General features: G+C 45.2%; 96 protein-coding genes and 1 riboswitch (2 of these 97 cut by a window edge). Of the genes, 17 read left to right on the forward strand and 79 right to left on the reverse strand.

Features of this window, described 5'->3' with window-relative positions; all coding sequences use genetic code 11:
- The 30 genes from L1028_RS01990 to spoIIR all read right to left on the reverse strand — a co-directional run.
- On the reverse strand, positions 1-1,983 hold the 5' portion of the coding sequence (locus tag L1028_RS01990) for a DUF5693 family protein (RefSeq protein WP_234530651.1). It extends 54 nt beyond the left edge of the window; 1,983 of the gene's 2,037 nt are visible here — the first part of the coding sequence; its start codon is at positions 1,981-1,983; its stop codon lies beyond the left edge, outside the window.
- Between the two features lie 234 nt (positions 1,984-2,217).
- On the reverse strand, positions 2,218-3,939 hold the full coding sequence (locus L1028_RS01995) for a phospho-sugar mutase (protein WP_234530652.1): 1,722 nt from the start codon (positions 3,937-3,939) through the stop codon (positions 2,218-2,220).
- Positions 3,940-3,987: 48 nt separating this feature from the next.
- A complete protein-coding gene (gene fabZ / locus L1028_RS02000; protein WP_042192447.1) occupies positions 3,988-4,410 on the reverse strand; it encodes a 3-hydroxyacyl-ACP dehydratase FabZ in 423 nt (140 codons plus the stop codon).
- Between the two features lie 257 nt (positions 4,411-4,667).
- Positions 4,668-4,904 (reverse strand): DNA-directed RNA polymerase subunit beta, encoded by a 237-nt coding sequence (locus tag L1028_RS02005; protein WP_234530654.1) that lies wholly within the window; start codon positions 4,902-4,904, stop codon positions 4,668-4,670.
- A 10-nt stretch (positions 4,905-4,914) separates the two neighbouring features.
- Complete coding sequence (locus L1028_RS02010; RefSeq protein ID WP_234530656.1) at positions 4,915-5,736, reverse strand: flagellar hook-basal body protein; 822 nt, start codon at positions 5,734-5,736, stop codon at positions 4,915-4,917.
- A 52-nt stretch (positions 5,737-5,788) separates the two neighbouring features.
- Positions 5,789-6,667, reverse strand: a complete 879-nt coding sequence (locus L1028_RS02015; protein WP_234530658.1) for a flagellar hook-basal body protein — start codon at positions 6,665-6,667, stop codon at positions 5,789-5,791.
- Positions 6,668-6,714: 47 nt separating this feature from the next.
- The gene (gene mreB, locus L1028_RS02020) at positions 6,715-7,713 is read right to left on the reverse strand and encodes a rod shape-determining protein (protein ID WP_234530660.1); all 999 of its coding nucleotides are present in this window, start codon (positions 7,711-7,713) and stop codon (positions 6,715-6,717) included.
- Between the two features lie 129 nt (positions 7,714-7,842).
- The gene (gene spoIIID, locus L1028_RS02025) at positions 7,843-8,130 is read right to left on the reverse strand and encodes a sporulation transcriptional regulator SpoIIID (RefSeq protein WP_234530662.1); all 288 of its coding nucleotides are present in this window, start codon (positions 8,128-8,130) and stop codon (positions 7,843-7,845) included.
- A gap of 276 nt (positions 8,131-8,406) precedes the next feature.
- Positions 8,407-9,147: a M23 family metallopeptidase gene (locus L1028_RS02030; protein ID WP_234530664.1), complete on the reverse strand. Its 741-nt coding sequence runs from the start codon at positions 9,145-9,147 to the stop codon at positions 8,407-8,409.
- A gap of 61 nt (positions 9,148-9,208) precedes the next feature.
- A complete protein-coding gene (spoIID, locus tag L1028_RS02035) occupies positions 9,209-10,360 on the reverse strand; it encodes a stage II sporulation protein D (protein ID WP_234530666.1) in 1,152 nt (383 codons plus the stop codon).
- 334 nt (positions 10,361-10,694) lie between these two features.
- Positions 10,695-12,071, reverse strand: a complete 1,377-nt coding sequence (gene murA, locus L1028_RS02040; RefSeq protein ID WP_234530697.1) for a UDP-N-acetylglucosamine 1-carboxyvinyltransferase — start codon at positions 12,069-12,071, stop codon at positions 10,695-10,697.
- 200 nt (positions 12,072-12,271) lie between these two features.
- Positions 12,272-12,529 (reverse strand): DUF1146 family protein, encoded by a 258-nt coding sequence (locus L1028_RS02045; protein ID WP_076285651.1) that lies wholly within the window; start codon positions 12,527-12,529, stop codon positions 12,272-12,274.
- Positions 12,530-12,725: 196 nt separating this feature from the next.
- Positions 12,726-13,142 carry a F0F1 ATP synthase subunit epsilon gene (locus L1028_RS02050; protein WP_042131365.1) on the reverse strand — a complete coding sequence of 139 codons (417 nt, stop codon included), beginning with the start codon at positions 13,140-13,142 and terminating at the stop codon, positions 12,726-12,728.
- 103 nt (positions 13,143-13,245) lie between these two features.
- Positions 13,246-14,646: a F0F1 ATP synthase subunit beta gene (gene atpD, locus L1028_RS02055; protein WP_042192466.1), complete on the reverse strand. Its 1,401-nt coding sequence runs from the start codon at positions 14,644-14,646 to the stop codon at positions 13,246-13,248.
- A 261-nt stretch (positions 14,647-14,907) separates the two neighbouring features.
- On the reverse strand, positions 14,908-15,777 hold the full coding sequence (atpG, locus tag L1028_RS02060) for an ATP synthase F1 subunit gamma (protein WP_234530699.1): 870 nt from the start codon (positions 15,775-15,777) through the stop codon (positions 14,908-14,910).
- A 194-nt stretch (positions 15,778-15,971) separates the two neighbouring features.
- Complete coding sequence (atpA, locus tag L1028_RS02065; RefSeq protein WP_042131369.1) at positions 15,972-17,483, reverse strand: F0F1 ATP synthase subunit alpha; 1,512 nt, start codon at positions 17,481-17,483, stop codon at positions 15,972-15,974.
- An 11-nt stretch (positions 17,484-17,494) separates the two neighbouring features.
- Positions 17,495-18,046, reverse strand: a complete 552-nt coding sequence (locus tag L1028_RS02070; protein WP_234530700.1) for a F0F1 ATP synthase subunit delta — start codon at positions 18,044-18,046, stop codon at positions 17,495-17,497.
- On the reverse strand, positions 18,043-18,531 hold the full coding sequence (gene atpF / locus L1028_RS02075; protein WP_060625973.1) for a F0F1 ATP synthase subunit B: 489 nt from the start codon (positions 18,529-18,531) through the stop codon (positions 18,043-18,045). The genes L1028_RS02070 and atpF overlap by 4 nt, the downstream gene beginning before the upstream one ends.
- 97 nt (positions 18,532-18,628) lie before the next feature.
- Positions 18,629-18,844, reverse strand: coding sequence for a F0F1 ATP synthase subunit C (gene atpE / locus L1028_RS02080; RefSeq protein WP_060625974.1), 216 nt, complete (start codon positions 18,842-18,844; stop codon positions 18,629-18,631).
- 104 nt (positions 18,845-18,948) lie between these two features.
- Positions 18,949-19,716 carry a F0F1 ATP synthase subunit A gene (gene atpB, locus L1028_RS02085; RefSeq protein WP_042192471.1) on the reverse strand — a complete coding sequence of 256 codons (768 nt, stop codon included), beginning with the start codon at positions 19,714-19,716 and terminating at the stop codon, positions 18,949-18,951.
- 29 nt (positions 19,717-19,745) lie between these two features.
- Positions 19,746-20,123 carry an ATP synthase subunit I gene (locus L1028_RS02090; protein WP_234530702.1) on the reverse strand — a complete coding sequence of 126 codons (378 nt, stop codon included), beginning with the start codon at positions 20,121-20,123 and terminating at the stop codon, positions 19,746-19,748.
- Positions 20,116-20,349 carry an AtpZ/AtpI family protein gene (locus L1028_RS02095; protein WP_042192476.1) on the reverse strand — a complete coding sequence of 78 codons (234 nt, stop codon included), beginning with the start codon at positions 20,347-20,349 and terminating at the stop codon, positions 20,116-20,118. The genes L1028_RS02090 and L1028_RS02095 overlap by 8 nt, the downstream gene beginning before the upstream one ends.
- A 177-nt stretch (positions 20,350-20,526) precedes the next feature.
- Positions 20,527-21,687: a non-hydrolyzing UDP-N-acetylglucosamine 2-epimerase gene (gene wecB, locus L1028_RS02100; protein WP_234530705.1), complete on the reverse strand. Its 1,161-nt coding sequence runs from the start codon at positions 21,685-21,687 to the stop codon at positions 20,527-20,529.
- 60 nt (positions 21,688-21,747) lie between these two features.
- Positions 21,748-22,377 (reverse strand): uracil phosphoribosyltransferase, encoded by a 630-nt coding sequence (gene upp, locus L1028_RS02105; protein WP_060625979.1) that lies wholly within the window; start codon positions 22,375-22,377, stop codon positions 21,748-21,750.
- A gap of 421 nt (positions 22,378-22,798) precedes the next feature.
- The gene (locus tag L1028_RS02110; RefSeq protein WP_234530707.1) at positions 22,799-24,046 is read right to left on the reverse strand and encodes a serine hydroxymethyltransferase; all 1,248 of its coding nucleotides are present in this window, start codon (positions 24,044-24,046) and stop codon (positions 22,799-22,801) included.
- A gap of 109 nt (positions 24,047-24,155) precedes the next feature.
- Positions 24,156-24,740, reverse strand: coding sequence for a TIGR01440 family protein (locus L1028_RS02115; RefSeq protein ID WP_234530709.1), 585 nt, complete (start codon positions 24,738-24,740; stop codon positions 24,156-24,158).
- 74 nt (positions 24,741-24,814) lie between these two features.
- A riboswitch (ZMP/ZTP riboswitch) is annotated at positions 24,815-24,897 on the reverse strand.
- A 48-nt stretch (positions 24,898-24,945) separates the two neighbouring features.
- Positions 24,946-25,533: a low molecular weight protein arginine phosphatase gene (locus L1028_RS02120; RefSeq protein ID WP_234530711.1), complete on the reverse strand. Its 588-nt coding sequence runs from the start codon at positions 25,531-25,533 to the stop codon at positions 24,946-24,948.
- A gap of 47 nt (positions 25,534-25,580) precedes the next feature.
- Complete coding sequence (locus L1028_RS02125; RefSeq protein ID WP_234530713.1) at positions 25,581-26,153, reverse strand: manganese efflux pump MntP; 573 nt, start codon at positions 26,151-26,153, stop codon at positions 25,581-25,583.
- Between the two features lie 127 nt (positions 26,154-26,280).
- Positions 26,281-27,522, reverse strand: coding sequence for an L-threonylcarbamoyladenylate synthase (locus L1028_RS02130; protein ID WP_234530724.1), 1,242 nt, complete (start codon positions 27,520-27,522; stop codon positions 26,281-26,283).
- 207 nt (positions 27,523-27,729) lie between these two features.
- Positions 27,730-28,485: a stage II sporulation protein R gene (spoIIR, locus tag L1028_RS02135; protein WP_234530737.1), complete on the reverse strand. Its 756-nt coding sequence runs from the start codon at positions 28,483-28,485 to the stop codon at positions 27,730-27,732.
- A 244-nt stretch (positions 28,486-28,729) separates the two neighbouring features.
- Here spoIIR and L1028_RS02140 point away from each other — a divergent pair, with 244 nt between their 5' ends.
- A complete protein-coding gene (locus L1028_RS02140) occupies positions 28,730-29,332 on the forward strand; it encodes a hypothetical protein (RefSeq protein ID WP_234530738.1) in 603 nt (200 codons plus the stop codon).
- A 268-nt stretch (positions 29,333-29,600) separates the two neighbouring features.
- On the opposite strand, the gene L1028_RS02145 is transcribed toward L1028_RS02140, so the two are convergent.
- From L1028_RS02145 to fni, 8 genes are all read right to left on the reverse strand, one after another.
- Positions 29,601-30,788, reverse strand: a complete 1,188-nt coding sequence (locus L1028_RS02145; RefSeq protein WP_234530740.1) for an FtsW/RodA/SpoVE family cell cycle protein — start codon at positions 30,786-30,788, stop codon at positions 29,601-29,603.
- A gap of 139 nt (positions 30,789-30,927) precedes the next feature.
- Complete coding sequence (gene prmC / locus L1028_RS02150; RefSeq protein ID WP_234530744.1) at positions 30,928-31,926, reverse strand: peptide chain release factor N(5)-glutamine methyltransferase; 999 nt, start codon at positions 31,924-31,926, stop codon at positions 30,928-30,930.
- Entirely contained in the window at positions 31,919-32,992 is a 1,074-nt protein-coding gene (prfA, locus tag L1028_RS02155; protein WP_042131385.1) for a peptide chain release factor 1, read from the reverse strand. The genes prmC and prfA overlap by 8 nt, the downstream gene beginning before the upstream one ends.
- 233 nt (positions 32,993-33,225) lie before the next feature.
- Entirely contained in the window at positions 33,226-34,326 is a 1,101-nt protein-coding gene (ychF, locus tag L1028_RS02160) for a redox-regulated ATPase YchF (RefSeq protein ID WP_234530755.1), read from the reverse strand.
- A gap of 143 nt (positions 34,327-34,469) precedes the next feature.
- Positions 34,470-34,853 (reverse strand): S41 family peptidase, encoded by a 384-nt coding sequence (locus tag L1028_RS31175; RefSeq protein ID WP_253074702.1) that lies wholly within the window; start codon positions 34,851-34,853, stop codon positions 34,470-34,472.
- Entirely contained in the window at positions 34,792-35,493 is a 702-nt protein-coding gene (locus L1028_RS02165; protein WP_423803002.1) for a S41 family peptidase, read from the reverse strand. The genes L1028_RS31175 and L1028_RS02165 overlap by 62 nt, the downstream gene beginning before the upstream one ends.
- A gap of 211 nt (positions 35,494-35,704) precedes the next feature.
- A complete protein-coding gene (locus L1028_RS02170) occupies positions 35,705-36,178 on the reverse strand; it encodes a GNAT family N-acetyltransferase (protein ID WP_234530757.1) in 474 nt (157 codons plus the stop codon).
- 39 nt (positions 36,179-36,217) lie between these two features.
- A complete protein-coding gene (fni, locus tag L1028_RS02175) occupies positions 36,218-37,357 on the reverse strand; it encodes a type 2 isopentenyl-diphosphate Delta-isomerase (protein ID WP_234530767.1) in 1,140 nt (379 codons plus the stop codon).
- A 187-nt stretch (positions 37,358-37,544) separates the two neighbouring features.
- Between fni and L1028_RS02180 the strand changes: the two genes are divergently transcribed.
- Entirely contained in the window at positions 37,545-39,074 is a 1,530-nt protein-coding gene (locus tag L1028_RS02180; RefSeq protein ID WP_234530770.1) for a phospholipase D family protein, read from the forward strand.
- Between the two features lie 158 nt (positions 39,075-39,232).
- Here L1028_RS02180 and cls read toward each other — a convergent pair whose 3' ends face one another.
- On the reverse strand, positions 39,233-40,741 hold the full coding sequence (gene cls, locus L1028_RS02185; RefSeq protein WP_076285643.1) for a cardiolipin synthase: 1,509 nt from the start codon (positions 40,739-40,741) through the stop codon (positions 39,233-39,235).
- A 226-nt stretch (positions 40,742-40,967) separates the two neighbouring features.
- On the opposite strand from cls, the gene L1028_RS02190 reads away from it, so the two are divergent.
- Both L1028_RS02190 and L1028_RS02195 read left to right on the forward strand, forming a co-directional pair.
- Entirely contained in the window at positions 40,968-41,885 is a 918-nt protein-coding gene (locus L1028_RS02190) for a TetR/AcrR family transcriptional regulator (RefSeq protein WP_234530772.1), read from the forward strand.
- Between the two features lie 113 nt (positions 41,886-41,998).
- A complete protein-coding gene (locus tag L1028_RS02195) occupies positions 41,999-45,154 on the forward strand; it encodes an efflux RND transporter permease subunit (RefSeq protein ID WP_234530774.1) in 3,156 nt (1,051 codons plus the stop codon).
- Positions 45,155-45,331: 177 nt separating this feature from the next.
- On the opposite strand, the gene L1028_RS02200 is transcribed toward L1028_RS02195, so the two are convergent.
- Positions 45,332-46,024: a TorD/DmsD family molecular chaperone gene (locus L1028_RS02200; protein WP_234530776.1), complete on the reverse strand. Its 693-nt coding sequence runs from the start codon at positions 46,022-46,024 to the stop codon at positions 45,332-45,334.
- 412 nt (positions 46,025-46,436) lie between these two features.
- Between L1028_RS02200 and moaA the strand changes: the two genes are divergently transcribed.
- Entirely contained in the window at positions 46,437-47,438 is a 1,002-nt protein-coding gene (gene moaA, locus L1028_RS02205) for a GTP 3',8-cyclase MoaA (protein WP_234530778.1), read from the forward strand.
- Between the two features lie 91 nt (positions 47,439-47,529).
- On the opposite strand, the gene L1028_RS02210 is transcribed toward moaA, so the two are convergent.
- The 4 genes from L1028_RS02210 to L1028_RS02225 all read right to left on the reverse strand — a co-directional run bounded on the left by L1028_RS02210 (position 47,530) and on the right by L1028_RS02225 (position 54,595).
- Positions 47,530-50,952 (reverse strand): S-layer homology domain-containing protein, encoded by a 3,423-nt coding sequence (locus L1028_RS02210; protein WP_234530780.1) that lies wholly within the window; start codon positions 50,950-50,952, stop codon positions 47,530-47,532.
- Positions 50,953-51,082: 130 nt separating this feature from the next.
- Positions 51,083-52,135 (reverse strand): HAMP domain-containing sensor histidine kinase, encoded by a 1,053-nt coding sequence (locus L1028_RS02215; RefSeq protein ID WP_234530782.1) that lies wholly within the window; start codon positions 52,133-52,135, stop codon positions 51,083-51,085.
- Positions 52,132-52,809: a response regulator transcription factor gene (locus L1028_RS02220; protein WP_234530784.1), complete on the reverse strand. Its 678-nt coding sequence runs from the start codon at positions 52,807-52,809 to the stop codon at positions 52,132-52,134. Before L1028_RS02220 ends, L1028_RS02215 begins: the two co-directional genes overlap by 4 nt.
- Positions 52,739-54,595, reverse strand: coding sequence for an ABC transporter ATP-binding protein (locus tag L1028_RS02225; protein WP_234530787.1), 1,857 nt, complete (start codon positions 54,593-54,595; stop codon positions 52,739-52,741). Before L1028_RS02225 ends, L1028_RS02220 begins: the two co-directional genes overlap by 71 nt.
- A gap of 376 nt (positions 54,596-54,971) precedes the next feature.
- Here L1028_RS02225 and L1028_RS02230 point away from each other — a divergent pair, with 376 nt between their 5' ends.
- Positions 54,972-56,195, forward strand: a complete 1,224-nt coding sequence (locus L1028_RS02230) for an MFS transporter (protein WP_234530789.1) — start codon at positions 54,972-54,974, stop codon at positions 56,193-56,195.
- 182 nt (positions 56,196-56,377) lie between these two features.
- Here the strand turns inward: L1028_RS02230 and L1028_RS02235 are convergent, their stop codons facing one another.
- Positions 56,378-58,084, reverse strand: a complete 1,707-nt coding sequence (locus L1028_RS02235) for a glutamine--tRNA ligase/YqeY domain fusion protein (RefSeq protein ID WP_234530791.1) — start codon at positions 58,082-58,084, stop codon at positions 56,378-56,380.
- Between the two features lie 231 nt (positions 58,085-58,315).
- Here L1028_RS02235 and L1028_RS02240 point away from each other — a divergent pair, with 231 nt between their 5' ends.
- Positions 58,316-58,864, forward strand: coding sequence for a GNAT family N-acetyltransferase (locus L1028_RS02240; RefSeq protein ID WP_234530793.1), 549 nt, complete (start codon positions 58,316-58,318; stop codon positions 58,862-58,864).
- Positions 58,865-58,957: 93 nt separating this feature from the next.
- On the opposite strand, the gene L1028_RS02245 is transcribed toward L1028_RS02240, so the two are convergent.
- The 18 genes from L1028_RS02245 to L1028_RS02330 all read right to left on the reverse strand — a co-directional run bounded on the left by L1028_RS02245 (position 58,958) and on the right by L1028_RS02330 (position 80,660).
- Positions 58,958-59,602 (reverse strand): MOSC domain-containing protein, encoded by a 645-nt coding sequence (locus L1028_RS02245; RefSeq protein ID WP_234530795.1) that lies wholly within the window; start codon positions 59,600-59,602, stop codon positions 58,958-58,960.
- The gene (locus L1028_RS02250; RefSeq protein WP_234530805.1) at positions 59,583-60,113 is read right to left on the reverse strand and encodes a GNAT family N-acetyltransferase; all 531 of its coding nucleotides are present in this window, start codon (positions 60,111-60,113) and stop codon (positions 59,583-59,585) included. Before L1028_RS02250 ends, L1028_RS02245 begins: the two co-directional genes overlap by 20 nt.
- Positions 60,114-60,183: 70 nt before the next feature.
- Positions 60,184-61,404 (reverse strand): MFS transporter, encoded by a 1,221-nt coding sequence (locus L1028_RS02255; protein WP_234530807.1) that lies wholly within the window; start codon positions 61,402-61,404, stop codon positions 60,184-60,186.
- A 433-nt stretch (positions 61,405-61,837) separates the two neighbouring features.
- Positions 61,838-62,665: a formate/nitrite transporter family protein gene (locus L1028_RS02260; RefSeq protein WP_234530809.1), complete on the reverse strand. Its 828-nt coding sequence runs from the start codon at positions 62,663-62,665 to the stop codon at positions 61,838-61,840.
- 276 nt (positions 62,666-62,941) lie between these two features.
- A complete protein-coding gene (locus L1028_RS02265; RefSeq protein WP_234530811.1) occupies positions 62,942-64,306 on the reverse strand; it encodes an FAD-dependent oxidoreductase in 1,365 nt (454 codons plus the stop codon).
- Between the two features lie 336 nt (positions 64,307-64,642).
- Positions 64,643-66,277 (reverse strand): formate--tetrahydrofolate ligase, encoded by a 1,635-nt coding sequence (locus L1028_RS02270; protein ID WP_234530814.1) that lies wholly within the window; start codon positions 66,275-66,277, stop codon positions 64,643-64,645.
- A 249-nt stretch (positions 66,278-66,526) separates the two neighbouring features.
- Positions 66,527-67,003: a glutathione peroxidase gene (locus L1028_RS02275; protein ID WP_234530816.1), complete on the reverse strand. Its 477-nt coding sequence runs from the start codon at positions 67,001-67,003 to the stop codon at positions 66,527-66,529.
- 246 nt (positions 67,004-67,249) lie between these two features.
- Complete coding sequence (locus L1028_RS02280) at positions 67,250-68,113, reverse strand: M15 family metallopeptidase (protein ID WP_234530818.1); 864 nt, start codon at positions 68,111-68,113, stop codon at positions 67,250-67,252.
- A 201-nt stretch (positions 68,114-68,314) separates the two neighbouring features.
- Positions 68,315-70,117, reverse strand: a complete 1,803-nt coding sequence (locus L1028_RS02285; RefSeq protein WP_234530819.1) for a DEAD/DEAH box helicase — start codon at positions 70,115-70,117, stop codon at positions 68,315-68,317.
- A 388-nt stretch (positions 70,118-70,505) separates the two neighbouring features.
- Positions 70,506-72,173, reverse strand: a complete 1,668-nt coding sequence (locus L1028_RS02290) for an ABC1 kinase family protein (RefSeq protein WP_234530829.1) — start codon at positions 72,171-72,173, stop codon at positions 70,506-70,508.
- Positions 72,174-72,521, reverse strand: a complete 348-nt coding sequence (locus L1028_RS02295) for a phasin family protein (RefSeq protein WP_042131416.1) — start codon at positions 72,519-72,521, stop codon at positions 72,174-72,176.
- A gap of 97 nt (positions 72,522-72,618) precedes the next feature.
- The gene (locus L1028_RS02300; protein ID WP_234530831.1) at positions 72,619-73,257 is read right to left on the reverse strand and encodes a ThuA domain-containing protein; all 639 of its coding nucleotides are present in this window, start codon (positions 73,255-73,257) and stop codon (positions 72,619-72,621) included.
- Positions 73,258-73,463: 206 nt separating this feature from the next.
- Positions 73,464-74,276 carry a uroporphyrinogen-III synthase gene (locus L1028_RS02305; RefSeq protein WP_234530833.1) on the reverse strand — a complete coding sequence of 271 codons (813 nt, stop codon included), beginning with the start codon at positions 74,274-74,276 and terminating at the stop codon, positions 73,464-73,466.
- A gap of 119 nt (positions 74,277-74,395) precedes the next feature.
- Complete coding sequence (locus L1028_RS02310; protein WP_234530837.1) at positions 74,396-76,381, reverse strand: methyl-accepting chemotaxis protein; 1,986 nt, start codon at positions 76,379-76,381, stop codon at positions 74,396-74,398.
- 239 nt (positions 76,382-76,620) lie between these two features.
- Positions 76,621-77,016, reverse strand: coding sequence for a Fur family transcriptional regulator (locus tag L1028_RS02315; RefSeq protein ID WP_042131422.1), 396 nt, complete (start codon positions 77,014-77,016; stop codon positions 76,621-76,623).
- 91 nt (positions 77,017-77,107) lie between these two features.
- A complete protein-coding gene (locus L1028_RS02320; RefSeq protein ID WP_234530839.1) occupies positions 77,108-78,205 on the reverse strand; it encodes a Ger(x)C family spore germination protein in 1,098 nt (365 codons plus the stop codon).
- Positions 78,202-79,302, reverse strand: a complete 1,101-nt coding sequence (locus L1028_RS02325; RefSeq protein WP_234530841.1) for a GerAB/ArcD/ProY family transporter — start codon at positions 79,300-79,302, stop codon at positions 78,202-78,204. Before L1028_RS02325 ends, L1028_RS02320 begins: the two co-directional genes overlap by 4 nt.
- Positions 79,302-80,660 carry a spore germination protein gene (locus L1028_RS02330; protein WP_234530843.1) on the reverse strand — a complete coding sequence of 453 codons (1,359 nt, stop codon included), beginning with the start codon at positions 80,658-80,660 and terminating at the stop codon, positions 79,302-79,304. The genes L1028_RS02325 and L1028_RS02330 overlap by 1 nt, the downstream gene beginning before the upstream one ends.
- Before the next feature lie 158 nt (positions 80,661-80,818).
- Here L1028_RS02330 and L1028_RS02335 point away from each other — a divergent pair, with 158 nt between their 5' ends.
- From L1028_RS02335 to L1028_RS02345, 3 genes are all read left to right on the forward strand, one after another.
- Positions 80,819-82,366 carry an FAD-dependent oxidoreductase gene (locus L1028_RS02335; protein WP_234530844.1) on the forward strand — a complete coding sequence of 516 codons (1,548 nt, stop codon included), beginning with the start codon at positions 80,819-80,821 and terminating at the stop codon, positions 82,364-82,366.
- Positions 82,367-82,498: 132 nt separating this feature from the next.
- Complete coding sequence (locus tag L1028_RS02340) at positions 82,499-83,218, forward strand: 3-ketoacyl-ACP reductase (protein WP_234530847.1); 720 nt, start codon at positions 82,499-82,501, stop codon at positions 83,216-83,218.
- Between the two features lie 732 nt (positions 83,219-83,950).
- Positions 83,951-84,268 carry an antibiotic biosynthesis monooxygenase gene (locus L1028_RS02345; RefSeq protein WP_234530849.1) on the forward strand — a complete coding sequence of 106 codons (318 nt, stop codon included), beginning with the start codon at positions 83,951-83,953 and terminating at the stop codon, positions 84,266-84,268.
- A 171-nt stretch (positions 84,269-84,439) separates the two neighbouring features.
- Here L1028_RS02345 and L1028_RS02350 read toward each other — a convergent pair whose 3' ends face one another.
- The 7 genes from L1028_RS02350 to cidR form a co-directional block, all read right to left on the reverse strand.
- A complete protein-coding gene (locus tag L1028_RS02350) occupies positions 84,440-86,668 on the reverse strand; it encodes an MMPL family transporter (RefSeq protein WP_234530851.1) in 2,229 nt (742 codons plus the stop codon).
- A 209-nt stretch (positions 86,669-86,877) separates the two neighbouring features.
- Entirely contained in the window at positions 86,878-88,767 is a 1,890-nt protein-coding gene (locus L1028_RS02355; protein ID WP_279306822.1) for an ABC transporter ATP-binding protein, read from the reverse strand.
- Positions 88,764-90,524 carry an ABC transporter ATP-binding protein gene (locus L1028_RS02360; RefSeq protein WP_234530852.1) on the reverse strand — a complete coding sequence of 587 codons (1,761 nt, stop codon included), beginning with the start codon at positions 90,522-90,524 and terminating at the stop codon, positions 88,764-88,766. The genes L1028_RS02355 and L1028_RS02360 overlap by 4 nt, the downstream gene beginning before the upstream one ends.
- On the reverse strand, positions 90,517-91,038 hold the full coding sequence (locus L1028_RS02365; RefSeq protein ID WP_234530854.1) for a MarR family winged helix-turn-helix transcriptional regulator: 522 nt from the start codon (positions 91,036-91,038) through the stop codon (positions 90,517-90,519). The genes L1028_RS02360 and L1028_RS02365 overlap by 8 nt, the downstream gene beginning before the upstream one ends.
- A 274-nt stretch (positions 91,039-91,312) precedes the next feature.
- On the reverse strand, positions 91,313-92,713 hold the full coding sequence (locus L1028_RS02370) for a DNA-binding protein (RefSeq protein ID WP_234530856.1): 1,401 nt from the start codon (positions 92,711-92,713) through the stop codon (positions 91,313-91,315).
- Between the two features lie 195 nt (positions 92,714-92,908).
- Entirely contained in the window at positions 92,909-93,148 is a 240-nt protein-coding gene (locus L1028_RS02375) for an aspartyl-phosphate phosphatase Spo0E family protein (RefSeq protein WP_234530858.1), read from the reverse strand.
- A 148-nt stretch (positions 93,149-93,296) separates the two neighbouring features.
- A complete protein-coding gene (gene cidR / locus L1028_RS02380; RefSeq protein WP_234530860.1) occupies positions 93,297-94,190 on the reverse strand; it encodes a cidABC operon transcriptional activator CidR in 894 nt (297 codons plus the stop codon).
- Between the two features lie 112 nt (positions 94,191-94,302).
- Here cidR and L1028_RS02385 point away from each other — a divergent pair, with 112 nt between their 5' ends.
- Both L1028_RS02385 and L1028_RS02390 read left to right on the forward strand, forming a co-directional pair.
- Positions 94,303-94,677: a CidA/LrgA family protein gene (locus tag L1028_RS02385; protein WP_076285612.1), complete on the forward strand. Its 375-nt coding sequence runs from the start codon at positions 94,303-94,305 to the stop codon at positions 94,675-94,677.
- A complete protein-coding gene (locus L1028_RS02390) occupies positions 94,671-95,354 on the forward strand; it encodes a CidB/LrgB family autolysis modulator (RefSeq protein WP_076285611.1) in 684 nt (227 codons plus the stop codon). Before L1028_RS02385 ends, L1028_RS02390 begins: the two co-directional genes overlap by 7 nt.
- 76 nt (positions 95,355-95,430) lie before the next feature.
- Here the strand turns inward: L1028_RS02390 and L1028_RS02395 are convergent, their stop codons facing one another.
- Both L1028_RS02395 and L1028_RS02400 read right to left on the reverse strand, forming a co-directional pair.
- Positions 95,431-96,399, reverse strand: coding sequence for a Gfo/Idh/MocA family protein (locus tag L1028_RS02395; RefSeq protein ID WP_234531156.1), 969 nt, complete (start codon positions 96,397-96,399; stop codon positions 95,431-95,433).
- Positions 96,400-96,463: 64 nt separating this feature from the next.
- Positions 96,464-98,770 carry a helicase C-terminal domain-containing protein gene (locus tag L1028_RS02400; RefSeq protein ID WP_234530861.1) on the reverse strand — a complete coding sequence of 769 codons (2,307 nt, stop codon included), beginning with the start codon at positions 98,768-98,770 and terminating at the stop codon, positions 96,464-96,466.
- Positions 98,771-99,053: 283 nt separating this feature from the next.
- On the opposite strand from L1028_RS02400, the gene L1028_RS02405 reads away from it, so the two are divergent.
- Complete coding sequence (locus L1028_RS02405; protein ID WP_234530863.1) at positions 99,054-100,913, forward strand: LTA synthase family protein; 1,860 nt, start codon at positions 99,054-99,056, stop codon at positions 100,911-100,913.
- A gap of 95 nt (positions 100,914-101,008) precedes the next feature.
- Here the strand turns inward: L1028_RS02405 and L1028_RS02410 are convergent, their stop codons facing one another.
- The gene (locus tag L1028_RS02410; RefSeq protein ID WP_234530864.1) at positions 101,009-101,440 is read right to left on the reverse strand and encodes a MarR family winged helix-turn-helix transcriptional regulator; all 432 of its coding nucleotides are present in this window, start codon (positions 101,438-101,440) and stop codon (positions 101,009-101,011) included.
- A 247-nt stretch (positions 101,441-101,687) separates the two neighbouring features.
- Here L1028_RS02410 and L1028_RS02415 point away from each other — a divergent pair, with 247 nt between their 5' ends.
- Positions 101,688-103,382, forward strand: a complete 1,695-nt coding sequence (locus L1028_RS02415; protein WP_234530865.1) for a methyl-accepting chemotaxis protein — start codon at positions 101,688-101,690, stop codon at positions 103,380-103,382.
- Positions 103,383-103,477: 95 nt separating this feature from the next.
- Here the strand turns inward: L1028_RS02415 and L1028_RS02420 are convergent, their stop codons facing one another.
- The 3 genes from L1028_RS02420 to L1028_RS02430 form a co-directional block, all read right to left on the reverse strand.
- Positions 103,478-105,493 carry a bifunctional diguanylate cyclase/phosphodiesterase gene (locus L1028_RS02420; RefSeq protein ID WP_234530867.1) on the reverse strand — a complete coding sequence of 672 codons (2,016 nt, stop codon included), beginning with the start codon at positions 105,491-105,493 and terminating at the stop codon, positions 103,478-103,480.
- Positions 105,494-105,721: 228 nt separating this feature from the next.
- Positions 105,722-107,380, reverse strand: coding sequence for a hypothetical protein (locus L1028_RS02425; RefSeq protein ID WP_234530870.1), 1,659 nt, complete (start codon positions 107,378-107,380; stop codon positions 105,722-105,724).
- Positions 107,373-108,173 (reverse strand): ABC transporter ATP-binding protein, encoded by an 801-nt coding sequence (locus tag L1028_RS02430; protein ID WP_234530873.1) that lies wholly within the window; start codon positions 108,171-108,173, stop codon positions 107,373-107,375. Before L1028_RS02430 ends, L1028_RS02425 begins: the two co-directional genes overlap by 8 nt.
- Before the next feature lie 233 nt (positions 108,174-108,406).
- Between L1028_RS02430 and L1028_RS02435 the strand changes: the two genes are divergently transcribed.
- Both L1028_RS02435 and L1028_RS02440 read left to right on the forward strand, forming a co-directional pair.
- Positions 108,407-108,520, forward strand: a complete 114-nt coding sequence (locus L1028_RS02435; RefSeq protein WP_234530875.1) for a hypothetical protein — start codon at positions 108,407-108,409, stop codon at positions 108,518-108,520.
- A 23-nt stretch (positions 108,521-108,543) separates the two neighbouring features.
- Positions 108,544-108,807, forward strand: a complete 264-nt coding sequence (locus tag L1028_RS02440) for an MDR/zinc-dependent alcohol dehydrogenase-like family protein (RefSeq protein ID WP_234530877.1) — start codon at positions 108,544-108,546, stop codon at positions 108,805-108,807.
- A gap of 59 nt (positions 108,808-108,866) precedes the next feature.
- On the opposite strand, the gene L1028_RS02445 is transcribed toward L1028_RS02440, so the two are convergent.
- Entirely contained in the window at positions 108,867-112,595 is a 3,729-nt protein-coding gene (locus tag L1028_RS02445) for an S-layer homology domain-containing protein (protein WP_234530887.1), read from the reverse strand.
- 73 nt (positions 112,596-112,668) lie between these two features.
- Complete coding sequence (locus L1028_RS02450) at positions 112,669-113,430, reverse strand: hypothetical protein (protein ID WP_234530888.1); 762 nt, start codon at positions 113,428-113,430, stop codon at positions 112,669-112,671.
- Positions 113,431-113,838: 408 nt separating this feature from the next.
- On the opposite strand from L1028_RS02450, the gene L1028_RS02455 reads away from it, so the two are divergent.
- Positions 113,839-115,203, forward strand: a complete 1,365-nt coding sequence (locus L1028_RS02455; RefSeq protein WP_234530890.1) for a dicarboxylate/amino acid:cation symporter — start codon at positions 113,839-113,841, stop codon at positions 115,201-115,203.
- 89 nt (positions 115,204-115,292) lie between these two features.
- Here the strand turns inward: L1028_RS02455 and L1028_RS02460 are convergent, their stop codons facing one another.
- On the reverse strand, positions 115,293-115,343 hold the 3' end of the coding sequence (locus L1028_RS02460; protein ID WP_042192615.1) for a Gfo/Idh/MocA family protein. 945 nt of this gene lie beyond the right edge of the window; only the last 51 of its 996 coding nucleotides appear in the window; its start codon lies off the right edge, out of view — the gene reads right to left on this strand; its stop codon occupies positions 115,293-115,295.

Raw genomic sequence — 115,343 nt, forward strand, 5'->3', positions numbered from 1 at the left:
TACGATTACGGCAATTACACCAATGATCAGTCCGAGTCCAAGACCGAGCAATCCACGAACCAGCGAGATCAGAACAGGTGAATGAATATGTGCAAAGGTATCCACCATAGAGAGCTGACCAATTACGGCAATGATCATGATAAACGCTGCACTCCGGTACCTAAAGGCTAGGAATGCACCTAGAATTAAGAGTGGATGGGCTAGCAAAAACTCTTTATTACGTGGCCGAACACCGACCGTATTCTCCAGGAATGTTCGGAAGGCCATTTCTAAAGGTGTTACGTTACCACCATTTCCGGTTCGGCTCAAATAATACATACCTACTACTCCAAGAACCGCAGCGGCAATAACCCAAGCCAGTGTAATAGGTGTCCTAAGCAGCTTGCCTGTTTTGTTGAAAACAAATTCCCCACGATACAAAAGTACATATAGTGCCACTAGGCCAATGGGCGCCATATGAAGCAGACTAACACCACGGAACTGGTCCAGCACTAGACTGTAGGTTATGTTGTTGAGCAGTGCGATCACGAATGGCACAGCGCTCAAAGAAATTAATGAAGTCTTCAAATAAAGCACCAGACTATGCGTAAACCGACGTTGCGGGCTCATAGCCTTATAGGTAAGGTTATTGCTCCGTAGAGGAGGTCCCATTTCATTGACCTTACGAATAGCAAGTACAACCGCAAGGGTTGGTGCACTTATTGCAGCCGCTAGCGCCAGGGCCTGCTCAAACAGCTCTGGTTTCAAGACCATGAGGCCTGCACTTCCCAGTAATCCTAGCACCCATGCAGGAATCGTAAGCCATGGAATAAAGTAAGAAATTAGCAGCGCTACTAAAGAGACTGCGCCAACTACCGCAACTAGCTTGAAGTAACGCTGATAAGACGAATCTACAACCTCAAAAGCCGTAGCTTGTCCTAACTTAAACCCATTGTCTTTGATCTGCTCAACGGCACCACCAGGATCACTCAGACTCGTGACAAGATTGTCTAGCGTATCCGTAATCTGTGCCTTAGCTGTATTCCGTGAAGGAATCGTATTTAAATAAATCATGCGGATATTGCGATCCTTTGTCGCCAGCGCGAAACGATCCGAGATCACTTTTGGATCTAGGCCAGAATCCCCTTCGCTAAGGGAATATAACCGTGTTACGTTATAGTCCAGCAAATAAGCAAGCTTGTTAAAGCCCTTCTGCTGTTTCTTAATATTTTCAATCGCTGCAATTCCGATTCCACGTTCCTTAAGGAGATTTGCAAAGTCAGTGATACTAGCCGTATCGGCATCATCATTAAACCCTTTAACGGACTCTCCCTCGAATAGGATTCGTTTAACACCCAATTCTTCATAACGATCCAACAGCTTCTCAACTGTCGCTTTATTATAAGTCAAAGAATCCACAAGACGCGGTACAATGGTGAACCCTTTGTCATGCAGCATCTCCAGTGTAAATGGATCCGGCTGAAGTGGCTTCAGTGTAGCATCTTCTATTGGAGTCTCAATAATAAGACCTTGTTGTCCGCGGAAACTCCATTCCTTCGAAGTAATCCCAAGATTACCGAACGCCTCTTTAATGACAGGCGCCAGGGCCTGGTAGTAATCAGGATTAGTAAAAAGAACATAAGTATAGTTCTCATTCACCGGAATGATTGTATCTGTAAGATTAGCGATATCAGCCGCACCCCACATCATTAGACGACGCGCCTTCCGGTAATCTTCCAACGTGCTTTCGTAAATCGCCATGCTCTGAACACCAGCATCTTTTAAACGATCTAACTGTTCAGAAATATAATCCTGCGGATTTGCACGATAGCTGGCTACTTCAACTAAATCACGATAATCAAATACAAATTCTACTGTCTTGGAAGACTTCTCCGTCTGCAGACGGTCATAGACAACAGGCAAGGCAGCTAAAACGCCAACCACTACTATGATCCACAGCCACTTTCGGGAAGAAATATTCCAACGTTGCCATTTTTGCTGCACTAAAAGTACCTCCTCTTTCACTTTAAAACTCTTTTTACAAAAGTAGAAACGGATCGTCATCCTTTTAGAGACGGTACCCGTTTCTACGCAAGCTTAAACGCCTTCGGCGTCCTCCCAAGGACGGTAAGCGTTTATGCGAGAAATATAAGATATAAAGTATGGCGTGAAACTTATACTTTCTTATATTTTCAAAAATATAATTTCACAATATAGAGCGCGATCTATATTCTTATTTTATTGTTCCCCGTCAACGCGGGCCATAACCTGCTTGGATAGTGTAGCTACCTTGTCCTTAGCATTCTGCAAGGATTCACCCACAACCGCAAAATAAACTTTAATCTTTGGCTCGGTACCTGAAGGACGCAGGCAGAACCATGAACCGTCAGCCAGCAAATACTTTAGTACATTTTCCTTCGGCAGACCATTCAAGCCTAGCGAATAATCCAGCACCTCTGTAACGGCAGATCCCGCAATTTCTTGTGGTGCATTCGTACGCCAATCATTCATGATGCCTTGAATTTGCGCAACGCCATCCTTACCCTTCAATGTACGGGACTCCAGGCTTTCCAAGAAGTATCCGAACTGCTCATACAATTCCTGAAGAACATCATATAATGTTTTGCCTTGAGCTTTGTAATAAGCACCTGCTTCAGCGATCAACATAGCCGCAAGAACGGCGTCCTTATCACGAGCATAGTTACCTGCAAGATAACCATAGCTTTCTTCATAACCGAAAAGATATGTGTAATCTCCGGATTGTTCGAATTGAGTCATTTTTTCCCCAATATATTTGAATCCCGTTAGCGTATTAAATACAGTTGCACCATAATGAGAGGCTACAGCTGCCCCCATCTCGCTCGTCACGATAGTCTTCACAACTGCACCATTGCTAGGTAACTTACCTTGTTCCTGTAAACGGCTCAAATAATAATGAATCATCAAAGCTCCGGATTGATTGCCTGATAAAACAACAAATTTACCTTCATTGTCACGAACTACTGCACCCATACGGTCTGCATCGGGATCTGTGCCAATTAAAAGGTCTGCACTCAACTCTTCGCCCAGCTTCATAGCCAGTGTAAAGGCTTCGCGTTCTTCTGGGTTCGGTGATTTTACAGTGGAAAATTCGGAATCTGGTTGTTCTTGCTCAGGCACAACATGCACCTGTGTGAAACCTATTTTCTCAAGCACACGACGAACTGGCAGGTTACCAGTACCATGTAGCGGGGTGTATACGATTTTGAAGTCTTTTCCAAGCGTATAGGCGATCTCCTCACTTGCAAGACTAACCGCAGCGACAGTATCGGTAAAAACTTCGTCATCCTTCTCACCAAGCCAGTGCAGCAGACCTTGACGCTCCGCTTCTTCTTGGGAAATCCGCTTCACTCCATCAAAAGTGTCAACCCCTAATATGTAAGAAATGACCTTTTCGGCTTCGTCAGGGACAAGCTGTCCACCTTCAGAATTATAAACCTTATACCCGTTATATTCAGGCGGATTATGACTTGCAGTAATAACAATACCACCCGTTGCCTTCAAATGCCGCACGCTGAACGACAATTGGGGTGTTGAACGCAGAGAAGTGAATAAATGAGCCTCAATGCCATTAGCAGCCAATACAAGAGCAGCCTCAAGTGTGAATTCAGGTGAGAAACGGCGGGAGTCATGAGCGATAACAACAGAAGGTCTTCCTTCTCCAGTATGCGTCTCCAGAATATATTTAGCGAAACCTTGTGTAGCTCTACCTACCGTATAACGATTGATACGATTACTACCCGCACCAATTACACCGCGTAGACCACCTGTTCCGAATTCTAGGTCTCTATAAAATCGTTCCTCGAGCTCCTGTGGCTCGTTCTCCAGAGCGCGCAGCTCCGCCTTCGTAGACTCATCAACAGAGGCGTTCTCCAGCCAACGAGATAAGGTTTCTGCCGCTTTTGGGCTTAATTGAGTCATTAAGAATCTCTCCTTCTCCATGTATAATATTTATTTTGAAAATTAATATTAGCTCAGCGCAAACATAATTTCCCCAGAGGCAACAACTTTCCCCTCAACCGACGCAGTAGCTTGTCCTTTTCCAATACTGCCCTTAAGGCGAGTAATCTCCACTTCAAGAGTGAGCGTATCTCCCGGTACGACTTGACCACGGAAACGGAATCCATCGAGCCCGGCTAAAAAGCCAATCCGACCGCGATTCGCTTCTACCCCTAGAATAGCAACCGCACCAACTTGTGCAAGAGCTTCTGTAATCAGTACGCCTGGCATTACAGGATAACCCGGAAAATGACCTGCGAAGAAAGGTTCGTTGATCGTTACATTTTTAATGCCAACAGCTCGCTTCCCCATTTCAATCTCAGTGATTTTGTCCACCAGCAGAAATGGAGGCCGATGGGGGATGATTTCTTGAATTTGGTTGATATCCAGCATTATTAACAAAACTCCTCTCGGATGTTATTTCATTTATTCTTCGCCGAACTGCATAAATTTAGGCAGCTTCGGTAAAAACTATATATATCCTTCACCACCTGCAGAAGTGGAGGTTGAGATAAGGGGCTTTCTCCACCGGATGCGATAGCATGGCGGAGAGGGCCCTTTTTGCTGCCCGAGGCCCCCCACCATTATACATTTATCCGTATAAAAAAGAAAACTCCCTTAAACAAGAAGGGAGTCGTTATCATCTTAAATTATGGAGCAAAAACCAAATCATAGACATGTCTCCACGTGCTCCATTGTAGAACATCGCTAAACTCTTTTTTGCCAAGGACAACGTAACCGACAACCAGCCCGCCTCCAAGTGCAGCTACGAGAAGCAAAGGAATAAGAATCCACTGGATGAGTGCCCATTTTGATAATCCTCGCCGCTTCGCCTCTTTCTTGTCTTCTGGTTTGTCTTCCGACTTCACCTTTTTCTGACGTTCCATTCCTTCACCTCTACCCGCGCATGTTATTGGCCAGACCTAGCATCTGATCACTGGAAGAAAGCGCCCGAGCTGCGAGTTGATACGTACGTTGAATCTGCATCATTTCTGTCATTTCTGTGGTCATATCGACATTTGACTGCTCCAGCCATCCTGAGCGTACTCCAATTCCAGACGCCTCACCTGCCGCTCTTTGTACAAAAGCCTGCTGTGCTGTAACTCCATCGGCAAGCATATAGAAATTTCCGTCCACTGCCTTTAAAGCATTCTGTGTCTTAGGTTCTACAATCATTATAGTACCTGCTACCCGAACAGGTCCATTCTCTGACTGTTTCGTTAATACACGACCGGATTCATCGATAGCTGCATTCACGCCCACAGGGACCGTTATCGGATTACCTGCTGTATTCAGCACCGGATTCCCCGTATTATCTACAAGGACCATCTTCTTTGCATCGGTGGTGTCAGGCGTAAAGTGAAAGTCACCTTGTCTTGTATAAGCTGTAGTTCCATTGACCTGAACTCCAAACAGCCCATTACCCTGAAGCGCCAAATCGGTTGGATTACCTGTTTCTTTAAGGGGGCCTTCTTCCCAATTGGTCGTAATCGAAGGCACATAAGTCCCAAAACCGATATTAAAACCTAGAGGTGTAGCACGGCCCGGCTGATCATAGTCATCCGATTGCTGCTGTACACGAGTCAGCACATCCTCAAAGGAGCCTTTCTTGCTCTTATATCCATTTGTATCCATATTGGCTAGATTATCCGCTATAATATCAAGCCGCTGCTGAAGGCTCGACATGGAGACTGCTGCACTAATCGTTGAGTTGTTCATAGATCAAACCTCCTATAAGCTTTACCTGTAAAACCCATTTCATAAGCAGCGCTTATACCCTGCCGACTTCAGTTACAGCCTTCTGCAAGCTGCTATCATAGTATTGGACGATCTTTTGGTTCGCTTCATATGCCCGGTATGCGGCATTCAAATCTACAGTAACCTGAGTAGGGTCAACATTGGAGCCCTCTAAATACCCTTGACGCACCTGTAAATTATCAGTTGCATTGGAGTAACGAATGTCCGCCGCCGCTATATCATCAGCGTGAAACACACCTTTACCATCACGCACAAGCTCCTGTGGCTTTGTAACTACACTCACACCAATCTTGGTCCCTGTCGGAAGTCCTGTTTCTGGATTTAGTACATTACCCTGCCCGTCCACTTTAAGGGTGTCCTGATTTCCTGTCAAGACAAGAGGCTTGCCAGTGGAATCCAGAACCTTGAAGCCTCCACTGCTCAACACTTCTCCCGTAGCCGCATTTACTGTGAAGCTTCCATTTCGAGTAAATAAGTTATTACCCTCAGCATCCTGAACGGTAAAGAAGGCCTGTGGACGGTAAATAACCTCACCATCAGCACTCACATATTTCCCCGAACCATCAAAAGCTATATTTTGACCCGTCACAGGGTCGGCGACTTGCAAATCCGTAGATAAAGCAAAATCCATAGACTTGCCGCTCTCCCTTAAATCACCCTGTAAATATTGGGATATCGACTGTTCTGCAAAAACCCCCGTGTTAAGACGCCCCACCGGCGCGGTATTGCCATTAATCATAGCCGAGATCAAGACATCCGGAAAAGCATGATTAACACTATCAACCTGCTTGTATCCCGTTGTATTTAAGTTAGCGATGTTCTGTGTTGCCGTATCGTGTCTACGTTGCTGCGTAACCATACCTGCAGCAGCCGTATATAATCCTCTTATCATGAAGGTAGTCTCCTTCCGAATCTAATGCTACTTTTTATATCGGCTGCTTAGAACTTTTTCTTAACGACCTTGTCCAAATTATCCAGCATAATCCCTGTTCCCTTTACTACACAATGCATAGGGTCTTCCGCTACCCAGACAGGTACATGTAATTCTTCTGAGAGCAGCTCGTCCAATCCGTTAAGCAAAGCGCCTCCACCAGTAAGAACAACACCCCGGTCAATAATGTCCGCAGACAATTCTGGTGGTGTACGCTCCAGTACCGATTTTGCTGCAGCCACAATGGAAGAAACCGGATCCCATAATGCATCCTTAACCTCAGCCGCCGTAATAGTGAGCGTTTGGGGAAGTCCGCTTACCATGTCCCGGCCACGAATATCCATTTCGGACTTCATCAAACCAGGTCGAACCGTACCAATAGTAACCTTAATATCCTCTGCTGTCCGTTCACCGATCAACAATTTATACTTTTGTTTAATATATCTTAAAATGGCCTCATCGAACTTGTCTCCAGCGACTTTAATCGAAGAAGCGGTAACGACGTCGCCCATAGAAAGTACGGCTACATCTGTCGTTCCGCCACCGATATCGACGACCATGTTTCCACTTGGCTGATAAATGTCCATTCCCGCTCCAATCGCAGCGGCCTTTGGCTCTTCTTCCATAAATACTTCCTTAGCCCCACTACGTTCTGCCGCTTCCCGAATGGACTTTTGTTCTACAGATGTAATATTTGTAGGGGCGCATATCAGAATGCGAGGCCGTGAATACCAGGTGCGACCGCCAACACGGTCGATAAAATACTTCAGCATCATTTCCGTGACTTCAAAATCTGCAATGACACCATCCCGTAAAGGACGGATAGTTGTTATATTTCCGGGTGTACGCCCAACCATGCGACGTGCCTGTTCTCCCACCGCAAGGACTCTCTTCGTATCACTTTCAAGTGTGACCACGGAAGGTTCATCCAGAACGACTCCCCTTCCCTTAACATGTATGAGCACATTGGCCGTGCCGAGGTCGATTCCGATATCCTTGCTAAACATAATGAAAGAGCCCCCAAAGTGTTATTTTAATTGAAAAAACAGCAGTTAGTACTAAATTTAAAAATAACATACTTTAGGGGAACTACACAATGTTTTAAAGCTCAATATTTCCTTAAATTTCCGAAAATCTCATGTCTTTGATGCTACAGCAACCTCACGTTTTTTCCCCGTCGTTTTTTTATATTTAATTTTTGTGGCTTCTCCCCCCCGAAGATGTCGGATGGATTTGTGATATTCAAGAATGTGCTTCACCTGATCGGCCAGATCAGGGTTGATCTCTGGCAGACGCTCCGTCAAGTCTTTGTGCACCGTGCTCTTTGAAACGCCAAATTCTTTGGCTATGGTCCGGACTGTATGCCTGGTTTCCACGATGCAGCGTCCGATTTTGATCGTACGTTCCTTGATGTAATCGTGCACGCTCCCGCCTCCCAACTGTGGATAGTTTGGTACATTATATGAGGGGCGGGCTTATATATTCGCGCTTTCAAGACATGACAAGCCTATGAGGGCTCATTTTATTTAATGGACAACCCAAGAAGCCTTGTTATTAGCAAGACGGAACGTCGTTAGTCCTTTAAAGACAACAACCGTTTCTCATATAAAAATAAGGCTCTTTATAAGCACGCTGCTTACGAAGAGCCTTATTTACACACAAGCATAACAGGGGGCGTTAGCCCCCTGCAGTAGATATTCTTATCGACCTGGCAGTAACTCAGATGGATTAACTACGTTGCCATCCTTATACACTTCAAAGTGTACATGATTGCCAAGGTCCTTCTCGATCTCACTGCGACCTGCGGTTGCAAGCGTATCTCCTTGCTTCACAACATCGCCTTTTTTAACTTTCGTGTCGCCAAGACTTTGGTACACGGTCTTCATATTACCTTGATGGGTAATCTCAATGACCTTACCTAACACTGCAACATCGTCCACTCTAGTAACTTCACCGCTAAGCGCTGCTTTGACGTCGAACGTATTGTTGTCTTCACGGGCAAGATCGATACCGACATTAGGAATAAATTTGTCGTTATACTGCACCATTGCGGCAACATGATTGTCCTCTGTACCATTCTCATCATAATACGGTTTGACCACTTCTACTTCACCTGGATTAGCTACTGGCCAAACCAAGCTTTCCGCTGAAGCAAGAACTTCAAGGGCATCTGGATTACTGTTTGCAGTACCAGCTTCGTTAGTCGAAGCTCCTACTTGTTGTGATGTGGCGGCGGTGTCCTGGCCCAGCGGTTTTTGGCCGGCATCCTGATAGACCCACACCAAGGTTAGTATAATTGCCGCTGCCGCCGTGTAGACTGCTGGGAACACCCAACGTTTAGATAACATCTTGCTCCATGAAGAAGGCTTAGCACCTAAATCTCCCTGTGATTTTTTGAGAGATTCATCATGGTTTGTTTTGTTTTTGTCTTGTTCATTCATATGGTTATCACCTCAGTAACCAGTGTTACCGGGCTTCTATCTTTTATACGTATCTTTCAAGTTATTTTTTCAGAAGAGTTGAGATTTGCGTAAAAGAGATACCACTGTAATAGTGTTTGAGAATTTGAGTAGCCGTTTCGCCTTCCTTCGCCATCCCATTTGCTCCCCACTGACTCATTCCCACACCATGCCCATTTCCGAAGGTAGTTATATAGACTTTATTCCCTTTTCTACCCCAACTGAATTGGCTGGAACGTAACCCTAGCTTCTCTCGCACTTCTCTTCCAGTAAAAATAGTACCTCCAATAGAGATTTCCTTAACCCGATGTCCAGTGGTAAGAGACAACACTTCTACCGGCAATTCAGAGGAGGTAGAGATATTTTTTGTCATGCCTGATTGGGTAGTATTTTTTGAAGCAGGAATTACTCTGTCGTTTAGCCCAAGTCTAGTAAGTATTTCCGAGATGGTGAATGTAGATGTCACCGCATAGTTTGGGGTAATCTCTTTCTCCCAAGGACTAGTTACACTGCGCAGATAGGGAATCGCTGCATTCCAGTATTCTTCCGAGTTCTCGGTATATCCTCCACTGGAGGCGAAAAAGGAGGCCGTAATCGGCTGCCCTTTATAGGTCATAATGACACCGCGCGTTTCAAGGACCGCGCGCTGAAGCTTTGCGAGGTCGGCGCTTCTTCCGCCGAGCTTCCACTTCCGTTCCAGCGTGTCCTTAGATACGTAAGCCTGATGGCTTACCGTATCTGTTACATCCGCCCCCGGAACGGGGACGCCGCTTCTGTCGCCAGCCAGCAGGCGGCGAAGGATAAAGGTGCGGGCCGCTACGGCCTGCGCTTTGAGCGCTTCAAGCTCAAAGCTGGCCGGCATCTCGGCCGCAAGCACGCCGCTGACGTATTCCTCCAGCGGCAACGTCTCTATTTGTCCGCTACGCGACAAATAGACGGAGACCTTCGGCTGCGGCACTTCCTGCGCAGCCGCCTCCGGCCCCGCCGGTGCGGCTGGTGCGGCCGTGGCCGTCGGCAAGGCCGGAGGCGCCGGTTGTCCCCGGTGCAGCGGGATAACCGCCAGTGGAATCAGCAGCGCCGCCAGGATAGGCGCTGCGAGCCAGGCGACGGGACCGAGGCGCCTGAGCCGGGGAGCAAGGGGACGCGAGTGCCAGCGCGTTGACTTGTTACGTCGCAAGTAGCGGAAATCTTTCATCTCTATGGCTCCTTCCGTGAGTCGCTGTTGATTCTTATAGATATGAATTTACAGCAACTACTAGAACAATATTTGAGAGAAAGAGAGTAGCTTTCTCGTATCTATCACTATGCCCCGCGTTAAAAAATTACAAACGAAAAAAATCCCCATTAGATGAGGATTCAGGTTTACTTTCTAATAATACAAGCAAAAACGCCTTCGGTGTCCCTATAAGGACGGTAAGCGTTTATGCGAGAAATATAAGGATAATTTATAGCGTAGAACATATAAACTCTTATATTTTAAAAAAGAACAGGCCGCATCGCTGCAGCCTGCTCTCACCTAATGACTGATATTATACCCAAGTTGCTTGAACCTGAAAGCGAGGTTTAACCTCATCGCTTTTGCTTAATTGGCTTTTGGCGACTTCTGGTTTAAGAGTTTCGTCCTTCGCCGTTTGCGCGGCTGTGTCTTCCATGGAGATACGCCATATTTCCGCACCTAGTCCAGACAGCTTCTCAGCCAAATGTACATATCCACGGTCGATATGATGAGTTCCGCTTACCTCAGTAGTTCCTTCAGCAACAAGACCTGCCAAAATAAGCGCAGCTCCCGCACGTAAATCCGTAGCACAAACTTTGGCTCCGACCAATTGCGCATTACCTGTAACGATTGCTGAGCGACCTTCGATCTTAATCTCAGCATTCATGTTATGGAATTCATCCACATGCATGAACCGGTTCTCGAATACAGTTTCCGTGACGACACTGGTTCCTTCAGAGCGCAGCAATAATGCCATCATTTGTGACTGCATATCCGTTGGAAAGCCTGGATACGGCAAAGTCTTCAAATCAACAGCTTTAAGAGGTTTGTCACTAATTACACGAACCCCATTCTCATCAGGAATGATGGTCACGCCCATCTCTTCCATCTTAGCAATAACAGGTCCCAAGTGATCAGCGATTGCACCTTCCACATATACGTCCCCACCTGTAATTGCTGCGGCAGCCATATAGGTACCGGCTTCAATACGGTCAGGAATCACATGATGTTTAACACCATGCAGACGTTCTACACCTTCGATACGGATAACACCTGTTCCCGCACCGCGCACGATTCCGCCCATACCATTCAAATAATTGGCCAGGTCGACAATTTCAGGCTCCTTAGCCGCATTCTCAATCACAGTCACACCTTCGGCGAGTGCCGCTGCCATCATTATATTTTCGGTCGCACCCACGCTAGCTACATCCAAATACACTTTGGCTCCGCGCAGGCGACCGTTACTTTTCGCTTCAATATAGCCCTGGCCGAGACTAATCTCCGCACCAAGCGCTTCAAATCCTTTCAAATGCTGATCAATCGGTCGTGTGCCAATGGCGCAGCCGCCAGGCAAAGAAATTCTTGTATGACCAAGCCGTGATAACAGTGGGCCCATGACTAAAAAAGATGCCCGCATTTTCCGTACCCATTCATAAGGTGCTTCACAGGAAGTGATGTTTGTAGCATCCACCTGGATAATATCGTTTTGATATGTAACCCCTGCACCCAAAGATTCCAACATTTTTGAGATCGTCATTACATCATCAAGCGGAGGTGCGTCCACAATGACGCTTACTCCTTCTTCTGCCAATAGAGAGGCGGCTATGATCGGTAATACGGAATTTTTTGCGCCGCTAACTTTCACGCTCCCGGTCAATCTGTTGCCACCGCGGACGATAAATTTGCTCATTTTCGGTTTCCCTCCGCGTCCATTATTTCTTAAATTATTTTTTTGATTAAAAGTAATTGCAAAAAAATTCGCATACTCCATCAATACGCCCATTTAGCCGGGCATGTTCCTTAAAGTTCAGTGTTGACATAATAAAACCTTATTATTCGACACTTTTTGACCATTGCGACCTATGACACTTATAACCAAACTACATATTCCTAAAACATATAGCGGATCATCCCACTCCAGCTAAGGTAATCCAGAAAGAATCCTGCAACAAAACGACCAAGTACAATAGCCAGAAGCAAGTGCAGCAGCCTTCCTTGAGGACTCTTAGGATATCTTATGACCAAATCCAGCTTAAGGTTCTGCAATGCCCACCAAGATAATACAACACTGAGCAAAGAAACAATCATTGAGATCATGCTGCTGGTTCCAGCGGCACTAGACCATCCATTGGACAATATATCCCCCATGCTAACCCTCCGTGTTCGTATTACTCGGAAATCGACTCTTATATCATACTTGCGCAGGGCAAAAGAATCCAGTACTTTTACAAATTTTTAAACAATTCAATGCAAATATCCAAGAAAATGAATAAATCCTAACATTTACTACATAGATTAATATAACAAAAAAAGCAGTCAAGCTTAGAGCTTGACCGCTTATATCCTACTGCTGTCCTTTACCAGTGGACACTTTAATCCGTGTAACAGCGCGTTGCAGCGCCAACTCCGCACGGCGGTGATCGATATCATCTTGTTTGCTACGAGTCTGGAGACGGCGCTGAGCGCGTTCTCTAGCAGCTTCGGCGCGTTCAACATCAATATCGGTTGGCAGCTCGGCACTTTCGGCCAGCACTGTTACTTTGTCCTTATGCACTTCAACGAAACCGCCATGAACGGCGATGGAGATCGTAACACCGTCCGATTTGACGGATAACGGAGCAACCTGAAGTGGAGTCACAAGCGGAATGTGTCCCGGCAAAATACCCAACTCGCCTTCGACTCCCCGTACTGTCAAGCTATTCACTTGTTTAGAATAGACGAGATGCTCCGGCGTGACAATTTCCAACAAAAAGGTATTCACTTCCATTCCTCCTTAAAGCTTTACGAAGTAAAGCTCTCATCGAAAGCATACACTTAGCTTTACGAAGTAAAGCTCGCTTCGAAAGCATTCACTAAGCTCAGTGTTACATCGATTTCGCTTTTTCAACCGCTTCTTCGATTGTACCCACAAAAAGGAACGCTGCTTCTGGAAGATCATCATGCTTACCATCCAGGATTTCCTTAAAGCTACGTACTGTTTCTTTGATTGGCACGTATTTACCCTTAAAGCCGGTAAACTGTTCAGCTACGTGGAAAGGCTGTGACAGGAACCGCTCAACTTTACGAGCACGGGCTACGATAACCTTATCATCCTCACTCAATTCATCCATACCCAAAATGGCAATGATGTCTTGAAGTTCGGTATAACGTTGCAGCAATTGTTTAACACCTTGTGCCACATTGTAATGCTCTTCACCAACAATTTCCGGAGCTAGCAGACGGGAGCTGGAAGCCAGTGGATCAACCGCTGGGAAAATCCCCTTCTCGGAAATCTTACGCTCAAGGTTGGTTGTTGCATCCAAGTGAGCAAACGCCGTTGCCGGAGCAGGGTCAGTGTAGTCATCCGCTGGTACGTAGATTGCTTGAATGGAAGTAACGGAGCCTTTTTTGGTAGAAGTGATACGCTCTTGCAACTGACCCATTTCAGTAGCCAGGGTTGGTTGGTAACCTACCGCGGACGGCATACGTCCGAGAAGAGCGGATACTTCGGAACCCGCTTGGGTAAAGCGGAATATATTATCGATAAAGAGCAGCGTATCGCGACCTTCTACATCACGGAAATACTCCGCCATAGTAAGACCGGTCAAAGCTACGCGTAGACGCGCGCCTGGGGGCTCATTCATTTGTCCGAACACCATTGCTGTTTTCTTAATAACGCCGGAGTCCGTCATTTCGTGATAAAGGTCATTACCTTCACGAGTACGTTCACCCACACCCGCGAATACGGAAATACCGCCATGTTCTTGGGCAATGTTATTAATCAATTCTTGAATCGTTACTGTTTTACCTACACCGGCTCCGCCGAACAGACCAACTTTACCGCCCTTAGCGTAAGGTGCAAGCAAGTCGATAACTTTAATACCCGTTTCCAAAATTTCGGCTTGTGTCGACAATTCATCAAATGTCGGAGCCAAACGGTGAATCGGGTTCTTTATTTCAGCAACAACTTCACCAGCGTTATCAATTGGATTTCCAAGTACGTTAAATACCCGGCCTAATGTCGCTTCCCCTACAGGAACCGAAATAGGACCACCTTGGTCAATCGCATCCAGTCCGCGAACCAGACCATCTGTAGAAGACATCGCGATACAACGTACCAAATTGTCTCCCAAGTGATTGGAAACCTCAAGTGTTAGGTTAATCTGGCGACCATTGTCCAAGACGGTTTCAATTTTGATAGCGTTGAATATCTCGGGCAATTGGCCGCGTTCAAATTCAATATCGACAACCGGACCCATAATGCTTACAACGCGTCCTTTGTTCATCTTCATTTCCCTCCTCGAAAGCTATTACATCAAGAAGAAACGACGTTGTCGTCATATAAAGATGACAACCGTTTCCCGTAGAAATATAAGTGTTTTGTATAGTGTAAAACCTATACTTTCTTATATTTTAAGAAGAACTGCAGTGCCGTTCTTAAGGAGCCATACTCCAGAAGCGGGCGATACTATGTATCGCTCCATGCGGCACTGTTTCTCGTAAAATACAAGGCTAGTCAAGCACGCTGCTTAACTGTTCTTGTATTTTTAAGACTGAGCGTTCGCTCCGGCCACGATCTCGGTAATTTCCTGCGTAATTGCCGCCTGACGGGCACGGTTGTACGTAAGGGTAAGTTCTCCGATCATTTTCGACGCGTTCTTTGTTGCACTGCCCATCGCTGTCATTTTCGCACCCAGCTCACTGGCCTTGCCATCCAGAATTGCGCTATAAATCAAAGTTTCGGCGTATTTCGGAAGTAGTACTTCGAGTACGCCTTCTGGTGAAGGTTCATATTCGTAATTTGCAGTCGCTTCATGTTGCTCATGATTTCCTACGCCTTCCATTGGCAACAGTCGATCAACGGTTGGGATCTGGGTAATCGCATTGACGAATTGGTTGTAACAAACGTACAACTCATCATACGTACCATCTACAAACTGTTGTACTGCCGAATTAGCAATAGACTTAATATCAGCAAATTTCGGCGCATCCGATAGCTCAGTAACTTCCTGTACAATCGGATATTCACGGCGGCGTAAGAAGTCACGGCCTTTACGACCGATTACGAACAAGGCGTACTCATCTTTGGATTTATGTCTTTCCGCGATGAGCATCGTCACCTTACGTAAAATATTAGCGTTGTATCCTCCCGCAAGCCCTCTATCAGAGGTCACGATAAGATAACCAGTTTTTTTCACAGGGCGACTGACCAGCATGGGATGCTGAACGCCTTCTGTACCAGCAGCAATGCTCGATACAACCTCTTTCAGCTTCTCAGCATAAGGACGGGCGGCAATTGCCTTCTCCTGGGCTTTTCTCAGCTTGGAGGCGGCTACCATTTCCATCGCTTTTGTGATCTGTCTTGTGTTTTGAACACTCTTAATTTGACGTTTAATATCACGCATGCTTCTTGCCATGATTTCACCACCTTAAAGCTTTGACGAAGTCAAAGCTAACTTCGTAAGCATCTTCTTGGCTTTGACGAAGTCAAAGCTAACTTCGTAAGCATCTTCTTAGCTTTGACGAATTCAAAGCCAACTTTATAAGTAATAGCCTGAGCTTCGGCAGAGCCAAAGCTCACTTAGTAAGATTCGTTTAGGTACGATCTATATTAGCTAGTAGCAAAGCCTCTTTTAAATTTATCAATTGCTGCTTTAAGAGCGGCTTCGTTATCTGCTGTCAAATCCTTGGTATCTCTGATGGATTGAGCAACTTCAGCAGCACTGCTATCCATGTAAGCAAGGAATTCCTTTTCAAAACGTTTTACGTCTTTAACAGGAATATCATCCAAGTATCCTTTTACAGCTGTGTACAAGCTAAGCACTTGATGCTCAACAGACAACGGCTGATTTACACCTTGTTTCAGAACTTCCATCATACGTGCTCCGCGATTCAGACGAGCAAGCGTAGATTTATCAAGATCTGAGCCGAACTGTGAGAAAGCTTGAAGTTCACGATATTGAGCAAGATCCAAACGGAGCGAGCCAGCTACCTTCTTCATCGCTTTAATCTGAGCGGAGCCCCCTACACGGGAAACGGAGATACCGACGTTGATCGCCGGACGTTGACCAGAGTAGAACAGATCGGATTCAAGGAAGATTTGACCATCTGTAATCGAGATTACGTTCGTAGGAATGTAAGCCGATACGTCAGATGCTTGTGTTTCGATGAACGGAAGCGCGGTTAATGAACCACCACCAAGCTCATCACTAAGCTTAGCCGCACGTTCCAAAAGACGGGAGTGCAAGTAGAACACGTCACCAGGGAACGCTTCACGACCCGGTGGACGACGAAGCAGCAAGGACAATTCGCGATAAGCCGAAGCTTGTTTTGAAAGGTCATCATAAATGATCAGTACGTGTTCGCCCTTGTACATAAAGTACTCGCCCATTGCGCAACCTGCGTATGGAGCAATATACAATAGTGGGGATGGCTCTGAAGCCGAAGCAGTTACAACGATTGTATATTCCAACGCGCCATGACGGCGGAGAGTTTCTACAACCTGTGCTACTGTTGATTGTTTTTGTCCAATGGCAACATAAATACATTTCATTCCGTTGCCTTTTTGGTTGATAATCGCATCGATTGCGATTGCAGTCTTACCTGTTTGACGGTCACCAATGATAAGTTCGCGTTGTCCACGACCAATTGGTACCATCGCATCAATCGCTTTAAGGCCAGTTTGCATTGGCTCATGAACCGATTTACGGTCGATAACACCAGGAGCGTTATTCTCAACCGGACGGAACTCCGTCGTTTGAATTGGGCCTTTACCGTCAAGCGGCATACCGAGTGCGTTAACAACACGACCCAGAAGGGCCTCTCCAACTGGAACTTGCATGATTTGTCCAGTACGTTTTACTTGATCGCCTTCACGAATTTCCTTGTACTCACCCAGAATAACAACACCGACGTTGCTTTCTTCCAGATTGAGCGCCATGCCCACTACACCGTTGGAGAACTCTAGCAACTCGCCTGCCATTGCGTTTTCCAGACCGTAGACACGAGCGATACCGTCTCCGACTTGAATGACGGTGCCCACTTCGGCAACTTCGATATCGGCTTTATATTGCTCAATTTGACTTTTGATCAAAGTGCTGATCTCTTCAGGTCTGATGCCCAATATCCTCACCCCTATCTTCTATGCTTATCATTAAAGGATTTCTCGAGACGTTCCAATTTACTAGAAAGACTGCCGTCATACAGCGTATCGCCGATATAAACCTTCAGTCCTCCCAGCAGGCTTGGATCGACCACATTCGTAACCCGAATTTTACGGTTTACGAGCTGGCCGAATTCTGCAGCTACAGCCGCTTGTTCTTCTTCACTTAAAGAATAAACGGAGTATACCTTAGCATCACCAATGCCAAGAGCGTCTCCTTCAATCTTGATATACGTATCCAGCAGTTCGGCAAAAATATCGGTTCTGCCTCGCTCTACTAACAGTTCTACAATGTTCATTACAATAGGAGAGAGCTTATCTTGAAGTGCTGCGCGCAGCACTTTCAGCTTGTCGGACTCCGAGATACGTGGTGCAAGAATAAACCGCTGTACCTCTTGGTCTGAATGTAATACTTCGACCACTGCCTTGAGCTGTTCTTCTACTTCAAGGGTAATCCCCTTCTCTACCGCTGCACTGTACAATGCCTTAGCGTAGCGCTTGGCAACTACCGTATCGCGGCTCATGATCGGCCTCCTACCTCATTGAGGTATTGGTTCACAAGCTGCTCCTGCTCACTGCTAGCACTAACTTCTTTTTTAAGAAGTTTAGAAGCAATACGAACAGATGCCGTTCCAATTTCGCTGCGCAACTCTTCCACTGCTTTATTCTTCTCGTTCTCGATATCGCGCACGGCCTCTTCTTTGACGCGTGCAGCTTCAACTTTAGCTTGAGCCAAAGCTTGTTCTACCTGTTGATTGCTAGTAATTTGCGATTGTTGAATAATCTGTTGAGCTTCCTGGCGTGCACTGTTCAGCGCCTGCTTCTGCTCTTCCACATACGCGACCGCTTGCTCTCTAGTCTTCGCAGCTTCATCCATTTGCTGCATTACTAGCTCACGGCGTTTCTCCATAACTGCGAACAGTTTGCTGAACGCATACTTACTGAGCAAGAAATATAGAATCCCAAAGGCTACAATTGAAAATAAGATGTTTGTCCAAACAATTTCCACTGAGGTCACTCCCTTCCATTACCGCGTCATGCGGACGTATACAAAAGTAAGGCGCGGATGGCATCGGCCGTCCCCGCCAAACCGTAAATACGGTTTATTAAGATGAAAACATGATTAGGAATGCGATAACTGTTGCTGCCAACGGAATAACTTCGACGATACCTACACCGATAAACATTGTTGTTTGAAGCGCATTACGAGCTTCTGGTTGACGAGCGATGGACTCAACTGTTCTACTAACGATCATACCATTACCAAGACCTGCACCAAGTGCACCCAAACCAACCGCTATTGCTGCTGCTAAATATTCCATTTGTAAATATCCTCCTTTAATTTTGGTTCATAATGTGTTTAATGATATAAGATATCTCCCGCGAAAGAAAATCAGACGATAGCCGTTCTCTTCGCAGCAGTTCATTAATGTGCTTCTTCTTCGTGAATCGTCATCTGTGCGATATAAACCATCGTCAGAATCGTAAAGATAAACGCCTGTAGTGCCCCGACGAAAATACTGAAGCCTTGCCATACAGCCAGGAACGGAATACTGAGAATCCCCAGCTTCAAAATGACTGTAATCAGTACTTCTCCGGCAAAAATGTTAGCAAATAGACGAATAGCCAGAGCTACTGGTTTTGCCAGGTTCTCGATAATGTTCAGTGGCAAAAAGATTGGAAACGGCTCAATATAGTGTTTGAAATAATGCTTTCCGTTGAGCTTAATGCCCAGGAAGTTCATCAGTATAAACACAATAATTGCCAATCCTGCAGTGATATTAATGTCAGCAGTCGGCGACTTGTACCATAAGATCTCAACATGATCACCATGCGCCAAGTTTCTGGTTGCTTCAATCACATGGCCAAACACGGTTACAGGTCCATGTGCTTCAGTTACAACTGAGAAAGGCAATCCAAGAAGGTTGGAAACAAAGATAAACAGAATCAACGTTAGCCCCAAAGATATGTAAGGTTTTCCTTTCTTCAGGTCCATGGCACTGCTTATGACACCCTCTACAAATTCTACAACCCATTCCATAAAATTCTGAAGCTTAGATGGATTCTCAACCGAAAGCTTACGAACCGACAGCATAACCAGCACAAATACTACTGTACAACTGATCAGAAGCATCAATACGGCTGATATATCTATCGGTATTCCCCCGACAAAGATTTTCGGCATCTCATGCATAGTATCATCCCCCTTTCTCTTTAATCTGGTTAAAGTTTGTTCTTCACACTCAGATATATCCCCGCAGGAATGGCGAGAAGCTGAGGAATGAATACGCCCGTAATAGTTGCTACCAGGGAGAAATGCTCAATCTTGACCGCGAACATGGTGACCAAAATCGCGAAGCTAATCCGTGTAACAAAACCGAGGCTGAAGGCATTCCCTTCGTTGCTCGCAATCGACTGCGTTACCCGTCGAACCTTGACGGCCAGATAACGAAAGTTTACCAATCCCGCCACCAGACCCAGAGTCATGCCCAGCGTAAAATCCCTGGTCTCATGATGAAGCGCCCAGCCCATTAAGAGTCCTGCCATAAGAACGAGCGTAACTCTAGTGACGGTATTGATCATGGGAGTCATATTATCCATTCTGCTCCCCCAAAAATTTTTTAATTAACAGGACGACGTTCACAATTCCCAGAATCATTCCGGTTATAGTGCCAATAGCGAGCCAATATTTTGGCCCCTCCATCAAGTCTTTCAGCCACCTTGCCGCAAAAAAACCAATAACAATGTAAGCGGCGAGTATAGTGCCTGCACTTCCAATGATAAGCGCGGTCTGTAACAAGCTGTCCCTGCTATTTTGTTCTTTCATGGCTACAATCCCAACTAATTTTACTGAATTTCTGGAGTCTTTGTCAATTCATTGAACATTGCCCAAAAACCCTTGAAAACATGAAAATAATCACAGCAAAATGTTCCAAAACCATATAAACCGTACAGTTTCACTGTATGTTGATTTTAATCAGATCAGATATTACTTTAAATGAAATTATTTATTTTTTGTGAACATTCTGTGAAACTCTTCAGGACGCTCCTTATTTATACCAAAATGGTGCAAAATCGCATTGACAATTCGTTGGGAGGCTTTGCCGTCTCCGTACGGGTTGGCGGCCCGACTCATCGACTGATAGAGCTCATTATCAGTCAAAAGAGCATGTGTCCGTTCATACACCTTCTCCTCGTCCGTGCCCACAAGTTCTAACGTTCCAGCGTCTATCCCTTCAGGACGCTCCGTCGTATCACGAAGCACAAGTACGGGTACTCCGTATGAAGGAGCTTCCTCTTGTAAACCGCCAGAATCGGTCAATATCAAGTGGGTATGCGGATAAAAATTATGCAAATCCACGACATCCAGCGGATCAATCAGCTTAATTCTCGGATGTCCACCCAAAATTTCATGTGCAGGTTCCTTAACGGCAGGACTCGGATGCACAGGATAAACAATGGCTACATCTTCGAATTCATCAGCGATTCTTTTGACAGCTCGGAAGATATTCCGATGAGGTTCACCTTGCGATTCTCTACGGTGAGCAGTCATCAAAATTAGTTTTTTTCCTGAAGCAAAATCCAAAACAGGATGCCGGTAATCAGGCTGTACGGTATATTGAAACACATCGGTTACAGTGTTGCCTGTGATATAAATACTTGATTCTTTTTTGTTCTCATGTCTCAGATTACTAGCTGACCAATCCGTTGGAGCGAAATGCAGGTCTGCTAATACACCTGTAAGCTGACGGTTCATTTCTTCAGGATACGGAGACAATTTGTTCCATGTCCGAAGTCCTGCTTCTACGTGCCCAACCTGAATTTGCTGCAGGAAAGAGGCGTAACTTGCAAGGAACGTCGTTAATGTGTCCCCGTGCACCAATACGAGATCAGGTTTAACCTCTCTGAGTACAGGTTCCAAGCCTTCAAGCACTCGAATAGTAATCTCATTAAGCGTCTGACGGTCCTTCATCACATCCAGATCATAATCAGGAGTGATATTGAACACTTCCAACACTTGATCGAGCAACTCCCTGTGCTGTGCTGTTACACATACAATTGACTCAATGTGCTCAGGATGCTTCTTCAGTTCAAGAACTAAAGGAGCCATCTTGATCGCCTCGGGGCGCACTCCGAAAATAGTCATCACTTTAATTTTGGACATAACCCCTACCCTCTCATCAAAAAATCAAAAACCTTCGTATTACCAATTACGGATTACTATTTACTTAGTTCCGTACAAACGGTCTCCAGCATCACCAAGTCCTGGGACGATATATCCATGTTCATTCAAATGAGAATCAAGCGCAGCTACGTAAATATCTACATCCGGATGAGCTTCTTGAACGGCAGCAACACCTTCCGGAGCCGCAATCAGGTTCATCATTTTAATTTGTGTACAGCCACGCTTCTTCAGCGAGGTAATAGCAGCAATCGCGGATCCTCCTGTAGCTAGCATCGGATCAATTACGATCAGCTCACGTTCCTGTACATCTGTAGGAAGCTTGATGTAATACTCAACCGGTTGCAGCGTGTCCGGATCACGGAACAAGCCAACATGTCCTACTTTAGCAGCAGGGAGAAGCTTCAGAACGCCCTCAAGCATCCCTAGACCGGCTCGAAGAATAGGGATAAGCCCAAGCATTCTTCCCGAAATCACTTTACTTTCCGTTTCAGTGACCGGTGTTTGTACTGTAATGGTCTCTAGAGGAATGTCACGTGTAATCTCATAAGCCATCAATGTGGCAACTTCGTCAACATGCTCTCTGAAATCTTTCGTGTTTGTTCTTACGTCGCGAATAAATGTTAGTTTGTGTTGAATTAAAGGATGATCGCAAATCACCAATTTTCCCATTAACTTTCCCTCCGGTAATTGTAAGTCGTGTCTATAACCCTAGAAAGCACTTTTGCTTCTCTATGGCTAAATCCTGTCTATTATAGCATTCCCAACGCCGCATTTCACCTAGAAAGGAACTTGAATCCACACTGAGCCTCTTCCCTTCTATTTTCTTCGCTTAGAAAGGTAAGTATTGGAAATTCAAATGGTTTTCCAGCAATAAAACCTAGATTAGGTTGTGTAAATTTGCGTTTTTCATACTATTCACATTTTTTTCACTATCGTTTATGAAAGTTCCATGAACTTTCATGATTGATTTCATGTTTTTCCATCAATTCATCCATGGAATATTGTGAACAATAAACAACAAAAAAACCTCCACCAAACCCTAAAATCAGGACTCGGCGGAGGCGGATTTATTAATGAACACGAACAAGAACTAGTATTTCAGTTCTGGATAAAGTGGGTACTGGTCCGTCAAATCAGCAACTTGACGAGCTGACTCAGCTAATTTCACTTCATCCTTCGGATTCTTCAGGACATTAGCTATAATGCGGCCAATAACCACCATAGCTTGCTCGTCCATACCACGGGAAGTGACCGCAGGTGTACCAATACGAATACCGCTTGTTACGAAAGGACTTGTAGGATCAAATGGAATTGCGTTTTTATTCACAGTGATTCCGATGGAATCTAGTACTTTTTCCGCATCTTTTCCGGTAATGTTCAGGTTACGTGTATCAAGCAACATCAAGTGGTTATCTGTACCACCGGATACAATGTTAACCCCTTCGCTAATCAGTGTTTCTGCGAGAACATTTGCATTCTTCACTACATTCTCAGCATAAGTCTTAAAGGATGGCAGCAAAGCTTCGCCGAATGCAACTGCTTTTGACGCAATGACATGCATCAGCGGTCCACCTTGGGAACCAGGGAATACGGCTTTATCGATAGCAGCTGCCCATGGCTGTCTGCACATAATCATACCTCCGCGAGGACCGCGTAAAGTCTTATGTGTTGTAGTTGTAACGAAATGAGCATGAGGAACTGGGCTCGGATGAAGACCAGCAGCAACAAGACCTGCGATATGGGCCATATCTACCATAAACAATGCGCCGACATCATTGGCGATAGCACCAAGTTTTTCGAAATCAATAATACGCGGATACGCACTTGCACCAGCAACAATCAACTTAGGACGGTGCTTGAAGGCTGCTTTGCGTACTTCGTCATAATCAATTAGGAAAGTATCTTCCTGTACACCATAAGCTACGAAGTTATAGAGCAATCCTGAAGCATTTACTGGACTGCCATGCGTTAAATGTCCGCCATGTGCCAAGTTCATGCCAAGAACCGTGTCGCCAGGGTTAAGTGCAGCGAGATATACAGCCATATTCGCTTGTGCTCCAGAGTGAGGCTGTACGTTGACATGTTCCGCACCGAACAATTCTTTTGCACGATCACGAGCCAGATTTTCAACGATATCCACATCTTCACAGCCACCATAATACCGTTTGCCTGGATAGCCTTCTGCATATTTGTTCGTAAGCACTGAGCCCATGGCTTCCATTACGGCTTCGCTAACAATATTCTCTGAGGCAATAAGCTCAATATTGGCACGCTGACGTTTCAGTTCCAGTTCCATTGCTTCCAGTACTGCCGGGTCACTCTTACGTAATTGTTCCATGTTCTTATTTCCTCCCTAGTGTGTGTAGATATGATTTAAATAGAAACGATTTGCCCGCCACGAAAAGGCTTTAGGTCTACGTTTCTGCAAAAACATAAATCTAAGTTCATCAATCACAAACCTGTGAACCACTCTGTTCAAGAGTACGGTAAACCGCACGTTCGCCCCCAATAAGCGGAGGTCTGGTCCATGCCGCGTTCACTCTAGCTGCTCCAATGTACCGTAAGGTCGGGCGAAAAGGAACCGCCACACGGCGCAAATGCATACCTATTAGAGTTTCACCAATGTCTAAACCAGCATGCGCTTCTATTGTTTCCGCCAGAACAGGATCTTTCATAGAGCGATAGGCAGCCGCAGCCATCGAACCGCCAGCGCCCGGTATAGGTACAGCTGAAACTTCACTTAGCCCAAGCGACTCTAGCAAAGAGCGTTCCATTACAAGCGCACGATTCAAATGCTCGCAGCACTGATAAACGAGATGAAATCCTTTTTCCGCTGCGACCAAACGAGCCCCTTCAAGCAGTTGCTCTGCGACTTCAAGCGCACCACCGGTTCCAATACGGACACCACCGACCTCACTAGTGCTAACTCCAAGGACAACAATTTTACCAGATCCAAGGTTTCCAGCTTCCGCCAACTCCCTTAACACAGTGACAGTAGCTTTAGTTAAAGATAACTCTACAACTTTGTCCATCACCCTACCTCCTCAAGCTTTAAACAAGCTTCATTTAAACAAAAAAGAGCAGTCCGCAGGTAGCTGCGGATTTGCTCTTTTGCCCAGGCGACCGGCCGTTTATTCCGATGCTCCATCGTGGTTTGATCCACATTTGTCGCCAGTTACACCGGAACCGATTAGTTGTACTTTCATCTTAAAGCAAAGCGGACTGAAAATCAACCATTTACAAATGGCGTAAGGATTCCAGTTTATCTAATAAACTAAACAACGAAGTGCGAATCTCAGCAGCAGTAAGCTCATAATCTTCACGCGTACCCCCGAATGGATCAGAAATATCAAAGCTTGGGATACGCTGGCGGATTTCAATCATTCGTTGTAGATCCGTTGCGTTGGGTTCACCACCTAAAGCTATGCTTAACTCAGCATCTGCGTAGAGGCTGTCCAATTCCTTAATATCCTCCGTCACGGCTTCTTCATTATGCACATATTCCTTCAATGTATATGTTTTCGTTACGGCATCCGGAAAATACTGTAGCAAATGCTGCTTGTGCCCACTGGTCAAGGTCAGTACAAGATCAGCCCAAGCCACGGATTGCCCCGTTAATTGCGACGACTCCAAATGATCAGCAATGCCTTCTTCCTGCAAAATAGCTGCAGCATGTCTCGATATAGAAGTACCAGAAATGGCAGATACACCTGCAGACCGCACTTCCAGGTCGATTCCACGTTCCCTCGCGAGTTTTCTTAAAAGCCCCTCAGCCATAGGACTACGGCATGTATTACCGGTGCAGACGAATAAAATATGCAGCATGCTTTTGCACCCCCATGAAATTAAAATATTGTAATGCCGTTATTGTATCAAAAGATGAATAGCAAGCCAAACCCCAATAAAATAGCCCCGCCCAGCGCTTCCCCATAGTCCCCGAGTCCACGGCTGACATGCCGCCCAAGAAGCAGGCCGATAATTGACATCAGACCTCCACAGGCACCAAAAGCAAGTATAGTCAGAAGCACACCATTCACAAACATCCCTAAGGATACCCCAACGGAAAAAGAATCCACACTTACACTGAGTGATAGAAGCAGCATTCCCCATAAGGTTCGGTGATTCATAGCTCGCGTACCCACCACTTCCGGACGAAAGGAGTTATACACCATATGTCCACCTAACAGTACAAGTAGCCCTCCTGCGGCATAAGTTGTTACTTGACCTAGCAAATGTCCGACATAACTTCCAGTTAATAACCCCAGAAGAGGCATCAGCATATGAAAAAAAGCAATGAGCACACTCATTTGCAGAATATGCAGCAGACGAATCCCCTTCATCCCGATCCCTACTCCGAGCGAAAAGGCATCCATTCCTAATGCAATCGCCATTATAGCAATAGTAACTGTTTGGCCCCAACCGGCATATACATCTCCTATGCCCATGCTTAACCCCCCAAGTCCGAAATATCTTGTACAACAACGATATGCGGACAAGGGGGTAATCATGACTTCATAGGAGATTTCAGATTCTAAGAACCGACACTATAGCTGGATAGAAAGGTCGCCGTGGCTATCCGGCGTCAATGACGGAACCACCGGCTGCCTTCATAAGCCGGTTCATAATGGCAGTGCCGAGGCCCGTATACGGACAAGCCTCGGCCAGGATGTAAGTCGCTCCCGCTTCATCGAAGCGCCGCAGCGCGGCATATAGGGAGCGTGCTCCTTCCTCCGGCGAGGATAACGAGCCGAGGGAAAGAACGCAGGCGGCAGGATCGACGGGATAGAGGGGCTTATGCTCCTCGAAGAGGAGTAAGCCCGTCACTTCGCCGTTCTGCTGAGCCGCCTGAAGCAGACTCGCGGCTTCATCCGCAACACGTTGCGGAGAAGATCCGCTCACTACACCGAGCCAGCCGCGCGGCGCGTAGTGCGTGTACTTCATGCCCGGCGCGCGTGGCGCCGAGCTGTCGGAAACAGCTTCTACACCGTGGTGCTCCCTCGGTGCAGTGGCTACTGGAGCTTCCGCTGATGCGGAAGTTCCAAATTTTTTAACCTCAGCTGGCTCAGCAGCAACGGCTTCTGCTCCCACTACAGCAGCTAACTGCTCCGAAGTAATCCCACCAGGGCGCAGCACGGCAACCTTTCCATCAGGTTGCACCTGCACCACAGTTGACTCCAGTCCAACTCCAGCGGCGCCGCCATCAAGTACACCGCCAATGTATCCGGCCAAGTCTTCCATCACATGTGAAGCTAAAGTCGGACTCGGACGACCGGAACGGTTAGCACTAGGTGCCGCAACCGGACAGCCCGCTGCACCGATCAGCGCCAAAGCTACCGGATGATCAGGCATACGCACACCTACCGTGTCCAGTCCTGCCGTTACACAAGGTGACAAAACACCCTCACGAACAGGAAGCACAACTGTCAGCGGTCCAGGCCAATAAGCATCCATCAATGCTGCAGCCGTAGGATGCACTTCTGTAACCAGCTCGTCCAAAGCTCCTGGATCGGCAATGTGCACGATTAGTGGATTATCAGACGGTCGCCCTTTTGCCGCAAAAACAGCCTCAACCGCTGCTGTATTCCGTGCATCCGCTCCAAGACCGTAGACCGTTTCGGTCGGAAAAGCGACCGTTCCGCCTTCTCGAAGCATGGTAGCTGCATCCACGATGGCTAACTTATTCTCCTCACTTGGCTGAAGTACATCGGAATCCGTAGCTGCATCTTCCAACAAATCCAGTTCCCAATATACAGTCTCATTCCTATTTCCACTCCGCCGCTGAACAGCGAATAAAGGATCGTGTGGTTCATTCATTCTCATCACAGGCTTTCTTCAGGATATATATTGAACACTAGCTTTTCTTGCAAACTTAGGATAAATACTCTGGATATTGATTCCTTCTAATCTTACCAAAAAGCGGCCCCATTGAAGGCGCCGCAGTCGATCTGCTTATGAAATAGTAACATATCTAAGTTTAAAACTATAGACCATTTCCACAAAACCAAAGGGCTAGCATCAGCATTACGACCATAATCCGCTAATCCAGTTCCAAAGGTTTTGCAGCAGTTCCCAAACGAAGAACCGTACCTCTGGCTCTGCGGAATCCGCTGCCGCAACATCCTTTGCCGAAGAATCTACTTGTACAGCTGTTCCTACTGCTGGTTGCGCCTTAACTCCGCTATCTGCCCCGGCAGCCGAGACGGTCTTCGCCCCTTTGTTAGCAGCAGGTGCCGCCGCATCTCCAGAACCCGCATCGATAAAGCACAGCGGCGGAAACAGTACGCACCACCAATTTTGCCCTTTTCCCTCACCCAGCGTTACCCGAACAGCCTCGTATTCTCCGGCCGGATAGACTGTTCCACCGTATAATTTGGTCGGAAAAGGAACTACACCCAGCTCAACTTTATAAGAATATTGAATGCCACGTTTCTCTAGCTCCGATCCAACCAGTGTATTAAGCTCTGGTAGATGAGTTCTAATTAATGCGCGTGCCTGCTCTAAGCTCTGTGGGTCCTCAAGTGCAGTTACCCACTGGTTCATTTGCTCCACGATTGTATCCCGAATTTGCCGTTTCACTAGTTGATCTTGTGTTCCGTCCGAATTCGCCAGAATACGCAGCCGGATAGAATCCTGTGGAATCGTTACTTCGGCTACTGCTGCATCGGTTTTTTGACCTTCCCAGGCCATGATAACGATCATAAAAAAACAAATTAAAATGGCAGTATACTTAAAAGTTACACGTAAGGAATCTCTTTTACTCATATGATTATCGTTCATTTGTCGCAGCCCCTCTCCTCTTAACTCTCATGCTAGTAGTATGTCCAGAGATGAGAGACTGCAAACCTATGAATCTATGATTTTAAGAATTGAGCAGTTTCAGTGAGACCTTAACAGTCCTTCAAAAGGAAATAAATGGAGTATTTTACATTTTAAAATCACTATGATATATTGGGTTTATTCGGTATATTACTTATATTTTTCTTTAATATCCAAATTTAGATAAAATCTAAGGAGGTTCATTATGAAACTAGTAAAAACTGTATCTACTCTGACTTTGGCACTCATTGCTTCAACTTCCATTTATACTACAAGCTCATTTGCCGCAGAAGCCTCTACTAACCAAGTTGAACAAAGTGCTACGACAACAGCCACCTCATCAGATACTACTTTTGTAAAAACAGTTACCGCTGATGAGATTGAATCGATTAAAGAAGAAGCTGCTCAAACTCAAAATATAAACCAGCCAAATTTTAATGAAAATAACAATAACTCATTAGGCATATTCTCCTATACGGAAGGTTTCACTTTTACAATGGATGGATGGGCTTCAGGCACACAAAAGAGAACGAATGGTGAAATAACTTTCACCTCAAATTCTGATGTCTATGCAACGATACATCAAAGAACTTCCTTTCCTACCGAAGCAGTTCCGATCATCTCTTATGAATTGATTAGCAAAAGTAGCGGTAAATCGGCAGGGGTTAGAACCGTGTCTTGGCCTTATCCAGAAAGCAGCCCGTATACTATCGGTTGGAGTAATGTTCTTCCAGGAACATACTATTTACTAATCACTAATCTGGGACCCAATCAAATATTCGGCGGAGGATTCCTAAACGCTTACTGATAAGTGAAATTGAATACAATAAAATCGGGGAGATTCCATTGGTGCTTCCATTTTTTTATCCGACGGAAAGTATGGCATAGTATTCCTGTAGCCAATATTCATTAAAGTGAGATATATCCTATTGTAATATACCGAATTTAATAACCAACATAATACAAAAGCGCATGCTGATAATCAGCATGCGCTTTTGTTAAGTTTCAAAAAAATATTATCTCATTACTGATCTTTTTAGTATCAGTCTTCTCTCGGGTTCTCACCCTTGACTATTCTAGACACTTTTAACCGATACATGATTTATGACCGGATCTGGAAGTTCTTCTTCCTCTTGCTGACCATGCAGACGTACACTCATTACCAGACCAATGCTGGCCATGTTGATAAGCAGGGATGTACCGCCAAAGCTGATGAAAGGCAACGTGATACCCGTCAAAGGCATCAAGCCAATAAACGCGCCAATATTCTCAAAAATCTGATACAGCATCATCGCGACAATGCCGACAATCAGGAACGGCCCGGCCCTGTCCTTACACTCTAGCGCAATCAGAATCATTCGGTGAATAAGGATAAAGTACAGAAGCAGCAGCAGTGCCGCCCCCACAAAACCGAATTCCTCGGCAATTTGCACGAAAATGGAGTCCGAGTAGGTATATGGCACACGATTTGTTTGAACGGAATCGCCCTTCATATAGCCATCACCACTCATTCCTCCAGAGGCAATAGCAATTCTAGCATTGGTGGTATGATACTTAGCCTTTTCTGTTGCCTTTTCGGGAACAAGCCAAGGATCAAAACGTTCAATCCAGTGAGATCGTCCAATATCCGTAAGAAAGGTTTTAATTTGGTCGTGATAATGGATATAACTCATAATCCCTGCAATCGCAGAGCTAGCCACAATTACCAGACCGATTAAAGCATGCGTGTATTTAATATTGCCAATCCACAACAGGCCTGCAAGAATCACAATGTAAGACAAGGCATTCCCAAGGTCATTCTGCATAAGGACAATAATAAACGGAAATAAGGTCAAGAGTCCCAGCGGCACAACATCCCGCCAAAACAAAAGTTTACTCTTATTCTTACGGACGAGCATAGTTGCCAGGAATAGAATCAATATCAGCTTAAACAGCTCGGCGGGCTGAAGGCTCAGGCCTCCAGGGAGGGACAGCCAGCCTTGGGCATTATTTTTGGTTTCGCCCATAAAGCTGACGAGCACCAATATCCCAATCCCAAACAGATAAATATAAAGTGCGTATTTCACTAAAATCCTGTAATCCAAAAAGGTCATTCCAATAAAAGCAATAAAGCCAATTGCATAATACATCATCATACGGATATGATGTCCGTCCAGCTTTTCTCTTCCATGTGTCACACTATATATGGCGAAGATGCTGACAGTCATGAGTAATAACAGAACGACTACGATAGCACCATCAATTTTTTTAATCTTCTGAAGCACGTTCTGCCTCCCTACTCTAAATCTGGGCTTCTTTTATGGTTCACCAAGAAGTCCGGTTAAATTCTATTGTAAAGGAAGTCGGGTTGAAAATACAATTTTACTCCCCGATCAACAGGAGTCCCCTGCACAGCATGCAGTATTATCGTGCTATACCTAGCACATGACGTGGAATTCCAGCCAAATCATTAATGGTGATGATCTCTTTCCAATGGCCCGCCGCTTCAAGTAACGCAGCCACCTGCTCGGCTTGTCCGAAGCCGAGTTCAAAACCAATCAGGCACGGCGGTGCCGGGAGCAGCGCCAGCTGATCCATCATGCGGCGGTACGGGTCCAGCCCGTCCGCTCCGCCATCCAGCGCAGTGCGCGGCTCATGGTCGCGCACCTCACGCTGCAGCCCGGCGATATCCTCGCCGGGAATGTACGGCGGGTTGGAGACGAGAATATCCGTCTCCATCCCCGCAAACGGCTCGAGCAGATCGCCGAGCCGAAAGTCCACAGCTGTGCCATTGCGCAGGGCGTTGCGCTCGGCTACAGCCAAGGCCGCCGGCGAAATGTCGCCGGCGCAGACCCGCCACGCCGGCGCTTCCGCCGCCAACGTGACGGAGATCGCTCCGCTGCCGGCGCCGATGTCGACGGCGGTCAGCGGCCGTACGGCGCGTCCGCTTTCCGCGCCGCCCGCACGATCTTGCACTGCTGCTAACGAAGCAGCGCCTTCTTCCTGCGCCGCTTCACTCGGCGCAACCGTGCCGTCCGGCCACAACTCCGCGCCGTACCGCAAAATCGCCTCGACCAGAAGCTCCGTCTCTGGTCGCGGAATAAGCACATCCGGCGTCACTTCAAAGGGACGCCCGTAGAACTCTTGCTCACCGATGATATACTGCACCGGTTCGCCCATGCTCCGGCGGGTAACTCCCGCCTCCCACTTTTCCTTGACCGCAGCTGGAAAAGAATCCGCCAGCGCCATATAATACGCTGCCCCGGACAAGCCAAGCACATGCTCAAGCAGTAATTGCGCACTGCGTTGCGGTTCATTACAACCACTCTGGCTCAAAAAAGAAGAAGCCTCCACAAAGGCTTCCCGGATGCTTTTCACTTCCGACATGACAAATACGCCATCGTTCAAAGCATTATTATCCATTGTCCATACTATCCATCAAATCAGCTTGTTCAGCAATTGAAAGAGCCGAAATAATTTCAGTGATTTCTCCGTTCATAACCTGCTCCAGACGGTGCAGTGTCAAGCCAATGCGATGATCTGTAACCCGGCTCTGCGGGAAATTATACGTCCGGATACGTTCACTACGATCACCCGTACCTACTTTGCTCTTCCGTTCACCAGCATACTTCGCTTCTTCTTCCTGCCGCTTCATATCGGAGATACGGGCACGAAGCACTTGAAGCGCCTTTTCCTTATTGGAGTTCTGTGACTTACCGTCCTGACAGGTAGCAACGATGCCCGTAGGTACATGGGTTACACGTACTGCAGACTTGGTCGTATTTACAGACTGTCCGCCTGCACCACTTGAACAGAAGGTATCCACACGAATATCTTTATCATGGATTTCAATCTCAAATGCTTCAGCTTCCGGCATCACCGATACTGTAGAAGTAGAGGTATGAATACGTCCACCGGATTCAGTCGCTGGGATACGTTGTACGCGATGCGCACCACTTTCGTATTTCAGCTTACTGTATGCACCGCGGCCGTTAATAAGGAAGATTACCTCTTTAAATCCACCAAGATCACTCGCGTTGACATCCATTAGCTCCACGCGCCAGCCTTGTGAATCAGCAAACCGGGTGTACATCCGATAAAGGTCGGAAGCGAACAATGCTGCTTCATCTCCACCCGCTGCACCACGAATTTCGACGATTACGTTCTTATCATCATTCGGGTCTTTAGGGAGTAGCAATACACGGATTTGCTCTTCCAGCTCTACCTGACGTTTGGAAAGGTCGTCAATTTCCATCTTGACCATTTCCTTCATCTCATCATCAAGCTTTTCACCTTGCATCTGCTTAGCAGCTTCAAGCTCTTCCATTACATTCTTATATTCAGTATACGCCTCAAAAGCAGGCTGTAGGTCTGATTGTTCTTTGGAATAATCCCTCAGTTTCTTACTGTCGTTTGCAACATCCGGATCACAAAGCAGTTCACTGAGCTTCTCATAGCGGTCCGCCAGGGATTGCAATCGGTCCAACAAGGGAATTCACCTCTCCTAGTTCAATTTCAAATTCGCAAATAAAGACATTAAAACGCACGTCATAAAAATAGATATACGACTTTATATTATACCAAAGATATTATGAAATGGCTACAGTTCTGTACGCTTAAATCCCTTAATAAATGACTTATATTTTAAAAAGGACCATCCCAGCAGTAGATACCCTCTACCGACTGAGATGACCCTCTTATCATTAGTACGCTTCAGTCCTCTTAAACGTTAAAACGGAAATGCATAACGTCGCCGTCTTGCACCAAATATTCTTTACCTTCTAGACGCAATTGACCACGTTCTTTCGCACCATTCATAGAGCCTGCTGCCAAAAGATCTGCGTAAGCCACTACCTCAGCACGGATAAATCCACGTTCAAAATCTGTGTGAATTACACCAGCAGCACCGGGTGCTTTAGTTCCCTTACGAATGGTCCACGCACGAACTTCCTGAACGCCTGCCGTGAAATACGTATACAAGCCTAGAAGCTTGTAAGCCGCTTTGATCAAACGGTTCAAACCAGATTCTTCTAGCCCAAGTTCTTCTAGGAACATCGCTTTATCTTCGCCCTCAAGCTCGGCAATTTCAGCTTCTACTTTAGCACTGATCGGAACAACTTCAGCACCTTCAGTTGCTGCAAATTCACGCACTTGCTGCACATAAGGATTATTCTCAGCGCTTGCTACTTCTTCTTCACTTACATTCGCTGCATACAGCACTGGCTTCAATGTTAACAAATGAAGATCACGGATAATAAGCTTCTCGTCTTCGGACAATTCTATACTACGTGCAGGTTTATCTTCGTAGAGCACTTCTTTGACGCGTTCTAGCAGTTCAACTTCTTGAGCGTATTTCTTGTCGCCGCCTTTGATGTTCTTACGGGAACGCTCAATCCGCTTCTCAATGCTCTCAATGTCAGCAAGAATCAGTTCCAAATTAATGGTCTGAATGTCGCTGATCGGATTTACTTTTCCATCCACGTGGGTAACGTTCTCATCTTCAAAACAACGAACGACATGAACGATAGCGTCTACTTCGCGAATATGAGCCAGGAACTTGTTGCCTAGTCCTTCACCTTTACTTGCACCGCGCACAAGACCAGCGATATCAACAAATTCAAAAGCAGTAGGTACAGTCTTGTTAGGTTGTACCAGCTCAGTCAGTTTATCAAGACGTTCATCCGGAACTTCAACGACACCAACGTTAGGGTCAATCGTGCAAAAAGGGTAATTTGCGGATTCTGCTCCCGCTTGCGTTATCGCATTAAACAATGTGGATTTTCCTACGTTAGGAAGACCGACGATTCCAGCTTTCAAAGCCATTTATATGACAACTCCTATTTTCAGCTAAATTGATCATCCGAATAAGTAATACGATCTAAACCATTATATATTAGAACATATTCTCCAGCAACACCGGATGTCTTACAGTTGTGTCAATCCAGCCTTATCCAAGCCCACCCATTTCAATAGGATTTGGCAAGTTCCAATACCTTTTGCACCGCCGGCTGATCCAATAGGGGCTTAGAAGTATCTGGATCAACCTCAATATCAGGCACAGTCTTTACCTCTTCATTGCAACTTCCATCAGAGTTAAGTCCCATCTCAAAGGAAAACCTAAACATATAACCACTATTAGGCAATGCAACGACAAGTGGATCCATCCCTAGTCCATCCCCACCTGTTCTGCTACCTACAACCGTCGCAAACCCGGTGCCTTTTGCAAATGCTGCAAAACCTTCCGACGCTGAATACACAGAGCTGTCTACCAACAAATAGATCTTTCCTTTAAAACCAACGGATTCTTGAGGAGTTAAAACATCTGTTTGTTTGGTATATGTTTTGAACATTTTTAATGCTTCGGACGGTAAACAAGGCAACTGTTCGTCTTTGATTGGTAATAGGTTGCTGCCCCCTTGTGATCTGACGTGCCTGCATAAAGGTCCCAGCATAGTTGCCTCTTGTATAAAGTAAGTATGTATTGTATTCGATAGGTTTATTAATCAGCAGAGGAGCAATATGAACTCGCCAGTAATTGCTGTTTCCTCCGCCATTTCCGCGGATATCTAGAATTAGTGTCTTATAGTCTTTTACTTCTATCAAAAAATCACGAATCTCGGAGCTGTCCATCTCCATGAGACTGCCCTCAAAGCTTCGCATGCCCAGATACGCAATTTGATCAGGCTCTATAATGACCTTCTTTACATTTCCGGAAGTCTTTCCTGTCTGACTCCCCGCCTCACCACTATTCAAATCATTATTGCTTTCATTAGTGCTTTGCTGCTGCTCCGCTAAAGGTTTCTGGTTGTAACGAGCCAATACGTTTGGCTGTTGAAACACGTTGATCCAAGACTCATAACCAAAACCTGCCTGAACATAACTTTGTAGAAACCATGGATATTCTTCCTCGGAGATAAAATTCGTGTGCCCGTTGTTCAACTGGATTAGTATAAATCTCATTCGTTTCAAAAACTCATCGTCTGTCTTCACGGCTGCAATTTTATTGCGGTACTCCTCTTTGTTCGCAAGCCAATCCTCTCCATTCAGACGTTTGTTCTCCTCTATAATCCATTTTAAGGAATTTATTAATTAATAATATTTTTCTATTCCTCCTAATTCAAATATATTTATCACAATTATTTACATTAGTTTTCTTAGAACAACACAAAAAAGACCTCTTTCGAGGTCTCCACGGATAGCATTATAGATCTTTAGACATCGTAATGTCGGTTACGGTATATCCCATTTTTTTATACAGCTCAAATGCACGATTGTTCTGACCGAAGACATGTAACCCGATTTTGGTGACGTTCATCTCACGGGCTTCTTCATCAAGTGCGATCATAGCCTGCTTGCCATAACCTTTGCTCTGATACGGTTCAAAAATGTAGAAATCATAAATGAAAGCCTCTCGACCACTGCGGCCTTCACTTACATTAAACCAGATATATCCCACCTGGCTATCACTACTTATCTCTACTATAGAGTATAGATAAGCGCCATCTGTGTTCAATCCTTTGGGCAGTGACTGTGTTATAGCTTCCTCAGACAGCTTCATCGCGATTTCAGGATCCCAAGCGCCGGCTTTAATCTTATCTTCAGCGTAGTCACGAGTAGCTTGACCTAAGAAAAATTGAAAAGCAGACTCATCCATATGAACCAATTTAATCATCATCTTTTTTCACTTCCTCACTTCTATATTTACCATATACTTTTATTTACGTATTAAACGGGAAGTCCCACGTAAAGTTGCTAAATCGGGAGCTCCGATGCCGAACATTGCTATCTTAAGCTCCAGCTCTACCTGAGCCAGTGCAGCATCTAGCGCCTCTTCAGAATCTACTGCCGGTCCTAAAAGATTGCGTCCAAAGCCTGCTAAATCAGCACCGAGGGCCAATGCCTTCGCCGCATCCACACCATGCTTCAAGCCGCCGCTGCCAATCAATGCCCCCTTCGGGGAGACAGCATGTACCTCTGCAATGCAATCTGCGGTTGGAGTACCCCAGTCTGCGAAAGCTTCAGCCGCTGCGCGCCGTATAGGGTCTCTACTCCGAAACTTCTCGACCTGACTCCATGATGTTCCACCTGCACCCGCTACATCAACAAAAGCTACCCCTGCATTATAAAGACGTGCTGCTGTATCACCGTCAATGCCCCAGCCGACTTCTTTTACACCTACAGGAACCTCAAGTGCACGGCATACTTTTGCTATCTGCGATAGTAAGGAAGCAAAGCCAGTATTCCCTTCCGGTTGGAAGACCTCTTGAAGACCATTAAGATGCAGTACAAGAAAATCGGCACCAGCAATATCCACAGCGCGGCGACACTCCTCAATCCCGAAACCATAGGACAGCTGTACGGCGCCAATATTAGCGATAACCGGTATGTCAGGTGCTTTGTCCCGTACATAAAAGGTTTCGGTTAGCTCAGAGCGCTCCACCGCCGCTCGCACAGAACCAACCCCCAGCGCCCATCCACGACGCTGCGCTGCCTCTGCTAGTCGGGCATTGATGGCTCCTGTAGCTGCACTGCCGCCTGTCATCGAGCTGATCAGCAGCGGTGTCCGCAGTTCACGTTCCAGGAACGTAGTCTGCAATGATATATCATCGAAATTCAGCTCTGGAAGAGCATTATGCCGAAATCGGTAATGTTCAAACCCCGTAGTCACACCGACGCCACCGACTTCTTCATTTAGACAAAGGCGTACATGCTCTATTTTGCGTTCACCTGTCTTTGATGTAGGCAATAAAGACTTCTTGTCTGAAACCTCTACAGTCGGTAGGTCATTGCCATCATCCGCGCCAGACTGCCTATTCGCATCATATGGCACGGCCTCTTCTGGCGTATGATTCATGCTCCGTTCCTCCTATTCCTAAACTGCACTTATTATAACATATCCCTACAGTTGAATTTACAATATGAGGTGAATGAAATACTAGGGCTGCTTCATTTCTACCCACTAGGTGTTAATAGGTTGGTACACGCCGGAGCATAATAACTATAAAGGAAGTGCTCTGCAATAATTTCAGGAGGAACTTCCGATGAGATCAGATCGTGAACAAACCGTGCTGCCTCAAGTGATTCAGAATATAACCCATGCTACTGCTTCAAAGAAACGCACCTTTTCAAGACGCCGCAAACGAGTGATATGGGCTTGCGCCATTCTAATTCTCTGGTTAATCGGTGTCATGATATACCAGACACATAAGCCTCTACCCGTAGGGATTTCCTATGAGAGTCCCATATACAAAGTGAATAATGTCTCCTTCTGGCATGACCTAACCTATCCAGACGGTGCGGGCACAGGTAAGCAAGAGGGTGAAATTCTTCCGAGAATTCTACAGATTATCGAGGAGTCAAGGGAGTTCTTAGTCATTGACCTGTTCCTGTTCAATGATTATACCCATAAAGATCAGTTGTTCCCTCCAGACAGCCGAATGTTGACAGATAAGTTAATCTCACAAAAGCAAGCCTATCCCGAAATGGAGATTGTCTTCATCACCGATGAGGTCAATACCAATTACAACTCAGCGCCCAATCATCTTCTGGAAGAAATGAAGGCCGTGGGGATCCGAGTCATCATGACCGACGTTAATGCGCTGCGGGATTCTACACCTGCCTATTCAGCCGTCTGGCGCACCTTCATTCAATGGTTCGGACAATCGGGAAGGGGCTTTATCCCCAATCTTATGGCCAGTGGTGGACCGGATATTACCGCTCGATCTTATCTGAAGCTACTGAATGTGAAGGCGAACCATCGTAAAGTAATTGTCAGTGAGAACACTGCACTAATTTCCTCTGGAAATGTTCACGATGCCAGCGCCTACCACTCCAATATTGCTCTGGAGGTACAAGGTCCAATTATTGCTGATATTCTCCAGACCGAGCAGGCGGCAGCCAATCTTTCAGATGCAGGTCCATTGCTACTTCATAATCCTAATTTCACCCAAGTAAAGAACCTACCATCAGCGGAAGCTCTAGAAGTTCGCTATTTAACAGAAGGAAAGGTATACAAATATGCGCTGCAAAGCATTAGGTCCGCCCGGAAGGGGGATACCGTATGGATGGGGATGTTTTATCTTGCAGATGATGCCATTCTGGATGCGTTGGTAGAGGCTGCATCACGCGGGGCTATGGTAAACCTAATCCTGGATCCAAATCAGAACGCCTTCGGGCGCGATAAAATCGGGATCCCTAACCGTCCAGTTGCCATGGATCTGAACAAACGCACGAACGGCGAAATCTCTATTCGTTGGTACAATACAACCAAAGAGCAATATCATCCAAAGCTGCTCTTTATCGCCAAACAAACCGACAGTTCTATCGTTCTTGGCGGTTCCACCAATTTCACCACACGCAATCTAGATGACTACAATCTGGAGAATGATCTGTGGATTTCCATGAAGCGAGATCAGCCGCTGTTCACAGACATGGAAGCCTACTTTAATCGGCTGTGGAATAACGAGGGCCATACGTTCACTTTACCTTTTGAGGCCTATCAAAGCGATGTGACCTGGTTCAAGTATATCCTGTTCCGGCTGCAGACTAACCTGGGCTTTACTACTTTTTAAACAAGCATAAACGCCTTTAACGTCCTTATAAGGACGATAAGCGTTTAAGCGAGAAATATAAAACATAAAGTATAGGTGCTAAACTTATACTTTCTTATATTTAAAAAACCACCGCAGAGAAGGCAACACCCTCCGCGGTGGTTTAATCTGTAATGAAGTTATAGCAGTGGAGACATTAATCTGGCGGCAGATTCCAGTATACGTACCACCATGCGCTTATTCATAAAGGTCTCATGTACAATCTGAGTGGTGGACAATAAATCCCGTTCAAAATCAGCAACGATTCGTGTAACACTCTCTGTCTGAAGCAGCAATGCGTTTACCTCAAAGTTAAGATGGAAGCTCCGCATGTCCATGTTTGCCGTACCAATAGTCGCTATTTCACCATCCACGATTAACAGCTTAGAGTGTATAAAGCCCTTCTCGTATTCATAAATCTTCACTCCAGCCTCCAGCAATGCCGGGAAATAAGAATGTGAAGCCAGAAACGGAATCCATTTATCCGGCTTAGCAGGGAATAACAAGCGAACATCTAGTCCAGATATAGCCGCTACACGTATCGCAGTCAGAATATCCTCGTCCGGAATGAAATAAGGGCTGGCAATCCAAACTGATTTCTCAGCTGAGGTGATCATAGAGAAAAATATATTTTTGAGTGCACGGCGTTCATTGTCCGGTCCACTCGCAATAATCTGTACTGCTCCGTCCCCTGTCATAAAGTGTAGCTGTGGTGTGAGATAATCCTGCTCCAGTATTTTTTCACCTGTAGTATGCATCCAATCTTGCAAGAAGATGATTTGCATCGTCCGTACCGCTTCACCTCTAACTAACATATGGGTGTCACGCCAGAATCCATAAGTTTTGCTACGGCTTAGATATTCATCGCCCACATTGAGTCCACCCATGAACCCGACATCACCGTCGATAACGACGATTTTTCGGTGATTCCGGTAATTGACCCGGCTAGAGAAAAAAGAGGTGGAATTACCGTACGAAGCCACCTGTACACCAGCGTCAACTAACTCCTTCAAAAAGGCTCTGGAGAGTTGAAAGCTACCTACAGCATCATACATAAATCGGACAGACACTCCCGCACGCGCCTTCGCGATCAGAATCTGTTGAATACGCGTTCCAATGTGATCTGCACGGAAGATGTAATACTCCATATGTATATGGTGCTTCGCTTGTCGCAGCTCTAGCAGTAATGTCCCAAACGTCTCTTCACCATTGGTTAGGATACGCGTCTCTGAAGCAAAGGAAATAGGAGTTCGTGCTAGCGTCTTGGATAATAATAGTAGTTTTTGACGCGAGGGGTCAAAGACCGACCAATCTTGATGCGTACGCAAAGCGTCATTCTCAATCCGCTCATAGGCCATAAGATCTCGTTGTGCTTTTTTATCATATTTACGACGTTTAAATACATTCTGTCCAAATAGAAAATAAAAGACCAGACCGAGCACCGGGATCAACGCAAGCAAAAGAATCCATGACATCGTAGTTGAAGGATTACGGTTCTCCATAAAAATAGCTAAGCTAATTGAAACGACTGTCAGTGTAGAGAAAATACTAATAATCGTTCCAGCAGTACTCCCAAAAATACCAAAACCAAAATAATAAAATGCTATGAAAGCCCCAATAATAATTATAGATTGAAGTCCTCTTCTCATATTGTACCTACCTTCTTATTCATAAAAGCAACACCAAAATGACACATTTATATATTACATGAAGAACCTATATCTTCCTAGACAATTACTGTGTAAAAAACTTTTTACAACAAAACTGTAACCCTTCTGTTCTGAAATTTGTAATGACAGGATGGATCGAATATAATTATTTTGACCAATTAGTCAATTATAGAACTGGGTAGTCAGAAAGGAGGTTATCCCCCCAATGAGCGATAAAACTGTGGACAAGCAGGAACAGATTATTAAGATCGCCATGCAGTTATTCGCTGTGAAAGGCTCCTCTTCCACATCCATGCAAGAGATCGCCGAATTATGCGGAATTTCGAAGGGAAGCTTGTATCTAGTATTCAAATCGAAAGAGGAACTGGAACGCAGCATTTTTCTCTATTGTTACCGAATGATTCGTGATCCCTTATTACGTGAAGAACAAGAAACCCAAAGAACACCGCGTGAGAAGCTTAGGAATCAAATAGAAATTCTACTGAGTCATGTGTACGAATTACGGGAGTTCTTACAGCGTCAGATTCAGGAAGTTGCCGGAAAAGGATTTGATACTGAAGCACCGGAATGGCTACGGAGAAACAATGCTTCCTTCTTGCGCTGGTTTCAGGTGAAGATGGAGACCCTTTATGGAAAAGACATTGTTCCCTATACCGGAGATTTATGTATTGTAGGTCATGGACTAATCAAGTCATATATTGGGGTTATTTTTCGTCAGGATACCCACTTGTCCCTTGCCGTTATGGCTGATCATCTAATGAATTTATTGGATATTATTGTAGCTGGTCTTCTTACAAGTAAGAAGGCTCCACTTATCAACTCTACTATTCTAGCAACCTGGATGGAGGAGAATGAGGAAAGCAAGCGCAAGAATCCATTACAGATCATTAAGGACATGAAGAACGTGGTTAGTAAATTAGATAGTATAGAACCCGAAGAGTCAGCCAATTTGCTGGAATCACTCAACATTCTAGAAGACGAAGTTCTCTTACCTCACCCACGCAAAGCAATCATACAGGGGATGTTGTCCAACCTCCAATCCTGCTCAGAGCTCACTACATCATTGGAAGAATTGAGGAAGCTGGTTACCTCTTTTTCAAATCATTCATGCGTATTTCGTTAATTGCTCTATAAAGAGTTCGTGAGAGAGAAGAACATGGATAGCGAGTATTATAAATTTTCAAAATGTGCCCTATTTAGTAAAAATAAGGCCTGAGAGGAGCAGAAACAAAACTTATGAAAAGCTTAATTAATTTCTCGCTCAGGAACAAATTTGCCATTTGGCTTCTGACGATAATTATTGTATTTGCCGGTTTGTACAGCGGACTGACAATGAAGCAAGAAACCTTACCTAATATTAGTATACCCTATCTTAGCGTAACAACCATTTATCCGGGGGCTGCACCAGAAGGCGTCGTTAATGATGTCAGCAAACCGTTGGAGCAAAAGCTGCGCAATGTGGATGGTGTAAAGACAATCACCTCCACTTCTTTGGAGAATGCCTCCAGTATCCAAATCGAGTTTGATTATGGAACGAATCTGGATAATGCTACAGCAGCAGTTCGCGAAGCGCTAAATGAGGTCTCATTGCCAGACAATGTGCAGAAGCCTTCCATTTCCCGCTTTAGCCTTAGCTCAATGCCTGTCGTATCCCTTAGTTTATCGAATGGGGATTCAGAAGATCTCGAGGAACTAACCCGTATTGCCGAGAACGATATTCGCCCTGCCCTTGAAGATGTTGAGGGTGTTGCTTCTATTCAAATTTCTGGACAATACGTCAAAGAAGTTTCGCTTAAGTTCAATCAAGAGAAGCTCAAGCAATACGGACTGACCGAAGATACGGTTAAAGGGATCATTCAAGGCTCTTCCCTCCGTGTTCCACTAGGACTGTTCGAGATGGACAAAGCTCAAAAGGCAGTTGTCGTGGATGGCAACATCACCACCGTTGAAGATCTTAAAAATGTGACCATTCCAGTAATGCCAACTGGTGCTGCGAGCGCTGCTGGCGCTGGGGCTCCTGGAGCTGGCGCTGCCGGTGCTGGAAGTGCTGCTGGTGCAGGCGCTGCCGGCGGAGCTGGAAATATGGGATTGCCAACTGTGAAGCTGGGAGAGCTTGCTACGATTGAGGTTGTTGGGAATTCTGAATCGATCTCCCGTACGAATGGTAAAGAATCGATCGGTATTCAGATTGTTAAAGCCAATGATGCCAACACTGTTGATGTCGTAAATGGTGTTAAGGACAAAACTGAAGAATTAAAAGCACAATATAAAGGCATTGACCTTACAGTTCTGCTTGACCAAGGTAAGCCGATTGAGGACTCCGTCAATACAATGTTGTCCAAAGCGGTATTTGGCGCCCTTTTCGCAGTAATTATCATTTTGGTCTTCCTGCGGAATATTCGTTCGACGATCATTTCTATCATCTCTATTCCTTTATCATTGCTGATCGCAGTGTTATGTCTGCGTCAAATGGATATCACGCTTAATATGATGACCCTTGGTGCGATGACCGTTGCCATCGGTCGGGTAGTCGATGACTCGATTGTAGTCATAGAGAACATATACCGGCGACTCTCCTTATCTGGCGAGAAGCTAAAAGGCCGGGAATTAATCAGTGCAGCCACACGTGAAATGTTCGTACCCATCATGTCCTCTACGATTGTAACCATCGCGGTGTTCTTACCGCTTGCTTTAGTAAGTGGTATGGTTGGAGAGCTGTTCTTGCCTTTCGCTTTAACCATGGTCTTCGCCCTGCTCGCTTCATTGGTAGTTGCGATTACCCTAGTTCCTGCAATGGCCCACTCCCTGTTCCGCAACGGATTGAAAGGTAAGAAAACGCATAGTGACAAACCAGACAGAATGTCTGCCGGTTATCAAAAAATACTGAACTGGTGTCTTTCTCATAAACTCGTTACGTTCGGAGTTGCGGTTCTGCTCCTTGCGGGCAGCTTGTTCCTGATCAAGCCTATCGGCGTTAGCTTTATGCCTTCTCAAGAGGATAAAACCGTTATGCTAACTTACTCACCGAAGGCTGGACAAAGAACTGAAGAAGTTCAAGAACAAGGCCTGAAAGCTGAGAAATATATTTTAGCACAGCAACATGTGGATAAAATGCAATATTCCATCGGTGGTGGCGGCCCTATGGGTATGGGCGGATCCAGCAACTCTGGACTCTTTTTCATCGTTTATGATAGTAATACTCCTGATTTCGAAAACGTAAAAGAGAAGTTGATCGAAGGCTTAACCGCAGAAGTCCCAGATGGTGTGTGGGGCGATATGTCCGCGATGATGAGCGGAGGTATGGGTGGAAGCACGTTAACCGTGAATGTATTCGGAGACGAACTAGATCAAATTAAGCCGGTAGCGGATGAGATCGCCAAGATCGTACAGGCTGACACTACTAATTTCAAAGATGGAGAAACAAGTCTCAAAGAAGCTTACGATCAATATACGATTGTAGCCGATCAAGAAAAGCTTAGCTCCCTTGGACTTACAGCGGGACAAATTGCGATGAAGCTCGCTCCTGCAGGCACACGTCCAGTACTCACAGAAGTGGAAATGGACGGCAAGAACTACAAAGTCTATATCGAAACAGATAAAGAAACGTATAAGAGTATTAAAGAAATGGAAGAGGCTACATTGACTTCTCCACTAGGCATCTCCGTGCCAATCGGGCAAGTCGCTAAAATTGAAAATGGCTCTTCCCCTGACTCGATTACTCGGATGGACGGCAAAATGAAGGTAGATGTCACTGCTGAGATTATTTCAAGTGACGTCAATAGTGCTTCAAACCTCGTGAAGGAAAAAGTAGATGCTATGGAATTACCTGATGGCGTAACAGTTAGCTTCGGTGGTGTAACTGAGCAAATCAATGACACATTTGGTCAATTAGGTATTGCTATGGCGGCGGCTATTGCCATCGTATACTTCGTGCTTGTGGTTACATTTGGCGGTGGATTAGCACCATTCGCTATCCTGTTCTCACTTCCTTTCACCATTATCGGGGTACTCGTAGCCCTTCTGATCGCTGGGGAAACCTTAAACGTCTCCTCCCTCATGGGTGCGCTGATGTTGATTGGTATCGTGGTCACGAATGCTATTGTCCTCATCGACCGCGTTATTCATAAGGAAAAAGAAGGAATGACCACACGTCAAGCCTTGCTTGAAGCAGGCGGCACACGTTTACGTCCAATCCTGATGACTGCACTTGCAACAATTGGCGCATTGCTGCCACTGGTTACAGGACTTGAAAACAGTGCAGGAATCATCTCCAAAGGACTAGGCGTTACCGTTATCGGCGGCTTGATCAGCTCCACGCTGCTGACACTTGTAGTAGTGCCAGTCGTGTATGAGTTCCTGATGAAATTCCGCAGTAAAAAGGTAATTGACTAGAACACTTGATGCATATCAAGTAAACATGCTAAATGAAGAAGCTGTCTCAAAAGTAGTGAATGCTACTTATGGGGCAGCTTCTTTTTTACTTATACCTCCATTTAAATCGCTATTTACACTTCCACAGCAAGAAAAACCCGACCTAATTTATAGGCCGGGCTCTGTATTATAGTGTTGTTATACCATTGCTGTTGCACTGCTCTCCAGCGAAGCTCTCCAGGAACGCAGCATTTGCAGATCAAGGGGTAGAAACTCAGCGAGCATATGGGAAAGTCCCAAATACAACGTACTATTCGTTGCTGCATTTAACTTCTCACAGAACTGTGGAGTCCATTGCAGTAAATGATCTTCCAAAAAGGCTACCTGAATATCAAGTAGATCCATAGCACTTCTAATTGAGAAGCTATTGTATAACATCCGCTCATGCATTACTGCCATAAATTCCAGCTCAATAGCAATATGATCATCAGCTTCACCATTACATTTGTTAAAAACAATTCCTGCGGAAGTATACACATCAGCAAGCACGTTGCAGAAATCTTCAGAACGACCCAGAATAGCAGCCTCACGTAATTTAAAAGAGCTTACTGTCTGTTCGTGCATAAGCCGTTTATACTCTTGGGTCTCTATCTCACATATATGGGGTAGCTTATTCGGTTCCTGACTCAGATAGCGCTTCAGTTCCCGTCCGCCTTCCGTCATCTCTGCAGCAACACTCATCTTGCGGTTGCGGCTCCACTGAGCCACAAGTGAGAGTGATGGTTTTCTACCCAAAAAATCCACTAAAAGCTGATATATTAATCCCCGGCTTTCCAACCAATGGCTAAATGCCTCCGGCACGGCGAGCGATGGAACAGTTTGCATAGTCATTTTGCAAATCCTCCTCATTGGGTTTCCCGGTCACACACCGTCACAGGATCGACGCGCAAATTCCGGTATCCTTTCTGTTTTCGCAAAAGTGAACGTAAAAGTAATCCGCACCTAGATTATATCGGATATTTAAAACGCTTTCCGTGAGCATTCTATGACTAATCACATCATTTGTCGTACTTTTGTCACATTTTCACAAGGCTATTTCGGCTTTATCTTCTATTTAGTTTGTCCAATATTATGCAATAAAATCACAACCGTCTTCTTCAAATAGAGGGTCTCCATCCGTCCAACAGTTTGCTCATTGACGTACCCGCGTGCGATCTTTAAAATTCTAAACAAGTATAAACATCTTCGCTTCCTTATTAAAAGGGAAGCATCAAAAACTACTACAAATGAAGGGAGCAACGCTATGGAGCCGCTGACGGACCCTTTTGGACGTTTACATGATTATATCCGCATTTCGGTTACCGACCGCTGCAACCTGCGTTGCATTTATTGTATGCCAGCGGAAGGGATGGAATTCCAGCCGCAGGACGAGATTCTAAGCTATGAAGAAATCACCGCAATTGTGGAATCGCTAGCACCCCTTGGACTACGTAAGGTACGGCTAACAGGTGGAGAACCTCTTGTACGCAAAGACCTAGAGAAGCTAGTGACTATGATATCTGCCATTCCAGGGATTGAAGATATTTCACTGACTACGAACGGGTTAATGCTTCCAGCTAAAGCTGCGCTACTAAAAGAAGCTGGGCTGTCACGAGTGAACATTAGTCTGGACTCTTTACGGCAAGATCGCTTCTCTATGATTACACGTGGAGGTGAGGTCTCCAAGGTACTAAAGGGGATCGAGGCAGCACAAGCTGCCGGGCTGGAGCCGATCAAGCTTAACGTTGTGTTGATGAAAGGGATTAATGATGACGAGATCAAAGACTTCATCTCCCTTACGTTGAACAGTCCACTAAATGTACGTTTTATTGAATATATGCCTATCGGAAGCGCTACTGATTCTTGGCGTCAATCCTATCTGCCGCTGGAAAGGGTTATAGAAGCTTGTACTGCAGCCGGTTGGGAAACCGAGGAAGCTGAGATGCCATCTGGTAATGGCCCTTCCCAGAATCGGCGGGTTATTGGAGCGCAAGGAACGTTCGGTCTAATCCATCCCGTAAGCGATCACTTTTGCGATAACTGCAATCGTTTAAGACTAACAGCAGATGGCCATATCAAAGCTTGTCTGTATTGGGAAGATGAGTACAATGTCCGTCCCCTAATAAGCGATCCCGCAGCAGTGCAGGCCTTATTCCGCAAAGCTCTGGGTAACAAGCCACATAACCACGAAATGGCATTAGCCTTAGAAAAAAAAGCACAAAGCCACACGCCGACGGCTCGGCGTATGTCTCAAATTGGAGGCTAGTCCGTCTTATTAAAAACGCCGCTTTCCCCAAGCCATCTGGGAAAAGCGGCGTTTCATTTAGAGATTAAAGGATAGCCTCCGCCATCCACTATTATAGATATAGAGCCTCGAGCAGCTTGTAAAGCGTCGCTGCTGCTTCTGCTCTTGTAGCATTAATCTCAGGTCGGAACGTATTATCCTCGAATCCACCCAAAATACCCGCTGCAGCACCCGCTTTTACAGATACCTGTGCCCATTGTGGAATGGAGGTAAGGTCCGCGAAGTTCCCCTCTTTATCCGTTTGCTTATGGACATTAGCCTTCAAAGCATTGGCGAGCATAACTGACATTTCGGCACGGGTAATCTTTTCTGAAGGCTCGAAGAACATTTTGCCGTTCACATCATATCCACGAAGGATTCCGGCATTTACCGCCGCTGCTACATCATCTGCAGCCCAACCTGGAATCGCACTTTGATCCGCGAATTTCACTGTGCTACCTGTTGATTGCAAACCAAGCGCCCGTACAATCATAGAAGCGAACTGTGTCCGAGTAACATCCTCATTCGGACGGAAGGTGTGATCCTCGTACCCTTTCATGACGCCCATACCGATTAGTCGGTCTGTAAACGCCGTGGACCAATGATTATTCAAATCGGTAATCGATGGGGCCTGATAATTAAACACAGCATATTTGGCGAGCTGATTTACGCTTGCAGTTATAGTCCCACCTGTTTGACTCTGACCACCAACATAAAGCCACTTTTTAAGCTGTTCGTTGTAATAGTAGATAGCTGCTTTATGCCCCGATGTAATCTTGGTCGCATCGTAATTGAGGGACAGTTCCACAGGCTTATTGAGCATGCCTGCCTTGTCACTAGTAAGCTCTACTGCTGCACTCACAGCCTGAAGATCGCCCATTGCTGGCGTCTCACCAGCAGCAATGACCGAAAAGGCAATTTCACTGTTACCAGACAACGCTCCAGCCGGAATCGTAAAGCTGCCCACGTCTTTAAGTGTGCCCGTTCCTCCCTGCTGTGCTTTTACCTCCAATTCCACACGAGGAGTTGTAGAAGGCTGCTCTGTAGGAGATGGCGTCGCGGTAGGAACTGGAGTTGCAACTGGTCCGCTGCCCCCTCCGTTATTATTTCCCTCTCCACTGCTAGTGCCCGCGGTTACAACTACGGTGCGTACAACCTCAGTAGCCGCATTGCCAGCCAAATCTGTCGCATTGTACTTCAGTGTATAGGTTCCTGGAGTCTGAACATCCACTGTTCCTGTCACCAGGATAGAGCCTGCAATCCCAACCTTGTCAGTAACGTCTGCGCCCGGGTCCTTGAAGTCATCCCCTTGGGTCAGACTAAGAAGGTTATCCCCCTTCAAGGTAATCACAGGTGCTGTACGATCGATATTCACAGCAAGCGGCAATGTTGTCTTATTTTCTAAAGAATCCGTTGCCTTGAATTGCAGTTGATGTTGGCCTTCTTCCGAAATTCCAACCACTTTCCCACTTTCATAGGGTAGGAAATTTCCGTTTCCATCAGTCGCTAATTGAATGGATACATCCGCACCCGGAATATATACGCTAGCATACACGCTTACCGAAACACTCTGATTCGTCCAGTCACCACTTAGATAAGCTTGTCCGTTCTCAGTCTTTAATGTGCTATGAAGCGCCAATGGGGTGATACTATCATCTCCGCTCAGCGTTACTTCAAAAGCCTTCGTTTCCGTAGCCGATCCCCGCTGAATTGTAGCTGTTAAAGTCAGCTTCGTATCCATCTTTGGTTTGAAGGTTATTTTACCTTCATTGGTCATCAGGACCGGATTGGAGCTTTTCCACACAATACTTGTCCCGTGTTTGCCTTCGGTAGGCAACGTTAGATCAGAAGTTACTGCGCTTGTGTCTCCTAGATCTAATGCAGTCATAGTATCGTTAACAGCCTGCTGATCACTGTACGACTCTACATCTACAAAAATCGGATTGGAATAAAACCACATATCACTATAATTACGAGTATTGATCTCTTCGAAACGCGTTAGGTTATCGACGGTATTATTTTTAGGATCAATTTGAGGTTCCCCGTTAACTGTTTCTCCAGCAACATCAGTTCCAAGGTTAGTCCCTCTTAACCGGAAATAACGATCCTTGTCCGCTGCCCCTACCTTATACTTAATGACATTGTAGCCTTCGGCATCTGTAGTCCATTCCTCGCTTGTGAAACGTTTCAGCACTTTTGTTGTATCGTTAGTTGCTTTGGTGTACTCAGGTGAACCTGAATCAACCTTGCCATTGACTTCACCGGAGATCAAATCTACATGGTCCACCTTAACGGCGTCGCCATTATTATTTTGCTGTGGACTTTTGAAACGGATCGTAAGCTCTAGGTCGTCCCCTTGTTTTACGTCCAGTTCCCCGCCCATTTCTTCCTCTTGTCCATCTCCAGACACGTTAAACTCTAATGCGTTGATGAGATCTCCAAAGACAGAGAACGATTTCCCTGACCGCATGCCATCTACGACAGCGTTAATATCGGAGCCATCCACCCAGGTATAGTTCTTGGAATACTCACCAGGCCAGTAACCGCTAGAAAATTGATCATTTTTTGTTTTGAAATGAAAATCAGAGTTAGCAAAATTCCAAAATCTGCGGCCCTCACCCAGCAGTGCGTCCCACATTCCTCCAAGCTGTGCAACCTTGACGTCTGTACCTCCATAAGTCTCAGGCGTCTCTCCTCGGTCGCTCGCCATCTGATTGCCCAACATACCTTCAAAGCCGAAGACAAGATTCGGATCGATATTGTTAAAGTCACGGATATCCTCTACTTTAAGCTCCGAGCTTGTGCCATTTTTTCTGGAGGGGTGATTGATCAGTACATAGCTATCCGGATAATGACTGCTTAACCATTTCATAGCTGTGCGAGTATCTTCTTTTGTAGAAAAAGCTCTAGTATCCGCTGCACTCCACTCAGCCACATCTGCAGGATCGAACAAACTTACATCACGATTAGTAAATAAATATTCAAACTGATTAATAGCCTTCAAAGCTTCTGCGGACCCTGGATGATCTGTAACAATCCCAACCGCAGCATGATCATATTGGGGCATATCCCACTCAAAGCCGGAAAAAATGATTTTCCCAGCATATTTGCCTTCTGCCTGTAACTTCTTAATTTTCTCATTCTGATAATCCACAATGCCTTGAGACATCGGAATGGAGCCGCCGGGGAGATTCACCCCTTCGTCATCCCTGTTAGATACCCGAAGGTGATCAGCCAGTGCCATCCAGTCAAAACCATTTTGTTCAAATGCAGCATCGAGTACACTTTTCAATGACTCCTGAGCATCGTTCGATTCAAACGTATGTGCATGGTATTCACCTGTCATCCATTTCCCTGAATGTTCAGAAGCTGTAGCCGTGATATCAGGCGCTGATTCACCTGAAGCACTATAAACTGTCTGTAATGAAAAGTTGGGTGCTAACAATAATACGGCAAGCGAACTAGTTAGAAAAACGCGAATTTTGCTCTTCTTCAAAATGATTAATCCTCCGATGTCTTTTGGATTTTCTACTATTCTATATTTAGAATAGTAGAAAATTGTAAAGACATGTCGGATTTTGTTGCAGGTTTATGTAAATATTCATATCTACATAAACACTGCCGATTTATTTCTTTTGCATTGGCAAGCTCACTACAAAAGCCGTTCCTTCACCCGGTCGGCTGGCTACGGTTACTTTACCTTTATGCAGCTCAACGATCTTCTTAACCAGTGATAGGCCCAGGCCGCTACCTCCCCCGCTCGCTGTTCTAGCTTTGTCTGCCTTATAGAAGCGATCAAAGATGCGAGGTAAGTCTTCTTCAGAGATCCCAATCCCACTATCTTGAATCTCCACCTCTACCCGCTCATCTACCGTTCGAAGCTTGATATGAATGCATCCATTCTGGGGAGTGAATTTAATGCTGTTATGGAGAAGATTGATCCAGACCTGGGTCATTAAATCTTTTACCGCAGTTACATTCACTTCTTCCAATTCAGCCTCTACCTCTATATTTTTCTCCAGCCACTGTGGCTCAGAAGCCAGAATCGTATCTCTAAGCTGCTTTTCCAGACGGTAAACCTGATTTTCAAACGGAAAATTGCCCGATTCGAGCGCGGACAGCTTTAATAAATTATCACTGAGCCCAGATACGCGGGTACTCTCAGCCACGATAATGTTAAGGTAGTGCCTCCTGCTCTCCACACTCAGAGTCTCATCCTGCAGCGCAAGAGCAAACCCCCGAATCGAGGTTAGTGGAGATTGAATTTCATGTGATACATTGGAGATAAAATCCTGGCGCATGGTCTCCATCTGGCTCAGTTCACTGGCCATGACGTTGATACTCTCTACAATCTCGCCGAATTCACCATAATCCTTAGTATTATCCAGTACTACATTGAAATCACCTTTAGCAATACGCCCCAAGCCTTCGATGATCGATTTATAAAAAACACGTTCCCAGCCCCGGAATAACTTGGAGGATACTAATGCCATCATAAACAAGATTACAATACCGACCATCACGCTGATTAATTGGACTACATACTCCGAGGAAGGACGCCCAACCCTGCTATATATCCAGTTCATTAGGAAATAAGCTGCACTCCAGCTAATCGCAACGCCAATGAAATAAACTAAAATCATCCCAATTCGCTTAACAATCTCCTTAAATCGATTCATGCCTCAGCCTCCAGCCGATAGCCTAGCCCCCGAATGGTACGAATAACAAATCCGTATTTATCAGGGGCGAACCGTTCACGCAAACGGTTGATATGCACATCGAGCGTCCGCTCATTCCCTTCAAAATCATAACCCCAAATCTCTTCGATCAGCCTGTCTCTGGTCAATGTCTGCCCCGGATAACTGCCCAGCTTAAACAACAGCTCAAATTCCTTAAGCGGCAAGGTAATTTCCCCATACCCTGAGGAGACCTCGTAGGTTTTGCGATTCATACGCAATCGGCCTACGGTCACACTTTGCGCGGCAGAAATCTGGTATCGTTTAAGCAGCGCCTTTACTCTGGCAATAAGTACCACCGGCTCAAATGGCTTGACCAGATAATCATCGCTACCCAGCTCAAAGCCTTTTACAATTTGTGAGGTTTCCCCTTTGGCTGTCAGCATTAAAATCGGGAAATCATAGTTCTGGCGCAGCCGCCGGCATAGCTCCCAGCCGTCCATGTTGGGCATCATCACATCAATAATAGCTAAATCTATGTTATTACCTTCCAGAATCTGAAGAGCCTCCAGTCCATCGGAAGCTCCATAGATCCCATCCATTCCTTCAGCTCTCAGAAATACTTCTACCAATTCGCGGATGTGCGGATCGTCGTCCACTACTAGTATTTTTGTCATGTAGCACTGGAGCCTCCTCTTTAATGTCCTGAACCTCGAGGTTATTCATCTGTAGCTGCTGGGTGGCAAATTCACGATACAGCTCATGGTTTTCCAGTAGTTCCTCATGACTTCCCATTCCGGTAATTTGACCCTTTTCCATAAAAATAATCTGCTCTGCATTGACAACAGTAGCCAAACGATGCGCAATTATAATCGTAGTTCGACCCTTCATCAGATTGGACAGTGCCTTCTGCACCACGGCTTCCGATTGGCTATCCAGACTGGAAGTGGCTTCATCAAGCATAAGAATCTTCGGGTTCCGCAGCAGTGCTCTAGCTATAGCAATCCGTTGCCGCTGTCCACCAGACAGCTTCACACCTCTTTCACCGACATCCGTATTATATCCTTCAGGAAGGGCATCAATAAAGCCATCTGCATAAGCCATTGCTGCTGCTGCGTGCATCTCCTCCCTGCTAACGTCACGATCCAATCCGTAGGTTAAATTCTCAGCGATTGTACCAGCCAACAGTGGGCTTTCCTGCGAGACATACCCTATAAGCTTCCGCCATGAACGCAGTGAGAATGTAGACACTGGCTTGTCACCCAGCTTAATCAGACCTGACTGAGGCTCGTAAAAACGTTCTAGCAACGAGAACAACGTAGTCTTGCCGCCCCCGCTCGGTCCGACAATAGCCGTCACCTGACCGGGAAGCATCTGGAAGCTTACATCATTCAATACCTTCTTACCATTTTTATATCCAAAGCTTAATCCCTCTACTGAGATCGGACCTTCTGTGCCATTTGCCTCTTCCTGTCCCTCGTATACTTCCTCTTCTGCTGCCAAGGTCTCAATAATACGCTCTGAGGCACCCTTAGCCTTCTGAATCTGTGTGAAGAACGTAGTCAATTGAGTAAGTGGCATAATAATCTGAATAAGATAAAGAATAAAGGCGACGAGTTCTCCAGCCGTCAAGACGCCGGAAGATACCTGCATCCCGCCATAACCGATAATGACCACAAGCAGCATCATAAAAACAAAGGAGACGAGTGGACTGATCATCGCGCTAATCTTGCCTTCACGAATACCAAAGGAAAGCAGGTTCATAATTCCAGTCTTGCCTGCCTCGTACTCTTTTTTCTCTGCGCCTGAGGATTTGACCAGACGGATCTCAGATAAAACACCACTAAGTGTAGCGGTAAAAGAAGCTGTCTCGTCTTGCATCCCCTTGGAAATTTTGTACATCTGCCGTCCAAGCGGTACTAGAATCAGCGCAGAAAGTGGAAGAACAGTGAATAGAACAAGTGTCATTTTCCAATTTAAAAATAGCAGAACTGAGATCGAACCTACAATGGAGATCACTCCGGTAAATAAACTGGCTAGATGTTCAGAAATCAGCGTCTTGATGATCCCTGTATCATTCGTCATGCGGCTGACACTTTCTCCCGTTCGGTTGTCATTATAATAAGCCACAGGCAGAACTAGAAATTTACGCCACAGTCTGTCCCGCAGACCTGCAACCATCTTCTGGCCTGCATAATTGAGCAGATAGATAGAGATCCCTCCCGCGATCGTCTGCGCAATAAACGCGGCTGCTATACCCGCAATTTGCAGCTTGCTCACGGAGGCCAGAGAGAAGCCATCCACCAAGTTCTTAGTGAACATCGGGATGACCAGACTGACCAATGTCGATATCATGCTTAACGCAATGGCTATAGCCAATAAGCCGTATGAAGGCTTGGTTTCTCTTAGTAGCGTTATGAACGGCTTCAGCGCCATCTTTCGCTTGGATTCGGATTTCTTCATGACAATGACTCCCCTTTTCTTAATGGCTCTACGAGAAAAGCATAGTCATATCTTTCTCGCCTTACACCCATCGTATCTGCAGAATGTAAACTGAAGTTAAACGCGCCGATCAGACAATAGTGCCTTGTCACTACACATCCTAAGGGAATATCACAGGCCAAAATAACGCCGTTATACTTAGCGTTTGCACCTTGTACGTACGCGTTCACGCATTTTTTGTCGCTTATCGTCTCAAACATAAATAAAACCCAAAATAATGCAAAAAAGTAAAAAAGGGTGTTTGTATCCCTTTTCAACACGTGTTACAGTGATAGAAGGGCCTACTATTGGCCACTCTACTCCATGCAAGATATTTAGTGAGAAAGGAGTAAACCATTTGCGAAAAGGCGTTATTCCATCTTCTATCACGTCTTTAAAATGGTTCAATTTTTTTGTATATGGAACCATGGTCCTCTTCACCAGCTTCTTTCAACTATACCTGCTGGATGTAGGAATGAACAAATTAGAGATCGGTGTCTTATTCTCTATGGGAGCGCTTGTATCCATATTTGCAAATCCATTTTGGGCGTTCTTAACAGACCGTTCTCAGAATATACGGCGTATCGTTTTGCTTATGTTATTCGGAACGCTAGTGTTCTCACAGTTTATGTTTCGAGCAAATACATATGAGACGATCTACAACACCATTATTTTGTTCTATTTCTTCCAAGGACCACTATTTGCTCAAAGCAACACGATGATTCTCAGCTATATTGACGGAACTAATCAGCGTTTCCGTTCTTTCCGGCTTTGGGGTTCAATAGGGTGGGCACTGATTGCGATTGTCGCCGGCTTTATCCTGGATTGGGCTGACGTATCCATCTTGACCTATTTGCTTACAGCGTTACTAGGTGCATCAATCCTATCCGTTCTTGTATTGCCTAAAATTAACCATACGATTATGAGAGCTCCGATGCCGTATAAGGGCTTAAGTAAGTTGATTTTTAATCCCTTTTTCTTGTGTTTTTTATTGTTTGGTATTCTGGTATCCATACCAAACACTATGAACACCACATTTATATCCTTGTACATTACGGATCTGGGTGGCTCTAAAAAAATGATTGGTCTTGCCGTATTCCTCTCCTCCATTTTGGAGGTAGGCGTATTCGTTCTCTGTGACCGGTTCCTGAAACGTAAAATTTCTGTTCTGCTCGGCTGGCTTGCATTGGTCAGTGGTTTGTTCGTTCTGCGTTGGTGGTTTATGGCTGATGCGACTACTGCCCTTCAAGTGGTGTTCATTCAAATTTTACACTGCATAACGTTCGGCGGCTTCTTCTATGTAGGTACCCAATTGACGATGCTCCTGATTCCACGTCCTTATCGCTCTTCCGGACAAGCGCTCTACACCCTAAGCTGGAGTGGGATATCCGGTTTCATTGGAGGTATTCTCGGAGGTTGGATGTATCAGTATCTGGGTGCACAGAGCATGTATCAGACGGGTGTGTTCTTGACGCTTATTGGAACGCTTGGCTTTGGTTTCATGTGGCTCTTTGTTAGCCGTGGAGGGTATCGCCCCCCTTCAGAGGAAGATGAAGAGATCTTCGACATCGAAGCATTATAATCAAGTATAAACGCCTTCGGTGTCCTTATAAGGACGGTAAGCGTTTAAGCGAGAAATATAAGACATGAAGTATAAGTGCAAAACTTATACTTTCTTATATTTTCAACAAAAAGCAGGCTCAAACGTCCCGAATAGGTACGTTTGAGCCTGTTTTTTGTTGTTACCTTGATTCATTTATCTGTTTAGCCTTGTTTAGGAGGCTGAAATGAACTCTTCAGTGAAACGATAAGATTGAATACGAGATGTCCAGGCGCTGAATATTTGCTATCCACATTAAAATAGCCATGACGGAAGAACTGGAATTTATCCTGAGCCACGCTATCCTTAAGCGCAGGTTCAACAAACCCTTGCAGGATTTCTATGGACTTAGGATTAAGCTGATCTAAGAAGCTAGGCTCCGATTTCTCTACCGAGGAATCCAAACCTTCAACCTCCACAGCCTCATCCGCTTCCTCAGCAGAAATCAGAGGCTCGTATAGACGGAATTCCGCAGGAACTGCTTGGCTAGCTTCAACCCAGTGCAACGTACCTTTTACCTTGCGGCCTGTAAATCCACTTCCACTCTTCGTTTCTGGATCATACGTACAATGCAGCTCCACTACCTCGCCATTCTCATCCTTAATAACTTCATTACATTTGATGAAATAAGCATGCTTCAGACGTACTTCATTGCCAGGGAACAACCGGAAATATTTGTTCGGCGGATTCTCCATAAAGTCATCACGTTCCACATAAATTTCACGCGAGAATGGAATTTGGCGTACGCCCATTTCTTCATTCTCTGTATTATTCTCCGCTTCAAGCCATTCTGTTTGACCTTCTGGATAGTTGGTAATTACAACCTTAAGCGGTCGTAACACAGCCATAGTACGCGGTACAGTTAGCTTAAGATCCTCACGAATAAAGTGCTCCAGCATTTGCAGGTCCACCAGACCCTGACTCTTAGAGATACCCGCTTCATACACGAATTTACGAATCGCTTCAGGAGTATATCCTCTACGGCGTAGACCAGAAATCGTAGGCATCCGCGGATCGTCCCAGCCATCCACATGTTTTTCGTCTACAAGCAGCTTCAGCTTACGTTTACTAGTCATTGTTTGAGCGAGATTCAGACGGCCAAATTCATATTGATGCGGAACAGAAGGCATCTCACATTCCGCTACGACCCAATCGTAGAATGGACGTTGATCTTCGAATTCGAGTGAGCAAAGGGAGTGAGTAACCCCCTCAATAGCATCTTCTAACGGATGTGCGAAGGTATACATTGGGTAGATACACCATTTATCGCCTGTGTTATGGTGATGTGCATGTGTAATCCGGTAAATTACAGGATCACGCAGGTTAATGTTCGGTGACGCCATGTCGATCTTGGCGCGAAGAACCTTCTCACCGTCCTTGAATTCGCCTGCACGCATACGCCGGAATAGATCCAAATTCTCTTCGATACTACGATCGCGATGCGGACTGTTCTTTCCTGGTTCCGTCAGCGTTCCACGCAATTGACGAATTTCATCCGCACTGAGGTCATCGACATAGGCTTTGCCTTTTGTAATTAATAATTCGGCACGTTTGTACATTTCCTCAAAATAATCAGATGCAAAACGCAGCTCTTCCCATTCATAACCGAGCCACTTTACATCTTCCTGAATCGAGTTCACATATTCCGTATCCTCTTTAGCCGGATTCGTGTCGTCAAATCTTAGGTTAGTCTTGCCACCGAACTCGTCCGCCAGTGTAAAGTTAATCCAGATCGCCTTGGCATGTCCGATATGTAAATATCCGTTCGGCTCCGGCGGAAAGCGTGTGATAACTTCCTTTACTTTACCGGTACGGAGGTCTTCGGTAATAACATTCTTAATAAAATTGGAGGGGGTGCTACGGTTCTCCACAGCTATCAACCTTTCATTCTGTAGTGTTACACTACTTCTTGTATAAACATGTTTCCTACTAATATACCCGTTAACCGTAGATTGATCAATAAAAGGGGACACAAGGCATGGATCATTTTTTAGTGTCTTTAGACCTTTTGACTTCTCTGCGGGCGATAGAGTAGCATGATTATCATAAGAAATAATCCATAATCATACATAAGGCCTTGTGCCTGAAAAGGAGGCAACCGCTTGTTTAATTATGTCATCGATGAAGAGCTGATGTTAAAGCCGCTAATGCCAGAGCATGCTAGGCACATATTCGCGTTAGTGGAGCGCTCGCGGGAACGGATTAGGCAATGGCTTCCTTGGGTGGATGCCGTTACGGAACAGGATCACAGCCTTAATTTCATCCAAAATGCTATAAAACAAGGCACCGAAAATGGCGCCTTCACCTCCGGACTTTGGGTACGCGGCGAGTTAGCTGGCGTCATTGGGTATCACCAGATTGACTGGCATAACCGATCCGTTGGGCTCGGTTACTGGCTTGGTGAAGGATATGAGGGCAAAGGCTATATGACTAGTGCCTGTCGGGTTCTAGTAGACTATGCACTACTGGAAATGGAGCTGCAACGTGTAGAAATTCGCTGCGCGACCAGAAATGTTTCCAGCCGGGCGATCCCGGAACGGCTTGGTTTTGTCCTTGAGGGTGTGATTAGACAGGCAGAGAAACTGCCTGATGGCTACGTCAACCATGCCGTTTACGGTTTATTGCGTAGTGAATGGCAGCTGCTCGGCTAAGTTAGGCTAAGCAAGCAACACATATAAGCTCATAAATAGAAATAAACCTGGAAGGCATACGCCTCCAGGCTTATTTTGGTTTGTAGATAGTGTCTAACTCTCCGGCTGACCCAGCTGTTTTCGAAACTTGTTCCGAACTACGGCGGAGAGAGTTTCAAGCTCCGCAAGAACTGCCAGTGCAGCTTCCTCTTGCAGCCCTACTTGCATTAAATGTAGTACATGCGCCACGGACGCACCGCCAGCTCCACTTTCTTTTTTGACAATCACATCTCCGGTTGAAATCTTTCCTTCACGAAGCACACGCAAGTAAAATCCGCTATATCTAGTGTCCAGCACTTGAGCTGGGAGATCTGCCGGGCCATGCTTTTGTGAGATTTTGAAGCAAGGATAACGTGGCTGGCTGACCTGCAACACAGTAGTACCTATTTCGTACACATCGCCAATGCACACGTCTGTCTCTAATAAGCCAGCAGTTGTTATATTTTCTCCGAAGGCAGAGTATTCCAGTTTCTTCCCAAGCTGCTGCTCCCAGTGGGGATAATGCTCGATGGGGTAGGCACAAACTGCCTTATCAGGGCCCCCGTGATGTTTCAGATCCGCCTGACCATCTCCGGCAAAACCATTGGTATTTAGCTGAACTGATCCTTCTACAGGCATTTTATAAATTCCAGTCTCCAAAGGTTTCCCCCGATAATCCACCGTTATCGGCCGCCCCACATTAAGCGAGATGATCTCCATATCCTTCTCCTCCTGTCAGCATGCAGCACATAAATATTTCATCCACATATCGACCGCCAAGATAAAACTCCTCCCGCAGACGTCCCTCTTCCACGAACCCACATTTACGATAAAAAGAAAGCGCTGATTCATTACAGGATAGTACGCGTAGACGAAGCTTACGAATAGAGTTATCTGCAGCATGTTCCTTAATAGCCTCTATGAGCTGACGGCCAATACCTAGACGTTGATAATCCGGATGAACAGCAATATTGACCTCGCACACATGCCTGTTACTCTCCATTCGACTAGGGCGGCCAAACCCAACATATCCGCATAGCTTGTCATCCTTTAGCGCTACTAGCTGCGAGCCCGGGGGAGCATTCAATAGGTAATCCTCTTGAGAACGCCACATTAACGGCCCCGGGCTAGTGTCCTCCGTCCAGATCATATGATCCAGATGAATCAGTTCCCGCACGTCTTTAATCTCTGAGAACCTTATTATAAACCTATCCCTGTTGCAAAGTTTCATAAAGATGTACACCCCTTGCCTTGCACCTCTATAGAATTCACAGTAGATCATTTGAATCCACTATGCTCAACTATCCTAATGACTGCTCCAATGAATTTCCTCGGCGGTTGATATACGCATGAACGATAAAGAATCCTACGGATAACAGTGCCATCGCACATGCCAACCATGCGGTAGGCGCTAAGCCTCCACTATCGTATAACCTGCCCATTAAGTATGGTCCAATCACCCTACCGACTGCCCCCATGCCTCCACTTAGCCCTAAATAGAAAGGAGCACTGCGACCTGCATGATCTGAAATAAAGGAAGGCATGGCCGGAGATATCAGCATTTCCCCAAGCGTAGCGAGTACCATCCCAAGCACTAGACCTGAATAAGTCGGCATCCATAAAAGAACAGCATACCCACCCAAATAAAATAGAGCACTTACAGTCATTTGCGCCGTTGAGGTAGATGCGAACCAGCGTTTAATTACTGTTACGAGCGGCTGAGCTGCAAAGATGAGAATTCCGTTAAGCGTCCAGAGAAACCCATAAGTCTTCTTAGGCCAGCCCTCAGAAATAATGAATGGAGATACCCCTGTATTCCAGATAGAGTTCCCTAATAGTAGGAACATCGAGGCAATACCCATATAAAGATAAATTCGTGTATGCCCCATTAGCTTCCAGGTGGATTGTTTGTCAGGACCAGCCTTCTGGTGTTCTGCGACCTCCTGTGAAGAATCTTCTCCGACTTTCTTGAGGTATACAAAAAAGAATACGGCAAATACCGCTGAAGTTACGCCGTTCATCACAAAGCTGAGCATATAAGAAATATCGGCCAAAAAACCACTTAACGCCGTACCTAGTGCTACACCAATATTATTGGCGACATAAATAACATTAAACAGCTCTCCGCGCTGCTTCGTAAAACGAAAGCCGATAAATGCCTGAATCGCAGGTAATGACAGTGAATTAAAGAGCCCTACCAGTCCCATCGCGACCATAAATAGCGTCCAGTTGTTACTTGCTGCCGGCAAAGTGAACAGTGCAAGTGCATTCATGCCCAGCGCTCCAACAATCAGCCGGTTAACGCCTACCTTATGATAGAGTGAGCCCCCGAGTAGTTGACCCACAATCCCTCCAACCGATTGAATCAGAATCACTAACCCAGCATCCGACATGCTACGTCCAAGCTCATCAAAAACGTACATTGTAACCAGTGGCCACATCAGTGCACTACCCGTTGCATTAATAAGGCTAGCAATTAAAAATATCTTAACTTCTTTAGGATAATTCTGTAAAAACTTCATAAGTAGTGTACATCCCCTGTAATATATGTGTCATTATTCCATCCAGTATTATCCCAAAACAGGGTTAAGGGCAAGCAGACGCATTGACGTGCTATTGTGATAAAGTCTCAGTATACTTTACCTCTTATTTAGGACTAACTTCTACCGTAGCTGAGAAAAAAGTGGCACCGTTCACGTCCGCAGTCCTCCCTATTTCTACTATCTATTTATATTTTATAGTTGCCGCTATCGTACGTAAAGTAGACTAAACAATAATGAAGTGTTTCGTTATTACAAAGTCGGGGTAATAGAGCCTAGAAACACTCCCCCTTTTAAAATTCGCTGTGCATCCGAATTCGTTCCCCCGAGCTCGGATACATCACGGCGGATTTTATTTGTCTACACAGCAAAAAGCACCCCTCGACTATTCTAAGGAGTGCTCTATAAGATAGGTTTAGGCGTGTTTTTTCACACCGCTGCCGGACATGCTGTCCACGGATTGAATAGATGCCGGCTCTTTGCGCAGGTAAGCCATCCAATAAGCTGCCGCAACAAAGATCGCACCGCCCGTCAAATTGCCTAGCCATACCGGAACAAAATTGTTGAAGTACTCTCCCCATGAAAAATAGCCTTCAAAAATAGCTGCCGGAATTAAGAACATGTTGGCTACAACGTGCTGGAAGCCGATAGCTACAAAAGCCATCGTTGGGAACCAGATGCCGAGGATTTTACCACTGAAATTATCTGCTCCATAGGAGAGCCATACCGCCAAAGCTACAAGCCAGTTACAACCGATACCGGAAACAAATGCCGGCAAGAAGTCTGCCTCAAGCTTATGTCCTGCCATCTCCACCAATTTTTCCAAATATACACCGTCAGAGGTTAAACCAACCACGTGACCGAAAAAGTAAGCTACAAACAAAGCTCCCGCTAGATTGCTCAGGGTAATCAATACGAGATTCTTAACAACTTCCCAGAAGGATATCTTCTTCGCCATAAAAGCGAGTGGCACAGCCATCATATTGCCTGTCAGTAGTTCTCCCCCTGCAAGCAGTACTAGAATCAACCCAACAGGGAAGACAGCTGCCCCAATAAAGTTAGCGATGGATCCCCATTCATGTGGTGCGCCAGCTATGACGCGAATATCCAGTAAAAATCCGAGCGCGATAAACGCTCCTCCCAGAAAGCCCAGAATTAATACGGTGCTTAAAGGATTGTGCGCTTTTTTCATGCCGTTCTCAACCGTGACTGCGGCTATCTGCTGCGGTTTACTATAAGCCATGATTCCTATCCCCTTCATCTATTTACTTAAAATTTGTTCCTTTACGACCATTGTAGCGTGTCATAAAATACATTAACGTGATAATTATCACTATATGAAAAACTAAGTGAAAATTTTCACTGACATGTCAAATTTAACGAGGCTCATCCATAATTACAATTTTAAGAATAGGCTCCATATTATTTTAAAGGTAAATGGTACCAGCCTCAATCACAAAAAACCGGAGCCATGTATGGCTCCGGTTTACCAAAACTTTATTGTTCATATGCAATTAAATTATACGGTTACTGCCTCTTTGCTTGGTACTGATGTCGGTAGCGCTTCAAGGCCTACTGTATTCAGGAAGTTCCAAGGCTTGTTGTAATGAGGTTGGAAGAAGAAATCGATAAAGGCAAGCTGATCGATTGTCATTTTATTTTGAATACATACTGATACTGTGTTGATCGATTGCGTCAAATCCGTCTTGGACAGGATTTGCGCTCCAAGAATGCGGCGTGTCGCGCGATCAAATACCACTTTTAATTGCACCTGCTCGAAGGTTGGCATAAATTCTGGACGGTAGTTGTCAATAATCATGGTAGTTTCTACGTCCATTCCTTCAGCCTTAGCCCCTTCTTCAGTAAGACCGGTAGCAGCGATATTATCTTCATAAATCTTAATGCCCGAAGTCCCTTGAGTACCCATATAAGGAATTGTCTCTGTCACTAAGTTACGTGCGACCAAAGTGCCCATCCGTACTGCATTGGTTGCCAGTGGAATATAAGCGTGCTTACCTGTAGGGTTGTAATGAATCGCGCAGCTGTCACCAGCAGCATACACATCCGGGCAACTAGTCTGCATATAATCATTGACTAGAATTGCGCCATTTGGCAGCATATCCACTTGACCTTTTAACAGCTCAGTATTCGGACGGAAGCCGATGCAGAGAATTACAAGATCCGCCTCATGCTCCCCTTCGCTTGTGATAACCTTGGTAACTTTGCCACCTTCACCAGCAAAAGAACTTACCTTCTCATTCAGCGCTAATTTAATACCATGATCCTTAAAGGATTGTTCGATCGGCGCAGTAAACTCTGGGTCCAAATATTTATTCAAAATACGATCTTCACCATCAATCAGCGTAACTTGCTTTCCGTTCATTTGGAAGGCTTCCACCAACTCAACGCCGATATATCCAGCGCCTACGACTGTGATTTTATTCGCTTGTTTAGCTTTTTCTATAATGGTATTGGAATGATCATAGTTCTTGCAAAGCAAGACGCCTTCCAGCTCAATCCCTTCGAGCTTCGGCACAATCGGCCATGATCCCGTAGTCATAATCAGCTTATCGTAGGTATCGTCAAACTCCTGTCCGGTTGCCAAATTGCGAACACGCAATGTTTTGGACTTCGTATCCACAACGGTCACTTCATGACGCATGTTGGTCTTTACACCAAGCTCAGCAAGCTTCTCAGGGGAAGAATAGAACAGCCCGTGTGGGTCCTTGACCACTCCACCTACATATAAAGCAATGCCACAGGATAAGAAAGAAATATTATCATTACGCTCATACACCGTAATCTCGGCTTCCGGGTGAAGCTTAGCAGTATTTACAATTGCGGCAGTTCCGGCATGGGTACATCCAATGACAGCTACTTTCATTATTTTCTTCCTCCTTCAAATGGACAACCTGGTTATATATTCGAATTGCTTGACTGACCAAATTAGATATCTGATCACCGATGAGTTAATTGTGATTTATTTCACTTTATAAAATGATTATATTGTGATATTTATCACATTGCAAGTCTTTTCGCCTATATTCTCAGATTGTTCACAATTTTAAGCATTTTCCGTCACTGCTGCCGATTGCGACCTCGTTAGCTTTGCCATGGGCGTAGGACATTATGTTCTGCCCCCTCAGGATATACTTTCTTATAACGCGCAAAAAAGGCTTCCCCCTAAACCAACAGGGAAAAGCCTGATCATAAACTGAATTTACACCAAACCGTGAATCACGCCGTCCTCATCCATCCATAGTGCCTCAGCAGCCGGCTTAGCCGGTAGACCTGGCATCGTAACGATATTGCCCGTAATCACGACAGCAAACCCTGCACCGAGCGAAAGGGTTATATCACGGATACCTACCGTGAAACCTTCAGGAGCGCCAAGCAATCTAGGCTGATCTGAGAAGGAATAAGGGGTCTTCGCCATACATACTTGAAGATCATTTAACCCAAGGCGCTCAATCACCGCTAGGCTTCGTTTGGCCGCAGGGGAAAAGTTCACCTCCGCACCACGGTAAATTTCTCGAACAATCTTGGTGATTTTGGAAGAGATGTCGATTTCATTCTCATACAAAGGAGCAAAACGTTCAGTGTCGCTATGGTCCAGGAGTTTCTTTAGTTCCGAAGCCAACTCTTGTCCGCCCGCACTACCTTCTGCCCATACCTTGGATATTGCCGCAGGAACGTTCAATCGGCGACAAGCCTCCACAACATCAGTAATCTCTTCTGGACTATCGCCTTCAAAATGATTAATGGCAACAAGAACAGGCACCCCAAACTTGCCGAGATTCTCTACATGACGCTCCAAATTAGACAAGCCAGTGCGTAGCGCCGTCCGGTTCTCAGTTTGGAGCTCATTCTTAGGTACACCACCGTTATATTTCAAAGATTTCACCGTCACGACAAGCACTGCCGCTGAAGGGGTTAGACCCGCTTGCCGGCATTTGATATCCATGAATTTCTCTGCACCAAGATCCGCTCCGAAGCCTGCTTCCGTAACCACAACATCTCCCAGCTTGAGTGCATATCGAGTACCGATAACACTACTGCAGCCATGGGCGATGTTCGCAAATGGACCACCGTGTACAATAACAGGAGTGCCCTCCAAGGTCTGCACCAGATTAGGCTTAACGGCTTCCTTCAGCAGCGCTGTCATCGCTTCAACTGCCCCTATTTGCTCGGCCGTTACAGGCTGTCCCTCTTGGTCATATCCAATCAAAATACGGTTCAGACGCTTTTTGAGATCAGTCAGATTATCGCATAGGCATAATACAGCCATAATCTCAGAAGCTGTTGTAATCTGAAATCCACTTTCCCGCACGGCTCCATTTCCATCTCCGAGTCCGGTCACGATATTCCGCAGACTGCGATCATTCATATCCATCACGCGTTTCCAAACGATACGCTGCGGATCAAGACCCAGCTCATTACCTTGGAAGATATGATTGTCAATCATCGCAGATAATAAATTATGTGCAGAAGTCACCGCATGAATATCACCCGTAAAGTGCAAATTAATCTCATCTGCCGGAATGATCTGTGACTTGCCGCCGCCCGTGGCACCGCCTTTCATGCCTAAGCATGGTCCGAGGGACGGTTCGCGCAAGGCAGCCACGGTCTTTACCCCTGCTGCGTTCAATGCCTGTGCCAGCCCAATGGTTGTTAAGGTCTTCCCTTCGCCAGCAGGGGTCGGATTCACCGCAGTGACCAATACCAGCTTGCCATCTGGCTTGTTCTTCATGTCCTCCCATAAGGACGGTGAAAGTTTACTTTTATATTTTCCGTATAGCTCCAGATGCTCTTCGCCAATTCCCGCTTGTGCTGCTACCTCTGTAATTAACTTCATGCTTGTATTGAACCCTCCTGCCGTTATTATCCTGCTGTATTCCACGCTTTATGCATATTTTGCATGGGCATTACATTCTCTTCAAAGAATACATGGTCTCTGTAAAGCGTCAAGTATAATTTATCACAACAAAATTTAAGGCGCCTGTTCTATATTCTTATGTAAAAAAAGAAAATCCCGTCGAAGCTCGGCAAAGACCGAGGTCGAAAGGATACTTGTAAAATAACAATTCATCAGTCCCTAAATGATCTACAATAAGGACTCAATCTGTTCTGACATCGTTTCTGGCGATTCCTTTGGCTCCACACGAGCTACTACATTACCGCCACGATCAATAAGAAACTTCGTGAAATTCCAGCTAATATCACTGCTGTCGCCAGTACCCGGCTGTTGCTCTTTTAAATAATTGAAAAGAGGACTGGCATCCGGTCCATTCACATCCACTTTGGAAAACACAGGAAAGGTAACGCCATAATTAATCTGACAGAATTCTTCTGCCTCTTCACTTGTACCCGGCTCCTGACCCGCAAATTGGTTGCAGGGGAATCCTAATACTACAAGTCCCTGATCCCTATACTGCTCGTATAGCTTCTGGAGATCCCCATACTGCGGTGTAAGTCCGCATTTACTAGCCGTATTGGCAATCAGCAGTACCTTACCTTCATACTCTGTAAATGACACTTCTTTACCCGAAGGCGTAACGCCGGAAAAATTGTAGATCGACATCCTAATTCCCCTTCCTTCCATGGACTTAGACTACACTACGTATCTTACCCGAATTGTAACAGATTGCAACTTATCGACACTTTCTGTAAACACTAATAACAAGCAAAAACGCCTTCGGCGTCCCTAAAGGACGGTAAGCGTTTATGCGTGAAATATAAGGATAAAGTATAGTGTTAAACTTATAATTTCTTATATTTAGAAAAAAGCAGCCCTATGTATTTCTAAGGACTGCTCTCTATCACTCTGTTATTTGGATACTGGTACGACATCATAATATTCTTCCAGCGTAATCCCTTTATCCGCAATATAAGTAGCTATATCCTTGCCCACATAACGGATATGCCAAGGCTCATACTTATATCCTGTAATGTCCTGCTTTCCTTCTGGAAAGCGGATGATATAACCATATTCCGTTGCATGCTGCGCTAGCCACTCCGCTTCCTTCGTTCCACCGAAACAGCTCTCCGCAGCACATTTTCCGTCACTTCCTGAGACATCGATAGCAAGCCCTGTCTGATGCTCGCTATAGCCAGGCACGGCACTGTAAGTACGAGCCAGTTCTTCTCCGTCTTTCTTAACATAACGATTGAACAGCCTCGTTTGGGTTTCCTTAGAACGGTAGGCTGAAACACCAGCCAAGTAAATCCCGTCTTCCTCTGCGCCTGCGAACAGTTTCTCTAATGCTTCGGCAGCTTCCTTACGCATCATACGCTTCTCGATTTTCTCTTTAAATGTAAACCGTACTTCCGGGTAGACTAGATCCGTTGGCTTATAGTTCTCCGGCAGTCCATACTCCTTATTCACCATCACAGCTATGCTGTCAGGCTCTTTAAAAGAATCATCAGTGCTATTTCCCTTTCCGTCATTATCCGGTTCGGACGGATCAGAGGGATCCGTAGTATTCGATGGATTAGCTACCACTGGGTCTGTTATGCCCTCTTCGGTGCTATTACCATCTTCACCAGGCTTAGCTTGAAGATCATCCTGCACATTTATATTGGAACCGCTACTATCTGAAGCAGAAGGAGAAGGCGTCGTATACTTCCCAATCCCCCACCCAACAGCAATAACGACAATTAACAAGATTATTATTTTCAATTTTTTAGACATCTGCAAGATCTTCCTCCTCGAAGTCGAAACACTCAATTTATCTATTAGACAGGCTTTCCTTCAAAAATGTTACACTAAGATCCTTTTTTAGACAAATATCGCTCGGATAATTGTGTCTACAAAATAAAGTTACCATAGGTAATTAGCTTGTCCGCTAACTTCCCTATGGTAACAAGTTTTAGTTATGAAATTCCACTCACATTATCTGGATGTGCCTCTGCCGCCGCTTTTAAAGCCGCCGGAGCTGCCACGTCCACCCCGTGAAGAACCCGCATTTCCGCTGTTGCGGCTGCCTTTACCAGCACCACCCTTGGCACCGCTATAGCCGCCTTTGCTACCTTTACCACCTTTGCCGCCGCCTCTAGACGGGCCTGTACCGTAGCCGCTGCCTAAGCCGCCTCGTGGTGTGCCGCCAACGTAGGCACCGCCGTCTGCACCTCTGGCTACGTTCTCGCTGTAGCCAGTGCTTGGGCCGCCCTTCCGGTTCGCGCCGCGCGAACCGGCGCTAGGCGCTGCTGCGTTGCCGCTAGCTGGCGCATCGCCTCTGGAGGCGAAGGCGCCATAGCCGCCGCCTACTCGCACTACGCCGGCAGCCTTGCCGCCGCCCTTAGGTGCGGCAGCGTCAGAGCCGCTGCCTCCGCGCTTGCCAGCCGCCGCATCAGAACGACTACCGCGGCGACCTTCTGCAGGCGCGCCCCAGCCGCCTGCTTCCTTACCGCGGCCGCGGCCACCTTGCCGCGCTCCGCCTTCGCCGCGTGGAGCACCGCCGCGGCCGGAGCCGCCGGTCTTCGGTCCGCGGCCCGTGCGCGCTGCCTCAGCGCCGCCGCTTTGGCGACCGCCGTGGCGTCCGCCGCCTTGTACTGCGACGAATTCGCCAACGCCGAATTCATCCTTGTCGTAACGGCGGCGATCCAGGCGCTGCGAAATGCCGTGCTCAATCAAGTCTAGTCCATCTTGCTCACGCGGAGAAGTGAACGTAATAGCAAGCCCTTTACCTCCGGCACGGCCTGTCCGGCCGATCCGGTGAATATAGCTATCCACATCAAGGGGCATATCATAGTTAAAGATATGCGTGATACCTTCAACATCCAGACCTCGAGCCGCTACATCTGTAGCCACAAGAAGCTGCAGTTTCGCATCACGGAATCTTTTCATCACACCTTCACGTTTACCTTGGGACAAATCGCCGTGCAGCTCATCACAATCATAACCTGCTGCTTGGAGTGCTTCGTTCAGCTTGGACACCCGACGTTTGGTCCGGCAGAAAATAATGGCCAAGTAAGGACGATCCCGTTCAATCAATGCTTTGAGTGCCTCTTCTTTATTACGATCCGAGACTTCCACTACCTGCTGCTTGATATTATCCAGCGGAATCGGAGAACCACTCTTAATAATGATATCCAAAGGCTCTTTCATGTAATTAGCAGCGAGACGTTTAATCGGATCTGGCATCGTCGCAGAGAACAACATCGTTTGACGACGATAAGGAACAGCCGTAATAATGGTCTCTACATCCTCCAAGAATCCCATATGCAGCATTTGATCCGCTTCGTCCAGAACGAGCATCTTAACACCACTAAGGTCGAGCGTCTCCCGGCGCATATGATCTAGCAGTCTGCCCGGTGTACCGATAATAAGATGTCTGCCACCTTCCAGCTTACGCAGCTGCTTCTCCACATCCTGACCACCATAAACGGCCAAGATTTTGATATCCGTATGACGTGCCAGCTTCCGTGCCTCTTCTGTAATCTGCAAAGCCAGCTCACGTGTTGGAGCCATAATCAGCGCCTGCGGATAAGCTCGCTCCGTGTGGATCTTGTCCATAATTGGCAGCAGGAAGGCCATTGTCTTCCCTGTACCTGTCTTTGCTCTTGCTATTACATCTAGCCCTTGCACCAATGGCGGTATAGCTTCCTGTTGCACTGGTGTAGGCTTAACGATGCCTTGGCCTTGAAGCAATGTACACAGTAATTCTGAAACACCTAATTCTTTAAATCCCGGCAAATTCTCCACCTCACTATTTTCTCAGTTAAATTTGATTACATCTCTTACTTAACTTCCGTCTTCCAAAGCCCTATTCAGGTAGCCCCTACCCGACTGTCCTTTTGGGGGCGTATGCTACAGATTCAGCTATATTTAAACAAAAGCGGAAGAACCCCGTCACCGGCATTCTTCCGTCCCATGTATCCCTTGACCCGTTAAAAGAGTGCGGTCAAAGTTCGGTTTCTGGGCAGCAGCGATCCACCGGACGTTTAGACGGCACTCCATTTGCGTTCCATTCCACTTTATACAATAGAAGTAAAGTTAAGCTTAGAAAGTTATCTTTTATATTGTACTTGATAGAACGGCATTTGTGTGAACCTGCAGAATAATAATTATTTTATCCTGCAGGTTAGAACCTTCCCGATTTAAAAATCGCATAGATCAACCACAAGAACATCAGAAGCGCTATTACGCCGCCAATCTCCACTGTAGGGAAATTCCATAACACTGAAGGCTGACCGCGCATCGCAGTGCCTAAAATGAGTCCAACCATGATGATACTGAACGCAAGCATCACAATACTAAATGCTAAGCGGTTCCCAACCCGGTCAAGCTTTCGCTCCAGATGCTCGAGCTCAGGTGCCGCAATCTCTACCTTTAGCTTTCCCTTAGTAATTAGCGCAGATAACTGCTTAGCCTGCCCAGGAAGCTCCAGAAGACTCTCTGCTAAATCGGCTACGCCTCCGAGGAACTTACGCTGTAATCGGGGTCCACTAAATCGCTGCTTCACAAGTTCCCGTCCAAAAGGCTCTGCCATCTCTAAAATGCTAATCGTTGGATCCAAGTTGCTAATGACACCCTCAAGCGTCAGCATCGTCTTGCCAAGCATCGTTAGATCCGGGGGAAGGACTAATCGATGCTTGCGAGCAATGCCAAACAGATCATTTAGCGCTTTACCTATGCTCATCTTGCTGAACGGAACATCATAATATTCCTCGCGAAGTCGATCCATATCATTATGCAACGCCGCTCGATCCGCATCCTCAGGGATGACTCCGAGACGCAAGATTGCCCGGACCATAGCATCCGTATTCTTGCGCATCAGTGCGATGACAAGCGCTGACAGCTGCTCTTTCATTTCTTCGTTCAATCGCCCCATCATGCCAAAATCAATCAAGGCCAGCTTCCCATCAGCCATCCGTATAACATTTCCTGGATGAGGATCAGCATGGAAAAAGCCATGAATGAAGATTTGTCTGAGCATCATTTCCACGAGCTGCTGAGCGATAACCTTAAGCTTAACGCCGTTATTCAGTAGCTCATCACGACGACTCAGCGTAATCCCTACTACATATTCCATGGTCAACACCCGCGTTGAAGTATAGTCCCAATAGATATCCGGGATGTACACTCCATCATAATCCATCTGTTGAGCAATTTTCTCAGCATTACGCCCTTCTTGGCTATAATCCAGCTCGCCAAGCAGCGATTTCGAGAATTCCTCCACCATACGGGATAACTGATATTGCCTTGCCCAGCCTAGCTGCTTCTCAGCAAGGGCACTTAGATCTTTGAGAATTTCCAAATCCCTGCTCATCGTTCGCAGAATACCAGGGCGCTGAACTTTAACAGCCACGACCTGCCCACTGTGAAGAACAGCTCTATGCACTTGACCGATCGACGCAGCCGCAAGAGGAGTGTCCTCAAAGGAACTAAAAATTTCATCCATCTGTTGATCCAGTTCATGCTCCACAATCGTGCGCACTCGCTCTGCAGGGAACGGGGGCACATTATCCTGTAGTTTTACCAATTCTTGAATAATAGAATCAGGCAGCAGATCTGAACGGGTACTGGCGAGTTGACCAAGCTTAATAAAGGTTGGACCCAAATCCTCCAATACTAGCCGAATCCGCTCCCCGAGCGTAAGACTTGTATGTGCTTCTTGCGTTACAAGACGGCGTGGAAGGGATAATAAATGATAGAGCCCCAGCTCCTCCACCATATAGCCAAAACCATGGTGCATAAGCGCCATGGCAATGGACCGGTATCGTCCGGCATGTCTGATGCGTACTGCCATTTAGTCCGTACGCGTTTCCGCCGATGTTCCTTCTAGGTGGGAAATCCCCTCTAGCTCGGCCAATCGGCGCTCCAATACAGCAATTCGGCCTTCCAGCTCGTCAATATCACTTTGTACAGGAACCTTCATTTCCTTCAACACGCGTTGTACTTGCTCTTGTACAACAGACTTGAGCATACCTCGCTCTTCTTCACCGCGTTCAATCAGACGATCAACGAGGGCCTTAGACTCCGAAGGAGCAAGCTCTCCGCGTTTCACTAATTCTTCAACAACCTTTTCTACTTTTTCCTTACTAACAATGGTGAGGCCCACTCCTAAAGAGATCGCTTTTTTAAACAAATCACTCATAGTACTTTCCTCCCAAAGATTCCGTTTCGTTACAAACGGAGTTGATGACTAAAGTATACCCCACTGTGTAGATATTTCAAAAAAAACACAATATTTCTTAATTCGTGATTGGAATACGAGCAGCCCAAGTAGCTGCCTGCAAGATCAGTTTACGTAGTGCTGGATGGCGGAAGGATGGCTCATGATGCCCAGGCATAAGGAATACTACTCGTCCTAAACCATAGCTGTGGCACCATGCAGCTGGAAGCCATTGACCCTCTGACTCATACTGAAGAAGAATAGTCCGATCTGTGAACGGATCAAATTCGAAATGATAAGGCTCTTCATCCAGCTGGAAGTCTTCAACGCCCTCAGTAATGTCATGCTTTAGAACCTTGAAGTTCATCGGCTCATAAGCTGTGTGGCCGCTAAAACGACCGCCGATCAACTGGGCAAGCTCGTTGCGCTTTGTCAGTGAAGCTCCCGTATGAAGAACAATAAGCCCGCCCCCTCCACTCACATAGCTGAGTAGTCCAGCCGTTTGTTGAGGAGATACAGTTTCGTTCCACAATTCGTTGTAGGCAATGCATAAGTCATAACTTGCCAAATGCTCAATACGCATCAATTTTTTATTCTCCGAACACTGAACGGTTAATAAATCATTTAAGATCTCACTAATTTGTTGGTCCACTCCTTGAAGTGGATGGAAACGGGGATGGGTATAATCACCAAGTAATAGACATTTTCTTTTGTCCATGGGGATCCTCCTCCTTATTCATTGTTATTATTCATCACATGTTGCCTATATTCTAAGGAAAACTGCTGCGAATGTCCATGTAGATGGCAGGTTTACTACTCTTAAGGCATCAGATTCCGGGTAAAAAAGCATCCCCACCCAGTGAACTCGGCGGGAATGCTTCTGAGTAGTAATGTGAATCTTGTAAAGTTGCCGCACACTATGGTCTAGCGATTTGCCGTCACATATTTGCCCAGCTCTACAATCATGCTTCCCATCCGCTCATGCTCAGGCATGATGATACGTTGTAGGCCCTCTTCTTTTAGAGCCTCAGAGGTAATACGTCCTACAGAAACAGCAAGCACTTTATCCTCGAAGGACTTCAACATCTCCTCCAGCTTGCCCTGTTCCCGAGCATATTGAGAGAGGAAACGAAATTGTGGTGCACTTGTAAAAGCCACGGCATCAATTTTACCTTCTATGATTTCTGTAAGCAATCTTTCAAGCTCACCTGGTTCTGGTGGAGTATGACGATATGGCAGCACTTGGCGGGTATTCGCCCCAGCCTCCTTTAGCCATGACAGCATACGAGGCGCTGGATCGCCGTGCAGCTGCAAAACGACCTCCTTGCCCTGCAAATCCAGAGATTGAAGCCCACGAATCAATCCGACCGTACTTCCGTCGTCATCACGAACCTCCGGCGTAAGTCCTCTTTTTTTCAAAGCATTCACTGTCTTATAACCCCGTGCAGCAATAATAGAACCAGAAAGGACTTCTAAAAAACGATCAGCGATATTCAGACGTTCGGCTGTTTCGAAGAGAGCATCCAGTCCCATACCAGTGGTAGCGATCACCAAGTAAGGCGGATGGCTGATCCATGAATTCAATCCTTCCTCCAATGCCTCATCATCAAGAAATATAGTACCTTGAGCAGGTCGACATAACGCCGTTCCCCCCATATTTTGCACCAACTTGGCCATTTCTTCCGATTTGCGCGGACCCGCCAAGGCGACCGTGAACCCCTTCAGTTGCTCTGCCATGTACTATTATCTCTCCTCTCTCCGTTGCCTAACCCAACATTATTGTTTATCAGTATACTTGCAAAGGGCTGCAAAAGGGAAGATAAAAGCATCGTTTTCCTATCTGAAATATATTATTGCTAGGAGGAATGTATCTTAAAGCTACTCACAAGCTTTTGAAGTTCCTCCGCAAGACGGCTAAGGTCGGTAGACGAAGATGCCATCTCTTCAACAGAAGCAAGTTGCTCTTGTGCTGCCGTTGCGATGGTCTCTGTATTCACAGCCGCTTCTTCGGTGATGCCGCGGATCTCTCCAATAGCCTTCTTCATATGATCTGATTCCACCAATAAGGTCTGTACAGCCCCACCCATTGCCTCAATCTTCTCTGCGGCACTCTTGACCGCTCTACGAATACGGGAGAAGGAACGTCCGGAAGTATCCACGGCCTCTATTCCCTCTGTTACGCGCTGCTTTGTATCTTCCATCGTATGGGTCACCAGCGTCATCTCACTATTAATGGCGGTAATCTGCTCTGCAATCAGATGCGCTGATCTCTCTGATTCCTCTGCCAGCTTACGCACTTCGGCTGCAACAACAGCAAATCCACGGCCGTGCTCTCCAGCTCTGGCTGCCTCAATAGAAGCATTGAGAGCTAACAGATTGGTCTGACGGGCAATCCCTGTGATGACGCCGACAATCCCCTCAATTTGACCCGTTCTTTCGTTCAGCTTGTCGATTACACTGCCAAGCTCTCCCACCGTTCTATCGATACCATTGATCTTATCCACCACGCTGATGACAGAATCATTTCCTTCTGAAGCAGAGAGTGAAGTCTTGTCCATCATCGCAGACACCTGCTCCATATATACGGAAATATGATCCACTTCGTTTGTTGTCGCCGCCGCACTTTCCATCCCTTTTCGTACACCAATCACCTGCCGTTCCGTCCCTGCAGCTACCTCCTGAATCGCTATCGTCATCTGCTCAATCGTTTGGGCATTCTGCTCAGCACTGGCGGTCAGTTCTTCGGCTGAAGAAGAGACATTGCTCGTCATCTCCTGTACACCAACGATCATCTCCCGCAAGCTGAGCACCATTAATTGAAAGTTCTCGGCAAGCATCCCAATTTCATCTTTGCGGAAAGCCCCCATATTTTCGGACAAATCACCTTTCGCTATTACTGCAGTTGCTTTCCGCAGCCGAAGAAGCGGCCGCAAAATAGATTGAATATTAAAATAGATCACGATCAGTGCAAGCAGGACGGAAACTACAATTACAAGTAGCGCTGTATTGCGGATTCCGCTTGTTGCCGAAGTCACTTCATCTATGCTTATCGTACCTCCGATTCTCCAGCCGGTAAGCTCATTCACCATAAACGTCATCTTTTTGTGCGTATCCTTGTACAAATAATCAAAAGAACCTTGTTCTTCCTCGAACATTTTTTTCACAAAATCAGCGGATGATTCCTGCCCAATAACCTCTGTTGGATGAACAAGAAATTTCTTGCTGTTATCCAGGATAGTAATATATCCTTCCTTGCCCACCTTGGTCGCGGTCAATTGTCCTAATGCGGATAGATTGAGATTCAGGGTTACCACCCCGTCACCGCTCTTCAGGACTGTTGATATCGCGATCGCCGTTTCCTGATTCACAGTTTGAAAGGCCGGAGAAATCACAACACCTTTCCCGTGTTTCAGAGAATTAATATAGGTACTTTCCTTCCTGGGATCGTAGCCTTCAGGCAGTTTGGCTTCCGAAGCATGGATCGATTGCCCTCTGCTTGTACTAACATAAATGTCTAGTACATCAGGATGTAGCACAGCATATTCCTTCAGTCTGTCCTTCATAGAAGCTACCGTCCCCCCAGTTGCCTCACTGTTGGTCCTCTCAGCAGTGAACTCAGCGGCAAAATAAGAAACAGTATCTATTTTCGATTGGATATTCGAGTTGATGATTGCATTTACTGCCTCAACACTTTCGGTAGCATTGTTCACCAGTTGATTTTCCACTTCATAGCTAGCAGATTGATAGGTTCGCCAACCGATAATGATACTGGGCAACAGTAGAACTAATAGGTATGTAAGAATTAATTTGGTTCGGATGCTTATACCTGCTTTTTTGTTCATAGATGTCATCACACTCTCTCTCTCTTCGAGTCTTAAATTAGGACATATTTACCAGACTTAATATATAATTATATATCCTCCTTTGGAACCGATTTTCCTCCTATCTTTCTTCATTTTTCTCATCATTCTTATGAATTGTCATATAAATGCAACAAAGAGACCGCTCAAAAGAGAGCGGTCTACTACAATCAGCTTATTTCCTTATCGTTACCTAGCAAAAGTGCTCCGGTTCTTTCATCCTAGTTCACATTCTTGTTCTTACAGTTCGGGCAGACGCCTCCGAATACCACATGGGCATGACCAATCGTATAGCCAGTATCCTTGGCCACTGTATTCATCCAGTCTCTTGGAACTTGGTTCATTACCTCGTCAACCGCACCGCAAACCTCGCAAATGATATGCTGATGATCATCCATGCGGGCATCATATCTGCTGGCAGCCTCACCAAGCTTAAGTTCACGAATCATTTGTTTATCTGAAAGATAACGTAAGGAGTTATATACAGTACCGTATGCTAAGCTATGACCTTGCTCTACTAACCGATTCATTACTTCTGCGGCAGTGGGATGGTCATGTGAATTAAGGACGATATCGTAAACGGCTTGACGTTGGGAAGTCAAATTTAGACTTTTCATTGCTATCATCCTCTAACTTATTTTTAGATCAAGTATAAATCGTGAATGTAAGAACGTCAATCCCACTTTTATCCACTCATTACTTTCTCAGTTACTTGATCAATCCGGAATATTTGATGTTAACGTCAGCTTTGACCTGAAAATCGAGATCCGCATAGAGCCCCTTCCATACTTCCATTTCTGTATCATTATTAAAATGCCTAGCTCCATAGTGCAGACCCCACCCAAAAGGATCCAGACCACTAGCTTGAATTTTAGTCAGTAACGATAATATATCTTTTTCCAGTTCTTTTCCCCCGGCTGCTGCAATTTGCTCCAACTTACCATGAGTCACCAAATCCGGGCTGCTGCTTTCTTCGAGAATCCCTTTAATCTTAATATGATATCGAATGCTAGCTTTCCCGCTCTCCAGATTTAATATTTTATAGTTCGAGGATGATCTCTCCGTGTAATACTGATACATGATTCCCTCGGAATGGGCTGGTAAATTGGTTCGCAGGTTCGGGCGCGATAGCAGATTGTACAGCCGGGTCTCGTTCGGTGTTAGCACCAGCTTGATTTTCTGGCTATCCAGCAATGCGATTTTATTAATTATAAACTCATTGTCCACGTTGGTCTCGATAATCGGCAAAATTGGATCAATCCCCTTCTCATAAACATTTCTCATCAATTGATAAGAATACACACTAGTAATGAAGGGAGACTCCGTTCCCTGACCACTCATCGCCAGAATAAGAGAATTCGATGGGATATGTTCCGATTTGGGTCTTACCTTCAGCACTCCAAGTGCATCCGGACGCCCAACTCCTAAATTGAGAATCAGCTGAATATCTCTGCGCCGCACCGCCCAATCCATCACATGCTGAATATCCTTACGCGCAATCCCTTCTCCCAAAACAAGTGATTTACAATGTGAATAATCAAGTTCTTTCGCTACCCTTGACTTCATTCTGCGGAGCGCTTCCGAGATACTCTGGGACTCTTCGGTTATGATCTGCATCTTCTCATCAATCTTGGTAACATCACCCTGAGGGATGGCTAGCTTCAAGCTGATCTTAAAATTCCCTTCTTTTTCTCCAGGGTCAACACCGATCGCCAGTACGAATATCCGCAGATCAATATCCTTGAAATCACAACCGGAAAGAAACAAGAGTAAGGCAAGTCCTATTACACTAAGTGCTTTCCTCACAAGCCCTGCCTCCTCACTTTACGATAACAATAAAACAGCAATGCGATTAAGAACATCTCACCGAACCAGCGGATTTGTAGAAACCAAGCGCCCAGCAAGTTGAGCTGATATTGATCCATCCACATTAAGGAGAGAACCACTCCGCAAAACAAGCACAGGATAATCCGCTCTTTCCACTGTTCTGCTTTCGGGGATTGTTTTTTTGCAGATGAAATAGCACCTTTGAATAACCCTAACCCTACATGCCAATGAACAATTACACTCACCAGAGATAAAGTCATGTAGGCAAAATAAAAAATAAACAGCATCCGTTCAATAATAAAGGATTCTATCCGGATACTGTCTGCCGTCGAGAACCACGTATATACATGTCTCTCAATCGCAACAGTTCCGAAGTAACCGATAGGGACCAAAAAGGTTAAGAGAAGTACGAGCAGTCCTTCCACCGCTAAAATCCAGACATGCTTCAGCTTTAACCCATGAAATACCCGATTAAAGATGGCTAGATTGATATAACCACTGAAAGAAAAGGTAGCTGCCGAAAGGCTCATTAGATCCGGCTTATGCCAGATGTATGTAGTGATCTGAAGAACTGAGTCCCAGTTAAAATCTGGATTGATCAGCGCCTTCACGATGCCATAGACGATTAACGGTAATGTAACGAAAAGAATGATTTCAAGACCATACAAAAGTGATAGTGAATCAAAGCGACAGCAGATACAGACCAATATCAGAAAGCTGAACACGACAGTATATGGGCTTGAATCCGGACTAATATACCGCAGAGTAATATCTACAAAAGAAAGCAAGGTAACCCCCCCAGCCACACACCATAAACCAGCAAAAAACACTAGTAATGGTTTGACTAGTAGCTTAGGAATGAGAGAGGTAAATATTTCTGGAAACCCCTTTCCAGGAAATTTTGCAATCAATACAGTAAATATATAGACAAATAAGGTGCCAAAGATCGTTCCGATGAGTATAGATACAAGCGCACCGTCAAAACGTCTGTCGATGAGTTCCCTAGGAACAAAATTAATGATGTTGATCAAGCTGTTCATCAGAAAAAGACAGTAGAAATAACGGCTTTTGGCCATCAATGTTCCCCGCCCTTCTTCTTACCAAGATTATCAAGGAAAAATAGTCTGAAATAGGGTTGCCCAAAGCTACGCTGCTTGCATAAATACATTGCGAATCCCACAACACAGACCACTACACCAACCATTCCTAGGACAGCGGCAGCTATAAGAAAAACGTACTTCAGCACGCGTATCGACAAGCTCATCATATTAAGAGGAATCAGAAAATTGGATATCGCAACGGCAGAGACCAATATAATCATAATATTCCCTACAAGCCCTGCCGCCGTAGCGGCCTGGCCTAAGATTAGACCTCCGACCGTTGTAGCCGTAGGACCAATCGCCTTGGGAAGCCGTAAACTCGCCTCGGTCAGAAATTCCATCATCATAAGCATTAGGAACACTTCCACAAAAGATGGATAAGGTACGGTCGCACGACTACCCGAAATGAGCAGCGCAACCTGCACACGAACAATCTCCGGGTTATAAGAGGTGAGTGTTACATAGATTGCAGGCAGCCACAACGTCATGCACACACCGATAATTCGGAGTAGCTTTAAGAAACGACCCACGATAGGAAATTGGATTTTATCATCCATGGATGTAAAGAAATCATTAAATATAGAAGGTAATACTATCGCATATCCCGTTGTATCCAGGAGTATGGCTACTTTTCCTTCAGATAAATTAAACACAACTCTATCAGGTCTTTCAGTAATAATAGACTTAGGGAGTATTCTCAATTTATCACTGCTTATAAACTTCTCAAGTTCTCCCGTGGCCTGCAAAATATCAACCTCGAGTGTATTCATCTTCTCTCTTAATTCCGCTAATACCGAATGATCCACACGACTGATGTCATATAGAATCGCCACCTTTGTTTTGGAGACATCGCCGATGACCATGGTTTCCATTTTGAGATTAGTGGATTGATAGCGCCGACGAATCATATTCAGATTAACCGCGAGATCCTCCGTTAGTGCGTCTGAAGGTCCCTGTGAAATACTTTCTGCAGACGTTTCACTAACACCGCTGCTCTCCGTACCCATCGCATCGAAAAAACAAATCACATCATTTATGCTAAGAAGAACATACCCACTAAGCATAAGCTCGATCGCTACATCCTTCGTAGTCTCCTCTTCCGTGCCCGGATACGTCGTAATGTAATCCCGGTAAGCGTTAGTATCCCCCATCTCATAGAACGGTGTAATCACATGACGACTGAGCGTCTGCGAATCTGTAACGCTTTTAATATAAATTAAGTTGATCTGCCCAAAAGGTGCAACGAGCGTTCGATCGATTAAATCGGCGAATCCGTCCAACTCACCCTTGATCCATTCCAGAGAAACATTGTGCTTATCCTGTTGAACTGACATGGATCATCCCTCCTATTTATCCTGTGCTCCCCGGATGCAACCTTATTTTGGCACTATTTTTCTGAATTCATGCACTGCACATGTGAATACGGAGTTTCTTTTAACGGAACTGTGGTAATAAATGAAATGAGGATTGTATTAGATGGAGGGATAATAAGATGAATTCACATCGTAAAATAACGCAAGGTCTCCCGCAATTTCCAGAATCATTATGGAGAGACACTACGGACTTACCAGCTTTTCCAAAGCTAACTGAAGATATTTCTACAGATGTTGCAGTGGTAGGTGGCGGGATTACAGGAATTACAACTGCTTATCTCTTAAGCAAAGCAGGATACAAAGTCACGCTCTTGGAGGCAGGAGAAATTCTCAGTGGTACTACGGGTTTTACAAGCGCAAAAATCTCCGCTCAGCACGGATTAATCTATCATCATTTGCTGAAACATTTCGGGGCGGAGAATGCCCGGCTCTATTATCAATCGAACAATGAGGCTATGAATTGGATCTTAAATACAGCTGAAGAACTTGAAGTGTCTTGCGGCATGAAACGTGAAGCAGCCTATCTATACGCAGATGCTGAAGATCATAAAACGCTTAAACAGTTGGAAGAAGAGTATCAAGCCTATGAACAATTGGGTCTGCCCGGTGAATGGCTGGATAATGTCTCTATCCCTTTGATGGCGAGTGGTGCAATTAAATTACCAGGACAAGCTCGCTTTCACCCACTGCAATATCTGAAGGCCTTGTTGAAGGTTATCTTGGAAAAAGGTGGCGTGATTTATGAGCATACGATGATGGCGGACAAGGTGGAGAAGAACGATACGCTTACGCTTTTTACGGAAAAGAATGACTACCGCATCACCTGCCGTTACGCTGTGTCGGCTTCTCATTTCCCCTTCTACGATGGAGGTGCGTTATATTTCTCGCGACTGCATGCTGAGCGTTCCTACTGTCTGGCGATTCAGCCCGAAACGGATTTTGAGGGTGGAATGTATTTAAGTGCCAGCGAACCAACCCGTTCTCTGCGTGCTGTAGAGTGGGAAGGACGTAATCTGGTTATCGTTGGTGGGGAGAATCATAAGACAGGCCAAGGCATCTGCACGATAGGCCATTATGAGAATTTGGAACTGTTCGCAGGTCACTTGCTGGGCATCAAATCGATCCCTTACCGCTGGTCAGCACAGGATTTAACTACGCTGGACAAGGTCCCCTACATCGGCAAGATTTCGGGTAACGAAGAGATTTATATCGCGACTGGATTCAGAAAATGGGGCATGACAAACGGTACTTTATCCGCTCAAATCATCGCTGATCAGATTCAGCGCAAAGATAATCCATATACAGAGCTATACGATCCATCCCGCTTCAAAGCTGGTGCCAGTCTAAAAAGCTTCATCGTTCAAAATGCCAATGTGGCAAAAGAGCTTGTAGCGGGTAAAGTAGAAATCGTCCATAAAAAGACAAGTGATTTGAAGGCAGACGAAGGGGCTGTTGTCTTTCATGACGGCAAACGTGTCGGCGCCTACAAGGATCCGGAAGGGAAGCTTCATCTGATAGACAGAACCTGTACACATATGGGCTGTGAATGCGAATGGAACGACGGCGACCGTTCTTGGGATTGCCCTTGCCACGGCTCTCGATTCTCCTTTGATGGGGAAGTCTTAGAAGGACCTGCATCAGTGCCGCTAACGAAGCTTTACGAGTAAATTTATTCCTTTCGTGAAAAAGTCTTCAAATCGATTCTTTAAGCGATTGTAAATGCCCTATAGCATTCAGGTATAATAGGACATGATTGAAGCATTAGCTTCAAAAATGTTTAAAGGAGCGTGACGTTAGAGATGGATTTGAGAGGAAAGAGTGTTGTGATTACTGGCGCAGGCAAAGGGATCGGCAAAGCCTTAGCCATGGCACTAGCTAAGGAAGGTGCTAATTTGGGCCTGATCTCCAGAACTTCAGGCGATCTCGAAGCGTTAAAATCAGCCTTAACGGAAGTATACGACGTGAAAGTCAGCATCGCCGTTGCGGATATCGCTGTACGCGAAGAAGCTGAACGTGCGGTTGCTTACCTGCAAGACGAGCTAGGAACATTTGACGCATTAATCAACAATGCCGGAATTGCAAAATTCGGTACTTTAGTAGAAATGGACCCTGCCGATTGGGAAAGTCATATCCAAGTCAATCTTTACGGTACCTATTATGTTACTCGCGCTGCACTGCCAGCTATGATTGAGAAGAATGGTGGAAACATCATCAACATCTCTTCCACTGCCGGAGAACGTGGTTTCGCGACAGGCTCGGCTTACTGCGCATCCAAGTTTGCACTGATGGGCATGACCGAAGCCCTCGCCCAAGAGGTACGTAAGCACAACATCCGCGTCGTAGCCTTGACTCCAAGCACTGTTAACACTGGATTAGCATCCAACGCTGGACTTAAGATCGGTGACGAAGACCGCATGATGCAGCCTGAGGATGTAGCTGAATTGGCTTTAACAGCCTTGAAGCTGCCGGATCGTGTCTTCCTAAAAACAGCAGGACTCTGGACCACTAATCCACAATAAAAGCGAGCTGGCTGGTTCTAGGCCAGGCTCTGATTGCACTTTGTGCAGGAGAATGCGGCTAGACAAGGAGGAAGCAGTACGGATTGATTGATAGCACTTTGTGCTGGATAATCCCCAGGTCTACTCCCTCTCTGATTGCACTTTGTGCAATAGAATCTCTCTGGTCGAGAGAGAAACTTGGTTTGGTTGCACTTTGTGCAATCAAACTGGAGGAAACCCTACTTTTAGGCGATTTGGCCTCGATTCAATTGTACAAAGTGCAACAGAATACCTTATGTGGGCTAGTTTCTGGCTAGTCTGTTGCACATCCTGCAATCAAACTCCACTTTAGGTCCAGAGCAGGTTACTTAAACGCCAGAGTAGGTAACTTAAAGATTACGTATTTAATCGTAGGCACTTAAAGTTATGTTGTGTTTTGTGTGTAGTTGGGTGTTGTAGCTACACTAGGTACCCCGAGTACTGAACACTACTTAGCATTCGAATAGACGATAGTTGCACTTCGTACATCTATTCAGCGTAATTAGAGGATCTGTCACAATATAATTGCACTCTGTGCAACTAGCAGCAGGCAATTCTCGACCATTCGCCAGATTCATCTAATTTAGTTGCAGAGAATACACTTATCGTCTTCGTTTCTAACGAACCAGAACTTTTAAGTGTATAAAGTGCAATTATAATTCCGCCTAATGTTTATGTATGGATATCACACTACTGAACGGAGGTTTACCTAATATGCTAGTAGTGACAAATACCATTAAAGTTAAAGAAGGTCATGGTGAAGCCATTGCTCAACGTTTCGGAGGAAATAATGGTGTACAGGATATGCCAGGATTCGTCCGCATGGAGGTTTGGCAAGGAAGTGCCAAAGATGGTGTTGAGGAATTAAAAATCTGTACCATGTGGGAGAATGAGGAGGCATTTAAAGGCTGGACCTCCAGTGAGTCCTTCCGCCAATCGCACCGCGGTGCTGGTGGAAATGAAGCCATTCTTGGTGCATCGATCGACAAATATAAGCTGATGATCAGCCGAACACCCGGCACCAGCAATTAAGTGTAAGAGATTGGACAACTAGTCCCGCAAGCTATTCACATAACTTGCGTCTATGAGATATAGGCCGAATCGTACAATAAACAAAAGTATTGCTGCCACGTCAATAACAACAGGGATGTCCTAAGCCAATATGGCTTTGAGACATCCCTGTTTGTTTCTACAGTGTGTCGCTTATTGCTCACTACCACGAGGCAGAGCTTGCTCCACCTCTTGATGTTTCCCCGGCCAGAATGCCCACCGACCAAAAAGTGTCGTAATCGCGGGCACAAGGAACGGACGAACTACGAAGGTATCAAGTAGAATACCTAGTGCGGTGATGATCCCAAATTGCACAAGCACCTGAATCGGCAAGCTAGCTAATACAGCAAAAGTACCTGCCAGAATGAGGCCCGCAGAGGTAATTACCGAGCTGGTCTCATTCACACCTTCTGCGATCGCCTGCTTAAGCGGCATGTTCTTACGCTTTTTCCAAATATTAGAGATCATAAAGATGTTGTAATCTTCTCCAAGTGCCACAAGGAATACAAAGGAATAGAGCGGGATCGCTCCCTGAATGGCATCTGCCCCCATCACATAATGAATGATAATCCAACCTAAGCCAAGAGCAGAGAAGAAGGAGAGAATGACTGTTCCTACCAGATAAATAGTCGCCACTATAGAACGCAGATATATCAACAACAGCAAAGTAATCAACCCGATAACAACAGGGATAATCAGATCGGTGTCCCGATCTCCAATCTCTTTTGTGTCGTACTGTGTTGCTGTCTGACCACTTACCCACACATGATCTGAAGGATTCTCTACCCCTACATCAATCAGCGCTTGCTCTGCTGTTGCTAGAAGGGCTGGAATATGCCCCATCGCTTCAAGTGAATAAGGATTGTTCTTAAATTCGATATCATAACACAGAATATCCTTGTTCACAGCGCCCTGCTGCGGATCGGAAACCGAGTCCACATACGTGAGCCCTCCGAGAATGACTTTAAGATCCTCTCCACTCGCTTGCCCCTTAGTATCAATAATCAGTTTAGCGGGTGCTAGTTCGCCTGGAGAAAACTGCTTACCGATGAGGTCGAACCCTTCGCGGGACTCCATATTCTTAGGAAAAGAAGAAAGGATATCATACGTAAATTTGATTCCACTGGAGAATGAAGCCAGAACCCCCAGTCCGATAACAGTCACGCCTACGATAGCCCAAGGCCGGGTTACTACCAAGCCGCCAATTCCTTTTTTACGGGAAACTTTGATTTCAGGAACAGGCTTGCCTTTAGTCTTAGCCCGTTCTACTTCCATTTGCGGTGTACGCGGAATGAATGGGAAGAACGAAGTCCGTCCAAAGATCGCCAGCAGTGCAGGCACGAGGGTTAGACTGGCAATCCCCATAATGAAGATAGACATGCTAAACGGAACGGCAAAACGATGATAAGCTCCATACTTAGCCAGCAATAGCGCGAACAGTGCGAGCACGACGGTGAAGCCACTCATAGCAATTGCGCCTGAAGATTCGGTAATGGAGCGAAGAAGCGCACGACTCTTGCTCTCCTCTACCTTCAACAACTGCCGGAACCGTGAAATCAGGAACAGACAATAGTCCGTACCAGCTCCGAATAGCAAAACAGTCATAATCGAGACTGCCTGTGAATCTACTGTGATCCAGCCTTCTTGCGCCATTTTTCCAAGAATCGGACTTGTTACACCATAAGCGAATCCAACCGCAATAAGTGGAATAAACGCCAAGATCGGTGAACGATAAATCACCAATAAGAACACCAGCACAAGCATAACCGTAGCGATTAACAAGGAAACGTCTGCGTTCTTGAACAGGCCTGTAGCGTCTATGGAGATGCCCACTGGACCCGTAACACGTAAACTCAGGTCTTTTCCATCTACTTTAGCCGCGGAGGGGTCTCCACCCGTCTCCGTGTTTATGATCTTCTTCATTTCTGTCACAGCTTCGCCGAGCTGATCACTATCTGCCGTTTTATCAAAAAGCACCGGGGTTACCAGCGTACTAAGATCCTCAGATAACGAGGCTTGTAGTGCCTGTGGCGGCAGTTGTCCTAATGGTGGAACAAAATTCTGATGGGGCAAGGGTTGCTGCTCCAACTTCTTGTACACAGCAGTGATATGTACTAAATCATCTTGTGAAAGCCCACCTTCTCTATGCCACACGAGTAGTGCAGGTACCCCACTCCCACTCGGGAATTCTTGTTCTGCTATAGCTGCTGCCTGTATCGATTGTGCATCATCTGGGAGGTTAGGCGCATTATTAGCAACTTGAGAATTCACTGCAGGCCACAACATGGTAAGTGCACCAACTAGTACAATCCACACGAGAAGAGTAACCCACTTCGTCTTTCTTCCTGCCACCCATTTACCATAGCCTGACATTCCCTTCATCCTCTCCTTTACCTTTCGGCCTTAAAAATGAGCCGCGGGTCATTTTTAATTCTATCATATATATGCTTTAATTTTTAATCAACTTTTTTATTTTTCTGAAAAATCAAAACACCTCACCACATATAAAACACCCCTCTCTTCACATATAAAATCAGCAACATGTGAAAAGAGGGGTGTATGGTTTGCTATACTTTTTCTTTCACTTCAATTTAGCCTGCGTCCAAATCTCCTTCGGAGAACTGACTGTTGTAAAGATCAGCGTAGAATCCGCCTTGTGCAAGCAGTTCCTCGTGGTTACCCTTTTCGATTACACTACCTTGATTCATAACAAGGATAAGGTCGGCATCTCGAATCGTCGAAAGACGGTGAGCAATTACGAAGCTAGTTCTGTTTTGCATCAATGCTTTCATTGCTTTTTGAATCAACAATTCTGTCCGTGTATCGACACTGCTCGTTGCTTCATCAAGAATGAGGATCGATGGATCAGCCAGAATCGCACGGGCAATCGTAATCAGCTGCTTCTGTCCTTGTGAAATATTAGAAGCTTCTTCATTTAACACCGTATCATAGCCAAGCGGAAGTGTGCGGATAAAGTGATCGGCATGAGCAGCTTTAGCAGCACGTACCACATCAGCTTCTGAGGCACCTTCACGTCCGTAAGCAATGTTATCGCGGATCGTACCATTGAACAGCCAGGTATCCTGAAGCACCATACCAAATTTGCTGCGCAGGTCACTCCGTCTCATATTGGTAATATTGACGCCATCAATGATAATTTCCCCATCATTAATCTCGTAGAAGCGCATCAACAGGTTAATCAGAGTGGTTTTACCAGCACCAGTAGGACCGACAATCGCTATGGTCTGACCTGGACTAACCTCAATATTCATGTCCTCAATCAGAATCGCATCTTCTTTATATCCGAATTTCACATGACGGAACTCAACGGAACCTTCCGGAGTACCTTCATCAAGCTTCGCAAGCGTAGTATTAACTTCCTTAACTTCCTCTTCTTCATCCAGAAGTTCAAATACACGTTCTGCAGAAGCAATAGTGGATTGAATAATATTAGCGATATTAGCCGTTTGTGCAATCGGCTGGGTGAACTGACGGGAATACTGAATAAAAGCTTGAATATCCCCAACATCGATCATTTTTTTAGTAACAAAGATACCGCCGACTACACAGATCATTACATAACCTAAATTACCAATAAACATCATGAGCGGCATAATCATACCGGACATGAATTGGGCACGCCAGCCAGAGTCATAAAGCTTATCGTTAATTTGATCGAAATCCTTAAGAGACTGCGGTTCACGACCAAATGCTTTAATAATCCGGTGACCTGTATACATTTCTTCTACATGACCATTCAACTGACCGAGCGATTTCTGCTGTCTGACAAAATAAGTCTGCGAACGCTTGGAAATAGCCATAATTACAACGAAGCTAAGTGGCAACGTAATAATCGTAATCAAAGTCAGCCATGGGCTAATGGTAAGCATCATTACAATAACACCGATAATGGTGACAATAGAAGTAATCAATTGAGTTAAGCTCTGTTGCAGCGTAGTACTGATGTTATCCACATCATTCGTAGCACGGCTTAGAATTTCACCATGTGTACGGGAATCAAAATATTTCAAAGGCAATCGTTCCAACTTGCTGTTAATCTGCTCACGCATGTCGTAAACGACCTTCTGAGCTACACCAGCCATTACATACTGCTGAACATAGCTAAATAGAGCACTAAGCAAATACAGACCCGCAAGTATGATCAGGATATCATTAATGTATCCAAAATCAATGGAGGCTCCCTCAACACCCATTAATTTACCGTAAGCACCTTCGAACAGTTTAGTTGTTGCTTTACCCATAACCTTAGGACTGAAAATACTAAATATAGTACTGGCAATAGCCATAACAAGAACGATGATTAATTGAACCATTCGAGGTCTTAAATACTTAATCAGACGACGAAGTGTACCCTTAAAGTCTTTAGCCTTCTCTGCAGGCAACCGCATGCCAGGACCGCCACCAGGTCCTGGACCTTTATGGGCACGCGGAGCAGCAGTTTTGTTGTTATGTTCGCTCATGCTATTTCCTCCTCTGACAGCTGCGAGGATACGATCTCGCGGTACACATCACTGCTCGCGAGCAGTTCACGGTGAGTGCCCATTCCGGCGATTTCACCCTCATCAATAACAATAATCCGATCGGCATCCATAACGGTACTAACCCGTTGAGCTACGATTAGAACAGTGGATTCCGTAGTTTCATCTTTGAGTGCCGCGCGAAGCTTAGCATCTGTTTTGAAATCAAGTGCTGAGAAGCTATCGTCGAACAAATAAACTTGAGGTTTTCTTACAAGCGCACGTGCAATGGACAACCGCTGTTTCTGACCACCGGAGACATTGCTACCGCCTTGAGCAATTTCCGAATCAAACCCCTCTTTCATTGCTGACACGAAATCGTAGGCTTGAGCTACCTTGGCTGCATGAATAATTTCTTCATCGGTAGCATCCTCTTTACCATAGCGAATGTTTTCGTTAATCGTACCTGAGAACAATACTGCTTTTTGAGGGATGTAACCAATCTTGCTCCGTAGCTCTTCTTGGGTCATCTCACGTACATCTACTCCGTTCACACGTACAGCACCTTCGTTAACATCATAGAATCTTGGAATCAAGCTAAGCAGCGTAGATTTACCTGAACCTGTACCGCCGATAATGGCAGTAACTTCACCTGGACGGGCACTGAAGCTAATGTTTGAAAGTGCAGGTTGTTCCGCGCCAGGATAAGAAAAGGAAACATTTTCAAATTCAACAAAACCACGCATATGATCACGACCATCTTTTCTAGTAGCTTGAGCCGTTGTTTGCAATTCACTCTCTGAAGGATCTGTGAACTCCGGCCGCATATCGAGCACTTCATTGATACGCAAGGCAGAAGCTGACGCACGAGGAATCAGTACGAACATCATCGATACCATAATTAGGGAGAACATGATTTGCATCGCATATTGAATAAATGCCATTAGTGAGCCGACTTGTAAATCTCCATCGCCAATCCGGATTCCACCAAAGTAAAGAATTGCGATCATGGAAAAGTTCATAACAATCATCATAAGCGGCATCAAACCGGCCATGATTTTATTTACTTTGATCGCTGTGTCTGTCAGATCACGGTTAGCCTCAGAGAAGCGTTTATTCTCATGATCAATTCGGTTAAATGAACGGATAACACGGATACCCGTCAAATGTTCACGTAGCACCAGATTTAACTTATCCAGCTTAACCTGTATCGCTTTAAACAACGGTAATCCCTTCATCCCGATTAAGAAAATTGCGCCTACAAGTACCGGGATAACTACAACAAAGATCAATGATAATTTCGCATCTTCGGACACCGCCATGATGATACCACCAATCATCATCATCGGTGCACCAATCATCATACGCAGCATCATAGTAAGTACAGTCTGTACCTGCGTAATATCATTCGTTGTACGTGTAATTAAGGATGCAGTACCGAGCTTATCGAACTCATGCAGCGTGAAATTCTCTACATGATTAAACACACGAGCACGGGTGAGTTTACCAAACCCCGCTGCCACTTTTGCCGATAAATAGCTGGCAATGACTGAACATATAGCCCCGCCCCCTGCAACTAAAAGCATGAAGCTACCTATTTTCCAAATATAAGTTCGATCTCCCTGCACAATTCCTTTGTCGACAATGTCAGACATTAGCGTAGGGAGGTATAAGTCGCCCATGGACTGCAAGAACACAAGAATTAATACAGCACCAATAGCTACTCGAAATGGCTTAAGTTGTTTAAATAATTTAATCAAGCTTCTCATCTCCGTTCATTTGTAGCCTATCCCAATTAGGTGGCGGATTATCCTCAACGAATGCATGTACTTTCAGCAACAGTTCTGTGAGCTGCTTAGTCTCTTTTTCACCTAAGTACTGTACGAGCTCATCAAGCATTGCGTCTCTATATTGCTCTGCTCTTCGTGTGAGTTTTTTTCCACTCTCCGTCAATTTCACGCGTACGACTCTTCGGTCCGAAGGATCTGCGTGTCTTTCCACCATCTGTTTCGCCTCTAGACTATTAATCAACTGCGTAATAGTTGGAGGTGTGAATCCGAGAAGTCGGCTGATTTCAGATATCTTTAGACCCTCATCATCAGAATGATTCCATTTTTCAATGCATATCATTAAAGTCATCTCACTCGGCTTATGGCCTTCAACACCCTTTTGCCAATGGCCTTTATGCAGCCGTTTCATCGCCGCAAAAAGCTCGTGTGCGACTGAATTTTCAGTATTTTCTGTATTTCCTCCGTTTATCCCAATTTCTCTCACCTCTAATTTAGTTAGGTCAGCTAATTATTAAATACTATATTATTTAGGCTACCTAATTATATTTTCGGCGCAACGCTTTGTCAAATTTTGAATACGCTATCAATTATTACGAAAAAGAAAACTCCCCAGCACAATGGCAAGGGAGTCCAATTTCGTTTATGTATTACTCTGTATTATAAGAATACTGAATCTGTATTCTTAAAACCAAGCTCCATGCTCGTACGTTGTAATGCTTCCATTGCTTCCAGAGCCTACAGGTCCGATAATGATGAAGCTAAACAATGCTAAAACGCTTACCATCATCAATAGTGATTTTTTCATTCTTTCTCACCCCCTTTACTAATTCTCTATATTTCTCCTGTTGAGCGGTATTAGCATAATCTCTACTCATCTCAAATAAGGTTATACAATTAATAAAGTCTTTTCCGTTGTTCTGCTTAATAGATAGCTCGAGAGATTTCACAAGATAATCCACGCCTGTAATATAACGTTTCCTATTTATTTGATAAATCGCTACTTGATAGTACAACCGGAATACACGGTCGACGTTATTCGGCTCCTGAAACTCTTCAAATCTCAACATTTCTCGTGAGAATCGTGTAAGTATATTATCAGCAGAGAACCCATATCGATTAGCCGCATCCATAATGGTAATAAGTCCTGCTAAGATTTCGCCTGGGTGATCTGCCAAAAAATCTGTATAGCTAGGCAAGACATCTACATTGCCCATCAACATCTCTATCGTGAATCCATTACCAATTGCGAATAACCGGAATTGCTCTACAGCCTGACGACCTTCTTCGTTAATCATTTCAAACCAGCTAAGGTCTGCATAGCCCGCCGTGTACTTCTTAGCTTCCTCATATTTACCCTGCTTGGTAAGTGAGATTGCTTTGAGTAGATACCCATGCCCATAATAAACAACAAGCGGACGTTCAGTATGAAGAACTTCCTTTCGGCTATCCTGACTTTTTCGTAATTGGTCACGGTAAACAGCATTGGCCAACGTTCTTAGTTCATCGGCGAACGACTCCATTTTAATCCATCGCCGAAGATCAAAGCTCAACTGCGTTAGAGTAAGTAGACCATCTAACTGCATATTTTCTGGCAGTCGATTCCTGAAAGGTTCAAATGTAATAACTGCATGCAGCTTCTCGTCTGAATCGACAATTGATAAGATTGCTCTAAAAATACGATAATGACTGATTGCCAATCTCTCTGAGTAACTGTCGGACTCATTCTCTGCTACAATTTTATAGAAAAACATGGATTCATCTAGTTTACCTTTATTAAGTAACTTTTCGGCTATAGAATAAACGATATCTAGCGATTTCGGATATTCCAATAATCTGTTTAAGGTATCATCAATGCAATTTTGCTTGCCCAGTTCAGCGCAACGTATTAAAAAAGGCTCCACCCTGCGGCGTGAGACCTTCTCCTCATTAAAGCATTCATCAACGTACAGTGGATACAACCAACCATCAGGAAAACCAAAGGCTTTGATGATTGCATCTATTTGTCCCAAGGACATAGGCTTCGGTGGATTCCCATGCAGGATTGCACTGAGACTTCCACGATTCAGGCCACAAATTTTTGAAAAAGAGGCGAGATTATGGCCGGAGCGGGACAGATTTTTCTCAATTTCTGAGCGTATAGTTGTTAACTTTCCCTCCACTCGGCACCCCCAAAGTTTGACTTGAAAAGATCCTATTAATTGACATTATAGGTGAAAGTTATGGATTGTACAACCAATAGATTGTACGACAAAAAGAGGAGCGTATTTCTCTCCTCTTTATCGGTTGGATCTTCATAATAGTGTAATTCTATGGTTTAGTCGAAGTTTAAATTATTGTAATAGCGATTTTGAGCTTCAGCAGTAAGCCGTTGCACTTGCCTTGCGACTGCGTAAGTTCTCCATCATCTTATGTTGTGCCAGCAAAATATAACTGTCCAATCGCTCGCTTAGCTCTAGGACAGCATGATCACTAAGACTCCGTTGCTCCGCGACTTCCAGCAATTCGCATCTAAGGCTCTCTATAGTCACAAATAGCTCATCTTCTCTGTAGTCTCTTCTATAAGCTTTCTCGGAAGAACCTTGATATAGTGTCACAACTCTCTCCTTCTCTCTATCAACATCTCTTCCTATCATAATCCATGATGCCAAAAAACATATTTTCAAAAAAAAAGAAAAATTTGCAGAACATCCACAAAAATAAAATAGCTATTTAATCGGATGTTCTATAGGCTCGTGGGGAAGCTCATTTGGGTACTGTTCTCAATAGTCCCTTTGCAAAAGAAATCCATTCACGTGCTGCAAAAGATAAATAACGGTCTCTGCGCCATGCCATGGCTATCTGCCAGGGAATTACCGGATCTGTCAAAGGAATGACTACCAATCGTGAGCGATCCATGTCGCGGCAAATGGTTTCCGGCAATAATGCGATTCCCATTCCCGCGGCTACCATCTTGCTGATTAAATCCCATTGTGAACTCTCATATATAACCTTCGGCTGAAATCCAGCTTTTACACATTCCGTAATAATCCGATCGTGCAGCGTGAAATCCTCTCGAAATAGTACGAACTCCTCTTCTGCCAGCTCACTTAGCGGAACAAGCTCTGCCTTGGCCAGCCGATGTCCCATAGGCAAAATAAGATTCAACTTCTCTTCAACAAAGGTAAAACAATGAAGTTTGGCTGTATCTACAGGCAACACGACCATTCCAATGTCCAGCAGTCCCGTTTCTACATCTTCCTCCACTTTTTTGGCCCCATCCTCATGGAGACGAATGGTAACCTGCGGATAACGTTTATGAAATTGACCAATCACCGATGGGAAGAAGCTCGCTCCTACCATTGGAGGCAGGCCGATGCGGATGTGACCCTGCTCCAGATTCCGTAAGTTATCCAGTTCGGAAGACAAGCTAGCGAAAGACTCCACGATATTTTGCGCTTTAGTGAACAGAATTTCCCCTGCGTCTGTAAGTCTTACACTCTTCCCTTCACGGTAGAACAGGTCTGCCTCCAGTTCGACCTCCATATTCCGAATCATTTTACTGATCGTGGGCTGTGTTATATATAATGATTCAGCAGCTCTCGTAAAGCTTTTCATTCGTGCCGCTTGAACGAAATATTCTAATTGTCGGATATCCATTTATGTTCCTCCTAATCCATAGACAAAAGGAATGTCATTTATTCTATCTATTCATTTTACCTATGAAAACAATTGATGTAAACTTTCATTATCATGAAAGGAGCGAAGCCTTATGAAAAAGATTGTTATAGGCTTGCTGCAGGTAGCGGGACTTATGTTGTTCTCTTTACTTATCAATGCTGTGACCCCATTATTGCATATCCCTATTCCCGGAAGCATACTCGGAATGATTATATTGTTTCTCCTGCTTGAGTTCGGTGTCATTCGTCTGAATTGGGTAGAGGTCGGTGCTTCTTGGTTACTCGCCGAGCTCCTGCTGTTCTTCATTCCATCTGCTATAGGTGTAATGAAATACGCTAATATTCTGGAAACGGATGGATTACGCATTCTTGCCGTTGTCGTCTTAGGCACATTTGTTGTGATGGCTAGTTCCGGATTACTTACCAGTAGAATTTATAAAGCGAAGGAGCGTAAAGGATCATGTTAAACGCTCTGTTATTCTTTGCTCTCACGGTCGCGGTGTATTTACTCGCGAAGCGTATCTATGCTTCTACTGGTAAAGTCTATACCTCTCCATTAATCATCACACCAGTGATTATGATCATCTTTCTGCTTATAACAGGCATTACTTATGACTCATACAATGCGGGAGGAAAATGGCTGACGAATTTGCTGCAACCAGCAACCATGGCCTTTGCCATCCCTTTGCATAAGAACTTCAAGGTACTCAAAAAGCACGCCGCCGAAATTGCGGCAGGCGTGCTATCAGGGACGATAGTTGCGGTGATCTCTTCCATTCTGCTCGCCAAATGGCTGCATGTTAGCGGCGATCTGGCAGCTAGTCTGGTACCACGTTCGGTAACTACACCGATCGCTATGAGCATCTCGCAAAGTATTGGCGGTGTACCGAGTATTACGGCAGTCTTCGTTATTATTACCGGGATACTTGGTACAATGATGGGCCCTACTGTACTTCGCATCTTCCGCATTGAGAATGAAATTGCGCGCGGTGTATCGCTGGGAACCGCTGCACATGGTACAGGAACATCCAAAGCCTTCGAGCTTAGTTCACTGACCGGAACCATCTCCAGTATTGCGATGATTCTGTCCGCGCTGTTATCTATAGGTGTGGCGCCAGCTTTGCTCGCGATATTCCTCCACTAGGCTAACCCAGCTTGGGCCAAGGGCATGTCTCTTTAGTACATCTAAAGTAGCATGTCCTTTTTCTATGAATCAAACCCTAGAACTTAACAGGCAATCCGCTTTGCGCTGAATCGTAGGCCGCACAGGTGACTTTAAGGGTCTTGTATCCATCCTCATAGTCGCATAAAATACGCGAGCGGTCCCCCGTCCGTACAGCATGCAGGAAAGCTTCACTTTCTACTAAATATGGGTTTCCTGTATTCTCAAATTCGGTACTATTGCCGCTTCGCACTTCCAAGAGACGATCCGGGTTCCAGTCCAAAAGTCCCCGATCATTATAGAAGCTAAGTCCTACACTTCCCACCTCATCAGGTAAAACGCATGTATTTGAAATATTAGCAATAATTCCATTTTCAAGCTTCAGGGATACGGTGCCTACATCGGCCACGCTCACACCTTCATGCTGCTCATGCATAATCCGGTTTCCGAACATGCCATAGACTTCCTTCACTTCTCCGGCTAGATAGCGCACCAAATCAACGATATGTGTAGTCTGCTCTGTGAATTGTCCTCCGGATTGCTTCTGATCACGCCACCAAGCTACGCCTGGCATGCCGCCCATCCATTGCCCCATAATCATACCGACCTTGTCACCACGCAAAGTTTCTTTCAGACGTTTAATGTTCTCCTGATAGCGGAAATGATATCCTACCGAGGTTAACAAATTATGTTCTTTGATATCTTGAAGTAGGCTTGCGGGAATTTCAGTAGTCATACTAAGCGGTTTTTCTATAAAAAAGGGAATATCCCTCTTGATTAATGATCGTTCGATCGCGCCATGAGATTGTGGAGGCACACAAATATAAACAGCATCGAGCTTCTCAGCATCCAGCATCTCCGTAATATCACCATATCCAGCAGCATTGTATGGACGTGCCATATCTTCGCCTTTAGCCTTACTGCTTCCGCAGACCGCCTGCAAACGGACATCATCCATCTCTGCCAGTAAATCAGCATGTACCTTAGAGAACCAACCCGTACCCACAATACCCACTTTTAATGTCATTCTTTTTCCTCCTACCGATGGATTATGAATACCGTTGTGAATACCTTTCATAGATTATACCCCCTTATGAGCGGATAAGATAATCTCTCCATTCTTCGGGAAGCAAATGCATATAAGGACTCTGCAAAAAGCGATCATCCGCAAGCACAATAATGCCTGTATCTGTCTCGCTTCGAATCAGCCTGCCTCCAGCTTGCAATACCTTGCACATTCCCGGGTAGACATAAGCATAATCAAAGCCGTTTTTATCTCTGGCATTAAAGTACTGACGTAGTAGATTACGCTCAAGACCAAGCTGTGGTAGGCCAACACCAACAACCATTACCCCGTTGAGACGGTCTCCTGGCAGATCTACACCTTCCGAAAAGATCCCTCCGAGTACAGCAAATCCTAACAGCGTCTCGTCATTATCTGGACTAAATGCGGCTAAAAAACTTTCCCTAGCCTGCTCACTCATGCCTGTATCCTGCATCAAAGTCCGTACTTCGGGGTAATTCTCCGTAAAGACCTGATATACGTTTTGTAAATAGAGATATGAAGGGAAAAAAACCAGATAATTGCCCTTCTTTGAAACCATTTGATTCAATGCCTGAGTTAACGGGATTAGAGAAGCTTCCCGGTCATGATAACGTGTGGAGACAGGCAGCACGGTCACCTCCCATTGCTCCTTCTGAAAAGGAGATGAGACCGTTAAACTGTAATCTTCCTCCACCGCACCAATCATATCCCGATAGTACGATAATGGAGAAAGCGTAGCAGAGAACAGAATCTGACTTCGAAAGCTCTTAGACATTTGACGGAGCAAATACGAGGGATCCAAATTAAATAACTTCAAGTACACATCTCCGCGCCGAACCTCAGCATAGGTTATGTAGCGTTCATCATAAGTCTTAAAGGTGCGAAGCATCCCTTGAACTGCAAAATAGGTATCCAGGAGAACATTCTCTCCTTCTCCATTCAGAGGAACAATGCTGGCGCTTGGATGAATAAGCTCCTGTTCTGCTTCCAAAGAAAAGGTCTCAAGTAAGGCTGGCAGCTCCTCCGGGAACGAAGTCCATTGTCCCTGCCCCTCATCATTACAAATTTTACGAAGGGAGATGAAAAAAGCGTTCACCGATTTAGCTGCAGCACTCAAATTTCGGTTTACTTCCTTGTACTGACGCTGGATTTCTAGAAAAGGGGCCTTCAGCAAAGAGGCAGAGAACATCTCTCGTCCCCGGTCTACCAGATTATGCGCTTCATCTACTAGAAGCACCGTTTCTCTCTTTCTCTCCTCCGTTAGCCGTTTCAGGCTGATCCGAGGATCATATATATAATTGTAATCGCAGATCACCGCATCACAGGCATAGGCTGCATCCAGCGAGAACTCAAATGGGCACACTTTATGTTTGTGAGCATACAGTGCTAGGGTGTCTCTGCTCATCAGCGTCTCATGCTCTAACAGATCCATTACTGCATCGTTAATCCGGTCATAATAGCCATCCGCATAGGGACAGGAATCCTTGCCACAAATCCCTTCATCATGAAAACAGGTCTTCTCTTTAGCAGTAAGTGTGATGACATGCAGCTGAAGTTCTTGCGCCAACAGTAGCGAGATTGCTTCTTGTGCGGCAAAACGGGTAACCGTCTTAGCCGTTAAATAGAACAATCCCTTAGCTTGTCCTTCGCCCATTGCTTTAAGGACCGGGAACAGCGTTGACATTGTTTTCCCAATACCTGTGGGCGCCTGAGCGAACAGACTGACCTTTTCTACGATGGATTTGTACACCGCTCCGGCAAAATGCCGTTGTCCCTTTCGATAAGAGGGAAACGGGAATTGTAACTCTCGAAGGCTCTGTTCTTTCTTAGCATCATGACGAACCATCATCTCAGCGTACGGAGCATATCTGGCTACGGTATCATTAGCAAATGAGATCAGTTCATCTAAAGACAACGTGCGGTACAAGCTTTTTTGCTCATCAGTAGCCCGGTGGACATAGGTAAGCTTTACTTGAATAGAAGAAAGCTCCTGCTCCAGCGATACCATATATGCGTACATCAGTGCCTGAGCCCAATGTACCTCATGTCCCTCTTCCAGCATATCCAGCAGTCCGGAGGTTGATTTGATTTCTTCGACCGTTAAGCTCCCATCCTCCGAAATAAGCAGTCCATCACAGCGCCCATCTACTATATAGAGTAAGCTGCCATAAGGGATCTCTGTTTTCAGATAGACCTCCTTGCGGTCGCCTTCCTTATATTGCTTTTGGATTTTCTGATGAATTCGTGTTCCTTCAACCATAGAGGAAGTACCATGAAATCCAGGCTCAATACTACCGCTGCGAAAAACATACTCGACGAGAGTTCTAACGGATAGGGTTACAGTATGATCCAACTATTCTAACCTCCCTTAATTAGCCATATATCCTTTTTGTTCCCAATGTCTATTTCGGTCCTTTAATCGCTGTATAACCCCATGTGATAGCATAAACATCATCTTTCACCCATGCGTGTTAAACTTTACGCACTCCACAAAGCTTATACTTACGCTTTCGGTTTTTGACTTTCTTCTGCTAGCCCTGCATAATAAATTTTATTACTATGGAGTCATTTTGTCTTGACGCTGTTTCGTCCTGTTTGAGAAATGGCGTTTTATCATGTAGAAAGAGGGGGAAGCTGTGTCATCCTTTAATATTAAACGTTGGATCATTAAACCTTTTGTGTTTTTCACAATACTTTTTATCCTAAAAGCATTTCTGGCTTGGGGCGTCATTTTTGATGATGTGCTGCCTTGGAAGTCATTACTGACAGAAATTCCTTTTGCCTGGGCGCTCTTCTGTATTATTGAGCGGTTCGCCTCCAAACGAAAGCTTGGATATTACATGACAGTCAATTTATTAGTAACAGCCATCTTTTTCGCAGCCATTATGTATTTTAAATATTATGGAGTCATTGTAACTTACCATGCCGCGGAACAGGTGAATCAAGTCACAGCCGTCAGCAACAGCGTATTCTCACTAATGGATCCTTACTACCTATTAATCTTTACAGATATTATTGTCCTAGGAGGCTATTTCTTCTTTAATAAGAAAGGCCGTGTCTATAAAAAAGAGAATATCAACCATCGTAACGAAAAAATAAAATATAGTGTTCTATTCGCAGTCTCACTTGGTTTATGCTTGTTCAACATTTTGCCGAATAAGGCTAGTATGAACGAAATTAAGAAAGCTCAAGAGATGGGTATTCTTAATTATGAAGCCTATACGATCTTTGCAAAAGAAGAACCAGAGCTTGTGCAATCAAGTGATATTACACAAGATGCCATCAACAATGTGAAGGGGATTAATACTGCGGTTAGTTCTCCACTTCATGGCACGGCTAAAGGCAAGAATCTTATTATCATTCAATTGGAATCCTTCCAGAACTTTTTGATGGGTCTTGAGCTAGACGGGCAAGAGATTACACCGAACCTGAACAAGGTAATGAAGGATAGTCTTTACTTCCCCAATTTCTATCAAATGGTAGGTCAAGGGAATACGTCGGATGCAGAATTCGTAGTGAACACATCCGCCTACATCCCTCCACGTGGTGCAGCAACGATGTCCTATGTGAATAAGGTGCTACCAAGTCTGCCACGTTTGCTTAAAGAAAATGGGTATCAGACCGCAACATTTCACACGAATGTCGTAGAGTTCTGGAACCGTGGTGAGTTGTATGATTCACTGGGCTTTGATCATTATTATGATCGCAAATTTTTCGGTGAAGATGATGTTTTCTTCTTCGGCGCTTCTGATGATACGCTCTATAGTAAGACAGCCGATAAGCTAAAAGACATGAGCAACGAGGCTCAACCTTTCTACGCTCAGATCATTTCGATGTCAGCGCATCATCCATTCACAATCCCTGAGGATAAATACCGCATGAAGCTGCCAGAGCGTTACGAAGGTACTTTTGTGGGTGACTATATCCGTTCCCAGAACTATGCGGATGATGCCTTCGGACATTTCGTAGAAGAACTTAAAGCGAATGGCGTATGGGATAACAGCGTGATCATGATTTATGGAGACCATATGGGACTGCCTATTTATTCTCTCGATCATGATGATAAGCAATTAATGACTGAAATTTATGGTCATGAATATACCTATGCGGATATGTTAAACATTCCTTTGGTCATTCATGCAGGAGACAGCACAGCACCACAGACCTTAGAGCAAGTCGGTGGCGAAGTGGATATCATGCCAACTGCCGCGGGTCTTCTTGGAATTTCATTAGAGAATAACCTAGTTTTCGGTCAAGATCTACTCAGTCAGACTTATAATTTGCTGCCAGAGCGATATTATTTACCTTCTGGTTCTTTCATTTCCAGCTCAGGACTACTTATTCCGGGAAATAGCTTTGAAGATAATACACAATATCCTATTTATAATGGAAAAGTACCGGCTGCCACTGAGGATGAATACAACCGAGCATTGAGACTTCTACAGCTTTCCCACAGCTACATTACGCAGCTGCCAGACAAACCAATTAAGCCTTAGAATTTATCATTATATTTCAAAGAAGGCCACCTTCTCTCCGGAGAAGGTGGCCTTCTTTCTGTATCTATAAGCTAAAGCTAGAGATTTACCGTTTCTTACCGTTCCTGGTCCTCGATCATTCGGTAGTACTCCGCAAACTTTTGCAGTTCTTCCGGTTTCAGGATAGATAAATGCTCAGCAAGTAACTGTTTTGAACGGAAATGTCCTTCTTCAAGTATTTGCTGGCCTTGCTCGGTGATGGTCACCACAACCGCTCTCCGATCCGATCCATCCGTCTCACGTTTAATAAAACCCAGCGCTTCCAGGCGATCGAGCATCACGGTAATGGCACTGGATTTGACCTCCATAGACTCCGCCAGCTGTACCACCCGCGACCGCTTCTCTTTCGCTACTATATTTAACAGACCCATCTGAGGTACGGTAAGTCCGAGTTCCTTATGCAAAGTCCTTTGGGACATGATCTTACGTTGTACTCTCCACATGGATAATCCAAGACGCTCTATTAACGGATCTAATTGATGCGGCATCCTTGTTTCAACTCCCAATCCGTTTTTTATAACTCAAGCGTACCACTAGAACTGGTCAGGATTCAATGCTTTTGTCTACTAAACATTTCATAATCACGTTTATTTCCATAATTCTTCCACCAATTTACAATATCCGACACAAAAATACTATATTCTATGTAAGGTTATAAGCTTATCGATAGGCTATAATCGTAGCAGTGAGAGCGATTGTCACCGAAAACATAATTTGTCAAGGTTGGTGCAAAGAATGAAATTGGCAACTAAATTAGCTTGGATGATGTTCATCGTATTACTTCTTGTTGGATCATCCATTGGGTTCTTCGGATACCGTACTGCGTACAAGCAAGTAGACGAAGCAGCAGGTATCGAATTGGTAGGATGCGCCAATATTACAACCGGGCTGATTGACCCATCAGACATTACCGCATTAATTGCAGGAGATCAAAGCAAACTGGAGGCTGTCGAGGACCGGATCGGTTGGATTGTGGCACATAAGGCTATTTTTAAAGAGGCATTCATTTTGTCTTTAGACGGAAAAGTTCTTGCCTCAGATTCAAGCTTTAAAGCAAGAGGTTATAAAGCAGGCGATACTTTTTATTTCTCAGATGAAGAGAAGGAAAAGATCACTACATATAAGCATTCCGCCTACTCAAAGGTTTATACATACGAAGGCACATCACTCAAGACGGGCTACGGCCCCATCTATCAGGATCATGATCCATCCAAGCCTATAGTCGCTCTAATGGCTATTAACTTCGATGGACCATTAATTCAAGAACGGACCCGGGACATCATTGTTCAGCCCTTTATTATTGGGGCTTCCATTCTAGTTATTGCTATTGTAGCAGCATATCTGTTAATCCGCCGAATGGTAAGTCCTTTAACGAAGCTATCTAGAGGCGTAAATCTTGTGGCACAGGGCGATCTTACTCATGATCCTATTTCATTCAACAGCAAGGATGAGATTGGTACTTTAGCCCGTAATTTCAATGACATGACACAGAGCCTACGCATGCTCATTACCGAAGTCAATGAAACCTCCATGAAGGTGGCGTCTTCATCCGAAGAGCTCTCTGCCAGTGCACAAGAGACTAACCGTGCTGGTGAGTACAGTGTCAACGTTTCCATTGAACTTGCCGATGGAGCTAATACACAATTGCAAAATTTGGAGGGTGGGTATAAGTCTGTACAGGACTTGTCACACTTCATAACAGAGATTGCAGGAAATGCAGATAACGCAATGAATAATGCTACCAGTAACGCCGAAAAAGCTCGTACAGGTAGAGAAGCAATGGATTCTACTACGCAACAAATGCGCATCGTCAGTGACAGCATCACTGATTTAGCTGTCATTATTGAAACCTTGGGCGGCTACTCTAAGGAAATTGAGAATATCGTGGGCACGATTGCGAGCATCGCAGAAGAAACCAATCTGCTGTCGCTGAATGCAGCCATTGAAGCTGCAAGAGCCGGTGAAGAGGGAAGAGGCTTTGCGGTAGTTGCACAATCCGTACGCAAGCTTGCCGAGCGTTCCGCCCACTCTGCTGCTCAAATCGGTCAACTCGTAAGCATTATCGTGAATCAGATGGACCAAGCAGGAGAAACCATGAAGCGCTCTACAGAAGAGATGGGCCAAGGCCGGGAATTGATCGTAACGGCAGGTCGATCCTTCTCCGAGATTGAGATGTCTGTCTCTGGGATGGCTTCGCAAAGTCAGCAGATTTCCGGAACAGTCCGCGAACTAGCCTTCATCTCCGATGGTCTCGTTACTACTCTACAGAATATTGTAGACGTCGCTAATCAGACAGCAAGCGGTGCGGAAACATTATCCGCCTCCTCACAAGAGCAGCTTGCAGCCATGGAAGAAGTGGAATCAGCTGCAGGCTTCCTGTCCTCGCTAGCTGAGAAGTTACAGATTCTAATTGAACGTTTCAAAGTATAATCCTTCTTATTCATGTAAGTTCTTAAACTTAAAGGGGCTAGCGACCAGGCAGAGAAATTCTGCTTGGTCGCTAGCCCCTCTTCTATGTATTGAAATCACGACGCTGCCGAATTTGCTATAAACCACTCACCCAGCTCATGTACAGGCATCGGCCGACCGTAATAATAACCCTGCATGACTCTACAACCTAGTGATTTCAGCAATTCAATCTGCTCTGGTGTCTCCACACCTTCCGCCACGACTTCCATATTAAGATGGGTCGCAATCGCAATAATATTGCTGATAATAGCTTTCTTGGAGTGCATCTTGCTGTTACGAATAAATACTTGGTCAATCTTGAGTGTGTTCACTGGGATCTCATCCAAATTACCAAGGGAGGAGAAGCCTGTCCCAAAGTCATCCAGCGATACTCTTACCCCAAGCATCCGAAGTCTGGACAGCTGTGCAACCGTCTCTTTCATGTTATGCATCGCAATAGACTCTGTAATCTCCAGTTCGAGGAAGTGTGGCTCTAATTCTGAACATGTGAGTGCTTCCGCTACAACATCGTATAGACTCCCATTCTCAAACATCCGTGCGGACATATTAATTGAGACCGGTACGTTAGCTATCCCTTCCTTATGCCAAAGTCTGTTCTGACTACACACATCATGTAGCATCCAATAGGTAATCGGAACGATCAGTCCGGTCTCCTCTGCAATGGGAATAAATTCTGCGGGGGAAATTATCCCATGCTCAGGGTGCCTCCAGCGCAGCAATGCTTCAAGACCAACCGTAACGTTCATATACGAATCCCATTTCGGCTGGTAGACAACCATAAACTCGGAGCGTGCCAGCGCTTTACGAAGGTCCTTCTCCAGCGACATCCGTCGCAACTGATGGCGATTTGCTTCCTGGTCGAACACACTGCATTTGTTCTTACCCGAATCCTTAGAAGTATAAAGAGCCGTATCCGCAGCCTTCATTAACGCTGAGCGATCAGTTCCATGCGTAGGGGTCATACTAATTCCAACGCTTGCAGTAACATATAGCTCGTTGCCCTGAATACGATAGAATCTCTTAAGCTCATGCATAATACACTCTGCCTCTAACTTCGCATCCTCCAGCGTGCAATCCGGGAGAGCAATCAAGAATTCATCACCGCCTAAACGGAAGACCTTCCCCTTGTCTCTTACAGAATGATTTAATCTTGCTGCAACCTCCTGTAGTAACATATCACCTATATCATGTCCAAGCGTATCATTAATCGACTTAAAACGATCCAGATCCACAAAAAAAACGGCACCAGACCTACTTCCGAAAAATTCATTTTTAAAATAGCGTTCCAGTCCATGTCGATTCGGCAGCGCTGTTAATGAATCTTGATAGACCATTCGTTCAAGTACATGGCGATCCAGAAATACGGCGCCAGCAGAAACTGCAAGCATAAGTAGCGCTACGAACGAAACTCCAATTAACAGTACAATATCAGTCTCCACATTAAAAGGTTTGCTTCCGAGTAAGTTGTTATATTCGAAATGACTAGCCCTTACACTTGTATAATGTAAACCGGCAACTGAAATTCCAATAAACAATGCCGAGTATAGCTTCCACCTTTGAAACCCTGCGCATTCTTTGAACTTGTGAAACATCAATAATCCGATATAAGACGAAACCAAAAGAAGGGTTACAGCAACGGCTTGAATCCATGAATCATAATGAATCTTAGCCACAATCTTCATAGCAGACATTCCGATATAATGCATAGCCGAAAAACCGCTTCCCAAGAGGATACCACCTACTACTAAATGCCATACCCTTAGCCGAGGAACAGATGTGATCCGAAATGCCAAATAGCAGAATAACACACCAACCATTAGTGATAATATTACTCTGCCTGGATAATAATTGACCTCAGCCGGAAAGCGACTCGCCGTTATCTCAACATAATGTATTGCCCAAATACCGCAGCCTAGCACACAAGCCCCCGAGATTAGCCACAAGCGTCGAACTTTGCCGGTAGAACCAGCAACTTGCGAAATCAGATTCAGTGCGGAATAAGCAGCTATCGCCACTAGTGCAAATGATAGTAAAACAATCCAGACATTAAAGTGGATGCCCATTTTATCCATTAGTTAACCTCTTCACCGGTTTTGAATCCCGTAATCGCTCAGCGTATTTCTCAAGTAAAAAATCAGTACACGAATATCAGATATGGAAGAGTGCGTAAAGATTATAGGTTATCCATAAAAAGAAACTTTAGATGTATTCTACTCTGTATTCAGAAGATTGTCTAAGTAAATACTGGGATTTATACCCTTTTTTATTACGCGAAAAATGCCCATATTTGACACAATCACTCAACTTGGAAAACTTGAACCATGACCTGTTGATGATACATTTTTGGGAAAGGTAATTCGCCATATCCATAGATTCAAAACTACCAGAACCAACAGGTAGATATAAATTCCACCCATAAACAAATTGAAGACATAATGAATACCTGCCATCCCCATCAGCAAGAATAACAACCCAAAGGAGTTTGCGGTGTAATCCTTCTGTTTAGCTGCCTCATAACGTTCTGAGAAAGGTAGTACCGGAGGATAAGAACGGAAACAAATGACCGCATAGATCAGCATTGCAAACAGCACGACTACCAAGTCTGGCACAATCCGCAGCCCAAACAACCAAAGATACACTATCGCTTCTATAGCGAACAAAGGTAATAGTAAGCGAACTATCGCTGCCTTAAGCATGCCACGATAGATGGGTGCGGTGTTCGGCAGAGGAATCAGCTTATAAATCCAAGAACCTTTATAACCCGCAGAGTACCTTAGCATTAGAACAACCGTCTGAAGTAACGTCGCACCGAAATAAATCATCAGGTATGTGTTCGAATCCTTGATAGACGATGCATTTCCATCCCAAAATATCCCAAATATAAAAATGAACGGGAAGACAATGGAATAACCGATTGCCGGATATACCTTTAACTTGAAGTCACGCTCATTCTTCATCATTGACCAGCTAAAACGAAAGAACATGCCCTCTACCGGGTTCTTACAAGTTATTTTCGACAACCAGTCCACGATTCGGGCGTTACTTTTGCCAACGTTCCCTTGCTCTGAAAGCTTCTGTAAGCTCTTTTCGAATAGAGGCATCAGCTTAATATAAGCCACAATCAGCAGAACCGGAATTAATAAAGCTAGCACTGAAAGCACCACGAAGTGTGTATCTCTCGCCCCGCCAATCAACATCTCAAATGGAGCCGCAAACCAAACCGGAGAAATCAAATACTGCCACCATGCCGGTTTAAAAGAGCTGCCCAGTTCGGCAATATCAAACAATCTAACAACGAGCTGATACCCTACTGTAATCCCTATAGTCAAAATGATCTGTACATAATTTATAATATCCTTGAGCTTCTCCCCGTCGAAAAACTTCATGATCAGTAAATAAAGCAGCGCCGTAATGACGAGGATAAAGCAGTCCATCAGAATGATCTCAACAGCATATATTAGGAAAAATAGTACTCCCTGTTTGAACAGGCACAAAATCAGCGAAGGTCCGGTCAATGTCAGCGTCACTGAAAATAAATAAATGAGAATGTGGATGCTCTTCGCCATGTTCAAGGTACGACGGTTCACTGGCTTTGAAGCCAGTATGTTTTTGTCCCGAAGATCTAGCATCACGGAAGAGAAATCAGAGATCAGCGTGGTCGTAATCATAAACATCACTACACCAAACACTAGACTCATCTGCAGCATATAGTTCCCCGTTATCATCATAAGAGGAATTAACATGACGCCAAAAAGTAAATAAATCCATTGCACACGTAGCGGCGAGCCCTCTTTCTTCTCCTCCTTCTTCTGCATTCCAGCGAGCACTGTTGGTGTTCTTCTTCCGTCCATCGTCAGTTTGACCTGCAGAATACTCCGCATCACATCATAATCAACTCCGATTCGGCTAAACCCACCTCGCAGCTTATCCAGAAGCTTCAGCACATAGAAATCAGTCATGAGAAGATACCTCTTGCATGACCGCAACAAATTCCCCAGCGATATCACGGTATTTATCAAATCCAGTTAATTGATTAAAAATATCCTCAAGCGACCCTTCGCGGCCCTTCTCTTGAAGCTCCGCAAAGCTCCCATCCGCCACGATATCTCCACCATCGATCAAAACAATCCGGCTACTGATCTTCTCAACCACATCCATGATATGTGAAGAATAGAAAATGGTCTTGCCCCGTGCCGCCAAAGATGCAAAAATCTCCTTTACCACCATTACGCTATTAGCATCCAGACCGCTCAGCGGTTCATCCAGAAATAGAATATCGGGATCATGAAGCATGCTGGAGATCAGCAGTACCTTTTGTTTCATCCCTTTGGAGAAGGTTGCGATCCGCGAATCATAAGCTTTCTCAAGACCTAGCAAGGCCATTAATTTTCCAGCTTTGTAATCCACATCACTACGCTTCATGCCATACAACTCACCTACAAAAGTTAGATACTCCCTAGCGGTGAGGCTATCATATAATTCGGCTACCTCCGGCACATAACCTATTCTTTTCTTGTAAGAAACATCTCCATCAGCAATATCCCTACCGAAAATCTCTACTTTGCCGTTATAGCCTTCTACCAGACCAAGCATAATCTTAACAGTTGTACTCTTTCCTGCCCCGTTAGGGCCGATATAGCCAATAATTTGTCCTCTGTATACCTTAAGGTCAATGCCCTTTAGCACCATTCGGTCAGTGTAGTTCATCCATAAACCAGAAATCGCAATGACTGGATCATCAGCAAGGCCCATATCCTAATCCCCTCTCTAGCGACTAATTGACGATGTTAAAAATTACTATTTTATAAAATTACAATAATTGTATCATTCAATAGAATCCCACTCCATAATTTAACTCACTAATTTTATATCTATGAATGCTAATGCCCTTTTCAGCACAAAAGGGAGAACCATTGGTTCCCCCTTAGAGTGTAGAGATCTATACCACATCAAGCAGCGATGAGAAGCTTAAGCGTGCAAAGGGATTGGGAGCGGATTTTGGTATCAATTATTTAAAGGCCCCTGAATGGGATAAGGCTGTTCTTGAGCTGACCGAAGGACGCGGGGCAGACCATATTGCGGTGGATCAGCTACATTAAATAGATCTATCAGGGCGCTGCGGGTGGGTGGAAGAATCAGCCTGGTAGGCGGTCTGTCGGGCTTCCAAGTGGAGGGCTTTGAAATCATCCCTGCAATTTTGAGAAAAGCGCGTCTTCAAGCCATCAATGTCGGAAGCCGTGACATGTTTGAGACGATGAACCTTGCGATCAAACAAAATGGTCTTCGCCCTATCATTGACGCTGTATTTCCATTTGAACATTCTGTTGAAGCATTGCAATACTTGGTTAAGGGTACATACTTCGGGAAAATCTGCATTAAGTTTTAACAGTAGAACCCCCTGCTTTTTTACAGGGGGTTCTACTGTTATATTCAGCTACCGCTTAATCATTTCAATAATAGATTATAAATGACCTGTGCCGCTTGCGCTCTTGTAGTAACTTCTTTAGGACTCAGCTTGCTATTCGCTCCGGTCACTACACCTCTTTCCACCAGCGCCCGAAGGGCTTCCTGTGCATAGCCAGCAATCTCCCCTGCATCACCAAAATCAGAAAGAGCTACAGCCTTCTTCTCGGATGGCAGTTCACCCAGCGCTACAAGTGAGCGATACAGGAGTGTAAATAGCTCCTGTCTAGTGATCTGAACCTCTGGCTGGAATTGATTATCTCCCGAACCTGTGGCTACCCCAAGGCGCTTAGCAGTCGCAATATAGTTCGTGTAATACGTATTGCCCGCATCCGCAAAATTATCAGTTGCGGTAGCGTCAGGTGTGATGCCATAAGCATTCAAGAGCAAAACTACGAATTGCCCTCTAGTTATTGCAGCATTCGGACTGTAATGCTCTGCATCCGTACCGGATGTGATACTACGTGCCGCAAGATAACCTACTGCACTGCTATACCACGAAGTCTCTGAAACATCCACAAAACTCACCTTGTTATATCCAATAATATATTGGGAGAAATGTGTGGTAACAAAATCTATGCTTCCCTTGGCAACGATATAATTCCCGCGCACATTCTCCAAGCTTCCGTTGGTATTGATATGATATACGATGACCGCATCTTTCTGTTCTCCTGCTTGCAGTGTATATGGCACACTGATATGGATAATGCCCCCACCAAAGGTGGAAAGGGTACTCTGGCCTGCTTTTACCGACAAATCATAAACCGGTCTGTCCCCGAGAACGGCCTTACCTTCTGCCGTTAACGAAACCTTAGCGATGGTTATGACAATATCCCCTGCATCCGAGGCTGCGCTGATACTTGCCAAAGATTTGGCATCGAGCATAATCGTACCTACATTCTCATAATGAATCGTAATCTCGGCCTTTGTACCAGATGCTAACTCGTTAATTATGCTTCTCGGTAGTGTAAGCTCGGCTGTTTGGGTTTCAGAAGTAGCTGCAGCTTTAATTTCAAGTACGGCTCTCTTCCCATCCGCTTCTACCTTTTTAGCAAGATTCACAAGCTCGGTAGCCGCTTCCTTCGTGATTGTTGCTGTGGTTACTCCTGTGGTTTTATCCGTTTTGGTTGCTGCTGTTGATGATAAATTCACAGTGTTACCGGTTGTTGTTGTAGTAACCAGTTGAGGGCTTGCTGTTGGTGTTGGTGTGGTCGTGCTCGGGGCAGGATTGCTGCCGCCAGGCCCACTTGTTCCTGGGGGTGAAATAGATACATAAACAGGGACAATAATATTAGTTATTGGACTTGCCTTATACCCCTCTTTCGCTGCGTATCGAACTTGATACGTACCTGGTATTAGGCCTGTAATCTCTTTATCTGGTGCATACACATAATTAGTCACACTGGACAGCTTATATTCTAAGGCAGTTGTGGTTCCCGTAATTTTCCCATCATTGTTCGCTGTAGAAGTAGGTGCTACCCCCTGCAAACCAGATGGCGCTGCTTGCTCTGCAGTGAATACTGGAACAATCACTTCTGCTGCTCTGCCTGCATTAAACCCTTCTTTGGCTGCGTATCTTACCTGATACGTCCCCGGTACCAGTCCAACGATCTCTACATCTGTTGCATAGACATAATCGGTAACTGTTGATAGCTTATACTCCAACGCTTTCGTAGTCCCTGTGATTTTACCATCATTATTGGCTGCAGTAGTCGGTGCCACACCAACTAGCCCTACAGGAGCTGCTTGCTCGCCATAGGCCGGAACTTCAACAGTAGCATCTTTACCTACGCTGTATCCTTCTTTTGCCGCAAATCTCACCTTATAAAAGCCCGGAGTAAGACCTGTGATGACTATGCCTGTTACAGGCTTATAATCAGTTTCTCCAACACCCTTATACTCCTGCCCTTCAGCTGAGCCCGTAATTTGCCCATCATCGTTAGCTTCAGAAGTAGGAGCTACGCCTAATAGACCTGTTGGAGCTGCTTGTTGATGGATATAAGCAGGCACCTCCACACTTACGTCTTCACCAACATTATAAGGAATGATCGTTGGTCCCGCTGCAGACGTTGGCCCTTGATATCCAGATGTAGCCGCATATCTTACTTTATAGACACCAGGCGCAAGCCCTGTAATCGCTGACCCTGATACTTGCGTATATGCCGTATCTCCAGCCAGCTTATATTCCAAGGCTGAACTTGTGCCCAAGATTTGCCCATCCTTACTGTCTGCTGCGGTTGGTGCTACACCTGTAAGTTCAGCGGGCACAGCTTCCAGTTTAGAGAATAACTTATCCAGAGCTGTTGTAGTGTTAATGTATCTGGCTCCGACTGGGTAATTCGCCTGCACGTAATCTGGTTGGATGTTCGTCCAGCTGTACATAAGCTCAATATGCCCTAAAATAGGTGCATTAGTGCCGTCTGCATCTTTGTTATCCTTGTTGTACGTGAACAGATATGGAACCTGAAGTCTATCTCCAATCACGGTGTCTCCAAGCTCATTCACATAAATAATCACAGATGGTTTGGCTGCTGTATTGTTCTCGGTCTTGATATTAGTCAGATAAGTACGGACCAGATCAACATACAACTTCGCATATGGGTGATTGGTTGTTCTAATCTGAAGTTCATTATTATTGTGCGGATTGGCATTGCCCTTGGTGCCGCTGTTGTTGCTTGGTTCAGCAACCGTCAGCCCAGAGTCGAGCTTCGTATCGAAGAAGTAGACCTTATCGATATTATGTTTTTTGGCATACTCGTTAATATATTTGATAACCGCTTGCGTGTTAGGGCACCATGAGCCGCCTAACAAAATCGCATAGTTGCCATCACTCGCCAAAATTTGCTTCAGCTGATGATAGGTCACATGTTCATACACGAGCGTACCGTCCGATTCGTTGAAGATCGTAGGTTTGCCCTCGTTTTCTCCTTCGTAGTTCTTGTTAAATGCCGCCTTGATATAAGCGGACTCATCGATCGTGCTGTACCCAGAAGCGGCACTAAGTACCTCTCTTACTGATGCTTTATACGCATTAACCTTCGCAGCATCAAGTGTTCCGTTCGTCAGGAACTCATTCCACGAGTAGCTTTTATCCAGATAGGATACAACAGGAGCGATATTTCCTTGTGCATCCTTATGATCCTTGTTGTATACCAATAGGAATGGAGATTCGATCCTATTAGCCGTTACGATTTCCCCGTTTTTATTGGGATAGCTGACATTGCGTTCTGGAACATCTTTGGAGGACAGATTTAAATTCTTTAAATATTTGTTTACCAGGTCAACGTATTTGTAAGCAAATTTATTAGTGCTGTCTGCAATCTGGAGCGTGTCACCGTCCAGCTTAGTATCAAAGTTATAAATCGTAGAGATGCCGTACTCTTTAGCTACCTCATTGATAAAGCCGATATCGGCCTGTGTATTCTCGCTCCAAGCGCCGCCAACTAGGACAGCATAAGTGCCTTCACTCTCAAAAAGATGAACGATATCCTCATAGGTTGCCGTTTTAAATACATGGTTAGGATCATTCAGACGGTCATAGACATGACTGAAATAATCAAAGTGGCTTACACCACTACTTGAGCCAAAAGAAGTTAGCGCCTCTGCGTTATCCGGATTAGCATAAGCTCTTCCTGCCTGAGTAGGCAGAATTAGCAGGGAGGCTGCCAGCAGCAGCGTTAGAATTTTTTTAAAGGTTAATGATCGTATCATTATGTGCACCTCGCCTTAAATAGGTTTATGTGATGTATGGGCTGAAAGGAATCCGGAATGAGCGCGCAGCCCATCAAGGACAAACCTCTTCCTCAGAGCTTGTTGCCGGTGCGGGTGCCTGAACCGTTTCCGCTGGAGCAGCTGCTGGTGCGCTGACCGTGGATGATGCAGGTGCAGAAGACGATGTCTTCGGTTGGGCAGACTCAACTACCGGAGCGGCTGTCGCTTTAACCACCTCAGTTGTGGAGAAAGTAATGGATTTCGATTTCGAAGGTGCTTCCGTTGCCGTTACTACAGGAGCCGCAGTGGCCTTAGGCTGAGCAGATACGACAGGAGCAGATGTCGGTTGAGCTGCTTTGGCAGTTACGATTGCTTTGGGAGCTGCCGTAGGCGCAGCCGTTGGAACCGGTGTAGCTGTTTGAGTTTGCGTTTTGACAGTCGCAGCTACCGTGGTTGTAGTTGTAGCTACCTTAGCGGTCGCCTTAGGCTGAGTTTCACCCACCACTGGAGCTGCTGAGGCAACAGTCTTCTCCGCAGAATCAACGATTGCATCTGGGGCAGCAGTCGCTTCTGCTGAGACAGTCTCCACTGCTGGTGCCGAAGATTCAGGCTGAACCGTTACAGCAACAGGAGCTGAGGTAGCTTCTGCTTGAACAACGACTGTGGCTGCAGAAGTAGCTACAGGTGCAGCGGCTGCAGAAACGGATACAGCTGTATTACTGCTTGCTTCAATGGATGCTGCCTCTGCTGTCTTTTTATTAGCGGATACTGCGGCATACGTCAGTGCGGAGAAGACGACAGTTGCAGCAACCAAAGATATCGTAAGCTTTTTCATAATGTGTGTACCATCCTTTTCAAATAAAATAAGACCCAACATGGCACGTTATTACGCACCTGTTGAATCTCTGGCTGTCCAGTAGATCCATGCTTCTTAACTATCATCGTTGTACCTTTAACCCCAAATTCTCCTTTCTCTAAAATAAAAAAGAGACTCAACGAGACGCCTAACTAAGCGTCTTTCGTTGAATCTCCGGCTGTCCAGTCGATTCCAATTGGCTTGTAATTAAGTTCCATATTATTCATGACGATGCGCCTTGTCAATCAATTTTTATTTTTCACATGGTTTTTATCGGTATTGATTATTTTTAACATATTATTACATTGACTTTACTATAAATTGTATATAGATTGATCTCATTAGGATTAATCACATTAAAAAACTAGGTTTAAGGGGGTATTGGTGATGAACATAGATAACAACTTGTTATCCGCCATCGAAACGAACTGGTATGGATTTGTTGCTTCCATATTTGTGTTTGCAATTTTGTTTCTACTAGCACGTAAAAGGATTGGATTTGGTACTCGGGTACTCATCGGACTTGGCATCGGACTTATCGCCGGAATATTCTTTCAATACTTCGATTTAGAGACCAAAGCCATTAGCACGTTCGGCAGTATTTATGTCAGCTTAATTCGCATGCTCGTCATTCCTTTAGTATTCGTACTCGTATTGAACAGTATTTCTTCCTTAACTAATCTGGAGTACCTACGCAAAATCGGGATCAAAACCTTCGCCTGGTTCCTCGGAACAACTGGCATCGCTTCTATTATCGGCCTATCGGTTGCGCTGCTGTTCAATCCTGGTCAAGGGATACAACAAGATGTACCTGCAGATTTCGCCGCCCGGGAAATTCCGACCTTCTCACAGGTTATTCTGGATCTTGTGCCATCTAACCCTGTGAATGAAGCAGCTACGGGTAAGGTTGTGCCTCTGCTCATTTTCGCTATCTTCCTAGCAGTAGCTATAATCAAAATTGGCTCCAAGAAACCGGAAGCCGTGAAACCTGTACGTGATCTTATTGAATCACTGACACTGATACTGCATCAGGTCGTGAAATTCATTATTCGCTTGACGCCTTACGGTGTCTTCGCACTGATTGCAGGAATCACCGCACGTTATGGTTGGGAAACGTTGCAGGAGCTGGGCAGCGTAATTATTACCTCATATGTCGCAATGATTATACATTTTGTTCTTATCTTTGGCGGGTTGGTTCTATTAGTAGCGAAGGTGAATCCAATCCGTTTCTTCCGCAAAATCTATCCAACCATTACCGTTGCCTTCACGACTAGAAGCAGCTACGCAACACTTCCTGTCAATCTTGAAGTGATTACGAAGCGCCTTCATGTCTCCCCGCGGATCGCGAGCTTTATTGCACCTTTAGGAGCATCGGTCAACTTTAATGCGTGCGGTGGTATTTGGCCGGCGATTGTGACTGTGTTTACCGCCCAGGTATTCGGTATTGATCTGAACTGGACTGACTACATTACGCTGGTCTTAGTAAGTATTATCTCTTCTATTGGTGTAGCTGGCGTACCTGGACCAGCCGTAATCTCCACTACGGTAGTCTTAACTGCTCTTGGCCTGCCGCTTGAAGGAATTGCTATCGTTGCAGGTGTAGAAGCGCTCATTGATATGGGTCGTACTGCTGTAAATGCAACAGGAACAGCTGTAACCGCGTTGTTGGTCGCGAATTCAGAAGGTGAATTTGACCGCGAAGCGTTTAATAGCAATGATGACGAAGATGATATTCTCGTGGGTACAGTTTAAAAGCTGAACACGCAAGCAAAAACGCCTTCGGCATCTGCTTATAGCAGAAAGCCGGAGGTTTTTTTGTAAATTCATATTAGATTCAGCTATTACACCATGCTAATTCTTTGCCGTTGTTTAGCTGAAGCAAGGCAGGTTTC

This window comes from Paenibacillus pseudetheri (assembly GCF_924513355.1).
Classification (GTDB): Bacteria; Bacillota; Bacilli; order Paenibacillales; family Paenibacillaceae; genus Paenibacillus_AQ; species Paenibacillus_AQ pseudetheri.

Bases quoted from the DNA above. Each gene is read 5' to 3' on its own strand.
- L1028_RS01995 (WP_234530652.1), bottom strand. From the start codon at position 3,939: ATGACTCAATTAAGCCCAAAAGCGGCAGAAACCTTATCTCGTTGGCTG.
- fabZ (WP_042192447.1), bottom strand. From the start codon at position 4,410: ATGCTGGATATCAACCAAATTCAAGAAATCATCCCCCATCGGCCTCCA.
- L1028_RS02005 (WP_234530654.1), bottom strand. From the start codon at position 4,904: ATGGAACGTCAGAAAAAGGTGAAGTCGGAAGACAAACCAGAAGACAAG.
- L1028_RS02010 (WP_234530656.1), bottom strand. From the start codon at position 5,736: ATGAACAACTCAACGATTAGTGCAGCAGTCTCCATGTCGAGCCTTCAG.
- L1028_RS02015 (WP_234530658.1), bottom strand. From the start codon at position 6,667: ATGATAAGAGGATTATATACGGCTGCTGCAGGTATGGTTACGCAGCAA.
- mreB (WP_234530660.1), bottom strand. From the start codon at position 7,713: ATGTTTAGCAAGGATATCGGAATCGACCTCGGCACGGCCAATGTGCTC.
- L1028_RS02030 (WP_234530664.1), bottom strand. From the start codon at position 9,147: ATGAATGAACAAGACAAAAACAAAACAAACCATGATGAATCTCTCAAA.
- spoIID (WP_234530666.1), bottom strand. From the start codon at position 10,360: ATGAAAGATTTCCGCTACTTGCGACGTAACAAGTCAACGCGCTGGCAC.
- murA (WP_234530697.1), bottom strand. From the start codon at position 12,071: ATGAGCAAATTTATCGTCCGCGGTGGCAACAGATTGACCGGGAGCGTG.
- L1028_RS02045 (WP_076285651.1), bottom strand. From the start codon at position 12,529: ATGGGGGATATATTGTCCAATGGATGGTCTAGTGCCGCTGGAACCAGC.
- atpD (WP_042192466.1), bottom strand. From the start codon at position 14,646: ATGAACAAAGGACGCGTTGTAAGCATTATGGGTCCGGTTGTCGATATT.
- atpG (WP_234530699.1), bottom strand. From the start codon at position 15,777: ATGGCAAGAAGCATGCGTGATATTAAACGTCAAATTAAGAGTGTTCAA.
- L1028_RS02070 (WP_234530700.1), bottom strand. From the start codon at position 18,046: ATGAGCCGCGATACGGTAGTTGCCAAGCGCTACGCTAAGGCATTGTAC.
- atpE (WP_060625974.1), bottom strand. From the start codon at position 18,844: ATGGAATATTTAGCAGCAGCAATAGCGGTTGGTTTGGGTGCACTTGGT.
- atpB (WP_042192471.1), bottom strand. From the start codon at position 19,716: ATGCATGAGATGCCGAAAATCTTTGTCGGGGGAATACCGATAGATATA.
- L1028_RS02090 (WP_234530702.1), bottom strand. From the start codon at position 20,123: ATGGATAATATGACTCCCATGATCAATACCGTCACTAGAGTTACGCTC.
- L1028_RS02095 (WP_042192476.1), bottom strand. From the start codon at position 20,349: ATGAAAGAACAAAATAGCAGGGACAGCTTGTTACAGACCGCGCTTATC.
- wecB (WP_234530705.1), bottom strand. From the start codon at position 21,687: ATGTCCAAAATTAAAGTGATGACTATTTTCGGAGTGCGCCCCGAGGCG.
- upp (WP_060625979.1), bottom strand. From the start codon at position 22,377: ATGGGAAAATTGGTGATTTGCGATCATCCTTTAATTCAACACAAACTA.
- L1028_RS02110 (WP_234530707.1), bottom strand. From the start codon at position 24,046: ATGGAACAATTACGTAAGAGTGACCCGGCAGTACTGGAAGCAATGGAA.
- L1028_RS02115 (WP_234530709.1), bottom strand. From the start codon at position 24,740: ATGGACAAAGTTGTAGAGTTATCTTTAACTAAAGCTACTGTCACTGTG.
- L1028_RS02120 (WP_234530711.1), bottom strand. From the start codon at position 25,533: ATGCTGCATATTTTATTCGTCTGCACCGGTAATACATGCCGTAGTCCT.
- L1028_RS02125 (WP_234530713.1), bottom strand. From the start codon at position 26,153: ATGGGCATAGGAGATGTATATGCCGGTTGGGGCCAAACAGTTACTATT.
- L1028_RS02130 (WP_234530724.1), bottom strand. From the start codon at position 27,522: ATGAATGAACCACACGATCCTTTATTCGCTGTTCAGCGGCGGAGTGGA.
- spoIIR (WP_234530737.1), bottom strand. From the start codon at position 28,485: ATGAACGATAATCATATGAGTAAAAGAGATTCCTTACGTGTAACTTTT.
- L1028_RS02140 (WP_234530738.1), top strand. From the start codon at position 28,730: ATGAAACTAGTAAAAACTGTATCTACTCTGACTTTGGCACTCATTGCT.
- prmC (WP_234530744.1), bottom strand. From the start codon at position 31,926: ATGGATAATAATGCTTTGAACGATGGCGTATTTGTCATGTCGGAAGTG.
- ychF (WP_234530755.1), bottom strand. From the start codon at position 34,326: ATGGCTTTGAAAGCTGGAATCGTCGGTCTTCCTAACGTAGGAAAATCC.
- L1028_RS31175 (WP_253074702.1), bottom strand. From the start codon at position 34,853: ATGTTCAAAACATATACCAAACAAACAGATGTTTTAACTCCTCAAGAA.
- L1028_RS02170 (WP_234530757.1), bottom strand. From the start codon at position 36,178: ATGATGATTAAATTGGTTCATATGGATGAGTCTGCTTTTCAATTTTTC.
- fni (WP_234530767.1), bottom strand. From the start codon at position 37,357: ATGAATCATACGCCAGAAGAGGCCGTGCCATATGATGCGAATAGGCAG.
- L1028_RS02180 (WP_234530770.1), top strand. From the start codon at position 37,545: ATGAGATCAGATCGTGAACAAACCGTGCTGCCTCAAGTGATTCAGAAT.
- cls (WP_076285643.1), bottom strand. From the start codon at position 40,741: ATGAGAAGAGGACTTCAATCTATAATTATTATTGGGGCTTTCATAGCA.
- L1028_RS02190 (WP_234530772.1), top strand. From the start codon at position 40,968: ATGAGCGATAAAACTGTGGACAAGCAGGAACAGATTATTAAGATCGCC.
- L1028_RS02195 (WP_234530774.1), top strand. From the start codon at position 41,999: ATGAAAAGCTTAATTAATTTCTCGCTCAGGAACAAATTTGCCATTTGG.
- L1028_RS02200 (WP_234530776.1), bottom strand. From the start codon at position 46,024: ATGACTATGCAAACTGTTCCATCGCTCGCCGTGCCGGAGGCATTTAGC.
- moaA (WP_234530778.1), top strand. From the start codon at position 46,437: ATGGAGCCGCTGACGGACCCTTTTGGACGTTTACATGATTATATCCGC.
- L1028_RS02215 (WP_234530782.1), bottom strand. From the start codon at position 52,135: ATGAATCGATTTAAGGAGATTGTTAAGCGAATTGGGATGATTTTAGTT.
- L1028_RS02220 (WP_234530784.1), bottom strand. From the start codon at position 52,809: ATGACAAAAATACTAGTAGTGGACGACGATCCGCACATCCGCGAATTG.
- L1028_RS02225 (WP_234530787.1), bottom strand. From the start codon at position 54,595: ATGAAGAAATCCGAATCCAAGCGAAAGATGGCGCTGAAGCCGTTCATA.
- L1028_RS02245 (WP_234530795.1), bottom strand. From the start codon at position 59,602: ATGGAGATCATCTCGCTTAATGTGGGGCGGCCGATAACGGTGGATTAT.
- L1028_RS02250 (WP_234530805.1), bottom strand. From the start codon at position 60,113: ATGAAACTTTGCAACAGGGATAGGTTTATAATAAGGTTCTCAGAGATT.
- L1028_RS02255 (WP_234530807.1), bottom strand. From the start codon at position 61,404: ATGAAGTTTTTACAGAATTATCCTAAAGAAGTTAAGATATTTTTAATT.
- L1028_RS02260 (WP_234530809.1), bottom strand. From the start codon at position 62,665: ATGGCTTATAGTAAACCGCAGCAGATAGCCGCAGTCACGGTTGAGAAC.
- L1028_RS02265 (WP_234530811.1), bottom strand. From the start codon at position 64,306: ATGAAAGTAGCTGTCATTGGATGTACCCATGCCGGAACTGCCGCAATT.
- L1028_RS02270 (WP_234530814.1), bottom strand. From the start codon at position 66,277: ATGAAGTTAATTACAGAGGTAGCAGCACAAGCGGGAATTGGCGAAGAG.
- L1028_RS02275 (WP_234530816.1), bottom strand. From the start codon at position 67,003: ATGTCGATCTACAATTTTTCCGGCGTTACGCCTTCGGGTAAAGAAGTG.
- L1028_RS02280 (WP_234530818.1), bottom strand. From the start codon at position 68,113: ATGTCTAAAAAATTGAAAATAATAATCTTGTTAATTGTCGTTATTGCT.
- L1028_RS02290 (WP_234530829.1), bottom strand. From the start codon at position 72,173: ATGGCAGTACGCATCAGACATGCCGGACGATACCGGTCCATTGCCATG.
- L1028_RS02295 (WP_042131416.1), bottom strand. From the start codon at position 72,521: ATGAGTGATTTGTTTAAAAAAGCGATCTCTTTAGGAGTGGGCCTCACC.
- L1028_RS02300 (WP_234530831.1), bottom strand. From the start codon at position 73,257: ATGGACAAAAGAAAATGTCTATTACTTGGTGATTATACCCATCCCCGT.
- L1028_RS02305 (WP_234530833.1), bottom strand. From the start codon at position 74,276: ATGGCAGAGCAACTGAAGGGGTTCACGGTCGCCTTGGCGGGTCCGCGC.
- L1028_RS02310 (WP_234530837.1), bottom strand. From the start codon at position 76,381: ATGAACAAAAAAGCAGGTATAAGCATCCGAACCAAATTAATTCTTACA.
- L1028_RS02315 (WP_042131422.1), bottom strand. From the start codon at position 77,016: ATGAAAAGTCTAAATTTGACTTCCCAACGTCAAGCCGTTTACGATATC.
- L1028_RS02325 (WP_234530841.1), bottom strand. From the start codon at position 79,302: ATGGCCAAAAGCCGTTATTTCTACTGTCTTTTTCTGATGAACAGCTTG.
- L1028_RS02330 (WP_234530843.1), bottom strand. From the start codon at position 80,660: ATGTCAGTTCAACAGGATAAGCACAATGTTTCTCTGGAATGGATCAAG.
- L1028_RS02335 (WP_234530844.1), top strand. From the start codon at position 80,819: ATGAATTCACATCGTAAAATAACGCAAGGTCTCCCGCAATTTCCAGAA.
- L1028_RS02340 (WP_234530847.1), top strand. From the start codon at position 82,499: ATGGATTTGAGAGGAAAGAGTGTTGTGATTACTGGCGCAGGCAAAGGG.
- L1028_RS02345 (WP_234530849.1), top strand. From the start codon at position 83,951: ATGCTAGTAGTGACAAATACCATTAAAGTTAAAGAAGGTCATGGTGAA.
- L1028_RS02350 (WP_234530851.1), bottom strand. From the start codon at position 86,668: ATGAAGGGAATGTCAGGCTATGGTAAATGGGTGGCAGGAAGAAAGACG.
- L1028_RS02355 (WP_279306822.1), bottom strand. From the start codon at position 88,767: ATGAGCGAACATAACAACAAAACTGCTGCTCCGCGTGCCCATAAAGGT.
- cidR (WP_234530860.1), bottom strand. From the start codon at position 94,190: ATGGATATCCGACAATTAGAATATTTCGTTCAAGCGGCACGAATGAAA.
- L1028_RS02385 (WP_076285612.1), top strand. From the start codon at position 94,303: ATGAAAAAGATTGTTATAGGCTTGCTGCAGGTAGCGGGACTTATGTTG.
- L1028_RS02390 (WP_076285611.1), top strand. From the start codon at position 94,671: ATGTTAAACGCTCTGTTATTCTTTGCTCTCACGGTCGCGGTGTATTTA.
- L1028_RS02395 (WP_234531156.1), bottom strand. From the start codon at position 96,399: ATGACATTAAAAGTGGGTATTGTGGGTACGGGTTGGTTCTCTAAGGTA.
- L1028_RS02410 (WP_234530864.1), bottom strand. From the start codon at position 101,440: ATGCCGCATCAATTAGATCCGTTAATAGAGCGTCTTGGATTATCCATG.
- L1028_RS02415 (WP_234530865.1), top strand. From the start codon at position 101,688: ATGAAATTGGCAACTAAATTAGCTTGGATGATGTTCATCGTATTACTT.
- L1028_RS02420 (WP_234530867.1), bottom strand. From the start codon at position 105,493: ATGGATAAAATGGGCATCCACTTTAATGTCTGGATTGTTTTACTATCA.
- L1028_RS02425 (WP_234530870.1), bottom strand. From the start codon at position 107,380: ATGACTGATTTCTATGTGCTGAAGCTTCTGGATAAGCTGCGAGGTGGG.
- L1028_RS02430 (WP_234530873.1), bottom strand. From the start codon at position 108,173: ATGGGCCTTGCTGATGATCCAGTCATTGCGATTTCTGGTTTATGGATG.
- L1028_RS02445 (WP_234530887.1), bottom strand. From the start codon at position 112,595: ATGATACGATCATTAACCTTTAAAAAAATTCTAACGCTGCTGCTGGCA.
- L1028_RS02450 (WP_234530888.1), bottom strand. From the start codon at position 113,430: ATGAAAAAGCTTACGATATCTTTGGTTGCTGCAACTGTCGTCTTCTCC.
- L1028_RS02455 (WP_234530890.1), top strand. From the start codon at position 113,839: ATGAACATAGATAACAACTTGTTATCCGCCATCGAAACGAACTGGTAT.